The sequence below is a fragment of the Buchnera aphidicola (Nurudea yanoniella) genome, from assembly GCA_039829995.1.
GTDB lineage: Bacteria > Pseudomonadota > Gammaproteobacteria > Enterobacterales > Enterobacteriaceae > Buchnera_B > Buchnera_B aphidicola_AV.
Genome location: CP140036.1, coordinates 230,686 through 346,028, shown reverse-complemented (window position 1 = coordinate 346,028; position 115,343 = coordinate 230,686). Strand labels below are relative to the sequence as shown.

The window sequence follows — 115,343 nt, the reverse complement described above, 5'->3', positions numbered from 1 at the left end:
TAAGGGATTTTTCTTTTGTAATTCGAACTAAATTTACACGATATTGTGTTGCTTCTACAATATAAAATGTTAAAGGAGGAATATATATTGTTTCTCCTGGTAACGGTAATCTGCCTTTTTGAGAAATTAACAAGCCAGCTAAAGAAGCATAACTTTCTTCTTTTTCTTTAATTAAATTATTTACATTTAAACATTGTTGTAAAGAATGTAAATCTGTTCCACCTTTTACTAACCATCCATCTTTATCAAAAATAATATCAGGTGTTTCATCTGCATCTGGGAATTCTCCAGCAATTGCTTCCAGTACATCTAATGGAGTAATTAGACCCTGTACCACTCCAAACTCATTTGTAACAATAACTAAACTACCTTTAGATTTTCTTAATACTCCAATTAAGTTTATCGAATCAATAGTATCTGGTATGATTATTGGAGGAATCACAGAAGAAAATTTGATTGTATTAATTTTATTTTCTATTTCTACGAGTAGTTCTTTAGCGCGTACAACTCCTATTACTTCGTCTAATTGTCCTTTACAAATTGGAAATAAATTATGAGGAGTATCGAGTAATTGGGTACGAATTTTAGAAATTGGTTGTTGTATATCTACCCATGAAATTTCACTTCTAGGAGTCATAATACTTCGGATAGATCTAGCAGCTAACGTTAAGACACTATTTATCATATATTTTTCTTCTTCTTTGAATTCTTCTGTGTGAGAAGAAGACATACATATATTTTTTTTTTCTTTTCTATTTTTAATTAATATTTTATCAGGATTTTTAAATGGATCTCGAATCATAAGTCTTAATATTGCTTCTGCTGCTCTTTGTCGCATAGGTCTTCGGGATTGATGTCGAATAAAGTTACGGCGTGCAATTTGATTAAATAATTCTATAATAATAGAAAAACTAATAGCAGAATACAAATATCCTTTTGGTATAAAAAATCCAAGTGATTCTGATACTAAACCAATGCCTATCATCAAAAGAAAACTTAAACATAATACTACTACTGTTTGATGTGAATTTATAAATTTTACTAACGGTTTGGAAGCTAATACCATTAAAGCCATAGCTATAACTACTGCTATCATCATAATTGGTAAATTATTTATCATACCAACAGCGGTAATAATAGAATCTAATGAAAAAACAGCATCTAAAATAACAATTTGAATTATTACGGTCCAAAAACTAGCATAATTTTTATTGCTTTCATCTCTATGAATATTATTATCTAGCCTTTCATGTAGTTCTATGGTTGCTTTAAATAATAAAAATAATCCACCAATTAACAATATTAAATTTCTTCCTGAAAAAGAAAAATATGAATTTCTAATAATTATGGATTTTAATGTAATCATCCATGACATAAGAGAAAGTAAACTTAATCTCATAAAAAGGGCTAAACTCAAACCCATTAAACGAGCTTTATCTTGTCTATGTGGCGGTAATTTTTCTGATAAAATAGCTATGAATATTATATTGTCGATTCCTAATACTACTTCTAGTATAATTAGTGTTAATAGACCTGCCCAGATTGACGGATCTAAAAAAAATTCCATTAGAAACTCCGTAAAATAATAGGACAGAACAAAATTTATTTTTTTTAATAAGTAATTTATTATATCATTTTTTATATTATTTTAACAAAAACATTTCCTCTGTTTATTAATTAATTTTCATATTAATATTTATAGTTAAATTTTATTTAAGTAAAGAATATTTTTTATATAAAAAATCAAAGTTATATATATTAATATAATATAATATTACAAGTTAAAGTTCATTTTTTAAATATTTTTAAAAATTACATTATTTTAAGTATGTATGATATATAGTACATTTTACACTTAATAAGTTTAATTATATATTTTTTAAATTTTATAACATTTATAAATTTATTTTATTACAAGAATTTGAAAAATTGATAAAATACGAAATATTTTTTTAAAATTCGTAGATAACTTTTTTTATGAACAATAAAAATTTTTAATTAAATGAATGTATATCATTAATTTTTTAAAAATATTATTTACATATATTCTCTATTATACAAAGCATGAATGCGTTTTTCTAATGATGGATGAGACATAAATAAATTTAAAAAATGGTTAGATTTTCCATTAATACAAAATGCTATCATGTTACTAGGTTCTTGAGGTTCGTGACTTAATTTTAATTTTTCTAACGCAGCGATCATTTTATTTTTTCCTACTAATTTAGCAGATCCAGCATCAGCATAAAATTCGCGATGTCTAGAAAACCACATAGTAATTATACTAGCAAAAATACCGAAGATTAACTCTAAAACAGTTGAAGATATTATGTATGTCCAAGTATTTCCCCTTGAATAACTACTATCATTTTTTTCGCCTGATAGAAAAAATGAAACTATTTGAGCAACAATTCTAGATGCAAAAATCACAAAGGTATTTACTATTCCTTGTAATAATGTCATAGTAATCATATCTCCATTGGCTATATGAGTAATTTCATGAGCTATGACTGCTTCAGCTTCGCTTTTATTCATACTATCTAATAATCCCGTAGAAACAGCAACTAAGGCAGAATTACGTCTTGCTCCTGTAGCAAATGCATTTATATTTGGAGCATGATATATTGCTACTTCGGGTGTACATATACCTATTTTTCTAGATTGTTCTTCAACAGTGTTTATTAGCCAACTTTCAGTTTCATTATTAGGATAATGTATTATTTGTCCGTTTACAGATCGTAGTGCAATCCATTTTGACATTAATAATGATATTATAGAACCACTAAATCCAAATATTATAGACATAATTAGTAATCCTGTTATGCTTGCAGATTTAATTCCAGTAATACTTAAAATAAAGCCGAAAACACATATAACTGCTAAGTTAGTAAATAAAAAAAGAATTATGCGCATTATATTTTTCCCTTAAACTTTTTTACAATTTCTGTACAAATGTTATATATTATAGTTTATAATTTAAGTGTTTAATTAAAATATTTTATTTTTTAATACTTTAATTAAATTTGTAAATTTCTAAGATTTTAATATCTAATTGCTTTAATTTTATAAATTTAATTTTTTAGATTAATATATTTTAAAATAAAAATGTGTTTTTAGTAAAAAATATTTTACATGTATTTTTTAGTTGTTAATCAACAATGTGCATTCTATAGAAATGCGATTATATTTATGCAGTTTATAAAAGAACTTGTTTAATGCTGACAAATGCATAACATATTATTTAATTTCTTAATACATGTCTAATTTTTAATTTTACATTAATAAACAATTATTGCGAAATGTTATTTATCACTCATTCCAATTATATCCATCTTTTTTAAGCATATCATTAGAAGAAATAGGTCCCCATGTTCCAGAAGGATATAAAAATAGTGGTTGTTTTTTTAACTTTAAAGCATCAAATATTGAATCAATCCAATTCCAAGCTAATTCTACTTCATCTCGTCTTACAAATAAGGAATGATTTCCGCGTATACTTTCTAATAATAATCTTTCATATGCGTCAAATAACTTTAAGGATTTAAAATGTTTAGCATAATTAAAATTTAAATCAATTGTATTTAATTTATAGTTAAATTCTAATTCTGGAAATTTGTTTAAAATTTTAATGGTTATTCCTTCGTTTGGTTGTAAAAATATAATTATTTTATTTGTAGGTAAATTTGGATAATTTTTATTAAAGATGTTAGTAGAACTATGCTTAAAAGATATAACTATTTCTGAATGTTTTTTTAGCATTCTTTTCCCTGTTCGCAAATAAAATGGTACTCCAATCCATTGTTTATTATCGATATTTACTTTCATAGATACAAATGTTTCAGTATTGCTAGATGAATTTTTTCCTATATCCTCTAAATATGAAGATATTTTTTTTCCATTTATAACATTTGATGAATATTGACCCAATATTATTTTTTCTTGGATATTGGTATCTTTAAATGGACGTAATGCTTGCAAGATTTTTATCTTTTCGTCTTTAATGCTATTAGAACATAAATCAATAGGTTGAGACATCGTTATAGTAGTTAATATTTGTAACATGTGATTTTGTACCATATCTCTAATTTGACCTGCGTTGTCAAAATACTCGTTTCTTCCTTCAACTCCTATATCTTCAGAAATAGTTATTTGAACATGATCAATAAAATTATTATTCCAATTATAATAAAAAAGTGAATTAGAAAATCTAAAAGTTAACAAATTTAATATTGTTTCTTTTCCTAGATAGTGATCAATACGAAAAACTTGATTTTCTTTAAAATATTTACTAATGTCAGAATTTATTTTTTTAGATGTTTTCAACGAAGATCCTAAAGGTTTTTCTATTATGATTCTGGAAGGTTCAACATTTAAACGTGTTTTTTTTAATCCTTTGCAAATTGCACTAAATGTGTTTTGTGGCATTGCAAAATAATATATAATTAATTTGTTTATATCATGAAACATTTTTTTTAACTCAAAAAAATTATTGGTATTATTTACATCAAGATTACAAAATTCAAACCTAAAAGAAAATACTTTCCATATATCTTCTTCTATTTTTTCTTTCATAAATTTTTTTAATGATTGTCTAACGATTTTTAGATAATCCTTTTTGTCCCACTGAGCTCGTCCTACACCTATAATTCGCATATCTTTTGATAATTTTTTATTTTTTTCTAATTGATATAGAGAAGGTAATAATTTTCTGCAAGAGAGATCTCCTTTTGCACCAAATATAACCAAATCACATGTAGTATTTATATTGTTCATAATTATTTCCTTGTTATTTTAAGTTTTGAATATTTTAATTGACATTTTTAGTGTGATGCAATGTCTGTGATTGTAATTTTATTTAAAATAGTTTTTACGAAATAAAAAGATAATATATGAGATTTTTTAAATTTTTGTGGCATAGAATAAATGTAATTATTATTTATTTAGTACGTATAATAATGTATAGTAGCATTACATCAAATAAAAATAAAATTTCTTGATTTTATCTAAATAAAAATAATTTTTGAAATGATATATTTATCATTTAAAATTAATTTTTTATAACAGTGCATTTGAATCTAAACGTTATTGAAAAATAAAAAACTTTTTAAATACAAATTTGATTCAACATTTAATTTTAATAATTATATAAAATATTACAAATATGAAACGCATAAAAAATCAGTTTAAACGAACTAAAATTGTTGCTACTTTGGGCCCTTCTACAGATAATAATACTATTCTTGAGAATATGATAAAATCTGGTGTTAACGTTATTAGGTTAAATTTTTCTCATGGTACTCAAAAAGAACATGAGCTTCGAGCTAAAAATGCCAAAAATATTATGAAAAAACTAGGAGTATACATTGCGTTACTAGGTGATTTACAAGGTCCTAAAATTCGAATTTCAAAATTTGAAAAAAATAAAATTTTCCTTAATTTAAACGATACATTCATATTGGACGTTGATTTCGATAAAAATAAAGGAAATGAAAAACAAGTAGGAGTAGATTACAAAAAATTATCAAATGATGTTTCTGGAGGCGATATTTTATTGTTAGATGATGGAAGAATTCAATTAAAAGTAACAAATATAATAGGTAATAAAATATTTACTCAAGTAATTGTAGGAGGAATGTTATCTAATAATAAAGGAATTAACAAGTTAGGGGGAGGGTTGTCAGCTGATACATTAACCGAAAAAGATAAAAAAGATATAAAAATTGCTTCTAATATTGGAGTAGATTATTTAGCAATTTCTTTTCCTCGTTGCAGCGAAGATTTAAATCTTGCACGTAATTTGGCTTTGGAATCTGGAAGTTCAGCTAAAATAATTGCAAAAATAGAACGTGCTGAAGCAGTAGCTAATCAAAGTATCATAGACGATATTATATTAGCATCGGATGCTATTATGGTAGCTAGAGGAGATTTAGGTATAGAAATAGGAGATTCTGAATTAGTTGGAGTTCAAAAAATTTTGATTAGACGTGCTAGACAATTGAATAGGGTTGTTATAACAGCAACACAAATGATGGAATCCATGATTATTCATCCTATGCCTACTAGAGCAGAAGTTATGGATGTTGCTAATGCTGTTTTGGATGGTAGTGATGCTGTAATGTTATCAGCAGAAACAGCTTCTGGAAAATATCCGATCGAAACAATTCAAATGATGTCTAAAATTTGTACAGGAGCTGAAAAGATGCCAAGTATAAACGTATCTCGTCATCGATTAAATGATAAATTTTATGATATTGAAGAAGCAATTGCTATGTCAGCTATGTATACAGCTAATCATTTACAAGGAATTACAGCAATTATTACTATGACAAAATCAGGAAAAACCGCTTTAATGACGTCTAGAATTACTTCAGGACTTCCTATTTTTGCTTTGTCTTCTGAGATTAAAACTTTAAGACTTACATCGTTGTATCGTGGAGTTACTCCAATATTTTTTAATAGCAAAAATTCAGGTGTATCTGCCGCTAATGATGCAATTATTTTATTAAAAGAAAAAGGGTTTTTAAATGATGGAAATTTAGTAATTATTACGCAAGGAGATGTTATGGGAAAAATTGGAACAACTAATACTAGCAGAATCTTACAAGTATAATTAATTGTTTAGATAAAATATATTAGGTTTTTTATTTTTAATTTACAGTGTCTATTAAAGTTTTTTAAGAAAAGTAAATATTTTTTTTGAAAGTTGTAAATATGTTTTAAGATCTTTTTCCGACAATTTTTCTAAAATTATTAATTTTTCTGGATTGACAACTTTGTTCTTTTCCCATATTTCATAATGTAAATGTGGGCCTGTCGAATAGCCTGTATTTCCGGATAATCCAATTTTTTCACCTTTCTTTACTATATCTCCTACTTTTACTAATATTTTTTTCAAATGCATATATCTACTTGTATATTGAACGTTATGTTTGATGGTAATGTATTTTCCTGCAGCTATACTAGATTTAGTTTTTATAATTTCTCCATTTCCTATTGAAAGTATGGGAGTTCCTATTGGTACAGCTATATCTACACCTTGATGTGGGGAAATTTTTTTTGTTATTGGATTTAATCTATTTGGATTAAAATTTGAAGAAATTCGATATTTTTTTAAAACTGGAAATTTAAGAAATACTCCCATTAAGCTATATCCTTTTTGATCATAAAATTTTCCGTTTTTTGCTAATATTCCATAATAATTAATAGAGCTATTATATATTTTTAATCCTATAATTTTATTTTTATAAATTTTTTCGTCAAAAATATTCTTTTTAATTAGAATACTAAATTGGTTATAAAAGTTTAATTGATGGTAATGAATTTGATATTTGATAATACTTATTATATTTTTAATTTCATTTATATCTAATCCAGAATTTTTAGATTTTTTTATGAAATCAGTATTTAATTGTCCTTTAATACTTATGTATTCGCAATATTTTTGTGTTCCATGCATAAAAATATTTTTACTAATTAAATAATGTATATTGTTTTTTGATAATTTATAAAAATTTATATTTCTTTTTTTAAATATATTTGTTGAATATAGTGGTTTTAAAATTTTATTTAAAGAAAAAAAATTGTTTAAAAAGATAAAAGATGTATTATTTTTTTGAGAACATGGAAAATAATGTTCTTTTAAAAAAAATTTTTTTATAGATTTTTTATGAATTATATTTTTATAAACATCTTTTTTATTTTTTTTGACTGTATTTTCATATTTGTTTTTAGATTTAATTATGTTATTGTGTTTTGTATTACAATTCATAATTGTTACAAAGAAAATCATAATTGTTAAAAATTTTTTTAAATTTGTATATTTTTCTATAAAAATAAAAAAAATATTTTTAAGTTTATATAACACACTTTGTTTTTCCTATATTTATTATAAATTATAAACAAAAAATATTTTAATGAAGTGTTTTATTATATTTGTTTATTTATTTTTAAACTGTTTTTTATAAAGAAATTTAAATTTTAAATGTTTAAGAATGTGCAGTTTTTAAGTTTTTCGTTATCACTGATTTTTGTAATATTTTTAAAAATTTGTAATATTTTATTATTTTTTATTTTTTGTAAGAATTACACACATATATACATGAATAAATATCTTGTAGTTAAAAATAACTCTTATGATTTTTTATTTTAAATAAATAAGATTTTATGATAGCATATTAAACTGATAAATTTAATATTATTTTTTGATAAATATGTCTTTATTTGTTTCTGTAAAAAATGTCTCAGTTAAATTTAATAAAGTAAAAATTCTGTCTAATATCTCATTAGAATTAAAATCAAATTATATTTTGACGTTGATAGGGCCTAATGGAGCAGGAAAATCTACCTTAGTTAAGGTGATATTAAAATTATTGCGTCCTCATAAAGGAGAAGTACTATACAATAGTAGTTTCCGCATTGGATATATGCCTCAAAAACTAAGTTTTAATACGACTCTTCCTATAACTGTAAATAAATTTATGAATCTTTCTCAATGCAAAGAATATCCCTTAAAAATATTAGAACGTGTAAATGCTACTCATTTACAAAATGTTTTATTAAAAAATTTGTCTAGTGGAGAAATGCAAAAAATACTATTAGCTCGTGCGTTATTAAACAATCCTCAGTTACTAGTTTTAGATGAACCTACTCAAGGAATTGATGTATTAGGTCAAACTATTTTTTATAAATTAATCAATAACATAAAAAGGGAACTAAACTGTTCTATTTTAATTGTGTCACATAATTTAAACTTGGTTATGTTTAATACTGACGAAGTTATTTGTCTTAACAAACATATTTGTTGTTCAGGATCTCCAGAAGTGATATCTAAAAATTCTAAGTTTATTGCTATTTTTGGACACTTAGAAAAAAATAAATTAGCTTTATATCATCATAAACATAATCATTTTCATGATTTTTAAAATCGTATTAGACTTAATATCAAGAGAATATAATAAGATATGTGCGAATTAATTTTTTCTGGATGGTTAGCTGGTATGTTTTTGACTTTAATTTCTGGGCCTCTTGGATCGTTTATAATTTGGCGTCGTATGTCTTCATTTGGAGATACTTTGTCACATTCTTCACTGTTAGGTATTGCATTTTCTATTTTATTTAATATACATCCATTTTATATAGTTCTTTTAATAATTTTATGTTTTGGCATGTTTATACATTGGTTAGACGATAATTCGTCTTTGTCTTTAGATACTATTCTTGGAATTATCGGTTATAGTTCGTTATCTCTTGGAATGATAATTATGAGTATAGTATCTGATGTTAAAAAAGCACAATTTACGAATTATTTATTCGGGAATTTATTAGAAATAAATAATCATGATTTAATTCTTATATTTTGTATTTCTCTTTCTATTTTTATGATTTTATTAAAGTATTGGAATCTTATGCTTTTAGTCACTATTAATTCAGATCTTGCTAAAGTAGATGGAATTAACATTCAAAGAATCAATTTTATTTTAATTTTTTTAATTGCATTAACCATTAGTATTGCAATAAAATTTATAGGATCTTTAATTATTATATCATTATTACTAATTCCTTCAGCAACTGCACAAAGTTTTTCTTCTTCTCCTGAAATTATGGCTTTTTTTTCAATTTTAATAGGAATGATTTCGTTAACAGGTGGAGTAATATTTTCGATGTTATTTAATATTCCTATTAGTCCTTCTATTGCATTATTTTCAACTAGTATATTTTTAGTTGGATATATAATAAAATAAATTAATTTTTAAAATTATTTTTATAAAAGTATCTTTTAAATATGTTTTTAAAAAATTAAAAATACAAAGAACTTTATAATTTTTAATTTTAAATAATATGTGAAATAATTAATAAAATTTTTACATTTTTTATGAGTTTTTAAATTATTTAAGACTATTTTAATATTTAAATTATTAGTTCGTTGGGAGCTTCTGTTGTTAAACATGCAGCAGAAGTAGTTTTTGGAAAAGCAATTACATCTCTAATATTATTACTAAACGTTAATAACATAACTATTCTGTCTAGTCCTAACGCTATTCCAGCATGGGGTGGAGTTCCAAAACGCAACGCTTTTAAAAAAAAACCAAATTGTTTGTCTTGATCATTTTTACCAATTTTTAATATATCAAAAATAATTCTTTGGGTGTTTTCATCGTGAATTCTTTCAGATCCACTTCCTACTTCATATCCATTAATCACTAAATCGTATGAATGTGACAAACTATGATTTATTTTTTCTTTTGACATCAAATCGTCTATATTTTTAGGAGCAGTAAATGGATGATGCATAGAAATATAATTTTTCAATTCATCTTGAACAAATAATGGAAAATTAATAATCCATACTGGTTTCCAAATTTTTTTTTCTGTGATATTTAAATCATTTCCAATTTTTATTCTTAATTCACTCATAGCATGACTAACTTTATTTTTAGAATCTAAAAGCAAAAATATAATATCACCATTTTTTGCACAAGTTTTTTTGAATAATTCTTTTAAGTAATTTCTATGTGATGCATTTTTAACTAAGTTTTTTTGGTTTTGTGTATTTTTTACTTTAATAAAAAATAATTCTTTTTCACTGTAATTCTTAATAAATTTTTTATAATTATTTAATTGATTATTTTCTAAAATGGATCCCCCAGGAATACATAATGCAATTATTGTATCATTCTTCTCAAACTTAAATGTGGAAAATAAATCATTTTCTTTTATTTTTGAAATTTCAGTAACATTTGTAAGTTGCAATGGATTTCTTAAATCAGGTTTGTCAGTTCCGTATATTTGCATAGATTCATGAAAAGTTAAAACCGGAAAATCTCTTAAATCGATTTTTAATATTTTTTCCCACAAAAATTTTATTGATTTTTCAACAATTTTTCGTATTTTTTCCCCTTTCATAAATGAAGCTTCAATATCGATTTGTGTAAATTCTGGTTGTCGATCTGATCTAAGATCTTCGTCTCGAAAACATTTTGCAATTTGATAATATCTATCTATTCCAGAAATCATTAATAATTGTTTAAATAGTTGAGGAGATTGAGGTAAAGAATAAAATTTGTTTTTATGAATGCGACTAGGAACAATATAATCGCGAGCGCCTTCTGGTGTAGACCTCGTTAATAAAGGAGTTTCAATGTCTAAAAATTTATTTTTATTCATGAATAATCTAATGTAATTAGTAATTTTACTCCTTATTATCATATTCTGAGTCATTTTAAATCGTCTTAAATCTAAATAACGAAATTTTAATCGTAATTCATCTAAATTTTTATAGCTAAGATCTAACGGTAATGGCTGTGATATATTAAAAATATTTAATTCTAATGCTAAAACTTCTATTTCTCCAGTATTTAATTTGAGATTTTTATTATTATTATCTCGTTTTTTTACAATTCCTTTTATTTGAATACAATATTCATTTTTCAAATTAATTGCTTTTTTAAACAAATCCTTAGATGATTTATGAAAAAATACTTGTATTATACCTTCTCTATCTCTCATATCTAAAAATAACATTTTTCCAAAATTTCTAATTTTATTTACCCATCCACAGAGTACTACTATTTTGTTTATGTCTTTGATGTTTAATTCTCCGCAATATTTTGTACGCATATTATTAATCCTACATTTTAGAATATTTTAAAATTTCAACTTTAAAAAATTATCTACTTCTAAATATAATTCTTCCCTTACTTAAGTCATAAGGAGTTAATTCTAACGTTACTTTATCTCCTGTTAAAATTCGAATATAATTTTTTCGCATTTTTCCAGAAATATGCGCGATTACAACATGTTTATTATCTAATTCTACACGAAACATAGTATTAGGAAGTGTATCAATTACTGTTCCTTGCATTTCAATATTATTTTCTTTAACCATTTTTATTATCCTTTTAGACATTTAATATATAAGTTTACAAAATTTTTTAAATAGTTATGATTTAATGCTTATGAGATGAAGTGAAATTTTCTATTTTACCAAGGAATTTTTCTGCGTCTAATGCTGCCATACAACCACTAGAAGCTGCGGTAATTGCTTGTTTATAAGTATAATCTATAACATCTCCTGCTGCGAAAATACCAGGAATACTAGTTTGTGTAAAATTTCCATTCAAATTAGATTCAACCACTATATAATCATTTTTCATAGTAAGTTGATTTAAAAAAATTTTTGTATTTGGTTTATGCCCAATAGTTATAAATATTCCTGATACTTGTATTTTTTTGATTTTTTTGCAACATATAATATTAATTCCAGTTACACCTTTTTTATCTCCTAAAATATCATGTACTGTGCTTTCTTGATATAAAATAATACGATTATTTTTTGCTTTTTTTAGTAATCTTTCAACTAATATTTTTTCAGCACGAAAAGAATTTTTTCGATGAATTAAATATACCTTTTGTGCTATATTGGATAAGTATAATGCCGCTTCAATAGCAGAATTTCCTCCTCCAACAACAGCAACATTTTTATTTTTATAAAAAAATCCATCGCAAATAGCACATGTTGATACACCTTTTCCTTTAAACTTTTTTTCTGATAATAAACCTAAATATTTTTCTTGAGCTCCTGTAGCAATTATAATTGCATCAGAAGTATATTTTTTATGGGATTCACTCACTAATTCGAAAGGATTTTTTTTGAAGTTTACTTTTATAATTGCTTCAGAAATTATTGTAGTATTAAATAATTTTACATGATTTTCCATTCTATTCATTAATTTTATTCCAGATATTACTTGAGGATCTCCTGGCCAATTTTCAATTGAATTAGTGTTTATTAATTGTCCTCCCGGATTCGCTCCTGTAAATAATAAAGGCGAAAGATTAGCACGAGATGCATAAATAGCTGCGGTACATCCTGCTGGCCCAGATCCAATAATAATCAATTTTTTGTGTTGAACAACATTTTTATTCATTTTCAATTTTTAAGTTTTTATATGTGTATTATTTAATTATAAAAATTATTTTATCATACAAAAGAATTTTTATAATTAAATAATACGTTCTGTAATATTATTTTTTAATCAATAGGATTAGGGTTTTTTAATGAAGAACATAAAGATATTTTTAATAAGACTTTTTATTTTTTAATATACTACATTGTTTTACAATAAGAAAAATTTTAAAAATATTTTTTAAAAACATTACCTAAATATAATCTAAAATATTATATCAATTTACATTAATAAAAATGGAATATTTAAACACATAAAGTTGTGAAAACAATAGTTATAAAATTGTTTCTTATAAATAAGTTAAAATATTTTAAACAAATTATGTTTTGAGCAAATTTGAATATAAAAATAACAAACAAAATATTATATAAACAAAATGAAAAAGTTAATTAAAATATATATTATTTTTTATTTTAGTATTTTTGTTCTTGATTTATTATTAAAGTTAAATATAAATTTTTATAAAACTATAAAACTTATTCATAATATGTTAAATATTAAACTATTACGCAGCGACATTAATCGTATTTCTCAAAAATTAGAACAAAAAAGTTTCTTTTTAGATATAAAAAAATTTATTCATCTAGAAAAAAGAAGAAAATTTTTATTAAAAGAAACTGAAAATTTGCAATTCAAGCGAAATGTTATTTCAAACCTTGTAAGAGATCAACAAAAAAAAAATAAAAATTGTTCTAACTTAAAAAACGAATCACGTATGATTTCTGAAAAATTGTTGTTAGTGAAAAAAAAATTATACGATTTATTAAAAGATATCAATTTATTTTTAAGTCATATTCCTAATATTCCTGATAATTCTGTTCCTATTGGATATAATAGTAAAGACAATAAAGAAATAAGTAACTGGGGAACTATTCATAATTTTTCTTTTAAAACAAAAGATCACGTCGAATTAGGAAATCAACTTAACGGTTTTGATTGGAAATCTTCTGCTAAAATATCGGGTTCTAGATTTGCTGTAATGAAAGGAAACATTGCTTTATTACATCGTGCATTAGGGCAATTCATGATGGATATACATACTGTACAACATAAATATTTAGAAACTTATGTTCCATATTTAGTTTTTAAAGATAGTTTATATGGAACGGGGCAACTCCCGAAATTTAGTATGGATTTATTTTATACTCAAGATTTATCTCATACTACTAACAGTAGTAGTTATGTCCTCATACCCACAGCAGAAGTTCCCTTAACTAACTTATTTCGAAATTGTATTTTAGAAGAAAAACAATTACCTATAATGCTAGTTGCTAATACTCCTTGTTTTCGTGCAGAATCTTCTTCATATGGACGTGATACTAAAGGTTTGATTAGAATGCATCAATTTGAAAAAGTTGAAATTGTTCAAATAGTTCATCCTAATAGTTCTATGGAAAAATTAGAAGAACTAACTTCTCATGCAGAAAAAATTTTAATGTTATTAGAATTACCATATAGAAAGGTATTATTATGTTCAGGTGATACAAGTTTTTCTTCTGCTAAAACTTATGATTTAGAAGTATGGTTTCCATCAAAAAATTCTTATTGTGAAGTATCATCTTGTTCGAATATGTTAGATTTTCAATCACGTCGTATACAAGCTAAATTTCGATCAAAATCGGATCATAGAAATTATTTCATACATACAATTAATGGATCAGGATTGGCAATTGGACGAACGTTAGCTTCAATTTTAGAAAATTATCAACAATCTGATGGGCGAGTCAAGATACCTAAAATTTTACGAGATAATTATATGAGAGGTTTAAAATTCTTATAAAATAATCTTTTAAAAATTAATATTTGTATTTCAATTCGATTAATTAAATATTAACTTTTTTGCAGAGATTGATAAAAATATATGGAAAAAAATACAGTTTATAACTTTAGTGCAGGTCCTTCCATGTTGCCAAAAGAAGTATTAAAAGTAATACAATTAGAATTCGGAAATTGGAAACATCATGGAAAATCAATAATAGAAATTAGCCATAGATCTAAAGAATTTTTGTTAATTTTAGAAAGATTAGAATTTAATCTGCGCAATTTATTAAATATTCCAAAACATTATCAAGTATTGTTTTGCCATGGCGGGGCGAGAGGACAATTTTCTGCTATTCCAATGAATCTGCTAGGAAATAATAAATATGCAGATTATGCTCATAGTGGATATTGGTCATATAAAGCATTAGAAGAAAGTAAAAAATATTGCGTTCCTAACATTATTAATATAAAAAACAAGATAAATTGCAAAGATTACATTTTTCCTATGAATGATTGGGAAATCAATTCTAAAAACGCATATCTTCATTATTGTCCTAATGAAACTATTGAAGGCATTGCTATACATGAAGAACCAAATTTTAATGATAATATTATTGTAGTAGGAGATTTTTCATCGACTCTATTTTCTCGAGTTATAAATATTGAAAAATATGGTGTTATTTATGCTAGTGCACAAAAAAATATAGGTCCATCTGGAGTTACTATAGTTATAATACATCAAGACTTATTAGGAAAATCTAAAGATATATGTCCTTCTATTTTAAATTATACAACAATGTCTCAAAACAATTCTATGTTTAATACACCCACTACATTTTCTTTATATGTGTCAGATTTAGTTTTAAAATGGATAAAAAAATTAGGTGGGTTAAAAACAATGGAAAAATTAAATAAAAAAAAGGCAATGTTATTATATAACATGATAGATAGTACTAATTTTTATATTAATAATATTTCCAATCGTAATCGTTCTTATATGAATGTTGTATTTAAGATTAGAGATGAACATCTTCATTCACTATTTTTAGAAAAATCTTATAATTTTGGATTGCATTTTTTGAAAGGCCATAGTGCTATTGGAGGTTTACGTGCATCTATTTACAATTCTATGCCTGTAGCGGGTGTAAATAAATTAATAAAATTTATGAAAATTTTTGAGGAAAAATATAAATAAACTATATTTTATACAATAAATATTATTAAATTTTAAATTATACTATTAAGTTTATTTGAACAATTATTTTAGAGAAATTAATAATGGAAAAAACTTTAACATTAGATCCAATTTCATTGGTTGATGGAACAGTACAATTGCCGGGTTCAAAAAGTATTTCTAATAGGGTATTATTGTTATCTTCTATGTCAGATGGAATTACCAATATACATAATTTATTGTTCAGTGACGATACTAAATATATGTTAAATGCATTAAAAATTTTTGGTATAAATTTTGTTTTATCTAAAAACAATACTGTGTGTGAAATTCAAGGAAGATCTGACCCATTGTATGCAAACAAAGAAATTTCTCTTTTTTTAGGAAATGCTGGAACAGCTGTAAGATTTTTGACAGCAGTATTATCTCTAAATAATAATAATGTATTATTAACTGGTGATTCTCAAATGAAAAAGAGACCTATAAAACATTTAGTTGATGCGTTAAAACAAGGAGGAGCAAATATTCAATATTCCGCAGTTAAAAATTATCTTCCAATTTATATACGAGGAGGATTTTCCGGAGGAGAAATAACTGTTGATGGATCTATTTCTAGCCAATTTTTAACAGCTTTACTGATTGCATCTCCATTAGCTAAATTAGATTCTAAAATAACAATAAAAGGAAAATTAGTTTCTCAACCTTATATCGACATGACTCTTAAATTGATCAAAAAATTTAAAGTAAATATTATAAATGATTCTTATAATTTCTTTTATATTAAAGGAAATCAAAGATATCAATCCCCAGGTAATTATTTGATTGAAGGAGATGCATCATCTGCTTCTTATTTTCTTGCATCAGCCGCAATTAAAGGGGGATCAGTATGTGTTACAGGAGTTGGTTCAAACAGTATTCAAGGAGATACAGAATTTTCAAAAGTACTTAAAAAAATGGGAGCATTCGTTACTGTAGGAAAAAATTTTATTTATTGTAGAAAAGGAACATTACGTGGTATTGACTTAGATTTGAATCGTATTCCGGATGCTGCAATGACTATTGCTATAGTAGCTTTATTTTCTAAAGGAGATACTGTTATAAAAAACATTTATAATTGGAGAGTGAAAGAAACTGATAGATTATCAGCAATGTCTATAGAACTAAAAAAAATAGGTGCTAAAATACAAGAGGGGAATGATTATATTCATATTTCTCCTCCAAAAAAATTTTGTTATGCTAGAATTAATACTTATAATGATCATAGGATGGCTATGTGTTTTTCTTTAATAGCGTTATCTAACGTCAAGGTTACTTTATTAAATCCTGATTGTGTGAATAAAACATTTCCAAATTATTTCGATGAGTTGAAATTTATTAGTTTTTAAAATACTATTTTTTTTATTAATATTTTTATTCGTGTAAAAATATATTTGTGTATTATATTAGATAAATTTATTGTAATCTGTTAAAAATAAATTATTTAAGAAATAATTATAAGAAAATTTAAATTAATATATTTTAAAGCTTTTTATAAAAATTTGTAATTAATATTATTTATATAAATTTAAAAACTTAGGAATAACATAATATAAAAAATTTTTAAATAAAACATTTGAAATTGTATCTAAAAACTTTAAATTAAATATTCTTAAAAATAATAATTTAAAGAATTTGTAACTTTTAAAATTATAGACTATAAAATACATATCAAACTTATGTGAATTAATAATATTTTAATAATACAAATATATAAAATATAATTTGTAATATTTACACTAAATTGTTAAAGAGACAAAAATTTTTTTAATAGTTTATGCTACATTTTTTAACTAAAATTAAATATCTCTTAAATTTTTGCAAAGAAAAAATCAATTTGTAACACTACTTTAAACAGAAAAAATATAGTTTTTATAATAATGATGATTGTGTCTTATTTTTATTTTTTATGTTATTTTAGGTTTAATTAAACCTTGTAAAAAAATAATATATATATAGAATTACATAAAAATTTAGAAATTTCCAAGTATTGAACATTTAACTCGAGCTATAATAATGAATATTATGGGACATATAAAAAACATTGTTTTACATGATGTAAAAATAGATGTTTCTAACTATAATTTAAGATTATTAATATGAATGAATCGTTTTCTCAACTATTTGAAGAATCTTTAAAAAAAATTAACACGAAACTTGGATCTATTATTCAAGGTGTTGTAATTTCTATAAAAAAAGATACAGTGTTAGTTGATGCCGGATTAAAATCTGAATCCAATATTCCTATAGAACAATTTAAGAATTCTAAAGGAAATATAGAAATACAAATAGGAGATAAAGTAGATGTAGCATTAGATGCTATTGAAGATGGATTTGGAGAAACCATATTATCCCGTGAAAAAGCTAAACGACATGAAGCATGGTTATTATTAGAAGAATCGTATAAAGATTCTAAAACAGTAATAGGAATAATAAATGGAAAAGTAAAAGGGGGTTTTACAGTAGAATTAAATGAAATTCGAGCATTTTTACCTGGATCATTAGTGGATATTCGTCCTATTAGAGAAACTGCTCATTTAGAAGGAAAAGAATTAGAATTTAAAGTTATTAAATTAGATAAAAAACGCAATAATGTAGTTGTATCACGTCGAGCAGTTATAGAGTCAGAATATAATATTGAGCGTAATTTATTATTAAAAAGTTTACAAGAAGGTATGCAAGCGAAAGGAATTGTAAAAAATCTTACTGATTATGGAGCATTTGTAGATTTAGGAGGAGTGGATGGATTATTACACATTACTGATATGGCATGGAAAAGAGTAAAACATCCCAGCGAAATAGTCAATATAGGAGATGAAATTATAGTTAAAATATTGAAATTCGATAGAGAAAAAACAAGAGTATCATTAGGATTAAAACAATTAGGAGATGATCCATGGAAAGAGATTTCGAAAAAATATCCGGAAGGCTTTAAATTAAAAGGAAGAGTAACTAATTTAACTGATTATGGATGTTTTGTTGAAATTGAAGAAGGAATAGAAGGTTTAGTGCATGTTTCAGAAATGGATTGGACTAATAAAAACGTTCATCCATCAAAAGTAGTGAATGTTAATGCTATAATTGAAGTGATGGTATTAGATATTGATGAAGAAAAAAGACGAATTTCTTTAGGAATAAAACAATGCAAAATTAATCCATGGAAAGAATTTTCGAAAGAAAATAGCAAAGGGAAAATAGTACAAGGAAAAATAAAATCTATTACCGATTTTGGAATTTTTATAGGACTTCATGGAGGAATTGATGGATTAGTTCATTTGTCCGATATATCCTGGATTGTATCAGGAAATGAAGCAGTTAAAAAATATAAAAAAGGTGATGAAATTTCGGCAAAAGTATTACAGGTAGATTCTGAAAGAGAACGCATTTCTTTAGGAATTAAACAATTAGAAGAAGATCCATTTGTCAAATATGTTTCTAATTACAAAAAAGGGAACGTAGTTTCTGGAATTGTCAAAAAAATTAGTAACGAAATGATTACTGTTCGTTTATCTGAGTTTGTTGAAGGATATATTAAACTTGCAGAGCTTTCTAATAATGCACAATTTAATAGCGATTTAATTTCATCGCATTTTGTATGTGGGACAAAAATAAATATAAAATTGAATAATATAGATAGAAAAAATAGAATAATTAGTTTATCTTCTATATTACCTGAATTTTCAAAAAAAATAGAAATTGTAGATCCAAAAAATCAAGAGACAAATGATAAAAATTTTTCAAATGCTATGACTGAGGCATTTAAAGCTGCTAAAACGTAAAATATTTCGTTGAAATCAAAAAAAATAAAAGTATTATCTTAACTTTTTTAAAAAAAAATAAAAATTTAATTTTATCAATGTGTGAATAAGTAATAGGTTTTGAGAAATTTATTTTTAAATGATAAAATTTATAATTTAATTCTACGGTATGTGCTTAAATGTTTTTAATAAGTAACTTATTTACAATTTCGAGTAAATTTTAACAATGAAAAAAAAAATTATTGTAGCTAATTGGAAATTAAATGGAAGTATAGCATTGCTAAATGATGTATTAAAACCTATAGCTAACTTTGTTAATTCTCATGAAATATATTCAAAATTAATTATTGCTCTGCCTTTTGTATATTTATATCCAGCATATAATATTGTTATGGACACAAAAGTTATAATCGGAGCACAAAACGTTGATATACATCCTTACGGTGCTTTTACTGGAGAAATATCAGCTAATATGTTAAATGATATTCATATAAAATTTGTTATAATAGGACATTCTGAAAGAAGATTGTATCATAAAGAAAATAACCAATTAATTGCAGAAAAATTTAAAATAGTTAAAAACTCTGGATTAATTCCAATATTGTGTATTGGAGAAACTGAAAAAGATCATAGTCTTTTTATGGCTAAAAAAATATGTCGAGAACAAATTGATGAAATAATACATTTATTAGGGGAAAAAGCTTTTAATAATACAATTATTGCTTATGAACCTGTATGGGCTATTGGATCAGGAAAAACACCATCTTCTAACTTCATAAAAGAAGTATGTGATTTTATAAAAGTTTACATTTTAAATAAACAAAATATAAATGAAAATTCATTTTTTATTCAATATGGCGGTTCGGTTAATGAAAAAAATATTCAAGAAATATGTAATATTTCTAGCATCGATGGAGTTTTAGTTGGATCAGCATCATTGTTACTTGACTGTTTTTTAAAAATATTAACTATAGTATCTAAAGAATATCAAAAATCATTTTTAAACTGTTAAAGTATTTAATTAAATTTTAAATTTAATAAATTTATAGAAGCAAACAGACATAATAGTACCAAAAATAGTTCCAAGAATAGGTATAATAAAACTAGTTATACCTACTCCACCTGTAAATGCCATATTCCCCCACCCTGAAAAATAAATAAACAATCGAGATCCAATATCTTGTGCAGGATTTAAAGTAAAAGCAGTTAAGGGAGAAATTATAATATTTAGTATAAATATCAACGTACCTATCAATATAGGAGAAAGGATATTGTTAGAGATAAAAAACTTTTGTTGACTTTTAAGAAAAATAATAATTAAAACAAATATAAAAGTAATGATAGTTTCTATTACAAAAATATTTTTTATATCTATATTTTTATTTGGAAAAAAAGAGAAAATAGAAGCTAAACTTAAACTATCTATACTACCTCTTAAAATTTTATTTTGTTTTTCAAATTTTATCAATATATCATAATATGATTCGTAAACTATAACGGAAGAAAAGAAAGATCCTAATGTTTGAGATATAATGTAAGGTATTATTTTATTTTTTTTAAAATTAAATAATAAGAAAAACGAAAGAGTAATAATGGGATTTAAATGTACTTTAGAAGATATAAAGGAACTAAGATATATTGCAGTACATGTACTTATCCCTAAAATACAACTGAATTCCCATAAACTATTTTCAGATTTATATATTAATTGCATTAATGCAATATAGCTAGAATTAAAAAAAACTATTAATCCTGTACCAAGAAATTCAGAAATACATTCTACTAGTAATATAATTTTTTGATTTACATTACTCATTTTTAGATTCCTTTGGTATAGGATTAAATGTCAAATTAATACTTTATAATACGAAATAATAAAATTTTATATATTTACACATTAACATATTTAATATTATTTATTAATATAATTTTTTTGCAGTAACTAGCCAATCGAATTTGAAGGGTCTTTTCATATTTTTTAATGCATCTGTAATATCATGATTTACTATTTTTTCATTTCTAATTCCTATGCATCTTCCTTGGTATCCTTGTAATAACAGTTCTACAGCATATTCGCCCATTCTCGATGCCAATATCCGATCAAATGCTCTTGGAGCTCCACCTCTTTGTATATGTCCTAAAATTGTTGCACGGGTTTCTCTTTGTGTTTCTTTCTGGATATATTTAGCAAGTTTTTCAACATCACAAATGCACTCAGTAATTGCAACTATTGCGTGTTTTTTCCCTTTTTTTATTCCTGTTTTAATTTCTTTTATTAACTCATTTCGTACATATTTAATTTCAGGAAGTACAATAAACTCACAACCTCCTGCTATAGCAGCAGCCAATGTTAAATCTCCACAATTTCGTCCCATAACTTCTACTATAGAAATTCTTTGATGTGAAGAAGATGTATCACGTAACCTATCAATTGCTTCTACTACTGTTTCTAATGCTGTATAATATCCTATTGTATAATCAGTTCCTGCTACATCATTATCAATGGTTCCTGGTATGCTAATACAAGGAAATCCCATGTCTGTTAATTTCTTTGCACCTATATATGATCCCCCACCCCCAATAACTACTAAAACATCTATATTACGTTTTTTCATATTTTGAATCGAAGTTAATCTTATTTCTTTTTTAACAAAATCAGGAAATCGAGCAGATCCAAGGAATGTTCCTCCTCTATTAATCATATCAGAAACACTAAATCTATCTAAAATAGTTATTCTATCTTCATAAAGTCCTCGATATCCATCATATATTCCAATTATTTCTAAATTTTTTCTTAATGCAGTTCTTACTACTCCTCTAATTGCTGCATTCATCCCTGGAGAATCCCCCCCACTAGTTAGTACACCAATTTTTTTAATCATTTCATTCTCTAAAATAATCAATATTAAATTTTATATGTATGTTACTTAAATTAACATAAAAAGTTAGAAATTTTACCATATATGAATGGGATGTTTAAAAAAACTTTAGTGAAGATAATTTAACAATGCATATATTTTTAAAAATATTAAAATTGCTAATAAATTACTGTAAACAATAATATTTTATCGGTTCAAACTGATAATTAAATTCATATACTATAGGTGCACCAGTTATTATATTTAAATGCATGATGTCTTCATCACTCATATTATCTAAATATTTAATTAATGCACGAAGGGAATTTCCGTGTGCTGTTATAATTATTTTTTTTTTCTTTTTTAAATTAGGGAAAATAACATTTTTCCAAAAAGGGATTACTCTCTTAGAAGTAGCTTGTAAACTCTCGGATAATGGAATGTCATTTAAACTCATATCGGAATATCTTGGATTTAACGATAGTACTTTTCTTTCAGATAAATCTGCCTCTGGGGGATAAACATGAAATCCTCTTCTCCATTGTTGTACTTGAGCATTTCCATATTTTTTTATTACTTCATCTTTATTTAATCCTTGCAAAGCACCGTAATGACGTTCATTTAAACGCCAAGTTTTTTTAACTGGAATCCATGATTGATCCAAATATTTTATTATAGTCCAGAGAGTATGAATGGATCGTTTTAAAATAGAAGTATATGCATAGTTGAAACTAAAACCATTTGATTTTAATATTTTAGCACATTTTATCGCTTCAATAATACCTGTTTCTGATAAATCTATATCTTTCCATCCTGTAAATCTATTTAATTGATTCCATTGGCTTTCGCCATGTCGCATTAAAATAAGTTTATATATTTTCATAATATTATAACCTTTTAATTATATATGATAAACAAATTTTTATTTTTTACAATATTTTATAACTATAATTATGTATAATATAAATATATTTTATATATACTTTTAACCCTTAATTTTTTGATAAATAAAAGTTAATTGTAAATTGAAGAATTATAGTGTATACATATTATATTATTAATTAAGTCTATTAAAGATAAATGTTAAATTTTATATAAAAATTTTTTATTTTTTTAAAATATTTTTATAAATTTTAAAAAAATTAATTTATAAAAATTCAAATATTTATTTAATTTTAAATTAAAACTACGAATTAAAATTTAATAATTGAAAACATTTATATATTTGTTGTTTAAAATATTTTTTTGTTTTATGATTTATAAATATTTATCAGATTAAATCAATTTTTGCGTTATCTTGGTTGAAAATATAAATTATTGAATTTTTCGCTTTTTAAGAATAATTTTTAAAAAATTAAAAATATTATAGTTTATTTAAATAAATTAATTATTCAAATTTTTACCGAACATTAATTTATACTATTATTGTACACAATTTAATTTTTTGTATGTATATACAAGTATATAAGATATTATACGGAATTATTTTTTAAAATAGCTACTATACAATATAGTAAAAATAAAATATATTTATAGTTTCATAATTATTTACACATTTTTGTATAAATATTTAAAATACACTTTAAATTAATATAAAATATATATTAAATTCCTTAGATGTTTTACACTGCATTAGTAAAAATTTCTCCTAAATTATATAAAATACAAAAATTACAAAAAATATATTGAAACATAGGAACTATGAATGAAATTAAATAAAATTTTAAAAATTATAACTTGTGTTGTACCAGCAATGATAATGTTCTCGTGCAGCTTTCAAAAAAATAAACTTAATGAAGCAATTCCTGATAAAAATCACCAATCTACTCATTCCCAAGCAAATATTAATTTATCCGATCCATCAGAAGTATTAAAACAAGATAACATTATTTATTTTGATTTAAATAAATTTAATGTTAACTCAAAATTTTCGAAAATATTAAACAATACTATTATATTTTTGCACAATCATCCTGATGTTAATATTATTATTGAAGGTCATACCGATAAAAGAGGTTTAAATAAGTATAATATTGAATTAGGAAAACGTCGTGCAAATGCAGTAAAAATATACTTAGAAAGTAAAGGTATATCTTCTAAGCAAATTTCTATAATATCTTACGGTGCAGATAAACCAGTTGATAACGGAGATACAGAAGATGCTTATTCAAAAAATCGACGCGCAGTTATAGTATATTAATAGAAATAATTTATATATTGGTGCTAAGATTTATCATAGCACCAAAAATTTTAGATTTATTTTTAAAATTTAATTTATATGTCAAATACTCAATGAAATTCGATTAAAGTCTTCTAATAGTTCTTTTATTCTTAATAAAAAACCTACTGATTCTTTTCCATCTATCAAACGGTGATCATATGTTAATGCTAAATACATCATAGGAAGTATTTTTATATTTCCGTTTACTACCATGGGTCTTTCTTTAATAACGTGTATTCCTAAAATAGCAGATTGAGGTGGATTTATTATAGGTGTAGAAAATAGAGAACCGAAAACTCCGCCATTAGTAATAGTAAAATTGCCTTCTTTTAAATCATTTATAGTAAGTTTAGAATTTTTTCCTTTTATAGCTAATTCTCGAATGGTTCTTTCAATATCAGACATGCTCATTAAATCTACATTTTTTAAAATAGGTGCTACTAATCCTCGAGGAGTAGAAATAGCAATATTAATATTAAAGTATTTATAATAAATAATATCATCTTTTTCAATTGAAGCATTAAGATTAGGAAAACTTTTTAATGCTTCAATAACTGCTTTTATATAAAAAGACATTAAACCTAATTTAATTTTATATTTTTTTTCAAACAGTTCACCATATTTTTTTCTTAATTTCAAAATTTGTGTCATATTAACTTCATTAAATGTAGTTAAAGAAGCTGAATTATGTTTTGTTTCTAATAATTTCTCAGAAATTTTTTTTCTTAATGTAGTCATTTTAACACGTTCAATTCTTTTATCATGACATTTTTCTATAGATTTATTTTTATCTATATGATCAAGTATATTATTTGTTTGATTACTATTTACATGAATCATTACATCTTCACGTGTAATACGTCCTTTTTCCCCTGTACCTTGTATATAAGTTTTTTGTAAATTATGTTCAGATATTAATCTTCTTATCATAGGACTAATTCGTTCGTGAGAAGAAACTAATTTTTTATTTTCTGTTTCTAACTCTTGATTGGTATTTTTTGATGTTAGATGAGTAGTTTCTAAATTTGACTTAACTAATATTCCTATAATTTGTCCTGAAACAATTTTTTCTCCATTTCTTGAAATAATGTTTTTTAATTGTCCATCGAATAATGATGGAATTTCTAAAACTACTTTATCAGTTTCAATATCTACTAAAACTTCACCTTCTTTTATATGGTCTCCAGGTTTTTTGTGCCAGGTTGCAATTGTAGCTTCGGTAACTGATTCAGGAAGATTAGGAACGAGAATATTAGCTGTATTCATGTATTATCTCTTTATTTTAATTTATATTTAATGCTTCATAAATTAATTTGCTTTGTTGTTTTTTATGAATATTAATATATCCAGTAGCCGTAGACGAAGACGCACGACGTCCTACATAGCTTAAGGAAAATTTTTTAGGTAAAATCTGTATGAGATGATTTTGAATGTATATCCATGCACCTTGGTTAGCAGGTTCTTCTTGACACCATATAATATCAGTACTATGCACATACAATTTTAGTATTTTTAGTAAAATATTTTCAGGAAATGGATATAATTGTTCTATTCGTATGATAGCGATGTTACTTTGTTGATTTTCACGTTTTTGATTTAATAAATCATAATATATTTTTCCAGAACATAAAATTATTCTTTTTACAACTTTTAAATTTGTGCTATCAATTTCGTTAATTACTTTTTGAAAAGTATTATTTGAAAATTCTTTTAAAGATGAAAAAGATAATGAATAACGTAATAGAGATTTCGGAGTCATAATGATTAAAGGTTTTTTACGAATATTTAATGCTTGTCTTCTTAATAATAGATACATTTGCAGAGAAGTAGTTGGCATACAAATTTGTATATTTTTTTCAGAAGAAAGTTGAAGATATCTTTCTATTCGAGATGAAGAATGTTCTGGTCCCTGGCCTTCATATCCATGAGGTAATAACATAATTAAATTACATTTTATTCCCCATTTTTGTTCTCCAGAACAAATAAATTGGTCAATAACAACTTGTGCACCATTTGCAAAATCGCCAAATTGTGCTTCCCAAATAGTCAATGTATTTTTTTGGCTAACAGAATATCCATATTCAAATGCTAATACTGCTTCCTCTGATAATACAGAATTCCAAATATAAAATTTTCCTTGACTAGGATGTATGTTTTGTAATGGAATATATGTAGAACCATTCTTTTGATCATATATAACAGCATGTCTGTGAGAAAAAGTACCTCTACCTACGTCTTCCCCCGAAAGTCTGCAAGAAATTCCTTGATTCAATAAAGAAGCATATGCTAATATTTCTGCTGCACCCCAATCTAAGTGTTTATATCCATCAGCCATTTTTAGTCTTTCATTATATATTTTAAAGACTCTATCATGCATAGAAATATTAGAAGGAATAACATTAATTTTTTTTGCTAAATTTTTTAAAGATATTTCTGAAATATGCTGATCATTTTTTATACATATTTTAGAAAAAGTAGCATTTTTTAAAAAACGATTTTTCTTTGGTATACATTTCTTTTGAACAAATTCTAAATATTGATCATCTAATTTTTTCTTATATTTTTTGATATTAATATTTAAATAATTTTGATTAATTACATTTTTATTTATCAATTGTAAATTGTAAATATTACACAGAGTAGGATGATTTTCAATTTTTGAATACATGATAGGTTGTGTTATAAAAGGATCATCTATTTCATTATGGCCATGTCGTCTATAACAAACAAGATCTATGAATACATCTTTCTTAAAACGATTTTTATAGTCTAGGGCTAAACGTACTACAAATAATGTTGCTTCTGGATCATCTGCATTTACATGAAATATAGGAGATGAGATCATTTTAGCAACATCAGTACAATATCTGCTACTTCTTAAATCTTTGGTATCAGATGTAGTAAAACCTATTTGATTATTAATTACTATGTGCAGACTTCCATACACTGTATAACCATTAACACGAGACATATTTAATGTTTCTTGTACTACTCCTTGTCCTGAAATAGATGCGTCTCCATGTAATATCAAAGCCAGGACACTATTTGTATTTGTAATATCTTGATATGCTCGAGCAGAACCAAGAACTACTGGATTAACAATTTCTAAATGTGATGGATTAAATTTCAGATCTAAATTAATAGATCCACATGCAGTAGTTTTGCGTTCTTTAAAACCCATATGGTATTTTACATCTCCATTTTTAAGATATTTTGTTATATCCATATCAGAAAATTCATTAAATATTTCTTTAATAGGTTTATTTAAAACATTAGTTAGTACATTTAATCTTCCGCGATGAGCCATACCTAATATTATTCTATTAACATTGAATTGATAAACGTAATTAATTATTTCATGTAACATAGGTATTAACGATTCTGATCCTTCTAAAGAAAATCGTTTTGAACCTGGAAATTTAATGGAAAAATATTTTTCTAATGTTTCTGCTGAAATCAAATTTTTTAATAAGTTTTTTTTTTCCTTGTCCACAAAAATATGTTTTTTAAAATCACGTTCGATATAATTTTGTATCCATATTTTTTCATTTTCACAATCAATATGCATATATTCATACCCTATACTATTACAGTATATTTTATATAATGTAGAATATAATTGTTTTAAAGTGATAGTATTATATGAAAATTTAGATAATTTTATAGAAAACTTGATTCTAGAGATGTTAAAACATCCTTTTTTTAAAAAATTATTTAAAGGTGGAAAAAATTTTTTTTTGTTCAAATTTAATGGATCTAAATTTGAAAATTTATGTCCATATTTTCGGAAAGTATTAATAATAGTATATGCTATATGTCTAATATTTTCTTCGATATAAAAATTTTCTTTATTATTTTTTTTTATTGGTACTTCAAGATCTAATTTTTTAACAAATTCTAAAAAAAAAGCACGCCAAGATTTTTCTATAGATTGAGGATTATTTAAAAATTTTTTATATATATTTTCTAAATAATGCACGTTAGCATTTATTAAAAATGGATACTGTAATTTTCCTTTAAATTCATCTTTTTTCATAATTTTCCTTAGTATAAATAACGTTGTTAAAGATGATATTTAATTTTTCTGAATAATTGTTTATTTAAAAGTAAAAGCTAAGTTTTTAAAAACCTTATTTAAAAGAATTAATATCTCAGGTTTTTAATTATAGTTTAAACATTAGAAATGCAATTATATTGGATTATGAATATCAAAAAATATAGCGTCTAAATTTGTTTTATTTTTTATCCAATTAGTTAAAGCTATCATTCCCCCACATTCACTAGCATGATGACCAATAGAAAAAAAATGAAAATTTTTCTCTTTAACAACATGAATAGTTTCTTCTGAAACTTCTCCAGTTAAGAATGCATCTACTCCAAATTGAGAAACAACATCTATAAAACCTTGTCCTTTTCCACTACACCATGCAATTTTATAAATAAATTGTGTTGCATTAACTTTATAATGAAAAGGAATTCTATTAAATTTTTTTGTGATGATATTAATCATTTCATGTTCAGTCACTTTTCTTTTTAACATTCCCCATGGAACTAATGGGGATATATATCCTTTTAATTCAACATTTAAAATTTTTCCTATTTGAATATTATTTCCTAATGTGGAATGGAAGTCTAAAGGTAAATGCCAACAATATAAATTTATGTCATTTTTAAGTATCGTTTTTATTCTATCTCTATGTATTCCTTTTATAGTTCTTTCGTTTTTATTCCAAAAATATCCATGATGTACTATAACGGCTTGAGCTTTTTCTTTTACTGCAATATCTAATAGTTCTTGACATGCTGTCACTCCAGTTACAATTTTTTTAACTTCTTCAGTACCTTCTATTTGCAATCCATTTGGGATACAATCTTTATACAAAAAGGAATTTAGTTTTTTATTTATTATGGTTTCTAACTTTATGTTGTTCATGATATTTTATTTAAAATTATAATTTACATTTTGCAAATTTAAATATTTTTAATGCTATTTTTTTTGTTTCAGAAAAACTCACTATTTTTTTTGGATATTTAACTATTTTTTTTGTTTCTTTATTCCATAAACTTGGATTGTGTACTTCAATTGCAGATAATTTTTTTAATTCAGGAATATATTTTTTAATAAATGTGCCATTTTTATCAAATTTTTTAGATTGTAGTAAAGGATTAAATATTCGAAAATATGGAATATTATTCAACCCTACTGAAGCAATCCATTGCCATCCACCGTTGTTTAATGCTGTATCTCCGTCTATTAATTTTGACATAAAGTATTTTTCTCCCTCCCTCCAATTTATTAATAAATTCTTAACTAAAAAACTAGAAGTAATCATTCTTAAACGATTATGCATCCATCCCATTTGATTTAATTGTTTCATAGCAGAATCTATAATAGGAAAACCTGTTTCTCCTTTTTTCCATGCATTTAAATTTTTTTTGTTTTTTTCCCATTTTATATTTTTTTCCCAATCGCATAACACTTGTTGTTTACTCAATTTAGGATAAAAATATAACAAATGTTTAAAAAATTCACGCCAAATTAATTCGTTAATCCAAGAACAATTTTCAACAAACTTTTTATATTTTGTATAGGAATAATATTTATGCAAAATTAAAAAACAACGTATTGGAGACAATATACCAATAGAAAAATAAACAGAAAGCATACTAGTACTATTTAAAGAAAAATAATTACGGTTTATATCATAATCATTAAATTTTCTTTTAAGAAAAAATTTAAGTTTTTTGATTGCTTTTAGTTCTCCTATCGGAAAAATCTGTGTATTAAATTTTTCAAAAGGAAATTTAAATATTGGAATATGAAAATGTGATGTATCTATAATAGTATTTTGTCTTTTGAGTATAGTTAATGACACTAATTTTTTTTGTAGTAATATTAAAATACATTTTTTTTTAAAATTACTGTATTTCGAATACATATTCCCCTTTATATTTTTAATAGTTCCGGGAGTTATTAATGTAGAACTATGAAATCCATATGAAGATATTTTATAATTTTTAAGTTTTTTTTCTACTAAAATATCCCGTTGTTTTTCAAAAAATCCATATTCATAGTTATAATATAAGTTATCTATTTTTTTTTTTTTGCAAAATTCAGTAATATATTTAATTGATTGTAGAAATGTAGTAGATTCGTGAAAATACAAAAAAATATTTAATTTCATTAGATCTTTTTTAAGAATAACTAAACTGTTATATATAAATTTGGATTTTTTATAAGATATAGAATGAAATTTCCATTGCGCTGGAACGAAAACAAATAAACCAAGTATTATAGATTTTTCATTTTTGCAAGCAGAATACAGTGCTAAGTTATCGCGTATACGTAAATCATTGCGAAACCATACAAGATTTGTAATCATTTTTATTTTTTTAATGAGGTTATTTAAATATTTTAAATTTATAATTAAATAAAACTTTAGTTATTTTAATATTTTATGTTTAATTTTATATGATGTGTCATAATTGATTATAAAATTATAGTTATTTTATATATTAACAAAATAGAATTACTATTACTAATATAAAAATAGATTATTTCAAATATTTATTTAAACTATAATTTATGAATTTACATAAAAAACAATTATTTATATGTAATACGTTTGTGATATTTTAATAAAATTGATTAATAAATATTTAAATATTAAAAACATTAAGTATATACTTAAATTATATAAGAATAATGTAAATTTTTGTTTAAAAGGGAATTTTGTGTAATGAAAGATATAGGTATTTTTTTTGGAAGTGATACGGGAAATACGGAAAATATTGCAAAATACATTCAAAAAAAAATTGGGAGCAATATTTCTGTTATTCATGATATTTCTAATACAAAAAAAGAAGACATAGAACAATATAAAATTATTATACTAGGAACATCGACTTGGTATTATGGAGAACTTCAATGTGACTGGGATGATTTTTCTTCAACTTTAAGAAAGGTAAATTTTTTTAACAAAACTGTGGCTTTTTTTGGTTGTGGAGATCAAGAAGATTATTCTGAATATTTTTGTGATGGTATTGGAATATTATTTAACATTATAAAAAAATTACATGTAAATTTCATTGGAAAATGGCCTACTAAAGGTTATTCTTTTGATAGTTCTAAAGCTTTGTATAATAAAACACAATTTTTAGGATTAGTTATTGATGAAGATCGACAGCCAGAAAAAAGTGAAAAAAGAATAAATATATGGATTCAACAGTTAAAAAAGGAAATTCACATAAAATAAAATTGTATATAGTTTAAATGTTTAAAATTCTTTAAAATATTAAATTTATAGAAATTTCATACTGACATTATAGGATTATAATGTCAGTATGAAATTTGTATAAATTGTATAGAATATACTTATAAAATGTTTAATAAATTAATTCTACTAAATCTAATACTTTACTAGAATATCCAGTTTCATTATCATACCATGCTATCAATTTCATAAAATTGTTATTTAAAGACAATCCTGCAGTCGCATCGAAAATAGAAGTAAGCTCGCTTCCATTAAAATCAGTAGATACAACTTTATCTTCAGTATAACCAATAATATTTTTCATGTGTTCTATAGAAGCAGACTTTATTGTGTTACATATTTCTGAATAAGTAGTAGATTTTTTTAAACGAATAGTTAAATCTACAACTGATACATTAGCTGTAGGGATGCGAAAAGCTAGTCCAGTTAATTTTCCATAAAGTTCAGGAAGAACTTTTCCTACAGCTTGCGCTGCACCTGTAGTTGATGGAATGATATTTTGAAGGGCACTTCTACCGCCTCTCCAATCTTTATGAGATAAACCGTCGACAGTTTTTTGAGTAGCTGTAGTAGCATGTACTGTGGTCATTAGACCTTCTATAATACCAAATTCATCATTGATAACTTTTGCTATTGGGGCTAGACAATTAGTTGTACAAGATGCATTAGATACTATTTTTTGTCCGGAATATTTGTGAAAATTTGCTCCTCGAACGAACATTCGAGTATCGTCTTGAGACGGACCTGTAATTACTACTTTTTTAGCACCTGATTGTATATGTTTGTAAGCATCTTTAGACGTTAAAAAAATTCCTGTAGATTCTACTACTACATCGATATTAAAGTCTCCCCATAACAAATTTTCTGGATTTTTTTCATTAGTTATGTGAATATTTTTATTATTCACAATAAGAATATTGTTTTTTATTTGAACTGTTCCAGAAAAAATACCATGTGTAGAATCATATTTCAACATGTATTCCATATATTTTATGTCAATAAAATCATTTATAGCTAGTATTTCAATATCAGGACGTAATTGAGCTAATCTAAAAACCATTCTTCCTATTCTTCCGAATCCATTAATACCTATTTTAATTGTCATTTTTTTGCCAGCTATTATTATAAAAATAAAAATTTAAGAAAACACGAGTTTATTTAAAATAATCGAAATCTTTTAATTGATTTTAATACAAATCAAATTTTTCTAAAAATTTTTAAATCAAAAATTTGTATTTATTTAAAAAATATGCAGTAATATTTTTACATAAAAACAGATTTTATTTTATTTAATAAATATTGTGTATTAAAAAATATTTTTTTTATTTCACGTTCAAAAATATTATTTCGGAAACGTTGATGAATTTTTCGTTTGTGTTTTTTATAACGCACGTTTTTAAGTCTTCGATTAATTACCTGCATTATTTACCTTAATAGTTTTTTAGAAGTTCAATATTACTAGAAATAATATTATTTATGTTTAGCTATATTTTTAATACTTTTTTAAAATTTTTGCAGGTTCAATGCTTTTTATGTAATAAGCAGGGAAATAACTAGTTACAAATCCTATTAAAAATAAAATGCAAAATATTGAAATGACATCAACAAAAGAAAGAAAAATAGGAATAAAATCAATAAAATATACAATACTAGATAATAACTTTTTACCAAAAAATTTTTCTATATAATATATGCAATTTTTAATGTTTAATAGTAATATTGTACTTAGAAACAGTGATAAAAATCCAATTTTTAATATAGATTTAATACCATGTATTAAAAATATTATCATAATTGTGCGATTATTCATTCCTAATGTTTTAAATATTGCAAAACTATTAGTTTTTTTTGATATTTCTAAAAAATTTATTGATGATATACTTAAACATGAACTAATAAAAATTAATGTCATAGTGAAATAAATTATAGTTTTTATTAATTTAATATCATGATATATATAATCATATTCAGTTATCCAATTTTTCACAATATAAGTATTAGGTAATTTACTGTGAATAGTTTTAAAAATTTCAGTGTCATTGAGTGGATTTTTTACAAAAATCTCTAATCCTGAAATAGCAGATTTCATCCCGAAACATTTCTGTAAATTCTTCATAGAAACTAAAGCTAGCGTATTATCGATGTTTCCATCTATTTTAAAAATACTTATTACTTTTAAATTAATATATTTATATTGTAAAGTTAAAGAATTATAATTTTTACAAGCAAAAATGTTTATCTGATCCCCTATTTTTATAGATAGAGATTTTGCAATACCGTTACCTAATATTATTTGATTTTTATTTTCATTCATTTGGTGTAATATTTTTATATTAATAAACTTTTTCAGTTTTTTAAAAGCGTATATATCAGAAAAATCCAATCCTCTTAATTGAATTCCCTTTATTCCTTGTGGATGATCAATTAACGCTGTAGTACTTACATATGGCATTACAAACGTAACATTAGTGAATGACTGCAATAAATTTTTTATTTTCTTCCAATTTTTAAATGGTTGATTTATAGGTATAATTTCGCCATGAGGTAGCACTGATAAAATTCTATTATTTAATTCAAACTGAAATCCATTTAAAGCGCTACAACTAACAATTAATATGCATGTTCCTAAAAACACACCAATTTTAGAAAAAAAAGATATCATAGGAATGATACTATCTTTTTTATATTTAGTATTAAATTTTTTAGATATTAAAAAAGACAAATAAATCACCGTATAATTTCCTTTTTAAGCGTTTATTTTATATAATTTCCCAGACTTTAATTCCATTTTTAATGGTATATTTTTAAATAAGAAAACATCATGTGTAACTATTAATACGGCAATATTATATTCGTAATTAAATTTAAATAATAAATCTAAAAAATTTTTAGAATTTTTTTTATCTAAATGACCAGTAGGTTCATCAGCTATAATTAAACTGGGTTTTGTTACTAATGCTCTGGCTATAGCTACTCTTTGACGTTCTCCACCTGACAATTCTGAAGGGAACTGTTTTGCTTTCTCTTCTATTTTGAGTTCTTTTAAAACATTATACGCTTGTTCAAATGCTTTTATTCTATTTTTTTTTTGAATTAATAAAGGCAAAGCTACATTTTCAATAACATCAAAATCTGGAAGTAAATGATGAAGTTGGTATACAAAACCTAAATGATGATTTCTTAAAGCAGATTGTTTTTTATTAGAAATGTTATGAATATTTTGCCCTAAAAAAAAAACTTGTCCTGAATCAGGCACATCTAATCCACCTATAATATGTAATAAAGTACTTTTACCTGATCCAGAAGAACCAGTGATAGACATCATATTTCCTGCCTTTAATTTTAAAGAAATATTCTTTAAGATAGTTTTTTGTAAATAAGATTTGTATATAGAATTGCACTTCAACAAATACAAACTATTCATATGCTAACCTTTGTGATGGATATAATTGAGTTATTTTCCAAGAAGGATAAATAATTGATAAAAAAATGCATGTTATAAATATAAAGTTAATGATTATAATTTGATAAGGAACAATAGAATAAGGAAGATAAAAATCTGTATAAAATTTTTTTAGAATTGAAACAATACCGAAAGTTTCATTCATCATAAAAAAACTGAATAACATACCTAATAATATGCTTAAAATTCCACTCAATAATCCTTGATAGATAAAAATTAACATAATATTCCATTTAGATAAACCTAACGTTTGAAATATAGCAATATCTCTTTCTTTTTCTATAATAAATAAACTAACAAATACCATTAAACTGAAAATAGAAATTAGAATAATTAAACTAAATAATAGTGTCATCATATATTTTTCTATTTTCGCAGCTTGTAATATCTCGCCCTGACTATCTTTCCAGTTTTCTATTTTTAAGCAATTAAGAACATGAAAGTTTTTTAAAAAATTTGTGACATGTAATGGATCTTTTAACCAGATTCGCAGCCCTGTAATGTGATTTTTTGGATATTGTAAAAATTGCGATAAATCTTCCTGATTGACTAGTATCTGATAGTTGTCAACATTATTATTAGTGGAGAAAGTATCGATCAATGTAAATTTGTGATTATTGAGTATACTTTTAAAAAATGAAAATGCATTCGTATTTTTTGTAATTAATCTCAATGTATCACCTATATTAATATTTAATTGGTTCGCTAATCTTTTTCCAATTATTGCATTATAATAGCCCGTTTTTAAATAATTTAAACTATTTTTATTCTTTAAATAAGGTGTGAATTCATTGTATTTTTTGTTTATAGATGTTACTAAACCAATAGACATTGCAAAATTACTTTGAACGATTACATCACGAAAAATCACGTCTGAAATATTTATGACATCATGCGAAACAATATTACTTTTGTCTATATCAAACATGTTCATACTTCCTTTAGAATTACTGATCAAGATATGAGGTACGAACTTTAAAATATTATTTTGTAGTTCATTTTCAAAACCATTCATGATAGAAAGAACAGTAATAACAGAAGATATTCCAAATGACATAATAACAATAGATAATATTCCAGTAAATTTATTAAAAATTTTTTTAGAAAAACTAAAAAGATAGCGAGAACCTATGAAAAATGAAATAAATAAATTCATATATGTATTTTTTATAAAGCTTTATTTATGAAAAAGTAAATATTTTTATTATTAACTTTGATAAATTATGATGTAATATAACTAAAATTAAATTACATATTTTATTCTTTTATACTTAAAAACTATAAATACATTTTTACCTATTTATAATGATAAACTTTTATTTAAAAAATATATTAAATATCAAAATACAATTTGATAATAAATAATGTTAAAATATTTTTTGATAAAAGTTAACTTATAATAAATTTTAAATATAAAAAATAAATTTACAAATTTATTTTCAAGATTATATAAAACGTTAAAAAATACTATAACAAAAATTCAAAAAAAATGTGTGTATTATTAAATTATATTTAATATTTTATGCGAAAATAAATATATCTTGAATGAAATTTGTTTAAAATATTTTTATTATTTTAAATAGTTTTAATATTATAAAATTAATATTTCACTTATATATTAAATTAAATTAAAATAATTCGTTTTTTGAATATTTAAACACTTTTTATAAAGATTTGCATAAACGCTTTTAACATATTCATATAAGTATTATAAAAAATTGTTTAAATTTGTTTTTTAATATTTCAATAAATTTATGCTCAAAAAAATAAATACTATTATTTTTTTAAATTAGGAATAATAAAATATTATGAATCAAACAGTCTATATTTCTAGTGCAAACAGCCAACAAATTGAAGTATGGAAATTAAATTCCAATTTATCTCTCAATTTAATCCAAATTTTAAAAACAGATGGAGAACCTCAATCTATTATTATTTCTAACAGTAAAAATTGTTTGTATGTAGGAATTCGTCCTAAATTTCATATTTGTTCATATAAAATTGATATAGATGGAACTTTGATAGAAATTGGAAAAACAAATATTTTACATAATATTAACCACTTTGAATTAGATAAAAACGAAAATTACTTGTTTTCTAGCTCGTATCATTTTAATTGTATTAGTGTTTCTCCAATAAATTCGTTTGGAATTCCTCAACCTTCCATACAAACTATATATAAAATAAATGGGTGTCATGCATCACAAATGCATGATAATAATATCTATTTATTTGTATCATCTCTTCGAGGAAATCGAATTTATTTATATAATTTTACTGATGAAGGTATATTATTAAGAAATAAGAAAACATTTATACCTCTAGAAAACAATTCTGGACCAAGACATATGCTTTTTCAAAGCAGTCTTAATCGTTTATTTAGTGTGAATGAATTAAATGGAACTGTAAGTATTTGGAATATCGATAAATTATGCAAAAATATAAATTTATTAAAAAACATAAATATTATACCTAATTCCAAAGTTAATCCTGCATGGTCTTCAGATATACATATTTCGCCATGTGAAAAATATTTATATGCATCTGATAGAAATAGTAATCATATTGCAATTATAAAAAATTCTAAAAACATTACTGATATAAAAGTTATAAAATATGTTTTAACGGAAATACAACCTAGATCTTTTGGAATTGATCAAACAGGAAAATGTTTGATTTCTATTGGAGAAAAATCAAATAAAATGAGTATATATTCCTTAGATAATACCACTGGATTTTTAAAATTTAAAAATAGATATCCAACTGGAAACAGACCTGTATGGATATCGATTCGTTCGATATAATTGCAATAAAATGAAATATATTATCAGTATCATTGATCACTCAAAATTTATTTCATAAAAAATTTTTTTTCGTCCAATGCAATTGAAATAACATATATAAGTTTTCTTAAAGATTCTTCATCAATAATATAAGAAGGAATAAGATATATTATCTTATTAAAAGGTCTAATCCAAACTCCATGTTTTACAAAAAATTTCTGTATACTTTTAATTTTTAAAGTATGCATACATTCTACTACACCAATAGCACCTAACACTCGAACATCTTTCACTTCAGGATGCGTTAACAATGGAAATAAATTTAAACGAAGACAATTTTCTATATTTTTTACTTGTTTTTTCCATATATTCTTTTGTAGTATTTCTATATTTTTATTTGCTACTGCACATGCGAGGGGGTTAGCCATAAAAGTAGGTCCATGCATGAAAGACTTTGATATATTATTATTGCTAATAATATTCGCAATTTTTTTTGTAGTTAATGTAGCAGATAAAGTTATAGTACCTCCTGTTATAGCTTTTCCAATACATAAAATGTCTGGAACAATATTTGCATATTCAAATGCAAAAAATTTTCCAGTTCTTCCAAATCCTGTAGCGATTTCATCTAATATTAATGGAATATTAAATATATTGCATAACGATCTTACTTTTTTTAAAAAATTAGGATGGTAGAAATTCATACCTCCAATACTTTGTACGATAGGTTCTAAAATCACGCCAGCAATAATATCTGCATATTTTTCTATTAATTTATGAAATGAATATATATCCTGTTTGTTCCATTTACTATAAAATGAACATTTAGGAGCATCAGAAAATAAGTTCACTGGTAAAAAACTTTCATATAAAATATGAAAAGAATTAATCGGATCAGATACAGAAAGTGCAGAAAATGTATCACCGTGGTATCCATTTTTAATAGTTAAAAAGGTAATCTTATTTTTACCTAATGATTTCCAATATTGCAATACCATTTTTATTGCTACTTCAATAGCTACAGAACCTGAATCTGAAAGAAAAATGCATTTTAATTTTTTTGGTGTAATTTTTATAAGTTTTCGACATAATGAAATAGCCGGATAGTGAGTTATTCCTCCAAACATAATATGAGACATTCGATTAATTTGCAATTTTAAGGCACGATTTAATTGCGGGTGATTATATCCATGAATAGCAGCCCACCATGAAGACATACCATCAATTAATTTACGACCATTATGTAATTTTAAAAAAACCCCTTTGGCGGATTCTATTAAATAACAAGGCAAAGGATTAATCATTGAACTGTAGGGATGCCAAATATGTTGTTGATCAAATTTTAAATTAAATTTATTCATAATATATGTTAAAAAAAGATTGAGTTATAATTATAAACCTATATTTTACTAAATAAATATCTTTTGGAACAAAAATGAAAAAACAATGGGATTTTAAACAAGTCAAATTTTTATTTGATTCACCTTTTTTTGATGTTTTATTTTCTGCTCAAACTGTTCATAGGAAAAACTTTGATCCAAATAAAATTCAAATAAGTACTTTATTATCGATAAAAACAGGTTTATGTCCAGAAGATTGTAAATATTGCCCTCAAAGTTCTAAATATAAAACAAACATAAAAATAAAAAAATTACTTAAAATAGAAAAAATATTAAAATCTGCAAAAGAGGCTAAAAAAATGGGATCTGAGCGATTTTGTATGGGAGCAGCTTGGAAAAATCCAAAAGATAGAGATATGCCATATTTAGAACAAATCATTGAAGAAATAAAAAAAATGGGAATGGAAACATGTATGACCTTAGGAACTATACAAAAACATCAAGCAAAAAGATTAGCAACAGCAGGATTAGATTTTTATAACCATAATTTAGATACTTCAGAAAACTTTTACAAAAGTATTGTAACAACACGAAGTTACAAAGAAAGATTAGATACATTAAATATAATCAGAGAATCTGGTATAAAAGTATGTTCAGGAGGAATAATAGGATTAGGAGAAACAGTTAAAGATAGAATAGACCTTTTAATACAATTATCTAATTTATCGCAAGTTCCAGAAAGTATACCTATGAATATGCTGGTAAAAACTAAAGGAACACCTATGGAAAATAATAAATCTGTAGATATATTTGATTTTATTAGAGTTATTGCTATAACAAGAATTATGATGCCTACATCTTATATACGTTTGTCAGCTGGTCGAGAAAATATGAATGAACAAACTCAAGCAATGTGTTTTATAGCAGGTGCTAATTCTATATTTTACGGATCTAAGTTATTAACTACTGCTAATCCAAAAAAAGAAAATGATTTAAATCTTTTTAAAAAGTTAGGATTGAATTTAAAATATAATTATATTAATTCAAAAAACGATAAAAATTCAAAAAATATTTTAAAAAAAAACACAATTAAAAAAATAAAAAATTTTTATGAAGCAAAAACATAATCATTTAAAAAATTGTTTGTTATATTAATAAATTTAGAATTAAACAAAAAAATATTTTTATTCTAAAAAATAAAAAATTTTTTATGAAAAAGTAATTTAACTATTAAAAACTATTTTAGTAAAATTGTTGAAAGGAAAAGAATTTTAAGAAAATAATGTACATAAAAATTAATATAAACTAATTTCTATATAATATATTATAATAAAACGGTGGTTTTAAAATATTCAATGAAAATTATTATTGAATTATAAAAATATAAATATTTTTTAATAATTTTTAAAATCACTTAATATTATAAAAAATTTAAAAAATGTACATTTTATTATAAGTATAGATGTTTAAACATAGCATATTTTTAAAAATAATTATTTAAAAAATTTATATATAAATAATATATACAATTTTAATTGTATATTAAATATATTTATAGTTTTTTATATTTTATATTTTAAAAAAATAAATTTATCTCTAAAAATTCTCGTAATAATTGCTAAAAATATATAACATTAACAATATTTTTAATAAATTAAAATAAGTAATAAGATATGTTTTTGTGTTATTTTGAGTTATTATTCTAGTCACAAATGATTATATATTTTTATTGTTTTAAAAATTTTATTAATAATATGAATAATGAAATATGTTTTATTAAATTACATCAATAAAATCTTTACATCTGCCAAGAATAAAATTTTTAATACAAATAGATACTGACTTAATTAACATGCTATATAATTGAAAAAAGGAAAAACTTAAGTATATAATTATTAAAATTTATTTTTATAAAAAATTAAAAAGTACTTTAAAATTTTACATAAAATTTTTGGAAAATATATTCATGAAAAATTTTTGGTTTGTAACTGGTACTGACACAAACGTAGGTAAAACAACATGTAGTATTTTATTATTAATGTTAGCGAAAAATCTTGGATATCATACAGCAGGATATAAACCTGTAGCTTTTGGTTATAATAGTTGTAATAAAAAAAATAATGATGCACTGTTACTACAACGATTTAGTACTGTTAAATTAAATTATACAGAAGTAAATCCGTTTCTTTTTTCTGAATTTATTAGTCCGAATATTGAAAATAAAAAATCTTTTAATCCTATTTGTACTAATATATTATCATCCGGTTTGCATAATTTAAAAAAAAAATCTAATTACATATTAATAGAAGGAGCTGGAGGATGGAATACCCCTTTATCAAATAAAATTACTTTGGCTGATTGGGTGATACAAGAAAAATTAAATGTTATTTTAGTAATTGGTATAAAACTAGGATGTATTAACCACGCTATTTTAACGCAAAAAGCCATTTTAGATGCAAAATTATTTTTTTCAGGTTGGATTGCAAATTATACAACACCTGAAAATGAATATAATTCTGAATACATTTTAATTTTAAAAAAATATTTAAAATCAAAATTTTTAGGAATTGTAAAATATTCTCATTGTTTAGATACTCTTTATAATTCAAAAATTACTGTTCAACTTCCATTAATTAAAAATTAAAATTTAATCAATAAATTTATTATATTCAATGTTTTTTATTTGTAAAAACATTATAATTACTACACCACCTCATTAAGATGGTATAATATATTGCAATATCCATCAAAATTTATAAACAGGAAATTTTAAACATAACTCTAATACTTTTGTTTTTATGTTTAAAATATTTTGAACATTTTTAATGTCATCTAATATATCACAAATCCAATGAGATAAATGAAATACTTCTTTTTCTTTAAATCCTCTCCGAGTAATAGCCGGAGTTCCTAATCGTATTCCTGATGTAATTAATGGACTTTGAGTGTCATTAGGAATGCTATTTTTGTTTACTATGATATTAGCGTTGCTAAGAGCTATCTCTACCTCTTTTCCTGTTAAATTTTTATTAGATAAATTTATTAATAACAAATGATTAAATGTTGTTTCGGAAATTATTTGGTAATTTCTATTTGACAATACTTCTGAAATAAGTTTTGCATTCTTTAATACTTGAGTTTGATATATCTTAAAACTAGGATGCATAGCTTCTTTAAATGCTACTGCTTTAGCTGCAATTATATGCATTAATGGTCCACCTTGACAACATGGAAAGACTGCTGAATCTATTCGTTTATAAAAAGATTCACTATTCTCATTATTTGAAAGTATTAGTCCTCCTCTTGGTCCAGATAAAGTTTTATGAGTAGTAGCAGTTACAATATGTGCATATTTGATAGGATTTGGATATAAATTAACAGCTACTAAACCGGCAATATGTGCCATGTCGACTAAAAAATATGCATGTACTGTATCTGCAATTTCTCTCATTCGTTTCCAGTCACATATTCCAGAATATGAAGAAAATCCTCCAACAATCATTTTAGGTTTATAAATATTAGCTAATTTTTCCATTTGTTTGTAATTAATATTTCCATTATTATCAAGACCGTAAAAAATAGATTTGTATAATTTTCCTGAGAAGTTTACCAATGCACCATGTGTTAAATGTCCACCATGAGAAAGATTCATCCCTAATATTGTATCACCAGGTTTGAGTAACGCGTTATATACGGCAAAATTAGCTTGCGATCCAGAATGAGGTTGCACATTAGCATAATGTGCGTTAAATAAAGACTTTGCACGTGAAATTGCTAAGTTTTCTATCATGTCTACATAATCACAACCTCCATAATATCTTTTTTCAGGATAGCCTTCTGCATATTTATTGGTCAATTTAGAACCTTGCGCCGCCATAACACATAAACTAGCGTAATTTTCTGAAGCGATTAATTCAATATGTTCTTCTTGTCGTTTTTCTTCTTTTTTTATGATCTTCCATAAATCTAAATCAAATTCTTTAATATTTTTAGAAATATTAAGCATAATTTTTGTCCTGTTGAAATATTTATATATTTTAATGTTGTCTCTTAAAAAGATTTATAAGATATAATCTTATTTTAAATTTTCGTTAATTTTTAATAATTTTTTTTAAAGAACAATTTGAGTTCTTGAATTATATTTATTATTAAAAACGTTTTTTGCGTATTAAATTTTAAATCTTTCATTAATATTGTTTTATTACTTATTTCTATAGTACCTAATAATAAGACTATTCGAGCACCTAATTTATTTGCTTTTTTAAATTGTTTTTTAATATTTCCATTTAAAAAATTAATTTGAATTCTTTTTTTTGGAAATTCTGTCCTAATGTTCTCTGATAACTTTATTGCATTTAATTCAATGTTTCTATGTGAAAAAATGACAAAAATATCAATAGAATATTGAGAATATTGTATTGTTTTTAAAGATTCTAATAATAGCACTAATCTTTCCATCCCTATTGCACATCCGATAGCAGGAACAAAGGAAACTCCTAAAGATTGCGATAAATAATCGTATCTTCCTCCTGCACAAATAGTATTTTTTGATAATAATGTATTGGCTGTCCATTCTAAGACTGTATTATTATAATAATCTAAGCCTCTTACCAATTTATAATTTATTAAATAAGGAATATTTATTGATGTAAGAAATGTGCATAATTTTTCAAAATGTTTTAAAGAACTATCACTGATATAATCAATAAGAACAGGAGCATTATTTATAATCTCTTGCATATCATGATTTTTGCTATCTAAAATTCTAAACGGATTTGTATACAAACGACGTTTACAGTCATTGTCTAAAAAAAATTCATATTTTTTGAAATATGAATACAATGATTTTTTATAATTAATGCGATCATTTATTGAACCAATAGTATTTAACTCTAAACTAATATATTGAGAAATATTTAAAGTTTTCCAAATTCTTTGTATTAATAAAATAATTTCAAAATCAATACTAGGTTCTAAAAGACCAAAAGATTCTATTCCTAATTGGTGAAATTGTCGATACCGTCCAAATTGAGGTTTTTCATAACGAAACATTGGCCCTAAATACCATAATTTTTGTTCTGTGTGTCTTAATAATCCATTTTCGATACATATACGCATACATCCTATAGTACCTTCTGGGCGTAATGTAATGTTATTATTTTTTTTATCTTGAAAAGAATACATTTCTTTTTCAACTATATCGGTAATATTTCCAATTCCACATGTAAATAATTCTGTTTTTTCTATAATAGGAAAACGAATTTCTCTATAATTGTAATTATTTAATATCTTTTTTAAACTATTTTCTATATATTGCCAAATTAAAATTTTTTCAGGAGTATAGCCGTGCATACCTTTAACCGATTGAATTATTCGATTCACCTATTTACCTTTTTAAAAAATTAAAGTATTTCAAGATTAATTCATTAATGTATATACACACATATATATAATATTTTAAAATTTAAATATATTTCTATATATAAATTATACTAAAAGTAGTAATTTTTTTGATTTATCTCGAATTGTTTTTTCTAATTCATCAATAATTTTACCATTTTCAATTCGTTTTAACTGACGAATTCCATTTTCATATAATACACTACTTTTTCTATATCCAGTTAATCCTATAGTAGATGTAAGAGCTTCTCCCAATCCATTAACAATACATCCAATAATCGATACATTCATTGGTACTTTAATATCTTCTAATCGTTTTTCAAGTATTTTTACTGTATTAATAACATCAAATTCTTGGCGAGAACAAGTTGGACAAGCAATAAAATTAATACCTTTAAAACGAATATGTAAAGATCTAAGAATATCAAATCCTACTTTTACTTCTTCTACTGGATTTTCCGCTAATGAAACTCTAATTGTATCGCCAATACCATCCAATAAAAGCAATCCAATTCCAATAGATGATTTTACTGTACCATTTCTAAATCCCCCAGATTCAGTAATTCCTATGTGTAGTGGTTGATTAATTTTTTTTGCTAATAGTCTATAAGCTTGAACAGCGATATATATATCAGAAGATTTTATGCTTACTTTAAATTGATCGAAATTAAAACTATCTAAATAGTTTATATGCCTCATAGCTGATTCCAACAATGCTTCGGCAGTTGGAAATGTATATTTTTTTAATATATCTCTTTCAAGAGATCCCGAATTAATTCCAATTCTAATTGGTATTTTATTATATTTTGCACAATTTATGACTTGTCTAATTTTATTTTTATTTCCGATATTTCCGGGATTAATTCTTAAGCCATCTGCTCCATTGTCTAATACTTTTATTGCTATTTTATAATTGAAATGTATATCTGCAATAAGTGGAATATCTACTTGATCTTTAATTTTTTTAAAAGCTTCTGCAGCTTCCATAGTAGGAACAGAAACTCGGATAATATCTGCCCCAACTTTTTTTAATTGTAAAATTTGTTTTATTGTAGAATCAATATTAGTTGTTTCAGTATTTGTCATCGTTTGAACAGAAACGAATGAATTGTCTCCAATAGGGATATTTCCAACATAAATTTTATTTGATTTTCGTCTTTTAATAAGTGTATTAAGTTTCATTAAGTCTGTCTCTTTTTATAAAAAATTATTTAAAAATTTTTATATAAATTTTTAAAAATATGATTTTAAAACGAACATAAAATTTTCATTTTAAGAATAGTTTGTATAGATCATTCTCTCTAAAATTTTATTTTTCAATTCACTTTATTAATAATTTTTATAAGATTAGTGTTCCCTGTTAATTGACCACAAGCTGCATTAATATCATTTCCTCTAGGTTTTCTAATAGTAGTAATAAATCCTTTTCTAATTAAAATATCAGAAAAATTTTTTATAATAGTACTGTTACTAGGTTCAAAACAACTATTAGGAAAAACATTCCAAGGAATTAAATTAATTTTACTAGGAATAAATCTCAATAATCTAGCTAGTTCTTTTGCATGACATAATTTATCATTTATATTATTTAACATAACATACTCTATAGTCACTCGCCCTTTATTAGATCGTGATTTTAAGAGATACGATTTTACTGAATCTAGTAAAGTTTTAATATTGTATTTTTTATTTATCGGCATTAATTTATTGCGAATTATATCATTTGACGCGTGTAAAGAAACAGCTAATGATATATCGATCATATTTTTGAGTTTCTTTAAAGCAGGGACTATTCCTGATGTTGATACTGTTACACGGTTTTTTGAAAAATTAAATCCTATATTATTAGTAATAATATTTAATGATCTCACAACATTATTTAAATTTAGTAAAGGTTCTCCCATCCCCATCATAACTATGTTAGTAATTTTTTTTAAATTTTTTAATTTATTTCTATATATTAGTTTACCTATATACCAAATTTGTCCTATTATTTCTGAAGTTGTAAGATTTCTATTAAATTTTTGTCTTCCAGTAGAACAAAATTTGCAAGATAAAGAACAACCTGATTGCGAAGAAATACATAAAGTTATACGATGGGTGTGAGGTATGTAAACAGTTTCTACAAATTTATCATCAATAGCAACACACCATTTTATTGTTCCATCACTTGAAATAATTTGATTTGAAAAATTCGGAGGAGAAATACAACACATTTTTGATAATTTTTTTTTTAAATTATTGCTGATATTAGACATTTTTTCAAAATCATTGCAATAATATTTATAAATCCATTGCATTACTTGAACTGCACAAAATTCTTTTTCTCCTATAGACGAAAAAAAACTACACATTTTTTTTAGATCAAAATTTAATAAATTAATTTTAAAATTAGTACTTTTATATATATCTAAATATTGTTTCATTTTGTGGATCCTAAATAGTATTGTATCTTTCAAATTATATTTTTAAAACAATTAAATTTACAAAATGATAATATAAAATTATTTATTTTAAAATATAATTAATACACAAAAACAGAATATAGACAGACAAAATTATTATTTCATTATATAATTAATTTTTTATTTAAAATAAGAAAATCATGCATCCTATTCTCAATATTGCAATTCGTGCTGCCAGAAAAGGCGGACATATACTAGTTCAAAATTACGATAATCAGAAAATAAATAATGAAACACAAGAAGAAAAAAGGGATGTAATTATAAAAATCATAGAAATTTCAGAAAGATTGATGATTGAGATTATTCATAAATCTTATCCTGAACATACAATCATTACAAAAACAAGAAAATATGTAAAAGATACAAAAGGACCGAAAACAATATGGTTAATAAATGCATTAGATGGAATTAATAATTTTAAAAGAAATTTACCACATTTTTGTATTTCCATTGCTATTACAATAAGGAACATTACTGAAATATCGGTTGTATACGATCCTCTTAGAAATGAATTATTTACTGCTGTTAAAGGCCAAGGCGCGCAATTGAATGGATATAGAATGAGATGTAACAATATTAATGTCTTAGAAAATAGTTTAATTGGAATAATATTTTCCCACAAAAAACATAATATTGATAAAAATTTTTTAGAAATTTTTAATATGTTTTCACTAAAAAATATTAAATTGCGTTCTACAGGATGTTTAAATTTAGATTATAGTTACGTAGCAATTGGACGATTAGACTTTTTATTTAATTTTAACATAAATCCTTTTATAATAGCAGCAGGATCTTTGCAAGTAAAAGAAGCTGGAGGATTAATTAGCGATTTATATGAAGAAAATAATGATTTTAAATTAGGATCGGCTACTTTGATAGGAAATGCCAAGCTAATGAGAATAATTCTTACAAAAATGCGAAAAAATCATTAGATAACAATAATTTTATGGAATAAAATTATTTTTTGAAATTTACAAACATTAGAGATTGTATATTTTGTACGTTAATCTTTTATATAACAAGCTTATACATGTTTAAAAAAATAATACTTTTTCTGTATTAATAGTATACTCAAAAGTATAATATAAAATTTTAATTAAAATAAAATATTACTATAGCTATCTATTAATATTTCGAAAAAAATTTTTAAAAGTATAAAGAAATAACTTTAAATAATAAATTATTTAAACATAATTTTACATTATACTGAATAAACTACATTTATAGTAAAATTAATAAATTTAAAAATAAACTATGAAATATAAAATTTTCTATAATATACTGTATATAATAAATTTTATATCATTATCAATATATGTTATTTCATAAAAATTTTAAATTTAAGAAAACTTAAGAATACCATTTTTACGAATGAATATACAATAAATTTATATTTTTAATATTTTAAATATTATATTTTTAATATTTTTTTGTATTTTCACAATTAAAGACTTTAAAATGGGCTTTTTAGTCATATATTTAAGATTTAATATAGTAAAATTTTCCATTTTAGAAATAATGAAATCATCGCTTGTATTAATTTTATCTATTAATCCTTTTTTTAATGCTATAGATCCAAACCAATATTTTCCATTAAATACTTCTTTAACATTTAATGAAGGTCGCATATTACAAACAAATTCTTTAAACAAATTATGAATATCACTTAATTCTAAACGAAATTTTTCACGAGCCTCAGCTGTATTTTTTCCAAATACGGTTAATGTTCTTTTATATTCTCCAGCTGTATGTGATTCTATATCAATATTATTTTTTTCTAGAAATTTATAAAAATTAGGTATTTGAGCAGCAACTCCAATTGACCCAATAATAGAAAATGGAGCACCTATAATTTTATTTGCAACACAAGCCATCATATAGCCTCCACTAGCTGCAATTTTATCAACAGAAATAGTTAAATATATACTTCTTTTCCGAAGTCTATTTAACTGTTCGGCCGCTAATCCATATCCGTGTACTACTCCACCGCCACTTTCTAAACGTAATAAAACTTCATCACCTTTTTTAAAGGCTAAAATAATTGCAGATATTTCTTGACGTAATGATTCTAATTCTACTGCCTGGATACCACCTTTAAAATCTAATACATATAACGTAGATTTTTTCTCATAAGAATTATTATTTTTAATAGTTTTAATAGTTTTAATAATTTTAATAAATTTAAAAAAATTTCTAAATTTGTTTTTTTTATTGTTTTTTTTATTTTTATCCCATATTTTTTTTTCGTTCTTTGAGAGTTTAGCAAAAAATATTTCATTTTTCATTGATTTATAGTAATTATTCAATGATATTACATTTAATTTATCTCTATTTTTATTTTTTTTTCGCATTGTGCTAATTAATAAAAATATGATGAGAAAAAAAAGTATAAAAATAGTCAATATTTTAAGAAGAAACAAAATATAATTTGAAATAAAATACATAAAGATATCCTATTAAATTTTTATTAAATTAATATTTTTAAAACAAATATATTTTAAAAATTTATAATTTTAATTATAAAAAACTAGTAATTTTGTTTTAATATGTAAATTTTTAAATTATATGTACTAGTTTGTTTAAATTATATAAATTATTTTCCTTTTAAGTTATTTACACTATACACTATAAATAGTTTGTAATTAGGATAAAAAAATAATTAAAATTTTTAAATATTTTTATTTCTATAAAATTAATTTAATAATATATTTCGAAAAATTGCATTTGATTGATTGATATGTATAAAATACACATATTTTTTATAAAATGTAAAGTTCCCATGATATATAATATTCTATTATTAAATAAATATCTACAACATTATTTAAAAGTTATTTACTAAAAATATTTTTATTTTTTATAATTAAGAGGAATTAGAGTTAAAAATATACTACTCATTAAAATTATTATCAATTTAAATTGATCTATTTTTATAATATTTCCATAAAAAAACTTTTCTAAAATTATAGTTATTAATGGAAAGATAAAAAAAACAATAGAAGCATGAAAAGAACTCAATTTTTTTTGTAAATAAAAATATGACAAAATACCAAAAACTCCTGAAAAGTAGCTTAAATATAAAACTGCTAAAATAGACATGATAGAAAAATTACTTAAAATAGGTTTTTCAATTATATTTGATGTTAATAGCAAAGCAATACCAGAAAAAAACGAAGGAAGAGCATTAAAAGTTAATATAGATATGTCAAAATATTTTTTTTTAGCATACAAATATATTGTTGAATGACAAATCATGGCTAATATTAATGCTATTATTCCGTCTATAGTGTTTTTATTACCTAATTGTATTTCTTTTAACAAAATTATTGACAAAATAAAAATAGATAATATTAATCCTATACGCTGTAAAAAATACATTTTTTTTTTAAAAAACAAAAATGAAAAAGATAATATCATTATTGGCATATTGGAAAATATAACAGATGCAATGATAGAACTAATATAATTACTTCCATATAACATTAGTGAAAAAGGAATAGAAAAATAAAATATACATATAATTATTTGAAAGTTATTTTTTCCTTTTGGAAAAAATAATGTAGTGTTAGTGTAATAACATAAATATATTAATAAAAATGATGCTAACAAAAATCTCATACCTGTTACAAATAAAGGAGGAATAGTATTTATAGCAATTTTCATAGCTATAAAAGTAGTGCTCCAAGTTAGTGAAACCATTATAAAAAGAGATATTATAATTGTCTTTTTCATTATTATTATTTCCTGATATATTTAATATAATCTTTACATGTTTAAGAAACAAATATCGTTTAAACGATAAAAAATGTTTAAAAGTTTATATTTCCATATATTAAAATAACTAATTAACGTATAAATATTTGTAACCAAATAAAAATTAGATTAATTTAACCAAAATCATAATTAATATATAATTAACAAAACATATATATAAAAAAGTTAATTGTTAACTATTTTTTATTTTAAAAAACTTAAAAAATATATATTTTTTATTATGAGACATAAAATGCAAATTTTACTAAATAAAATTTACAAAGGTAAAAAACTAACTGAAATAGAAGCATATAAAGTATTCAATTCTATAATCATGGGAAAAGTTAATAACATACAGTTATCTGCAATTTTAATAGCTTTAAAAATTAAGAATGAATCTGAAGATGAAATAATAGGAGCTACACGTGCTTTTTTGGAGCATATGAAACCATTTTCTAAACCAAATTATATATTTTCTGATATCGTAGGAACTGGAGGAGATTTAAGTAATACTATAAATATATCTACTGCTAGCTCTTTTGTTGGTGCAACATGTGGATTGAAGGTTATAAAACATTGCAATACTCATATATCTAGTAAATCTGGTTCATATGACTTATTAAAAGAATTCGATATTAACATAAATATATCAGAACATAAATCGAAAGAAATGTTAGATAAACTAAATATTTGTTTTTTATTTGCTCCTCAATATCATATCAGTTTCAAAAATATTATGTTAGTACGTAAAATTTTAAAAATTAAAACATTATTTAATATACTTGGTCCTTTACTAAATCCATCCCGACCACCTTTATCTATTATAGGTGTATATGATTATAAACTTATGATCCCTATAGCAAATATACTGAAAAAATTAAATACTATTCATGCAATGATAGTATGTAGTAATTATACAGATGAAGTTACTTTGCATAGTTTTACAAATGTTGTTGAATTGTATAATTCTAAAATTATCTCATATACACTATGTCCAGATGATTTTGGAGTAAAATATCACAATAAAAATACTATTATCGGAGGAACACCAAAAGAAAATTACGAAATAATAAAAAATGTGTTCCAAGGAAAAGGCCCTATAGCAGTCGCAGAAACTATAGCTGTTAATGTAGCTATGTTGCTTAAATTATTTGGAAATAAAAATTTAAAAAAAAATACAAAATATGCGTTAGAAGTTATTCATAGTGGAAAAGTATATGAAACTATTTCTAATCTTTCTAAATTTTAGAGAGGGTTGTTATTTTGAAAAATATATTGAAACAAATAATATCAGACAAATTAGATTGGATAAAGTATAAAAAAAAAACCATGCCATTATCTTCTTTTCAACATAATATAACGCAGTCAAATCGAAATTTTTATGAAGCATTAAAAAAAAATCATCCTGCTTTTATATTTGAATTCAAAAAAAAATCACCTTCTTTAGGAGAACTTAATAACTTCCATCCAGAATTTGTAGCTAACATATATAAAAAATATGCTTCTGCTATATCAGTCTTGACAGATGAAAAATATTTTAATGGAAAATTTGAATTTATACCTATTATTAAAAACATAGCTATACATCAACCTATTTTATGCAAAGATTTTTTTATCGATCCGTATCAAATTTATCTAGCAAGATATTATCAAGCTGATGCTATATTATTAATATTGTCTATCTTAACTGATTTTCAATATAATTTTCTTAGAAATCTAGCAATTTCTTTAAAAATGAATGTATTGACTGAGATTAAAAATCAAGAAGAATTGAACCGAGCTATTGATTTAAATGCATATATTATTGGAATTAATAATCGAAATTTAAGTGATTTTTCTATTTCAATTACAAATACATGTAAATTAGCATCTAAAATTCCAAAAAATATAATTTCTATTAGCGAATCTGGAATAACGAATTATCATCAAATAAGAAAATTACAATCTATAGTACATGGATTTCTAATTGGATCATCTTTAATGAAAAGTTCAAATTTGGAAAATACTATTCGAAAAATAATAATAGGACGTAATAAAATTTGTGGACTAACCAACTTAAAAGACCTCAAGATATCAAAAAAATATGGAGCAATATATGCAGGTTTCATTTTTTGTAAATCATCTCCAAGATATATCGATCCTGATGTAGCTACAAATATAAGTCATTTCGTACATATAAAATATATAGGAGTGTTTTGTGATGAAAACATAGAAGTGATTATAAATATAATAAAAAAAATTCAATTTTATGCCATTCAATTACATGGAAATGAAAATCAAAAATATATTAATAGTTTAAAGAAAAAAATATCCCCAAGTATAAAAATTTGGAAAGCAATTCCTTGGACAAAAATTCATGTTGATAAAAAATTTTCTTTTAAAAACATAAATAAATATGTTTGTGATAATGTAAAAAGTATTCAAACAACACCATTTAATTGGTCTTTACTAAAAAATAAAAATTTAAAAGATATTTTTTTAGCTGGAGGACTGAATATTTATAATTGTATTTTAGCATCACAAATAGGTTGTTTTGGACTTGATTTTAATTCTGGATTAGAAATTTCCCCTGGAATAAAAGATAAAAGTAAAATAAAATTATTATTTCGTTCTTTAAGACAACATACAATAATTCCTCAAACTAAATTTTAAAAATTAGGAACTCATTATTAAAATGACTTTATTAAGTTCATATTTTGGTGATTTTGGTGGAATGTACGTTCCACAAATTTTAATGCCTGCTTTATATGAGTTAGAAAAAGAATTTGTTATTTGTTTAAAAAGTCATAAATTTAAGAAAGAGTTATATAATCTTTTAAAAAATTATGCAGGAAGACCTACACCATTAACATTATGTAGAAATTTAACAAAAGGAACGAATACACGTATTTATCTTAAACGTGAAGATTTATTACATGGTGGAGCACATAAAACAAATCAAGTATTAGGACAAGCTTTATTAGCAAAAAATATGAAAAAAAAAGAAATTATTGCAGAAACAGGAGCTGGTCAACATGGAGTTGCCACTGCCCTATCTTGCGCTTTATTAAATTTAAAATGCCGTATTTATATGGGAATAAAAGATATAAAGCGACAGAAACAAAATGTTTTTCGCATGAAATTAATGGGTGCACAAGTAATTCCAGTACACTCAGGGACGGGAACTTTAAAAGATGCATGTAACGAAGCTTTACGTGATTGGTCTGAAAATTATACTTGTGCTCATTATATGTTAGGTACTGCTGCTGGTCCTCATCCATATCCTACTATTGTTAAAGAATTTCAAAGTATTATTGGAAAAGAAGCAAAAGAACAAATTCTTGACCGGGAAAAATGTTTACCTAATGCTATTATTGCATGTATTGGAGGTGGATCAAACGCTATTGGGATATTTTCTTCTTTTATTGAAAATAACTCAGTTGCTCTTATTGGAGTAGAACCTGGAGGTAAGGGAATTAATACTGAAAAACATGGAGCTCCTTTAACATGCGGAAATACAGGAATTTTTTTTGGAATGAAAACAAAAATCATGCAAACAAAAGAAGGGCAGATTAAAAAATCATGGTCTATTTCTGCAGGATTAGATTTTCCAGCAGTAGGACCAGAACATGCATGGTTAAATAGTATTAAACGCGCTACATATGTGTCAGTTACTGATGAAGAAGCAGTACATGCATTTCAACGTTTGAGTCAATCAGAAGGAATAATTCCGGCGTTAGAATCTTCTCATGCATTAGCTTATGCCATTACATTGATGAACAATAACCCTAATAAACATCAAATATTTATTGTAAATATTTCAGGAAGAGGTGACAAAGATATGGATACTGTTAAAAAATTTTTAAAAAATAGAGTAAACATATATGATAGATCGTTATAAAAGTTTATTTAAACAGTTAATCCCCTTTAAAAAAGGGTGTTTCATTCCGTTTGTAGTATTAGGTGATCCATCCGAAAACATGTCGCTAAAAATTATTGATATTTTAATAGAACATGGAGCTGATGGACTAGAATTAGGAATTCCTTTTTCCGATCCTTTAGCAGATGGGAAAATTGTACAAAAGGCTAATTTGAGAGCTTTCCACTCTGGAATTACAGTTCATAAATGTTTTGAAATATTAAAAATAATTCGAAAAAAAAACGAAATTATTCCTATCGGATTATTATTATATGCAAATTTAATATTTAAATTTGGTATTAATAAATTCTATTTAGAATGTTTTAAAATTGGTATAGATTCAGTATTAATAGCAGATCTTCCTATTGAAGAATCATTAGATTTTAGAAAATGTGCTTATAATAATAATATATCAACAGTATTTATATGTCCTCCTGATGCTAAAAAAAATATAATTGAAAAAATTTCTTATTATAGTTCAGGATATATTTATTTATTATCTAGGCCAGGAGTAACTGGAATAAATAAAAGAATCTCATTACCTTCTAAAAAATTAATAAATCAATTTAAGAAATTAACTATTACACCTTTAATACAAGGATTTGGAATTTCTAATCCAATACAAATACAAAGAATCGTACAATCTGGAATATCTGGAGTAATATGTGGATCTGTTATTATTAAATTAATTGAAAATTATTTCAATAATGAAAAAAAACTTTTAAAAGAAATAAAAAAATTATCTCAATCTTTTAAAAAAGCTACAATAATAACTCAATAGTTTTTCTTATAATTTTTTATTCTTTAATAGATACTATATAAAATTCTTACATTAAGAGGAATTTATGCATATCACAGAAAATTTACTATACCGTGATACAATTAATTTTTTAAAGATAAAATGGTTAGCAGTTTTTATTATTTCTTTGCTTTCTTCTAGTATAACTATAATTTTAGAACATATTTTTTTACCAAATGCGAATATTTTAACACTTTTATATGAATCAAAAATAAATCAAAATATTCCATTATTTGAATTTTTAAAAACATTAACTTTTGATCAACAAAGAAAATTATTATTTTTTCTAATACAAAAATTATGTTCATCACTTGCTGGAAGTGCTTTTTTAATCGGAACTTTAACTATTTTTATACAATCAATATCTTTAAAAAAAGAAAATTTTTTTCTGAAATTAAAAAACGTACATTTCTTTTTATATGTAAATTTATTTTTGTTAATGTTTATTATTACAGCAATTGTACAAATAGGACTAATATTTTTAGTAATTCCAGGAATCATATGTTTCATATTTCTTTCTTTATCTCCTATAATATTAATTATAAAAAATACAAATATAATAGAATCAATTTTTTCAAGCATTAAAATTGCTTTTAATAATTTCAAAATAATTTTTCCAGCTGTTATGTTATGGTTTTTTTCAAAATTAATTATTTTAATAACATTTTCAAATTTAAAAATAATACCTGAACTAATATTGCTATTTTTATTAAATACAATTTTAAACTTAATTTCTTCAATATTAGTTATATATTTATTTCGTTTATATATGCTACTTTCTTTGCCACAATATTTTAAATAAACGTAAATTTTAGGTGTAATTTTATGAAACATATTCTCAATTTAATTCCAGTTTTCATTTTTTTTATCATGTATAAAGTTTTTAATATTTTTAGTGCATCAATTGGATTAATGATTTCGACAGTTCTAATATGTATACTTATTAAAATTATTTTTAAAAAACTTGATAAAATGGATTGCATTAATTGTATTTCTGTTCTATTTTTCGGATTTTTAACACTATTATTTCATAATAGTATGTATATTAAATGGAAAATAACAATAATATATTTATGTCTATTTTTTGCATGTTTAATTAGTTATCTATTTTCTAAAAAACCATTTATCCAAAAAATATTAGAAAAGAAAATAATTTTAAAAGATTGTATTTGGAAAAAACTTAATATTATTTGGGCTATCTTTTTCTTAATATGTGCTGGTATGAATTGGTTTTGTATGTTTTTCTTGTCGGAAAATATGTGGATACTTTTTAAAGTTTTTGGATTAACTTTTCTAACATTATGTTTTGTATTCGTTAATGGGATTTACATACATTATATAATTTCTAAAAATAAATAATTAATAATTTGCTACAGAGAATTATCATTTATGAATCGGTTCCGTACTGTACCTAAAGGAAAAATAGTTTTACGTACTTTAGCTATGCCAGCTAATACGAATGCGCATGGAGATATTTTTGGTGGATGGATTATGTCTCAAATGGATATAGGAGGTGCTATTTTAGCAAAAGAAATAGCAAGAGGTAGAGTAGTAACAGTTAGTGTTAACGGAATGACATTTTTAAAATCAGTTAGTGTAGGAGACGTAGTAAGTTGTTATGCTCGTTGCATTAAAATAGGAAATAGTTCAATAACTATAAAAATTGAAGTATGGATAAAAAAAGTAGCTTCTGAACCTTTAGGATTATGTTATTGTACTACAGAAGCAATTTTTGTTTATGTTGCTGTGGATAAATTAGGAAACCCAAGAAATATATTACCACTAAATATCGTTTAAAATGCTAATTTTCTATAATTAATAGATATTATTACAATAATTTTTCATTATTTAATATATATTTTAAAATTTAGATATTTTTAAAATATATATTTCTATATGTTTTTTAATGCAATTATAAATAAAAAATGTATTCATACGTTTTAAAAAAAATAAAGCTCATAATTTTATTTATAAATCACAAAGCTGTTTCTTTAAATTATTTTTTACAGTATGTTATAAAATGTTGTAAATTATTAAAAAGTTTAATATTTTACTGCATTGTTGTAAAATTTAAAATATTAATTGGATTATCATTAAATGGTTAATTTTTATTCTATAGTAACATGGTTAACTATTTCGGGGTATTGGTTATTAATCGCTTGTATAACAATTCGTATATTTTCTAAACGTCGAATAATATCTTCGTCAATGGCTTGGATATTAATTATTTACATACTTCCTATTTTTGGTATTGTAACTTGGTTTTTTTTTGAAGAGTTTAATTTAGGAAAAAGAAGATTTAAATTAGCTAACGCTATGTGGTCTAAAAAAAACAAATGGTTAAATAATTTAAAATCTCAAACTTGCATTTTTGAAAATAATAATAGCGAAGTAGCCACTTCAGTATTTCAACTATGTAAACATAGACAAGGAATATCAGGGATTAAATATAATAAAATTACATTATTAAAAAATACTAAAAAAATTATTAAGACTTTAATAAAAGATATATGCTTAGCAAAAAAAAATATTGAAATTGTTTTTTATATTTGGAAGCCTGGGGGATTAGCAGATGATGTTGCAATGGCTTTAATAAAATCTGCTAGAAAAGGAATTAAATGTAGAATAATGCTGGATTCTGCTGGAAGTTTAGAGTTTTTTCGCAGTAAATGGGTTACTATTATGCGTAACTCCGGAATAGAAATAGTTGAAGCATTGAAAATAAATATATACCAATTATTTTTTCGAAGAATTGACTTGCGACAACATCGAAAATTTGTTCTTATTGATAATTATATTACATATACTGGTAGCATGAACTTGATAGATCCACGTTTATTTAAAACGTCGCTAAACATTGGCCAATGGATAGATTTGATGATTCGTATAGAAGGACCTGTAGCTACTACTATGGGAATAGTTTATTTTTGTGATTGGGAAATAGAAACAGGAAAAAAAATTTTCCCAAAACAACCTGCGTATAAAGTAGTTGCTTTTCCAAAAAAGAATACATCTGCTATACAAATAATTGCTTCCGGGCCAGGATTTACTAAAAATATAATCCATCAAGTATTGTTAACTTCATTATATTCAGCAAGAAAAAAAATAATAATAACAACCCCATATTTGATACCAAGCGATGATTTGTTATATGCAATATGCACTGCTGCTCAAAGAGGAGTAGAAGTAAATTTGATAATTCCAAAAAGTAATGATTCTTTATTAGTTAAATGGGCTAGTCGTGTTTTTTTTAGTGAACTTTTAGAATCTGGAGTAAAAATTTATCTTTTCGAAAAAGGATTATTGCATAGCAAAAGTATTTTAATAGATACACAACTCAGTTTAGTAGGTACAGTAAATTTAGATATGCGAAGTTTATGGCTAAATCTTGAAATTACATTATTAGTAGATGATAGTAATTTTGGAAAAGATTTGTTTTTATTACATAATGAATATATTTCACATTCTAAACTAATAGATCCAAAATTATGGGCTATCCGATCTTATTGGAAAAGAGTTATGGAAAAATTATTTTATTTACTTAGTCCTCTTTTATAAAATTTTCTATATATTTTATTAAAAAATTAAGATCTTTTAGATAAATTAAAAAATAATATAATTATGCACTATTATAAAAAATTACTGATTAATAAAAATTATTGCTTTAAACAAATAAAATTTCTTTAATATACTAAATTTATTTTTTTTTAAATATTTTAGTTAATTTATCTTTTTGAATTTCTATTACATAAAATTTTTTATAAAATATTCTAAAATATTAAAAAATTTCAAATTTTTAATTAAATAACAACATAAAGAAATGAAATGTGAAAATTATAATAATAAATAATTTTAATTATGTTTAAATTTTTATAAAAATATATAAATTTTTAGAATTTTTTATAAAATTTAAAAATTTTTAAAGATTCTTTTTCGATAAAATTATAACAACAATTTTAAATTTTTATAAATATATTATATATTAAACTTATTTTATTAAAAAATTTTTATGATTTATATACGGAATATGCAATATACAATTTATTTTCTCATTTTTTAATTTTTCATATTATTATTTTATCCTGAAATATTTATATATAAAAAATTTTTTAATAGCTATAAAGGATAAAATTTTATTTCAAATAATGTTAAAAGTTTAAAACTGTAATATATTTTATAAAAATTGTTTAAAATAATCTCTATTTTACAATTAATATTTACTCAGTTTTTTAAATTCTAAAAACTTTCATTTTACAAAATTCATATTTTTAATTGATAATTATGTAGGCATTTTATAAAGCGTTGTATATGCAATGCCTACATATTAGTACTAATTATTAATAATTCATAATGAATACATATTAATATTATTAATAATTTGTAAAAAACTAACCTTAAACTAAATTTTTTATTAACTTTCAATAGGAAAAATATGACCCATTTTTTTTGCTTTAGTATTTAAATACTTGAAATTATTAATGTTTTTTCCTGTAATTAATGAAATTCTTTCTATAATTTTAATTCCATTTTCATTTAATATTTTTACTTTTAAAGGATTATTGGTTAGCAATCGTATTTTTTTTATATCTAATAATTTAAATATATCAGCACAAAAGGTAAAATCTCGTTCATCCTCAGAAAATCCTAAATAATGATTAGCTTCTACGGTATCTAAACCAATATCTTGTAATGCATAGGCTTTAATTTTATTTGACAAACCAATGTTTCTACCTTCCTGACGATGGTATATAAGAATGCCACTTCCAGCTTTTGTAATTTTCATTAATGCTGATTGTAACTGAAAACCACAATCACATCGCAAACTAAACAATGCGTCACCAGAAAGACATTCAGAATGAATTCTTGATAAGACTGGATGACGATTTTTTATGTCTCCATAAACTAAAGCTATATGATTTTTACCTCCATTTTTTTCTTCAAAAACAATCATAATAAATTCACCAAAAATGGTAGGTAACTTAGATTCCGCTATCCTTTTAAGCTGCATATATTCTCCATTATTATTTTGTTGAAATTTTTACTTATTTTCAAATAAAATTTACTTTAACAAACTTATAAGTATACAATACTTAAACATGTTATAATTTTTATATAGTTATTTTAATTAAATTAGTAAAATTAATTATGTAAAAATAGTATATTTATTAAAACTTTTTAATAAAAATATTAATACAAAACATTATATTTATAAATTTTTAAAAAATTAAATATATAAAAATTAAACTAAATATATTATAAATATTTATTTATACTGTATATATTTCTAAAACACAATTTATGATGAATTATAAAATTCAAAAAATTAAGATATAACTACAATCGTTATTTTACTTTCTCAACTAAATACGAAATAGTTTTCTTGTATTTTTTTAAGTTAATTAGTATCATTAAATTTAGTATTTATTATAATGTCATACTTTTATATCAAAATCATTAAATGTTTTTTAAATTAAAAGTCGAAATTTTAAAATTATTTTAAAGAATATAATTTTTAGAAATTTTTGTGTTTTATTTTTCACAACTTTTAAATATAAAGTATTTAAAATAACATAAATTATTAATTTCAATTAATAAAAGGTTTATAGCATATGATTTTAAAATTTTTTGTTAAAAAACCAAATATAATTATTGCTTTAGATTTTTTTAATAAAGATAAAGCTTTAAAATTAATAGAACATCTTGATCCTAAAGTTTTTTCTTTAAAAATAGGAGCAATTATGTTTACTTTGTTTGGAATTAAATTTATAAAAGAACTGCAAATAAAAGGATTTAAAATTTTTTTAGATTTAAAATTTTATGATGTTCCAAATACAGTATTTAAAACTATTCAATCTATAGAAAATTTAGGTGTATGGATGGTAAGTTTACATATTTGTGGTGGAATACAAATGCTTAAATCAGCACAATTAGCATTAAAAACTTATCGCAAAAAAAAGCCTTTATTAATGGGTGTCACAATGCTAACAAGTTTAGATAAAAACGACATTCAAAATATAGGAGTTAATATATCAATAAAAAATTATGTTCTAACATTGTCAAGATTAGCACAAAAATGTAATTTAGACGGAATTATTTGTCCTGGCAATGAAGTATTAAATATTAAAAATAAATTAGGAGATACGTTAAAAATATTAACTCCTGGTATTCATTTACCAGATAACATTTTTTTTGACCAAAAAAATGTAATTACTCCATTAATTTCGAAAAAGTACAATATTGACTATATAGTTATAGGAAGAGCTATTACATCTTCTAAATATCCCTTAATTGCACTTAAAAAAATTCAAATTGAACTACATTCTGACTAAAAAATCAAAAACTATTTTTGACAGTTTTGAAATTTTTATGCTGCAATTCTGCATGATATGATGAGCGAACAAATGGTCCACAAAAAGCTTTGTCAAAACCAATAGATAATGCTTCTTGTTCTAAATGAGTAAATTCTAATGGATTAACATATCTCTGTACTGGAAAATGAAAAATACTAGGCTGAAGATATTGACCTAAAGTTAATATTTTTACTCCATTGTTAACTAAATCTTTCATAACTTGTATTATTTCTTTTTCTGTTTCTCCTAACCCTAACATTAATCCTGATTTTGTTGGAATACTCGGATTATTTTTTTTAAAGATTCTTAATAATTTTAAAGAATTCTCATAAATTGCTCCAGGTCTTATCAATTTATATAATCTTGGAACATTTTCTAAATTATGATTGAATATATCTGGCGGAGATAAACTAATAATTTCAACAGCTTTTTCCAATGCACCTCTAAAATCTGGAACTAAAATTTCAATTACGACATCTTTTCTTTTTCGAATAGCCTTAATACAATCCAAAAAATGTTGTGCACCTTTATCTTTCAAATCGTCTCTTGCTACTGATGTAATAACAATATGATTTATATTAAAATCTATTACAGCTTGAGCTAATTGTTGGGGTTCTTTTAGATTAATATTTGAAGGTTTACCATAACCTATTGCACAAAACGAACATCTTCTCGTACAAATAGTACCAAGAATCATAAATGTAGCAGTCCCACTGTTATAACATTCAGATATATTAGGGCATAATGCCTGTTCACATACAGTATGTAATTTATTTTTATTCAGAAAATGTTTAGTGTCATAAATTTTTTTTGTATCAGATGGAAATTTAATTTTAATCCATTGTGGTTTTTTTAAAATAGCACTATTGCAATTAGAAAAATCTTGCGTTAACGCTTTTTTTTTATATATTTTACTTTTACACATCTTATTGAAGAATTTAGATTCTTTTGTATACATTTATTTAATTTCCATAAAATTAAAATAAATAATTCTTTTCGAAAATTTATAATGTACAAGTGTATTATAAATTTTCGAAATATACTACCAATCGATTTTTAAGAATTATAAATTTATTTTAACTAACAATATAAAATCATATAAAATATTTTTTTATATTTTTAATTAAAACTAATTGAACTATTTTAAAATTTAAATGAGGTTTAATATCAATAACTTGAGTCATTTTGAAATTATTTCCACATGGATAAATATAATTAAAAGGAGATAAATCCATATCAATATTTAAAGCAATTCCATACAGAGAACAGCCTTTTTTAATTCTTAAACCAAAAGAACATATTTTTTTGTTATTTATATATATTCCAGGAAATTCATTTAATATATAAGCATAAATAGAAAAATGTCTTAAAGTAGATAGTATTATATTTTGTAATAATAAAATAAAATTTTTAACAGTTAACTTACGACGCACTAAATCTATTAAAAAATAAGCTATTAACTGCCCTGGCCCATGATATGTTGTTTTTCCTCCTCGATCACTAAATATAATAGAAATATTCTGTGGAACGATCCAATTATATTTGTGCTCACTAACTCCAAATGTAAAAATAGGATAATGTTGCACTAACCATACTTCATCTGTTGAAAATTTATTTCGTGTAATAGTAAAATTCCGCATATAATTCGATACAACATTAATATCACGTAACCCCAAATTACGAATTTTTACTTTAAATGTCATAGTTATTTACTAACCTATTGAAATAGTACGATGTATTATGTTTAAAATATGAACTTCAAATATTACTAATAAATAAAATTGATTAAAAAAAAATCTTGCATAAATTGAAGATATCAATTATCTTTAAAATTGTGTATACATTTAAATATTTAGTTAATAAAAATAGATCTTAAAGCTACAATAATAAATTCAACACCTATAGCCATCAAAAGTAAACCCATAATTCTAGTCATTATATTAATACCATTTTCTCCTATGAACTTTACAATTACAGGAGCAATTTTAAATAAACACCAGCATAGGAACGAAAAAAGAACTATTGTAATAGTACATCCTAAAATATTAATCCAACTTGAATAATGTGTGCTCCAAATTATAGTAGCACTAATAGCTCCTGGCCCGGCTATTAAAGGCATAGCTAATGGAACAACTGCAACGTTTTGAGCAAAATTGTTCTTTAATTTTTTATTTTTACTATGTTTTATATTTTCTATTAATTTTCCATTAACCATAGAAAATGCAATAGAAATAATCAATATTCCTCCAGCAATGCGAAAAGAATTTAAAGAAATGTTAAATAAATCTAAAATAATATTACCAAAAAGTAACGAAAAAAACAAAATAAAAATTACAGATAAATTTGCAATAAAATTTGTTTGATTTCTTTCTTTTATAGATTGAGTATTAGTAATACTAGTAAAAATAGGAATCATTCCGATCGGATTAACTAAAGCAAACAAACTAAAAAAAAAGCTTATGTATACAGATAAATCAAAAACAGGAATATTCATATTTCACTCCGAAATTATTATGGATTAAATAAAAAATTAAGAAACAAAAAAAATAAAATTAAAAAGATTCAATATAAATTCACAAAACACATAAAATAGTTAAATATACTATTTCTATTAAAAAATTTTAGAAATGTTAAATTTATTAAATAAATTTTATAAAATATTTAATTCAAAACTATTTTTACAAAAAGTTATGTTTAGCATATGAAATTTAAAAAAATGATATAAATATTATTTATAAGATAATATTTTTATATTAAATAGGTTTTCCTATAATACTTTTTGTTTCTATTTTTACATCTATCAATATAATTTTAATAATATTAGAAATAGTATAATGTTTTTTCCCCATTATATACACAATTCCTTTCTCTTTATCGCATACTACTTCATGTTTTATACTATGTAAAAAAGAAGATGGTATGAAAACATTTGCTCCATTTTCTAACAATTTAGTTTTCATTCCTGAACGAAATATATCAATTATTTTAGCATTAAAAATTTTTCCTTGATAATCTATGTTTTTAAAAAAAGAAATGTATAACCAATTTGTTATATCTCGTTCTGCTGTCCTTATACGGCGACGCCGATCATTTATTATGTTCAAAACTTCATGTGTAGGGGAAATAAGCGTCCCTTTTCCTGTAATAATTACTTTCAAAAGTCGATGATTAATCATATCACTGTACTTTCTAATAGGGGATGTCCATGTAGCATAAACGGGAAAACTTAAAGCAAGATGAGGTCCTGGTATATTACTAATTTCTGCGAAAGATAAAAACTTTTGAATACGGCTATCAAGATAATCATTTGAAAAATCATTTAATATATTTCTCAGTCTTCGAAAACCTTCTAAAGTTTGAATATCATTTACAGTTAATGAAATTCCATATTTTTTTAAAAATGTAATAGCATTCTTAGCGTTAGTAAGTTCAAAACCAGAATGTATATTGTATATTCCAAATCCTAACTTATCTGATAATAATTTTGCTGCACACATATTAGCTGCAATCATAGCTTCTTCAACAATTTTATGAGCTATTCTTCTAGGTTCAATATATATATCTAATATTTTAAAATTTTCTGATAATTTAAAAATATATTCTGGACGTGCTTTAAATAATAAAGCATTTTTTTTTCTCCATTGAATTCGTAAACTACAAAATTCATGTAATAAATACAGTTGATTAGAAATCAAATCAGATTCTGGAAACCATGTTCCTTTTTTTTCTAACCAATCTGATACAGAATCATACGATAATTGAGATTTAGAAATAATCCAAGTCAAAAAGAAATTAGTATGTTCGTGCAGTATTTCTCCATTGCAATCAAAAGAAATTTGACAAGCAATAGCAGGACGACGTACATTTTTTTTTAATGAACATTTATCTTCTGATAAAATTCTAGGTAACATAGGAACATTAAAACCAGGCAAATAATTTGTAAATCCTCTTTTTAATGCACTAGTATCTAATGAGCTTCCTAAAGTAATATATGCAGTAGGATCTGAAATAGCAACAATTAAGCTAAATGTGCCTGAAGATTTCTTTTCTATAAATAAAGCATCATCGATATCCTTTGTAGAACAATGATCAATAGTAATAAAATTCAAATGAGTTAAATCTACTCTTTTATAACTGTCATTGAAAATAATATCATGACTACTATATTGAGGTTCGGATAGTTCTAATTTATGACGTGATAAAGTTACTATCCAAGGTACTAATGGATTATCTTGTTCAATAATAAAGTTTACCAATTTAGCTAAAAACCTATTATCGCCTTTCAATTTATGTTGAATTAAAACAGCTGTTGCCCAATCTCCATTTTGAGTATTATTAGGAAATGAACTAGAAACTATACAAAAAATTGGTTCTTTAAAAAATGGAAAATTTGGTTTTATATAAATGTTTTCTTTAAACTTCTGTATTTGTCCTACGAATGTAGATAAAAATGGTTCTATTAATTTTTCTGGATATACAATATCTCGAAAATTTTCAGTTTTTATTTGTGCTATAATGCGATCTCCATGCATTACCTTTTTCATATTTTTTGGTGGTATAAAATAACTAGTATGTGAATCTACTTCCAAAAATCCAAATCCTTTATTTGTACTTTTTACCACTCCTTCAATACGTGGTATTTGAGAACGTAATTTTGTTTTTAGTTTCGAAAGCAACGGATGATTATGAAACATATCTATAAAACCTATATTAAATAAATGAAATAAAATATTAACTTTGATATTTATAAAAATTAATAACGTATTTATTTTTAATAAAAAATTAAAAAATAATTTAATTTTTATAAATATATTTTTATCTTCCACTCAATTCATAGAAGTAATATTAAAACCACCATCTACATAAATGACTTGACCAGTAATACCTTTTGATAAATTAGAACACAGAAATGCTGCAGTATTTCCGATATCTTCAATAGTCACTTTTGCTTTGTAAGGAGCTATAACATTACTATAATTTAGTATTTTCCGAAAATTTTTAATTCCATAAGAAGATACAGTTCTTATAGGCGCTGAAGAAATTGCATTTACTCTAATATTATCAATACCCATACTGTTTGCCATATATCTTACATTACATTCTAAAGATGCTTTAGCAATGCCCATAATATTATAGTTAGGAACTACTCTTTCAGAACCTATATAACTTAAAGTTAAAATAGAAGAATGCTCCTTTAACATAAATCGACATTCCTTAGCCATTCCTACAAAACTATAAGAACTAATGTCGTGTACCTTTAAAAAATCGTTTCTCGTTATATTTCTAATATAATCTCCAGACATTTGATTTTTTGGAGCAAAAGAAATAGAATGTACAAATCCATCAAATTTCTTCCATTCTTTTGATATATTTAAAAATAATTGTTTAATACTTTTATCATTAGAAACATCACATGGAAATACAATTTTCACTCCTAATTCTCTTGATAAAGAATATACTTTTTCTTTTACTTTATTTACATGATATGCAAAAGCTAAAGTTGCATTTTGTGAAATCATTGCTTTTGCTATTCCAAAAGCTATAGAATTTCGGTTTGCTATTCCTGTAATCAAAATTTTTTTACCTTTCATAAAACCCATATTTTAAAAATCCTATAAAAATTTTGTTGTTGTAAAAAATACAAAAATTTTAGATCATCTCAATGATTTATAAAAATATTTAAATTATATATCAACATAACTTTTTTAAGATATTTCCAGATTTGTAACTCTGAATTTTTTTTTTATATGATTAAAAAATTCTTTTTTTTTCATTTTATTTAATTTCTTTATCGCTTTAACTTTATTATTAGATAAAGTTCTTAAAAACATATTAGGTCCATTTGAATATGATATAATTGTAGCGTATCTTAATATTTCTGGATTATGAATACCCAATAGATTTTTTTTCTGTAAAACATGAATATATGCTGTTCCTATATCTATGTTAATTTTAGGATTATATAAATCGCGAACAGAAGGTTGACCTATTTTCCCTAAGAAACGATATACTTCTTTTCCTGCGCTAAATCTCTTTATTTGCATTAATCCAATAGCTTTGGAACGACTAATAGCTCGTGAATTTCCAGATGATTCTGCACAAATAATAGACATAATCAAATTTTTATCGACATCATATTTCTTTGAAGATTTTTTAATAATTGTAAACCAAGACTCAATAAAATTAGTCGAACAAAAATGATTACATATTGACACTTTATAGTAGTATGTATGTTTTTTTTTAACTTTTTTAAATCCAGAACACAATGTTATAATAAAAATAATATATACAATTAATATTGTTTTTTTTTTAATAATTTCAGTTTATACATAAATATTTTTAAAAATAGAATTTTTCTAAATTACATAAGGTATTTAAATTTTTTAGTATTGTAATATTATGATAAAAATACAATTTTTAATATAAATTAAATTTTTTATTCATGATATTGTTTATTTTTAAAGTTTTTTGCTAATTTTGTTGATAATCCTAAATAATTCATTGGTGTTAACTGAATTAGTTGTATTTTTTCTTCTTCTGGAATAGTTAAACTATTAATATAACTATGAATAATAGCTGAATTAATTTTATTTCCTTTTGTTAAAATTTTTAATTTTTCATAAGAATTTCTTATTCCATATTTACACATTACAGTATGAATAGGTTCTGCTAGTATTTCCCAGTGCTTATCCAAATCTTCTAGTAATTGTACTTCATTAACTTTTAATTTTTGAACTCCTATTATAAGAGAATCATACGCTATCATTGAATATGCTATTATTGATCCTATATTCCGTAAAACTGTAGAATCACTCAAATCTCTTTGCCAACGAGAAATAGGTAGTTTATTAACGCAATGACTGATTATAGCATTTGCTAATCCTAAATTTCCTTCAGAATTTTCAAAATTTATAGGATTGATTTTATGAGGCATAATAGACGATCCAACTTCATGCGAATTATTTTTTTGAATAAAATAATTTAATGAAATATATCCCCACATATCTTGATTAAAATTAATTAAAATTGTATTAACCCTAGCTATACAACTAAAAAACTCAGAAATATAATCATGTGGTTCAATTTGAGTAGTATAAGGATTCCATGTTAATCCCAGAGACATAACAAAATCTTTACTTACTGTATGCCAATCAATATTAGGATACGCAACTAAATGAGCATTATAATTTCCAGTAGAACCATTTATTTTTCCTAATAGATTTATATTTTTTAATTGTTTAAGCTGGCGTTCTATTCTATAAGAAAAATTAACCATTTCTTTCCCTATAGTTGAAGGAGTAGCTGGTTGTCCATGAGTACGAGATAAAATAGGAAAATTATAATAATGAGATATAATCTTCTTTATTTCTTTTATAATATTACTCCAAATTGGAACAATAATTTTTTCTCTAGCAGTTTTTAACATTAAAGAATAAGCTAAATTATTTATATCTTCTGAAGTACATAAAAAATGTACTAAATTAATAACTTGATGTTTTCCTAGTATTTTAAAAAGTTTATCCTTTAAAAAATATTCTATTGATTTCACATCATGATTAATAGTTTTCTCTAATTTTTTTATGTTTTGAGCATCATTTTCGTTAAAATTATTTATAATTTCATCAAAATAATAATTAATGTTTATATTTTTCTTCAAAGATATATTTATTTCATTTAATGTTAATAATTTTTTTAACCACAATAATTCGATTTTTACACGAAATTTTAAGAATGCATATTCACTAAAAATATCGCGTAATTTCGAGGTATGATTACTATAACGCCCATCAATAGGTGAAATAGCTGTAAGAGATGATAATATCATGATATATTTGCCTCTTTTAAAATATAAATTATAAATTTATAGATAAAAATCAAGAACAAAAATTTTTCAATACACTATCAACTTGATTATATATCTGATTTTTAAAATAATAAGATTAAAAAATTTTAACTAATTTTTTCTATAAAACAATCGAACAAATTCTTGTATGCAATACACAACAAATTTTATTGTGTATTAATAAATTTTTAACACTCCTTAAGAACCAAATATTTCTATTTGTGCACCTAATTGTCTAAACATATTTTTAATATTTGATCAAACAATATATCACATGAATTAAAACAGTTTATATTTTTTTAATTAATTTAGAAATTCATTGATGTAGCATTTCATCATAAATAATATTTTTATTCGATTTTTTTAAAACAATTATTCTGAGTATATGGTGTAATGTTTTTCTTAAAATATTATAACTGTTAGAATTGTTCAATAAACAAAAAGTAATGTAATTATTCCTAATTTTAAATTGTTTTCTGAATTTTTTATACAGATAACATGATTCTCTGATCAATATTTAATATGACTATCAATACTTTTACGTACATTGAAATCATATATTTCGACATGAGACAATTAAAAACAACAGCAATAGATTGAAATATTTTAAAAAGAGATAATATAATTGAATAAAAATTTTTAGTCACAAATTATACTTTCCCAATATTTGAAATATTATAATATACTTAAGTTGTTAACATAGGTAATCTTTTTTTAATAATCCCCCCTCCAAGGCATATTTCAGACGAATAAAACACTGCAGATTGTCCAGGAGTAATTGATGAAACTGGATGCTTAAACAAAACTTTAAGAAATTTCTTTTTATACATAAGTATTTTACACATAATATCATCATGACAATATCGTATTTTTACTGAACATGAAAAAGGGCTATCTAACATTATATTATTTATCCAGTGTAATTTATATGCTATTAAACCTATAGACATCAAGTGAACATTATTTATACCTTGAGCTACTGTTAAAGTATTTAAAACAATGTCTTTTTTAACGACATACCATGGAATATTTTTAGTATTTTTCATTCCTCCTATTCCTAATCCTTTTCTTTGTCCTATAGTATAATGTATTAATCCTTTATGTTTTCCTATAACGTTTTTAGAAGTAGTTATTATATCTCCTTTTTTGTGAATAATATAAGTACTTAGAAAATTATTAAAGTTCTTGGGATTAATAAAACAAATTCCAGTAGAATTTTTTTTGTTAGATACAATTAAATTTAAACTTTTAGCGAGTTTCCGAACAATATTTTTAGTCAATTGACCTAAAGGGAATAAACATTTACTAAGAACCTTATTTTTAATTGTATATAAAAAATAACTTTGATCTTTTGCAGAATCCATACCTTTTAAAAGAATAAAAGATGACTTGAATTTTTTTTTGCGTACATAATGACCAGTAGCAATGAAATCTGCATTTAAATTATTGAAAGCAAACTCATAAAACATTTTAAATTTTATTTCTTTGTTACATAAAACATCAGGATTAGGAGTTTTTCCCAACTGATATTCTTTTAAAAATTTTTTAAATACATTATTCCAATATTCAAAAGAAAAATTGACTTTATTTAAACGTATTCCCAGTTGATTACAAACATTTTCAGCATCTTCTAAATCTATTTTTGAAGAGCAATACAAAGAATTATCATGTTCTTCCCAATTTTTCATAAATAATCCTTCTACATGATAATTCTGATTTTTTAAAATCCAAGCAGAGACAGAAGAATCTACTCCCCCAGACATAGCTAGAATTACTTTCTTTTTTGATATTAACATATAGTAAGTTTTAAAAATATTGTTTAATAATTATATATGAATTTTTTATCTATATTAAAATAAAATTATTAATAACTTTACATTATATATAATAATATAGACTATTTTAAAAATAATTTTTATCATGTAAAAATATAATAATAAAAATGTTTCTAATCAAGAATACTTTAATATTTTAATCATATAAGTTTTAAAAATATAGTTTATATCTTTTTTTAATCTTAACATGTCATTTTTTAGTATTAATTTGAATATATATCATTCAAAATGTAAAAAAATGAATAAAATATTAAATTGTAAAAACACATTAAAATTTTTTTAAAAATACTAATTCAATTTAACATAAAAAATAGTTCATTATATAAAAAGCGACGTAAAAATAAATGAAAGAAATAAGAAATTTTTGTATTATTGCTCATGTTGATCATGGAAAATCAACTATCTCTGATAGATTAATTCAAATGTGTGGAGGATTATCAGAAAGAGAAATGCGTTCTCAAGTATTAGATTCCATGGATTTAGAAAGGGAGAGAGGAATTACAATTAAAGCACGAAATGTTACAATACAATATAAATCTATAAAAAAAAAAACATATCAGTTAAATTTTATTGATACTCCTGGACACGTAGATTTTTCATATGAAGTATCGCGCTCTTTATTTGCTTGTGAAGGAGTTCTGCTTATTGTAGATTCAGCACAAGGAGTTGAAGCGCAAACTGTATCAAACTGTTACAAAGCTTTAAATATGAATTTGAAAATTATACCTGTTTTAAACAAAATCGATTTACCTAATTCTAATCCTGAAAAAGTCAAAAAAAATATACAGGAAATTATTGGAATTTCAACTGAAAATTCAGTGTATTGTTCAGCTAAAACTGGTGAAGGTATTTTAAATTTATTAGAACGTATTATTTGCGATATACCACCTCCATTAGGAAACAATACTAATGAATTGCAAGCTTTAATCATTGATTCTTGGTTTGATAACTATTTAGGTATAATATCCTTAATTTGCATAAAAAATGGAGTTCTTAAAAAAAAATCTCAGATCAAAGTAATGAGTACAGGAAAAATTTATTTTGTAGAAAAGATAGGAATATTTACTCCAAAACAAATACATAAAAATTCTTTACAATGTGGAGAAATAGGTTGGATCGTATGCGGAATTAAAAACATTTCTGGAGCACCTGTTGGAGATACGTTAACTTCCATATATAGTTCAAACAAACATGTATTACCCGGATTTAAAAAAATTAAACCTAAAATTTATGCAGGTTTATTTACTATTCAATCAAATCAATTTAAAATCTTTAAAAATGCATTAAGAAAATTAAGTTTAAATGATTCATCACTTTTTTATGAACCTGAAACTTCTATAGCGTTAGGATTCGGATTTAGATGCGGATTTTTAGGACTTTTACATATGGAAATTATACAAGCACGATTAGAAAGAGAATATAATCTAGAAATAATAACTACTATTCCCAATGTTATATATAAAATTATTACCAATGATAATAAGATAATTTTTTTAGATTCTCCATCGAAATTACCAAAATTAAATTTAATAAAAGAAATTCAAGAACCTATAGCTAAATGTAAAATTCTTCTTCCAACACAATATTTAGGAAATATATTATTATTATGTTCCATAAAAAGAGGAACGCAAAATAACTTAACTTATTATGGAAATCAAGTATTGTTAGACTATAATATACCTATATCAGAAATTATATTAGATTTTTTTGATCAACTTAAATCAAAATCTAGTGGATATGCTTCTTTAGAATATAATTTTGAATCATATGAATCTTCCGACATGCAAAAATTAGAAATATTAATTAATCATAAAATTATTGATGCTTTATCATTAATTGTTCACAAGAAAAAAGCAATCGTTCAAGGACGAAAAATAATAGAAAAGATGAAAACATTAATTCCTAGACATCAATTTAATATTACTATTCAAGCAGTAATAGGGAAAAAAATTATTGCACGATCTATTATTAAACAACTCAGAAAAAATGTTCTAGAAAAATGTTACGGAGGTGACATAACTAGAAAAAAGAAATTATTAAAAAAACAAAAAATGGGGAAAAAGAAAATGAAGAAAATAGGAAATATCAATATACCAAAAGAAATTTTTTTATCAGTGCTGAAAAATAAATTTAATTAAAAATTAAAAAATGTGGAATTTTATGAATAGCGATTATTTAATTATATCATTGATAATTTCTTTATCAGTCACAGGAATATTTTGGACTCTACAAAAAATAAAACAATTCAAAAAACAAAAAAAAAAAGAAAAATGAAATATATAAAACGGAAAATATTAATAAAAAATTAATATATTTTAATAGTTTAATTCAATTCCTTGCATCTCTTTTTCCTATTTTTCTTGCAATATTTTTAATTAGATCATTTTTGTATGAGCCGTTTAAAATTTCGTCTGAATCAATGATGCCTACATTATTTGCAGGTGATTTGATATTAGTAGACAAGTTTTCTTATGGAATTAAAAACCCCATTACTCATACTAAATGGATTAATGTAAACAATCCTCAACATGGCGATGTAATAGTTTTCAAATATCCTTTAAATACACATTTAAATTATATTAAGCGCGTAATTGGATTACCTGGAGATAAAATTATATATAATTCATCTTCTAAAAATCTAATTGTGCAATTTAAAAATTCCAAGAAAAGAATTTTTATTTCTCACATTAATACAAAACCTAGTAATTTTATTCAAATACTTAACGATAATATAAAGATTCCTACTTTCTATGATAACTTTACAAGATCTTCTAAACAAATAAAAAATAATTTTTTTCATTTAAATATGTGTACAGAACAATTACAAAAATTAAAATATAAAATATTATTTTCGCAAGAAATAATTGAAAAAACATATATGTATTTTCAGCAAATTAATCACAATAAAGGCGAATGGATTGTTCCTGATGAAATGTATTTTGTAATGGGAGACAATAGAGATAATAGTTTAGATAGTCGGTATTGGGGATTTGTTCCAGAAAAAAATTTAGTAGGAAAAGCTATAATTATATGGATGAGTTTTGAAAAAATAAAAAATAGTTGGATAGAAAATATTCGAATTAATCGAATTGGAAGTATATATTGAAATGATTTAAGATATGTTACCATTTCATATTATTCAATATATATAAAATTGTTATTTAATATGAAAATTATTAAATCAGTGTGACTAATATTAACATGAATTATAATGTAATACAAAAATTACAAAAAACTTTAGGATATACTTTTTCTAAAAAAAAATTACTAATTCAAGCACTAACTCATAGAAGTGCAAATAGCAAACATAACGAAAGATTAGAATTTTTAGGTGATTCTATTCTAAGTTTTGTAATAGCTAACGCACTATACCATTATTTTCCTAATGTGAATGAAGGAGGAATGAGCCGCATGAGAGCAACATTAGTGAGGGGTAATACTTTAGCAAAAATAGCATATGAATTTAATTTAGGAAATTATTTGCAATTAGGACAAGGCGAATTAAAAAGTGGTGGTTTCAAAAGAGAATCAATATTAGCAAATACAATAGAAGCTATTATAGGAAGTATATTTTTAGATAGTAATTTGCATACAGTAGAAAAATTAATTTTAAAATGGTACAAAAATAGATTAGAAAAAATTAGTCCTGAAGATACTCAAAAAGATCCAAAAACCAGATTGCAAGAATATCTACAATCAAGACATTTACCTTTACCTTCATATTTAGTAGAACAAGTATATGGAGAAGCACATAACCAATTATTTACTATTTATTGTGAAATTTCTGGAATAAATGAAAAATCCATTGGAATTGGTTCTAGTCGAAGAAAAGCAGAACAAGAAGCTGCTCAAAATGCATTGATAAAATTAGGATTAGAATGAAGAAAATAATTTATTGTGGTAAAATTACTATTGTTGGGAAGCCTAATGTAGGAAAATCAACACTTATCAATACATTAGTTAAGTCAAAAATATCTATAGTTTCTAAAAAACCACATACTACTCAAAGTAATATTATTGGAATTCAAAACACCAGTATTTTTCAAGCAATTTATACAGATACACCGGGAATATCTTATAAAAATTTGTATTTTAAAAATAAAAAAAAATATCATTACATTAAAAAATTATGTAAAAATTCAGAATTAACATTATTGATTTTAGATAAAGCAAATTGGACATCAGAAGACGATTTAGTGCTAAATATCATAAAATATAATGTTACTCCTGTAATAGCTATTATTAATAAAAACGACAAAATTTCTAACAAAAAAATATTATTACCACATATTGATTTTTTAAAAGATAAACATCCTTTTAAACATATTTTACCTATTTCGGGAAAAACAGGAGAAAACATCAATTTACTATCATGTATAGTACAAAAATTTTTACCAAAATCTGAACCGAAATTTCTATGTGATCAAATTACAAATTATGACTTAAATTTTAAAATAAAGGAGATTATTCGAGAAAAATTTATATTTTATTTAAGAGATGAACTATCTTATTCAATAAAAATTATCGTGAAAAACATTAATATTAATAAGATAGGAATGTATATTATAAAAGCAAACGTTTTCGTAAAAAATAACCAACATAAAAAAATTGTTATTGGAAATAATGGAAAAATAATAAAATTATGTGGTACTATGGCTAGAAAAGAAATAGAAAAATATCTCAAAAGTTCAGTATATCTATCAATATTTGTAACTAAAAATAAAAAAATATATTCTGAAATTTAAAATACTAAATTCATAAATAATATATTCAAAAAATATACAAGTTTATTTACAAATATTTTAAGAAAATAAAAACGAAAATTTTTAAAAATTATTATTACTTGAGGTTTTAAAAATTTTATGAGTATTGTTGGAATAGGAATTGACATTATATCTATCAAAAGAATTCAAAGAATAGCTTATAAAAAATTTGGAGAAAAATTATCGCGTCGTATATTATCTAAAAATGAACTAAAAGAATACAAAAAAAATACAAACCCTGTTCTATTTTTAGCAAAAAGATTTTCTGTAAAAGAAGCAGCTTCAAAAGCTTTAGGTATAGGAATAAGGAATGGAATAAAATTTAACAATTTTGAATTATATCATGATAATTTAGGCAAACCTTATTTAAAGATGTTAAAACAAGCAAAAAAAGCTTCTACAAAATTAAATATTAGTTTAATCCATGTGAGCTTAAGTGATGAAAAATCATATATTACTTCTGTTGTTGTAATTGAAAAATAAAATTAATACAAATGAAATTTTTAAAAATTGTTTTTTCTTTTATGCTGAAAAAAAAATTTCAGTATATTTTTACAATCTTCTTGTAAAACATTTTTTGTAATTTTTATTTTATTTTGGTGAATTGTTTTTAATAAATAATCGTTAAAATGGGTATAATTTTTTTTGCATTTTTTATAACTTGTTCCAAATACTAGTCGAGATATTCTACTATGTAGAATTGCTCCATAACACATAAAACACGGTTCTAACGTAACGTACAAAGTAGTACTAAGTAAACGATAATTTTTCAAAAATGTTCCTCCTGAGCGCAATGCTATTATTTCAGCATGAGCAGTAGGATCATGTCGTGTAATAGAACTATTTGCTCCTTCTCCAATAATAATATTATTTAAAACTAAAACTGCTCCAACTGGAACTTCTTCTTTTATTTCAGCTGATTTAGCAAGATTTAAAGCTTGTTCCATAAAGTATATATCATTTTTTTTCATTTTTTCCTAAGTAAATTAGTAATTTAATCATTAAATTTAAATATGAAAATTAATTTGTTCTTTTTAAAATTCTACTTTTCTCTAATTTCCATTGAGATTTTTTCTTAGTTTCACGTTTATCATATTGTGTTTTTCCTTTTGCAACAGCAATTTCAATTTTACACCAGTTATTTTTTAAAAAACATGATAAAACTATGACAGTATAACCTTTTTTATATATTTTATTTTGCAAAGCAATAATTTCATGCTTATGCAACAATATCTTTTTATCTCTTTGAGGATTACAAATTGGTATACATGATTGCATTGTAGAAATAGTATTAAATTGTGATCCAACTAAGTAACATTCACCTAATCGAAAAGAAATATAGCTATTACTAATGTTTATATTTCTTGATTTAAACGCTTTTACTTCCCATCCAAATAAAACTAAACCTGCTTCTAAACGTTCTTGAATAAAATATTCATATTTTGCTTTTTTATTAACAAAAATGTTTATAATTAGATTATTTGATCTTTTTTTTTCTATCATAAATATCAATCCTTAATAAAATATAAATAATATTTTAAAATATTTATTTTTTAAATTTTTTCTAAAAGATTTTTATTTTTTGTATTACTATTACTTTCTAATAATTAAAAATGACAAAATGTTTTATGAAATTAATTAATATTCTAATTATATACGCTTTAAAAAATAAACAATATATAGAAAAAATGACACTAAAACATAAAATTTCTATAAAAAAAGCTATTTTAACTTCTAACATTATTAAAGATTTAAAAATAAACATTGAAAATAATAATGTAGGAATATATGGAAAAATAGTTGATTTACAAGATTTCGTAAATGATGGAGATCGAATTGAAATTTATAGAACATTACTAATAGATCCTAAAGAACGAAGACGAAAAAATATTCTATTAAAAAATAAATAATTAAAAATATATATCTTGCAGAACAAAACATGTGATAAAAAAACTGCGTTTTCTGCAAGAGAATAATAAAAAGTCGAATTATTTTAAAAGTTTACTATATTTTATAGTTTAGAAACTATCACCATTGCTGGACGTAATAACCTGCCATTCAACAAATAACCTTTTTGCATAACCGAAATAATATGGTTTTCTTCTATATTTTTAGAATGCTGTGTAGCCATAGCCTGATGTACATCAGGATTGAATGGAATGTTCGATTTATATATTGTTTTTAAACCACATTTTTTTAATAATTTCAAAAAATCACTTAATATATTTTCCAATTTTACACATATGGAATCTAACGATGTATCATTTTCTTTAAGCAAATTTAATGAGCATTCAACATTATCAACAACAGGAAGTAATGCACTAATAAAATCATTTAAAGAAAATTTATAAGCATTTTCAATTTCTTTGTTTGCTCTATTCCGATATAATTTTATTTTTTCTTTTGATAATAATTTTTTGTTTGAAATTTTTTCTTCCAAGATCTTTAATTCTTTGTTAAGAATATTAATTTTCTCTGAACTTATTTTTTCCTTTGAAGTTACATCATCACGTTTTTTACTAACATTATTAAAAAAATTATCGTTATCTAATGATTTATCGTTCATATCAATACTCCAAAAATAAAGCATTTCTTTTTATACTTAAAATTTTTTGAATTATTTAAAATAACATTCTTATGTAATGATAAAAATACATATCAAAACTTTTAAAAATCTTGTACTAATGGGGATTTATAAGAAATTCCCATGTCCCATGGCTGTTCAATCCAAACTTTCTGGGGAATATCTATAACATATTTATCTACTAATAGCCTTCCCATTGGCTTAGAAAAAATAGCTACAAAAGTAGCTTTAGGATATATATGACGAATTACTTGACCTGTTCCTCCTGTATCTACTAAATCGTCAACTACAATAATTTTAGATTCGTTAATTTCTTGTTTCGAAGCATATTTTAAAATTCTTAAATCACGCAAATTATTGTGATCATAACTAGATATACATATAGTATCTATAAATCTAATGTTTAATTCTCTTGCTAATAATGCTGATGGAATTAACCCTCCCCTACTAACTGCAATGATACCTTCCCATTGCGTCACTGGAAGCAATTTACAAGCTAATTTTCTAGCATAAATTTGTAGCATATCCCAAGTAACAATGTATTTCTTACTCATATAAAACCTACAATAATGCAATTCTGTATAATCTTTTTAATTAAACAAAAAATCACAAAATTTATGCTAAAATTATTTTTTAAATATGTTTGAAATAAAATTAAATAATATGAAATACAAAAAATACAAGACATGATATATTTAAAATATAAGTTTTTAAAAAGAGATTTTTATTTTTATTTTTTAAAAAATCAATTATTTAAAAAATTCACATTTTTACATTGTTGAACTTTTAAATAAAAATTTTTAACAGTTTTAATTTTTTGAATTAAAATTTTATATAAAAATTATTAAGGAGAGAAAATATATTATAAATTTTTAAAAACTCGTTAAAAAACCGGTGCGGACGGGGCTCGAACCCGTGACCTCCGGCGTGACAAGCCGATATTCTAACCTACTGAACTACCGCACCATACATTCATAAATTTTTTATTAGATTATATGATTTAATTATATCTTTGTCAATACAGTTTAATTTTTACTTTTTATTCATCCATATACATTTTCCTGTTTTTTTTATCATTTTTTGTAAATATTTCTCATGTAAAATAATATCACAATTTTTTGCAAATTTAGACTTTAATTTAAATTTTTTTAAGACATTGCACTTTCTTTTTTTATGATATAGATGATGATTAGTACTTAAAAAAGGTAAAGATTCTTGACGATTTTTCATAAAAATATATACTTTAGCTAATAGTTTAGCATCATAAATAGCACTATGAATATTTCTGTTATTCGTATGAATTTTATATCGCAAACACAAAGCATCTAAAGTATTTTTCTTGCCTGGAAATATTTTACGTGCTATTTCTAAAGTATCAATAACATTACAAATATCCAAAATATTTTTTGTATTTAAATTTAACATACTTAATTCATAATTAATAAAACTTATATCAAATTTAGAATTATGAATTATTAGTTCAGAATCTTTTACATATTTTAAAAAATCAGGAGCTATTTCAAAAAATTTAGGTTTATCTAATAAAAAGTTATTAGAAATGCCGTGAATTTTAAAAGCATCTCGATCAATTAATCTATCAGGACAAATATATGAATGAAAATTTTTTTCTATAATACAGTTATCAACAATTTCTACCGCTCCTATTTCTATGATTCTATGAGTTTTATAAAAACATCCTATGCGGTTCATTCCAGTTGTTTCAGTATCTAAAACAATTGTTCTTTTTTCAAGCTTTTTATGTTTCATATATTATAATTATACGGGAAAAAAATTATGTCGCAATATATTAAAGTATTTTCAGATGGATCTTGTTTAGGAAATCCTGGCCCAGGTGGATATAGTTCAATAATTAAATATAAATCCCATGAATTAATAATTAGCTCAGGATTTTATCAAACTACAAACAATAGGATGGAATTAATGGGAGTTATAATTGCTTTAGAAAAACTTAAAAAATCATATATAATAAAAGTTATAATCGATAGCCAATACGTAAAAAACGGAATTGTATCGTGGATAAAACAATGGAAATTAAACAATTGGAAAACTTCGCGCAACAAAAAAGTCAAAAATATTGATTTATGGATGCGATTAAATTACATTTCAAAATTTCACAATATCACTTGGAAATGGATAAAAAGTCATTCAGGACATGTAGAAAATGAAAAATGTAATACTTTAGCTCAATATTCTGCAAAACACCCTACTTTTAAAGATATTGGTTATATACCCTAATATTATGAATGTATCATATTTCAATTTAATTGAATAATAAAATTATTTTAATAAAATATAGAATATTAATATAAATATAAATATGAAAATTAAAATTATTCCAATATTTTGCGATAACTATGTCTGGATAATTATAAATAATAATAATTGTTGTATTATTATTGATCCAGGTGATGATGTTCCAATTTTAAATGCTCTCAAGAAATATAATTTACATCCAGTAGCTATTTTACTTACACACTACCACAAAGATCATATTGGAGGTATAAAAAAATTATTAAAACTATATCCTAAATTATACGTATTTGGACCAAAAGAAGCAATGAAACTTAGAACAGATAAAATTTTGAAAAAAAATAGTTATATTACTATATTAAATTACAAATTTAAAATCATTTCAACTCCAGGTCATACATCTAATCATATTTCTTTTTATAAAAAACCTCATTTATTTTGTGGAGATGTATTATTTTCCGGAGGATGTGGGAAAATAGAAAATGGAATGCTTATAAAAATGTATATTTCATTAAAAAAAATTACACGTTTACCTCAAAATACTTTAATTTATCCGTCTCATGAATATACATTAAATAACTTAAAGTTTTCTAATTCTATGTATCCTAAAAACAAAAAAATATCTAAATTTTTTAAAAATGTTCAAAATCTTCGCATGAAAAATAAAGTTACTCTACCCAGTACTCTTAAAATAGAAAAAGAAATAAATCCATTTTTAAATCTAAATAAAAATTTTGTCAAGAAATCTACAAAAATTCATAAAGACTTAACATTTGAATTAAATATTTTGTCTAAGTTAAGAAAAATGAAAGAGGAATTTCAAAAATGAATATGGAGCTAAGCGGGGTCGAACCGCTGACCTCCTGCGTGCAAGGCAGGCGCTCTCCCATCTGAGCTACAGCCCCGAAAAACAATTATTATTTAATGAAATAATAGGCCTGAGTGGAATTGAACCACCGACCTCACCCTTATCAGGGGTGTGCTCTAACCAGCTGAGCTACAAGCCTGCTTTAAAAGCAACCAGAAAATTTGTGTGGACACGACCTAAAATTAAGAATTATTTGTAAGGAGGTGATCCAACCGCAGGTTCCCCTACGGTTACCTTGTTACGACTTCACCCCAGTCATGAATCACAAAGTGGAAGATGCCCTCCATTAAAAATGGTTAAGCTACCTGCTTCTTTTGCAACCCACTCCCATGGTGTGACGGGCGGTGTGTACAAGGCCCGGGAACGTATTCACCGTAGCATTCTGATCTACGATTACTAGCGATTCCGACTTCGTGGAGTCGAGTTGCAGACTCCAGTCCGGACTACGACGTACTTTATGAGGTTTGCTCATCTTTACAGAGTTGCATCTCTTTGTATATGCCATTGTAGCACGTGTGTAGCCCTGGTCGTAAGGGCCATGATGACTTGACGTCATCCCCACCTTCCTCCGGTTTATAACCGGCAGTCTCCTCTGAGTTCCCGGCCGAACCGATGGCAACAAAGGATAGGGGTTGCGCTCGTTGCGGGACTTAACCCAACATTTCACAACACGAGCTGACGACAGCCATGCAGCACCTGTCTCATAGTTCCCGAAGGCACTTTTTTATCTCTAAAAAATTCTATGGATGTCAAGACCAGGTAAGGTTCTTCGCGTTGCATCGAATTAAACCACATGCTCCACCGCTTGTGCGGGCCCCCGTCAATTCATTTGAGTTTTAGCCTTGCGACCGTACTCCCCAGGCGGTCGACTTAACGCGTTAGCTTCGGAAGCCACTTCTCTAGGAAGCAACCTCCAAGTCGACATCGTTTACGGCATGGACTACCAGGGTATCTAATCCTGTTTGCTCCCCATGCTTTCGCACCTCAGCGTCAGTATTCATTTAGGAGGCCGCTTTCGCCACAGGTATTCCTCTAGATATCTACGCATTTCACCGCTACACCTAGAATTCTACCTCCCTCGATGATACTCTAGTATTTCAGTTTCAAATGCAGTTCCTTGGTTAAGCCGAGGGATTTCACATCTGACTTAAAAAACCACCTACGTGCTCTTTACGCCCAGTAATTCTGATTAACGCTCGCACCCTCCGTATTACCGCGGCTGCTGGCACGGAGTTAGCCGGTGCTTCTTTTGCGGGTAACGTCAGAAAAATTTATTTATTAAACAAATTCTTTTTCTTCCCCGCTGAAAGTACTTTACAACCCTAAGGCCTTCTTCATACACGCGGCATAGCTGCATCAGGCTTTCGCCCATTGTGCAATATTCCCCACTGCTGCCTCCCGTAGGAGTCTGGACCGTATCTCAGTTCCAGTGTGGCTGGCCATCCTCTCAGACCAGCTAGAGATCGTCGCATTGGTAAGCCATTACCCTACCATCAAGCTAATCTCGTCTGGGTTCATCTAAAAGCATAAGGCCAAAAAAAACTTTTTGGTCCCCTACTTTGGTTTTTCAACATTATGCGGTATTAGCTATCGTTTCCAATAGTTGTCCCCCTCTTTTAGGCAGATCCCCAGATATTACTCACCCGTTTGCCGCTCGCCGCCAAAAAAATAAAAAATTTTCTCGCGTTGCCGCTCGACTTGCATGTGTTAAGCTTGCCGCCAGCGTTCAATCTGAGCCATGATCAAACTCTTCAATTAAAATTCATTTATAAAAATAAAATTATTTTACATAAGTAAAATATTAAATAATTCATTCTTAAATTTTTGGCGTGCCCACACAAATTTTCTGATATATTTTTAAAGAACATTATTTTTGAACTTTTTACATAATTGCATTTTTTATCTTTTTTGTCAACTCTTTTGAAAACAAATTTCAAATTTATATATAAAATTACTAAAATTTAGACTAATATAAAAAATTATAAATATTTGTCCTTATATAATGAATTTTAAAATTGCATAATTTGAAAATTCATTATAACTTATTATAAATATACTAAATTGATAAAAACTAATATTATTGAATATAGATTATATAAGAAACCAAAATATGAATATAAAGTTAATACTAAAAAAACATACTTCTCAAGCATTAATAAGTTTAGGAATAAAAAATATAAAATATATTGTGATTAATAATACTGGTCAAAAAAAACCATGGAATTATCAAATTGATGGATTGATAAAAATAGCAAAGGAATTAAATATTAATTCTTTCAATTTAGCTAATAAAGTATCTTCAAAAATACGTATACATAACATGTATAAAAAAGTTTTAGTTTCTCAACCCGGTTTTATTAGTATTTTTTTAAATATGCTATGGGTAGAAAAAAAACTAGAAAAAAAAATAAAATCAGCAAGATTAGATGTCAATTATGTTAAGAAAAAAAATATTATTATAGATTATTCATCTCCAAACGTAGCAAAAGAAATGCATGTAGGACATCTTCGCTCAACTATATTAGGAGATGCTACTGCAAGAATTATGGAATTTCTTGGGCATAACGTTATAAGAGCAAATCATATTGGAGATTGGGGTATGCAATTTGGAATGATAATAGCATATCTAAAACAATATAAAGCTAATCCTGAAACGTTCAAAAATTATAATGAAATTTATCAAAAAGCAAAAATTAAATATGATAATGATAAACTATTTTCGAATAAAGTCAAACTTTACACTAAAAAATTACAATCTGAAGATAAATCTTGTATGAAAATTTGGAAAAAAATTGTCAATACTACTATTAAAAAAAACGGAAAAATCTATAAAAATTTAAATGTAACTTTAACTAATAAAAATATTATGGGGGAAAGTTTTTATAGAAAAATGTTATTTAATATTGTAAATGATCTAAAAGAAAAAAAAATAGCCGTGGAATATCATGGTTCAATAATAGTTTTTTTAAATAATTTTAAAAATAGAGATGGAAATCCAATGGGAGTAATTATTCAAAAAAAAGATGGAGGATTTCTATATTCTACTATTGATTTAGCATGTTTAAAGTATCGATGTGAAACTCTTCATGCTGACAAAATAATATATTATACTGACATAAGACAAAATAAACATTTTATGCAGATTATAGAAATAGGGAAAAAAGCAGGATATATTCCTAATTATTTAAAAATAGAACATCATATGTTCGGAATGATATTATCTGAAGATAATCATCCCTTTAAAACACGATCTGGAAATAATATAAAACTGTCTTCTTTACTTGAAAAGGCAATAAAAAAAGCTAAAACTATTATTGCAACAAAAAAAAATACTAAAATATCACAAAAAAGATTAGATTTTTTAGCTAAAAGAATAGGAATTGGAGCAATAAAATATTTCGATTTATCTAAGAATAGAACAACCAATTATGTATTTAATTGGAATAAAATATTATCGTTTAGCGGAAATACAGCACCTTACATGCAATATGCATACACTAGAATACTATCAATTTTTAGAAAACTAAATGTATCTATGATAAATTTACAAGGAAAAATACAGTTAAAAAATAAATTTGAAAACCAACTTGGAATAAAATTACTAGAATTCGAAGAAATAATTACGGACACCGCCAATAAAGGAATGCCTCATATACTCTGTCTATATTTATATCAACTTTCAACACTTTTTTCACAATTCTATGAAAAATGTTCTATTTTGTTCTCTAAAAATACTGAAATACGTTGTAGTAGACTAATATTAGCTTTTTTGACTGCAAGAACACTCAAAAAAGGATTAAATATTATTGGAATATCAACAATAAATTACATGTAAAAAAATAATGATTTTTAAGTAAAATATATAAACTATTTTAAAATTTGTATAAAAATTAAAATATTTTAATAAAAAATTTTTTGCATATCAAAAATGATATATAAATTTAAAAATATATATCAATGAAATATATAAAATGAAAATTCAATTTTTTTAATACATAGTATAAAATACATTTCAATTATGCTCCTAAAATACTAATAACGTGTATCTTCTTATCATGTTCTTCTAATTCTAAATTAGATAAGATTATTAAATCTGGAAATATTTTTATCAACATCTTTGCTAAATACATCCGTAATTTATGATTCACTAAAAGTATTGTTTTATTATGTAATAAATTTTGATCATGAATATTTTTTTGTAATTCTTTCAAAAAATATTTATATAAACCAGGTTCTAATACTCCACCATTATTGTCTTTATTTTGCAATGTCTGAAATAATATACTTTCTAATTTAACACCCAATCTTATTACTTTAATTTCATTATTTTTAAAAAATTTTTGAACAATAAGTTTTTGCAAAGAAATTCGCACTAAACTAGTCAACTCTGATATATCATCCTTATGAAAAGAAGAATGAATTATCAAAGTTTCTAAAATAGTTTGCATATCACGAATAGGAATATGTTCAAGTAATAAATTTTGAATGACTTTATGAAAAGTCGTTAAACTAATCGTGTTTGGAACTAAATCTTCGGTTAACTTTGGAAAATATTTTTCGACATAATCTAATAATTGCTGAGCTTCTTGTCTCCCGAATAATTTACTAGTATTGTCTAAAACGATCTTATTTAAATGAGTAGGAATAATAGTATAATCTTGAACTACATTATAACCTATACTTTTTGCATAATGAACCAAAGAACTATTAATCCAAAATGCTTTAAAATGAAAAGTAGGCTCTATAGTTTCTTCACCTGAAAGTTTATCTAATACGTTTTTTGCATCAATAGCTAAAAATTTATTACGCTTAACTATTCCTTTTCCTATTTCGATTCCTTTAATCAATATACGATATGTATCATGAGGCAAATGAACATTATTTCTAATATGAATTAATGGAGGCAAAAATCCAATTTCTTTAGCACATTTTTTTCGCACACTTCTAATATTATTTAATAAATTATCTTCTAATTTACTATGAACCATAGAAATAAGTTCATATCCTAATTCAATTCCTATAGAATCTTCTAATTGTACATCATTCCAAGTAGCATCTTGAATATCATTAAAAGAACCTTTATTATTTTTATCTATAGAAAAAGATTTAATCTGTACAGGGTTTCTATATAAATACCAAGACAAAATAAATAACACACTGGTAAACAACAAAAATATTATATTTGGCATTCCAGGAACTAATCCAAGAATTCCTAAAACAATCCCGCTCAACAATACTACTCTCGGATTATAAAATAATTGACTAATCATTTGTTCGCTTACATTTTGTTCTGTACTTACGCGTGTAACAATAACACCTGAAGCTGTAGAAATTACTAAAGCAGGAATTTGAGCTACTAATCCATCTCCTATAGTTAATATAGTATATACTTCTGCTGCCTTAGAAAATAACATACCATGTTGAAGCATTCCAACAATAAGTCCACCAATAATATTTACCCCCATTATTAATATCCCAGCAATAGCATCACCTCTAACAAATTTACTTGCTCCATCCATAGAACCATAGAAATCTGCTTCTTGCGTAATTTCTAATCGACGTTTTTTTGCTTGTTTTTCTCCAATTAATCCAGCATTCAAATCAGCATCAATAGCCATTTGTTTTCCTGGCATACCATCTAATATAAATCTAGCACCTACTTCTGCTATACGTCCTGCTCCTTTAGTAATTACCATAAAATTTATAATAACTAAAATTATAAATACAACAATTCCTATAGCAAAATTTCCACCTACCAAAAAATGCCCAAAAGCTTGTATAACATTTCCAGCAGAATAAGATCCCATATGTCCATACAGCAAAATAATTCTTGTAGATGCGATATTTAATGCTAAACGTAATAACGTAGAAAACAATAAAACTATAGGAAAAGAAGTAAATTCTAGTGTATGAATAGTAAACATTGAAACTAATAATATTACAATTGAAAGAGCAATATTAAAAGTAAACAATAAATCTAAAATAAATGGAGCTAATGGTAAAACCATCATTGATAAAATAACTAAAATTAAAATAGGACCAGATAATATTTGCCATTGAATAGATTTTAATTGTTTTAAAAAATTAGATAATAATGAAATTTTAGTCATTTAATTTTCCTTTTTTTGTGAAATTACATAATTTTAAAGGAACAAAAAAATTATTAGGTTGCTTTGGAAAATCTCCTCCTGTTTTTTTCCAATTTTTAACTTTCCATACCCAAGCTAATACTTCTGCAATAGAAGAATACAAAACATTTGGTACATATTGTCCAATATCAGTATAACGATATAAAACGTTAGCTAATGAAACTGAAAAAACAATAGGAATAGAATATTTATTACCTATATTCTTAATTTTAAATGCTAACATTCCAGATCCCTTAGCTATTATTTTAGGCGCACGCATACTCTTTTCATCGTATTGTAATGCAATAGCATAGTGAGTAGGATTCATAACAATTACATCAGATTTTTTAATATTAGCTAACATGCGACGGCGTGCTACCGTCCGCATCGTTCTACGAATACGAGACTTAATATGAGGATTACCCTCGGTTTTTTTAAATTCATCACTTATTTCTTTGCGAGTCATTTTCAACCGTTTATAAAAACAATACGTTACCCAAAAAAAATCAAAAAAAACAATAGGGATAATTACAACTAACATAGTTAAAATACATAAAAAAATTGTCAAGAAACTCTGTTTTAATGCAAAATAAATATTTTTATTGATAAAATTTAAAGATCTAAAAAAAAAATGAAACATATAAATATATAATACATAACTGACTAAAAATAATTTTACTATCGTTTTAAATAATTCAACAAAAATTTGACTTGAAAATAACTTCTTTATTCCTTTCAAAGGATTCAATTTTTCAAAATGAAACTTTAAGAAATTAATACGAAAATTAGAATTACTAAAAACTGCCGAAAACAAAATTACTAAAAAAATAGGAAAAAAAATAATTTTTAATAAATAAAAAATATCAAGTTTAATCAACGAATACAAATTACGACTAAAAACATATTCTTCTGTAATTATATAACTATTAAAAGTTAAGTTAGAACGCATAATTTCTTGAAAAACAATTAATATATAGTTTTTATTAAACCAAAAAATAACTAGAGAACTCATTAAAATTAAAAACGTGTTTAATTCATAAGAACATCGTTTTTCACCCTCTTTCTTAGCTTTTTTTAATCGATAACTTGTAGGATCTTCTGTTTTTTCTTCATTATTATCTATACTCAAGATAATTTCCTTTTGTTATTAAATAATTTATTGTGTATATAATGTATATTACTATCAATGAAATAAATTTTTATAAAATTCATTTAAAATAATAAAAGTTTTTAAAAATACATGAAAATGCATAAAACAAAAAAATAACAATTTTAAACTTTTTATAAATCATAAAAAAATTTATAGATTTGTTATAAAAATCATTTTACTTGAGAATTAAAATAAATGCTTGCAAAAAACTACCTATTTTCAACATTAAAAGAACATCCTAAAAACACAAACAGTATTAGTCATACGCTAATGTTACGAGCTGGAATTATAAGACAACATGCATCAGGTATATATATATGGTTACCAACAGGAATACGTGTATTAAATAATATTAATAAAATAATAAGAAAAGAAATGAACAATCTAAATGCATTAGAAATAAAAATGCCGATACTACAATCTGAAGATTTATGGAATCTTAGCAATCGTAACAATATATATGGACTAGAACTATTCAAAATTTTAGATAGAAAAAAAAGTAAATTTGTATTAGGACCTACTCATGAAGAATTAATAACACATTTAATTAGCCATGAATTACAGTCATATAAGCAACTTCCATTATTACTGTATCAAATTCAAACTAAATTTAGAGATGAAATTAGACCTCGTTCTGGAGCAATAAGATCTAGAGAATTTATTATGAAAGATGCATATTCGTTCCATATTGATTCATCATCTTTTAAAAAAACTTATAATTTAATATATAATGCTTATAAAAAAATATTCTTGAAAATGAAATTAAAATTTTACATCGTAGAAGCAGATTCAGGATCAATGGGAGGTACTAAATCACACGAATTTCAAGCATTAAGTAAAAATGGAGAAGACAATATAGTATTGTCCACTCAATCTAACTATGCAGCAAATCTTCAAATAGCTACTTATCAGATAAAATCTCAAGAAAATAACAAGCTAAATATTCCTCAGAAAAATTTTCTTTTAAAAAAATGTTCATACATTTCAGAAAAATGTAATACATCCAAAACTAACACTATCAAAACTATTTTAATAAAAACAAAGAATAAAAAATTTATAGCAATACTAATACGTGGAGATCACACTATTAACGAATACAAACTATCGAAAATAAATACTATTATGTATCCTATTCGATTAGCTTCAAAGCAAGAAATATTAAATATAACAGGAACTACACTCGAATTTATTGGGCCTATAGGATTAAATATACCTATCATAGCTGATTTTTCAGTAATACCGCTTAAAAATTTTACTATAGGATCAAATATTACCGGAAAATATCTACACAATATGAATTGGAATAAAAATCTTTCTATTCCTAAAAGTTTTGATATTAGAAACGTGGTAAAGCATGACACCAGTCCTGATGGAAAAGGCGAGCTAAAAATAAAAAAAAGCATTGAAATAGCTCATATCTTTCAACTAGGAAATAAATATTCTAAAATATTAAAAGCACAAGTACGCGATAAATCAGGATGCAAAAAATATTTAAAAATGGGCTGTTACGGAATAGGAATTACACGACTTATATCTTCTATCATTGAACAACATAATGACGAAAAAGGAATTATTTGGCCCACTTCTATAGCTCCATTTCAAGTAGCTATTATACCTATTAACTTTTATAAGTTTAAAAAAGTACAACATGAATCACAAGTAATTTATAACAACTTTAAAAAAAATAATATTGAAGTTATATTAGATAATAGAAATAATTATATCGGAGCAATGTTATCAGAAATTGAACTCATAGGAATACCAAATATTATTGTAATTCATGAAAATCTCATAAAAGATGATAAAGTCGAATACTATAACAGATTAACCAATAAAAAAGAAATCATTTCAAAAAATATAATATCTCAACTAATTTCTAAAGTATAAATACATTACGAAAATGTGGTTAAATTATTTTATATAAGAATAAAAAATTTAGCCATAAAAAAGTTTTTATCTAATAAAAACTTTAAAAATTACAATATAAATTCAATATATATATAATTTTACAAAATTGTAAGATTAATTATTTTATTTGCAAATACAACATATTTTTTACTAATTCTATTTACTTTTATATAACCTGTGACAGAAATTATTAAATCGTTTTTTAAGTTAAATTGACACTTATTTAAAACAGTATCGAATAAAATAACATCTAACTGAAAAAAATTGTCTTCTAATAAAAAAACAATTATCTTTTTATTTTTTTTAGTTAGTTTAAATTTTAACATAGTAACCATTCCACATACAGTTACTTTTTGATTGTTTCTATAATTCTTTATTTCTTCTATTCGAACACACTTTGGAATTCTATTAAATATGTCTAAATACTTATTAACAGGATGACCACTCAAATACAAACCCAAACTATCTTTTTCCCAATTAAGAATTAGTTGATCAGAATTATTAATATTAGTGAAAGAACTATCATTATTTATCTTTTTTAAATCACAAAATAAAGATCCAAATAATTCCATTTTTTTTAATTGTTTATATTGCAAATATTGATGTGCAGATTTTATTATGTTTTTATAATTATTCATTAACAAAAATCGATTTGTTCCTAAACAGTCGCAACTTCCGGATTTAATCAACTGTTCAATGACTCTTTTCGTTAAATGTTGACAACTAATTCGAATACATAAATCAAATAATTCAGAAAATTGACCATAACTACTTCTATTATTAATAATAGAATTATAAACATTCTTTCCGATTCCTTTTATAGCTCCCAATCCATAAATGATTCTTCCATAAGAATCTACTTTAAAATAGTAATCACTTACATTGATATTAGGAGATATAATTTCTAGTTTCATTCTTTTGCATTCTCGTATAAAAATTGCCAATTTTTCAGTATTATCTATATCAGCATTCATAGCAGATGACATAAATTCCGCAGGATAATACACCTTTAACCAAATAGTCTGATATGAAATTAATGCATAAGCAACAGAATGAGACTTATTAAACGCATATCCAGCAAAATTTTCTAATAGATTAAATATATTTATTGCTAATTTTGAATCAATACCATTTTTTTTCGATTCTAATTCAAACATAATTCTTTGTTTTCTCATTTCTAATGGATCTTTTTTTTCCATAGCACAACGTAATACATCTGCACTTCCTAAAGTATAGTTTGCTAATACTTGTGCAATTTTCATAACCTGCTCTTGATATAAAATAATTCCATAAGTTGATTCTAAAATAGGTTTTAATAAAATATGTTGCCATTTTTTATCAGGATAAAATATTTTTTCATTTTTATGTTTTCTATTTATAAAATTATCTACCATTCCTGATTTTAATGGTCCAGGTCGAAATAAAGCTATAAGAGCAACTAAATCTTCAAAACAATCTGGCTGTAAACGAAAAATTAAATCTTTCATACCATACGATTCTAATTGAAAAATTCCAATAGTATGAGACGAACATAAAAACTTGAAACAATTATAATCTTTTAAAGAAATATTATTTATATCTATTGGTTTTTTTTTATTTTTTTTTAAATTAAAATTTACTATTTTTATAGTATTATGAATTACTGTTAATGTTTTTAATCCAAGAAAATCAAATTTCACTAATCCTATAAGTTCAATATCTGATTTATCAAATTGAGTAACAGAATTCCGACCATTTTCATCACAATATATTGGAGAAAAATCAGTAATTTTCCCAGGAGCAATAACAACTCCTCCAGCATGTTTTCCGACATTACGAGTAACTCCTTCTAACTTTTTAGATATTTCGATTAATTTTTTTACTTCTTCCTTAGAATTATAGAGATTTGATAGTTCCTCAGAGCGAGATAAAGCTTTTTCCAAAGTCATACCAGGATCTAATGGAATTAATTTAGAAATACGATGTAAAAATCCATAAGGAAAACCTAATACTCGTCCAACATCTCTTATAACCGCCTTGGCTGTTAAAGTTCCAAAAGTGATAATTTGAGCTACAGACTTTTCTCCATAAACTTCTAAAACGTGTTCAATAACCTTATCCCGATTATCCATACAAAAATCAATATCTAAATCAGGCATGGAAGCTCTTTCTATATTCAGAAATCTTTCAAATATTAAACCAAATTTTAAAGGATCTACTTCAGTAATGTTTAAAACATATGATACTAACGATCCAGCACCCGACCCTCTTCCTGGACCAACAGGAATTGAATTTTTTTTGGCCCAAGTAATAAATTCCATCACTATTAAAAAATATTCAGAAAAACCCATTGCATTAATTATATTTAATTCAGATAACAAGCGTGCAATATATTTTTTATAATACAAAGTTCTAATTTCTTTATCAGGATAAAGATTAATTAACCTTTTTAATAAGCCTTTTTTAGATTTAAGAATTAAGTAATTTTTAACATTATATTTAACATTCGGAAATTTCGGAAGAAAATATTTTCCGAAATTTAACGTAACATTGCAACATTTTGCAATTTCTACACTATTTAACAACGATTCAGGAAGATCTGAAAATAACTCAGACATCTGAATTTCATTTTTTAAAAATTGTTGAGATGTATAATTATGATCTATTTTTTCGTTAGCTATTGTATGTCCTTGATTAATAAAAACCCGATATTTGTGAATCAAAAAATCACTTTCATGCAAAAAACACACTTCATTAGTAGCTACTAAAGGTATACCTTCTTTATAAGAAAGATGTTTAACTAAATCAATATATTCTTCTTCATATAATTTTCCTGTACGTGTTATTTCAAAATAATAAGAATCTTGAAAATATTTTTCATAAAATTCTAAATTTTTGTATAAGTCTTTTTTATTTCCCTGCAATATATTCGTTCCAATATCACCAAAATAACCACCAGAAAGTAAAATAATATCTTTGCAATGCTCAATTAACCATGTTTTTTTTATTATTACTCCTAATTTATTATCATATCCACATTTATAAGCTCGAGAAGTTAAAATAATTAAATTTTTATAACCTATATTAGTTTTTGCTAGTAATGTAACTCTAGTTAATCTATCTAATACATGAATATCAGAATACATGTTAAAATCAACACCTATAATAGGTTTAATTCCTCTTAAAAATGCTTCTTTATAAAATTTAACAACACCATATAAATTACTAAAATCGGTAATAGCAACAGCAGGCATACCTAATTTTTCTACTTGTTCCACTAATACATTTGGTTTTACTAATCCATCAACCATAGAAAAATCAGTATGAACTCTAAGATGAATAAATTTTGGATATAACATAAATATATTCCGCAATAAACATACTACAACTACTGATTATATTCACTAACACTGTATTAATAAAAAATTTTTTTATAACTTTGTATGATACATAACAGACATTTTTGTTCGACATGCTAATTTCTTATTTACTAGTACATCTCCGAAAAATCGTACTACACTATTCCGAAAATTTGAAATATTTACATAAATAACTATCATATCTCCTGGAAAAACTTTTTTTTTAAATTTTGCATAATCAATGTTAGAAACATACCAAACTTTTTCTTTACATAACACTTTCATACTTTTATATATTAAAACGCATGCTGTTTGAAGTACCGATTCTAAAATTAATACTCCAGGAAAAATTGGATAACCTGGAAAATGTCCTTTAAAAAAAAAATTATTTATTTTTATATTCTTGACCGCAATAATATATTTTTCTCTTTTATATTTAATAATTTTATCAATAAATATAAAAGGATGCCGATGAGGTAAAATTTTTAATATATCTTGAAACTCTAATTTACACATATAATAAAATCACAAAATTATAAAAAACAAAAAGTACAATTTAATACAATAATTTTTATAAGACATATAAGTAAATAATATTCTAAATATATTTTATTTATTTTCGTTTAAAAAATCTAAAAATAGAAACTTTAAAAAATCATATTTTTAAGTTAAAGCAATCTGAAAATACATGTTAATAAAATTTAAAAATATTGATTTAAAATAAAATAAATTTAAATAATTACATACAAATTTATATAGAAGATCCGAAACGACGTTTCCTATGTAAAAATGAAAAAATTGCCTCTTCAAAAAATCTCCTATTAAAATCAGGCCAAAAAACATCAACAAAATATAATTCTGAATATGCGATTTGCCAAATACAAAAATTACTTAACCGACATTCACCTCCAGTACGAATTACTAAATCTATAGGAACACTATCGTTCATAGATAAATTATCAGAAACTATAGATTCAGTAATATCTTCTATAGATAAAAAACAATTTTTAACTTTGTAAATAATCTTTTTAATAGCTTCAACAATGTCCCATTTCCCCCCATAATTTACAGCAATATTTAGTATTAAACCTTTATTATTCATAGTTAATGCTTCTACAATATTAATTTGTCTTCTCAAGACAGAATTAAACTTTGTAATATCTCCAATAATCTTCAAACGTACATTATGTTTGTGCAAATTATCAATTCCACTACATAAGCCAAAAAAAAATAACTCCATTAATACCATGATTTCTAAAAAAGGCCTATTCCAATTTTCACTGCTAAATGCATACAACGTAAGAACCTTTAATTTATAAAATATAGAAAATGATACTGCTCGACGAACAGCTTTTAACCCCTCTTTGTGACCAAAAAATCGAGGCTTTCCTCTTCTTTTAGCCCAGCGCCCATTTCCATCCATTATTATAGCTATATGTTTTGGGAAAAAACTTCGACAATATTTTCTAGTTTTTAACAGATTTTTTAATAACATTAATATTTTATATAACCTTAATTTTATTAATAAATATATATTAGTATATTTTATTTTGTAATTTTAGATATAACTTCTTTTGTCTTAATACGAGCAAGTTTATCAATTTCTAATATCTCTTCCAACATAATAGGATTAGAACACGACAATATACTTAAAACAGATTCAATCACTTTATAGATATCAGTAAATTTTATTTTTAAACGCAAAAATTCAAAAACAGCAATTTCATTTGCAGCATTCAATATTATTATAGCAGCATGTCCACTATGAAATGCATTTAATGCTAAACTTAAACATGGATATTTTTTTAAATTTAGATTTTCAAAAGATAATTTTTTTAATTTAAAAAAATCAAGATGAGGCAAATTCGAAACTGCATTATTAGGCCAAAATAACGCATAAAAAATAGAAATTCTAATATCATTAATTGACAAATTTGCAATTATGCTTCCATTATAGTATCTAATCATAGAATGAATTACTGATTCTGGATGTATTACTAATTCTATATCAATATCATGAGTGTTAAATAATAAGTGTGTTTCAATATATTCTAATCCTTTATTCATCATAGTTGCCGAATCAACTGAAATTTTTTTTCCCATAATCCAATTTGGATGTGCACAAGCCTGGCAGGGAGTTATATTTTTAAATTTATGCAAAGGAATTTTTAATAAAGGTCCTCCAGAACCTGTTAAAACAATAGATTTAATCCCTAATTCTCTAAGATTCGCTGAATGCATTTTTTTTTGGATATTAAGAGGAAAACTTTGAAACATAGCATTATGTTCACTATCAATTGGTATTAAAATAGTATTATTAGCTTTTACTTCTTTCATTAATAAATGATTTCCAATAATTAAAGATTCTTTATTTGCTAATAATATTATTTTTTTAGACTGAATTGCATGTAATATAGGAATCAATCCTGAAGAACCAGAAATAGCTAAAATAATGTAATCTACTGATTCTAAACTAACTAATTCACAAACAGCTTGATCTCCAGACAGAACTTTTGTTTTAATATTTCTACTTTTTAGCTGAATTTTTAATTCCTTAGCTGCTTCTCTATTTCTTAATGATGCCCATTGTGGAGTAAATATTTCGCATTGTTGAACCATTTTTTTAACATTTTTGTCAGCAGATAGAGCAACAACTTTAAATGATTTAGGATTATTTTGAATAATTAGTAACGAATTCGTGCCAATTGATCCTGTAGATCCCAAAATAGCTAATTTTTTCATAGTTTTGTCCAAAATACAATATCTAATACATAAAAAATTATATATTAATAACACAAAATTAATATAAAACAATCTATTTTGCCTAAAGTTACTATTTTAAATATTTGTGTTATATATTCATTAAATCATGTTCTTTTGTTTTCAAAACCTTAGAAATTTTACTTATATAAGAATTTGTTAAACGTTGAATATAATTTTGTAAATCTCTTTCTATATCATTACTAATCAATTTTTCTTTCAAAGCACGTTTTATTTGTTCATTAGAATTTCGACGAATATTTCTTATGCAAATTCGACTTTTTTCCGCAAAATTTTTTGCTAATTTTATATAATTTTTTCTTTTTTCTTCTGTCAAGGCAGGTAAAATTATTTTTAAATCATTGCCTATAGTAATAGGATTAAGACCAAGATTAGAATTTATAATAGCTGTTTGAACATTTTTACTAATAGCAATATCAAATAAATTAATTTTTAAAGTATTAAAATTTTCTACAATTATATTAGCCAACTTACATAATTGCACATTATTTCCAAAATAATTTATATAAATAGAATTTAAAATAGAAGGCGATGCTCTGTCCGTACGTAATGTATTAAAATTATTCATTAATATTGAAATACAATTATCCATTTTAACTTCCGAACGTTCCTTAATGTTTTTAATCATAATATTTTCCTTAAATTTATATCAATAGTATTAATAACATTAAAAAAATAACATTTATTATCAATATCTTTAATTTATATCTATAATCATTTAATATTATATATCTTAAAATACAGATCTAATTAACGTTCCTTCTTGTTTTCCTTTTACAATGCGATATAAAATTCCTGGATTATATATATTAAAAATACAAATAGGCAATTCATAGTCACGAGCTAATATAAAAGCAGATAAATCCATCACTTTAAGTTCTCTATTTAAAACTTCATTATAAGTAATTTTCTTATATAATATTGCATCAAAATTTTTATGTGGATCACTTGAATACACTCCATCAACCTTAGTACCTTTTAAAATAATATCAGCTTTTATTTCTATTGCGCGCAAACAAGCTGCTGAATCCGTAGTACAACAGGGATTACCTAATCCACCAGAAAATATAACTACATGTTTGTTATTTAACCAATGTATAGCTTTTTTATAATTATAAGCTTCACAAATAGAACCTATTTGAAATGCAGACATTAAGATAACATTAAGATTAATTTTACTCATAGAATCATGTAATATCAATCCATTGATGACAGTTGACAACATGCCTACGTTGTCTGAAACAATTCTATTAATTCCAATATTTACTAATTTTTCTCCTCTAAATATATTCCCTCCACCAATAACTAAACCAACTTGTACCCCTAAATTGACAATACTTTTTATTTCTTTTGAAATTCGATTTAATTCCGTTATATCTATACCAAATGTACTATGACCTAATAATGATTCGCCACTTAATTTTATTAAAATACGTTTAAACTTAAATATTTCATTATTTTTTTTTAACATTTAGAATTTACTACCAAAATGAATTAAAATAGAAAAAATATAAATATAATATGAAAATATATGCATTTAATTGTAAGGTTACAATAACCGCCTAATGGCGGTTTATAAAAACCTTTATTTAAAAAAGAATATTTAAAAAATCATACTTATGTATGAATATAATTTTAAAACTCAAATACATTCTCCTACTTCAAATCGATAAAATGCAATTATATTAATATCATTTTCTAATATAATATCACCAACAGTTTTTTCTGAATTAAAAATAAAATTTTGACCAAGTAATGAAATTTCATTAAAAAACTTAGTCATTTTCCCCTCTACTATTTTTTTTATAATGAAATCAGGTTTCTTAGATTTTTTAGCTAATTCTAACTGTATATTATATTCTCTATCTATAATAGAACTAGGGATAACATTAGCACAAAGATATTCAGGCTTACTAGAAGCTATATGCATAGAAATATTTTTAATGAGCTCTTTCTTGAAATTCGACGTAGTTTCTACTAAAACACCTATTCGATTATGATGTAAATATCTTCCAATATTATGTCCTTTAAGGACTATTATCCGACGAATAAATACATTTTCATTTAATTTTGAAATCAAATCAATTCTTTCATTTTCAAAAAACTTCCTTAATAATTCGCTATCTTCTATTCCTGACATAATTGCATGATTTACTATTTTTTCCCCAAAAGAAATAAAATTACATTCCTTAGAAACAAAATCAGTTTCACAATTTAATTCTAACATAGCAGAATACTTTTTATTATGTCCAATAAATATAGACCCTTTAGAAGTAATATGCGATTTTTTTTGAATAGCTTTTATATGTCCTAACTTTCTTAAAAAATCAACAGATTTTTCAAGATTTCCTTTAGTTTCTATCAAAGCATTTTTGCAATCTATAATTCCTACTCCAGTTTGAAGACGCAATTTTTTTACTAAAAGTGCGGTAATTTTTTTCATTCAATCTCCTTTTATAAATTTTACCATTTTAATTTAAAGAGGCTTCATTATTTTTTACATGATTTTTTAAAATAGCTCTAGAAACAGCATTTAAGTACAAATTTATTGCTCTAATAGCATCATCATTTCCAGGAATAACGAAATCTACTCCATCAGGATCAGAATTAGTATCCACCACAGAAAATACTGAAATTCCTAAATTATTTGCTTCTTTTATAGCTATTTTTTCGTGCTCTGCATCTATAATAAACAAAGCGTCAGGTAATCCTCCCATATTTTTAATACCTCCTAGACTATTTTCTAACTTATGCAACTCACGCATACGTAATAGTGCTTCTTTTTTAGTCAATTTTTTAAAAGTTCCGTCCTTAGATTGTAATTCCAAATCTTTTAATCTTTTTATTGATTGGCGAACTGTTTTCCAATTGGTTAACATTCCACCTAACCACCGATGACTAACATAAAATTGTTCACATAATATTGCCGTATGTTTTATAATTTTACTAGCTGATCTTTTTGTCCCCACAAACAATATCTTTCCTTTTTTCAATGTAATTTTTTTTAATTCAGACAATGCTAAATTAAACATTGGAAGAGTAATTTCTAAATTTATAATATGAACTTTATTTTTTGAACCAAAAATAAAAGATTTCATTTTTGGATTCCAATAACGCGTTTGATGACCAAAATGTACACCTGCTTTTAACATATCTTTTATTGATACAACAGACATAAAAACTCCAAGAAAATAAATGTAATAAATGCTAAAAAATTAAAATTAAAATTAAAATAAATTTAATATAAATAAAAAATAAAAAGTTTTTATTAATTTAAAAAATTTAAAATATTTAAAAACTACTAATTATTTATAATCATTTTAAAAGTATAAAATACAAATATATTAAAAGATATAGTTATCTAATGATATATATTTTATTAAAAAACACTTATAATTCTTTTTTAAAAATATAAATATATATAAAACCATGACTACTATTTCTATAAAAACAAATAATGAAATAAAAAAAATGCGAGTGGTAAGCAAACTTGTAGCTGAAGTGTTAGAAATGATTAAACAATATATTAAGCCTGGAATTTCTACAGGAGAATTAGATGCAATCTGCTATAACTATATAATAAATAATCAAGAATCTAAACCAGCATGTTTAGGATACAATGGATTTCCAAAATCTGTGTGTATTTCTATTAATAATGTTGTGTGTCATGGCATTCCTAATTATAAAGAAAAATTAAAATGTGGAGATATTGTTAATATCGATGTTGCAATAAAAAAAGATGGATATTATGGAGATGCATCTAAAATGTTTTTTGTAGGAAAACCAACAAAAATAGGAAAATTACTATGTGAGGTAGCTAGAAATAGTTTATATCTATCATTACATATCATAAAACCAGGAGTATATATAAGTAAAATTGGACAAACAATACAAAAATATGTAGAAAATTATAATTTTTCCATAGTAAAAGAATATTGCGGACATGGTATTGGAACTAAATTTCATGAAGAGCCACAAATACTACATCATGATTATTATGATAATAAAGAAATAACTCTGAAATCTGGTATGATATTTACAATAGAACCTATGATTAATGCAGGAAGTTGTAAAGTAAAATGTATGAACGATGGATGGACAATAAAAACACAAGATGGAAGTTTATCTGCTCAATATGAACATACAGTTTTAGTAAATGAAAAAGGTTGCGAAATATTAACATTACAAAAGGAAGAAAAAATAGAAAGAATATTAAGAAATTAATTGTGATAAAATTACAATAAAATTGTATAACTTGAAATATATAAAATCGTGTTTGTATTATATCTACATTTAAACAGTTAAAATAAAATATGAAAAACTTAAAGCAAACAATTGAAAATACATTTGAAAACAAACATAATATTAATTTTAAAAATCTCGATATCTCAATTATTAACACCGTTAATCAAGTAATATCAATGCTAAATAAGGGAATTTTAAGAACTGCAGAAAAAATTGAAAATAATTGGTTTACTTACGAATGGATTAAAAAAGCTATTTTGTTATATTTTTGTATACAAGAAAATAAGATTTTAAACAGTGGAGATGTAAAATATTACGATAAAATAAAATATAAATATTCAAAATATCAAAAACAGCAGTTTATTCGTGATAAAATAAGAATAGTACCTCCTGCATCAATTAGATATGGTTCTTTTATTGGAAAAAACACTATTTTAATGCCATCATTTATCAATATAGGTGCTTATATTGATGAGGGAACTATGATAGATACCTGGGCAACTGTTGGATCTTGTGCACAAATAGGAAAAAATGTACATTTATCTGGCGGCGTAGGTATAGGAGGAGTATTAGAACCACTGCAAAATAATCCTACAATAATTGAAGACAATTGCTTCGTTGGAGCAAGATCCGAAATTGTTGAAGGAGTAATTGTAAAATCTAACTCAGTTATTTCAATGGGTGTATATATTGGCCAAAGCACTAAAATTTATGACAGAGATAAAAAAACTATTTCTTACGGAATCATTCCAAAAGGTTCTGTTGTAGTTCCAGGAAGTTTACCTTCTAAAAACAACGATCATAACTTATATTGTGTTGTTATCGTAAAAAAAGTAGATGATAAAACACTTAGTAAAATAAAAATTAACAATATCTTAAGAAATATATGATACAAATATAAAAATATTTTAATTTTTTAAAATTTTAGTAAACATACAAAATACACAATGAAATCCTACCTGAAAATACAACGTCCATTTTATTTTTTTCTAGGTAGGTTTATTTTTAATCTTTTGTCAATAAATATATAATTTCATTTCCACGTTTAATATGAAAAACTAATACAGGGGGTTTAATGCGTAATAATTTTCGAAAATCATTTATGGATGATATCGAGTATTTATTTACGTCAATAATAATATCGTCTTTTTTGAAACCAATACGAAAAGCTGCTGTATCATTTTTAACAGATTCAATATAAATACCTTTTCGCTGTCCATTTAGATAGAAATCACTTAATTCAGCACCTTCTATCATCGAACTTAAACTTGAAGAACTAATCTTATTCGTAACTCGTAATCTTAATTCTACAACTACAGATTTAAAATTTCCATTTCTTAATAATCCTAATTCCATTTTTGTATTAGCTGGCAAAGAAGCTATTTCAGCTCGTAATGCTAAAAAACTAAAAATAGGTTTTTTGTTAAGAGAAACAATAATATCTCCAGGCTTTATCCCTGCAATATCAGCTGATGATTTCGATACTACTCGACTAACAAATGCTCCTCTATGTATATCAAGTTTCATAGCTTTAGCTAAATCAGAGTTTAATTCTGCTCCTAAAATACCTAATTCATTACGATGAACTTGACCATAAACTATCATTTGATTAGTTAAACTGTTCACTATGTTAATTGGAATTGCAAAACCTATACCAATATTTCCACCCTCTGGAGCTAAAATTGCAGTGTTAATTCCAATTAATTCTCCTTTTAAGTTAATTAATGCTCCTCCAGAGTTTCCTTTATTAATAGCTGCATCAGTCTGAATAAAATTTTCATAATTTTCTATATTTAATCCAGTACGATTTAAAGCAGAAATAATTCCTGAAGTAACAGTTTCGCCTAAACCATATGGATTTCCAATAGCAATAACATAATCTCCTACTCTAAGTAAGTTTGAATCAGCAAATTTTATTTCTCGAAGATTTTTAATTTCATCTAATTGAAGTAATGCAATATCAAAACGCGAATCTCTTCCTATAACTTTTGCATCGTATTGACTACCATTATTCAATTGAACTTGAATTTTATTAGCATGATCAATTACATGATTATTAGTAACTACATATCCTTTTTTCGAATTAATGATTACACCTGATCCTAATGCATGAAATTTTTCACGATAAGAACCTCCATCAAAATCATCTTGACACAAAGGAGAATCTCTTAATGGAGATTCTTTTTGACATAATGGAGAAGTATCTTCAAAAAAAGGACGAAATTGACGAGGAATAGAATAATTTCTAACTACAGTACTACCTTCAATGTTTATACTTACTACTGAAGGCATTACTTTTTCTAACATAGGTGCTAAACTTGTATTTGTAGACTCTAAACGTGAGGTATCTTTTAAAGATGGCGATTGATTCCATGACATCCCTAAATTTAATAATAAAATAAAAAACAAAGACATTATCCGTAACACAAATACTGCAATTTTCATGTTTCTCTCATCATAGAATTAAAATTAACTATTCAAAATTAAATATAATTTATGAATTTTACTAAATTCAATTAAATATATTGCATTAATAAAAAAACCTAGAAATTACCAAATATATTATAAAAATACATTTTTACTAATAAATATAGATTTGTGCTAAAATTTAAATTTAAAATTATAAATTTTTATTTGATCTAATATAATAATACAAATATAGATAACATAAAATTAATATAAAATGAAAAAATACTTATATATACATCATTCCTTGGTCTCTAAAATAAAAATTTAAATTTTTAAAAACTAATAAATAAATCTGAGTAAAACTTAAAATTTATCATGTTATTTTTATTAATTATGTTAAATTTTATATATATTTCAATGAATTAATATAAAATTTTCTAAAAATAAACATGTAGAGGAATAATGAAAATATTGCTTAAAACATTTTTTTTTTACTCATAATATTATATATAAACTTATTTAAAAAGGACCGGGACAAAATAATTTATCTATCTGGTTTTACTATGGGAACAACATGGAAAATACAGCTTATTCATCGATATATAAATAAAAATGCATTAATAAAAGCAATTACACAACAAATATATAACGATAACAAAGAATTATCATTTTGGGAAAAAAATTCTGACATTTCAAAATTTAATCGTTTTAATTGTACTAAACCTAAACATATTAACAAAAATTTAGCAAAAGTTATATCAACGGCTTTGAAAATAGGTAAAAAAACATCAAATGCTTTAGATATTACTATAGGAACGTTAGTTAATATGTGGGGATTCGGTCCTAAAGGTCCTGCTTCATATATTCCAACAGCAGAAAATATTAATTTTGCTCTTTCACTAACCGGATTAAAAAAAATACAACTTATCGAAAAAAACAAAAATTATTATTTAAAAAAACATATAAAGAACATAACATTGGATTTATCTACATTAGAAGAAGGTTTTCTCGCAGATCATTTAGGAGAACTATTAAAAAAAAAAGGAATTAATGATTTTATTATTTCTGTAGGAGGAGCAATTGTAACACATGTTTTTAAAAATTTTTCACGACCTAAAATAATAGCTATTCAAAAACCAACAGACATACAAACTAAAATCCATATACTTATAAAGTTATATAACCATTCTATTAGTACATCAGGAACATATAGAAATTATTATTACTTAAATGGAAAAAAAATAATACATCTAATTAGTCCTACTACTGGAAAACCTATTAAAACTGATTTAGTTTCAGTAAGTGTAATTTCAAAATCAGCACTAGAATCAGATGCATGGGATACAGGTCTAATGATATTAGGATTTGAAAAAGCTAAATCCTTAGCTATTAAAGAGAAACTAGCTGTCTGTTTAATAAAAAAATATAAGTCCACCTTATTTACTTGGATGTCTCCTCATTTTTATTCATTTTTAATAAAAAAACCTATATAAGACAAACTTTGTAAATATAAAAATTATAATATATGAAATTAAATATAAAAATTGCTAAAATCAGTAAAAATAAGCCTTTAGAAAAACGAAAATATATAGATTTACATTTAAAAGCAAACATTTTATTATAAATTTATAAATTCAATTTAAATATTAACTTATACACATAAAACAAAAATAAAATTACAATTGGAGAAAAAATGGAAATACTATCAGGATCTGAAATGGTTATTCAATCATTAATCGATCAAGGTATTCAGTACATTTTTGGATATCCTGGAGGAGCAGTATTAGATATATATGATTCTTTGAAATCAACTAAAAAAATTAAACATATTTTAGTTCGTCATGAGCAAGGGGCAACCCATATGGCTGATGGATACGCACGATCTACCGGAAACATTGGAGTAGTTTTAGTCACATCAGGACCTGGCGCTACTAATTCTATTACTGGAATTGCAACAGCATATATGGACTCCATCCCGATGGTAGTCATATCAGGACAAGTAGCACTATCTTTAATAGGTTATGATGCATTTCAAGAATGCGACATGATTGGAATTTCTAGACCAATAGTCAAACACAGTTTTTTAGTAAAAAAAACTGAAGATATTCCGATGACCTTTAAGAAAGCTTTTTGGTTAGCATCTAGCGGAAGGCCAGGACCAATAGTTATTGATCTTCCAAAAAATATTCTTCACTCCAATAACAAAAAACCGTATACATGGCCTTCTGAAGTAAATATAAGATCATATAATCCAATCATTAAAGGAAGTATTGAATCTATAAAAAAAGCTATTAACCTTTTAAAGACTTCTCGAAAACCTATAATTTACGCAGGTGGGGGAGTTGTTAATTCAAATAGTCATAATGAATTAAAAATATTTGCAGAAAAATTAAATATTCCAGTCACTACTTCTTTAATGGCACTCGGGGTATTTCCGGGGAATCATACTCAAAATCTGCAAATGTTAGGTATGCACGGAACTTATGAAGCTAATATGGCTATTCATAACTCAGATGTTATTTTAGCAATTGGAGTACGGTTTGATGATAGAACAACAAACAATGTAAAAAAATATTGTCCAAACGCTACAATTATACACATTGATATTGATCCTACATCGATATCAAAAACTATCACTGCACACATTCCTATATTAGGGGATGCTAAAAATATTTTGAAACAAATGTTAAAAATTATAGTTGAAAGTACTTTTTTAAAAGAATGTTTTTGTTTAAAACCATGGTGGGAAAAAATTAATAAATGGAGAAAAATCAATAGTTTGAATTACAAAAAAGATGAAAAAAATATAAAACCTCAAAAAGTTATTAAAACTATTTGGAAATTAACTAAAGGAGATGCTTATGTTACATCAGATGTAGGACAACATCAAATGTTTGCAGCATTATATTATCCTTTTTGTAAACCAAGGAGATGGATTAATTCAGGAGGATTAGGCACTATGGGATTTGGATTGCCAGCTGCATTAGGAGTTAAACTAGCATATCCGGAAGAAATTGTTATATGTATTACCGGAGATGGAAGTATACAAATGAATATCCAAGAACTATCTACAGCCATGCAATATGATTTGCCTATATTAATATTGAATCTAAATAATAAATCACTAGGTATGGTTAAGCAATGGCAAGACATAATTTATTCAGGACGTCATTCTCATTCTTATATGAAATCATTACCCAATTTCGTTAAATTAGCTGAATCATATGGACATATAGGAATATCAATTGAAAATCCAAACGAATTAGAAACAAAACTAAAATTATCTTTAAAAAAATTAAAAAAAGGACATTTAGTATTTGTAGATATTATTGTTGATATTTCAGAACACGTATATCCTATGCAAATTCAAAATGGTGGAATGAATAATATGATATTAAAAAAACATAGGAAAGATAATTCATGAAAAGAACCATATCTATTTTGTTAGAAAATGAATCTGGAGCATTATCAAGAGTAGTAGGATTATTTTCACAAAGAGGATACAATATTAATTGTATTACAGTAGCACCAACAGAAGATCAATCTTTATCGAAAATAACCATACAAACTATAGGAGATAAAACTACAATAGAACAAATAGAAAAACAATTGCATAAACTAATTGATGTTCTACAAGTAACTGAAATAACATATGAAGATCATTTAGAAAGAGAAATTATACTAATTAAAATTAAAAGTACTACTAGTCATATTCGAAAAGAAATTAAACAAATTACAGATATTTTTCAAGGAATTATTGTAAATGTAACATCTTTGCACCACATAATACAATTATCAGGAACAAACAATAAAATTAATTCATATTTAGCAGTTATACGAAATATATCAGAAATTGTAGAACTTTCTCGTTCGGGAGTAATAAATATTTCTAGAAATTAATAATTTTAATTTATCTTAAAAAAAGAATATTTTTAATAAAGAATTATACTTCTATTCATTATTATACATAATGGTTAAAAAAATTAATTAAAAAAATTAATATGTACTGTTACAATAAGAAAAAATTATTCCTATAAAGTTATCTTGATACGATCAGAAATTCATGAAAAAATTTATTTCAATTCATACACCTGTTTTAGTTAAAGAGATAACAAAATATTTAAAAATTAAAAAAAATGGAATTTATATTGATTGCACATTTGGATGTGGAGGACATACAAAAGAAATATTAAAACATCTTAACAAAACAGGAAAACTATATGCTATTGACAAAGATCCATTTTCTATTGATATAGCTCATAAAATAAAAGATAATAGATTCACAATTATTCCAGGAAATTTTTCTCATATTTTACAAAAATTTCAAAAAAAAAATATTAAAAATAAAAAAGTAAATGGAATATTACTAGATCTAGGAGTATCATCTATACAAATTGATAATTCTCATCGAGGATTTTCTTTCCTTTTAGATGGCCCTCTTGATATGCGCATGAATCCAGACATAGGAATCACCGCTGCTCAATGGTTAATAAAATCTAATGCAAAAACTATTTCAAAAGTTTTATATGAATTTGGAGAAGAACGTTTTTCAAAAAAAATAGCTAATACTATAGTAAAAAAAAATAAAATTGAACCTATTACTAGAACTCTTCAATTAGCCAAACTTATTAAAAAAATTGTGCCAAAACATAAAAAACATCCTGCTACGAGAACTTTTCAAGCTATTAGAATATATATTAATAAAGAACTCTATGAACTCACTGAAGCTCTTAAACATGCATTAAAAATATTATCTCCGGGAGGTAGATTATTAATTATTAGTTTCCATTCACTAGAAGATCGCATAGTTAAAAATTTTTTTCTAAAAAACAGCAAAGCACCATATATTCCACCTGGAATAGCTATTAACGAAACACAAATTAAAAGTCTAAAAAATATAAAATTAAAAACTATAAAAAAAATAAAACCTACAATATCTGAAATTCACCATAATCCAAGAGCACGCAGTGCAATTTTAAGAATTGCTGAAAAAAGAAACGTTAATGAATAATAACACGTATAATTTATCTAAAATAATTTTAAAAGATCTAGCAAAATTACATAAAATAACTTTAATGTTACTTGCAATTATTACAATTTTTTCAATATTAACCGTTGTTATAATTCATAAAACTCGATTACTTATTACACAAGAAGAAAAATTAAATATTATTAGAAACAAAATCGAAATAAATTGGAATAACTTAACTGTAAAAAGACACTTATCAACTTCTCACGATAAAATTGAAAAAGATGCAAGAGAAAAGTTAAATATGCAATCTATCAACCCGTCTCAAGAAAATATTATTTTTCAATAATCATTAAATTAATATAAAAGGAAAATTTTATATTTATGAAAAAAATCATTAATGATATACGATTTAATAATATAAAAATGAAAAACTACTACTTCGAAAACCGAATATTTTTTTTGTTCAATGTAATAGTTTTTTCTATTATTGTAATTTTATTCAATATAACTATATTACAATTACTTAGAACAAAACAATTAACACAAGAAGGCGATTTACGATCATCAAGAATACAAATAGAACCTAATTTAAGAGGAGCCATAAAAGACCGTGCAGGAAATTTTTTAGCTTTAAGTATACCTGTAAACAACATTTGCATTGACCCAAAAATATTTTTTTTAAAAAAAAAAATTGAAAAAGAACAATGGAATAAATTATCAAATATATTAAATATTCCATTACAAAAAATCATATATAAAATTAAATACTTCAAAAATAACCGTTTTATGTATTTAACTAAAAAAGTAAGTCAAAAAATTGGAAAACGCATAAAAAAATTAAATTTTCCAGGCGTATTTGTTATGGATGATTTTCAAAGATACTATCCATTCGGAAAATCAACTTCCCAATTAATCGGAATAACTAATATTGACGGAATAGGCATTGAAGGAGTAGAAAAAAGTTTTAATAAAATACTTATAGGTACTCCAGGAAAAAGAAAAATAAGAACTGATAAATTTGGAAACATTATTGAAAATAATACATTGATTAAAAAAAATTCTCCAAATGATATAAATTTAAGTATTGATATAAGATTTCAAACAGAAATATACCGCGAATTAAATCGTGCTGTAAATCTTAACAAAGCTAAATCTGGAACAGCTATTCTTACAAATATAAAAACTGGAGAAATATTAGCTATAGCCAATAGTCCCACATATAATCCAAATAATTTAAAAGAAATATCTATGGAACTAATACGAAATAAAGCTATTACCGATGTATTTGAACCGGGATCAACTGTTAAACCCATGGTAATTATGAAAGCTTTACAAAAAAAAATAATAACTTCAGAATCTATAATTAACACTACTCCATTTATATTAAATAAACATGTAATACAAGACGTATCGTATCATAAACAATTGTCAGTAACAGATATATTAAAAAAATCAAGTAATATAGGAGTATCTAAATTAGCATTATCTATGCCAGCTTATGAATTAATTGATATTTATTCTAAGTTTGGTTTAGGAAAATCTACTCATTCAGGATTAATAGGAGAAATAAATGGAATATATCCTAAAAAAAAACATTGGTCAAATTTAGATAAAGCAGTATTTTCTTTTGGATATGGTTTGATGGTCACACCATTACAATTAGTTAATGTTTATACCACAATAGGAAGATATGGATTATATAAACCATTATCAATTGTTAAAATTAAAAAAAACACTACAGGAACACAAATATTTTCAAAATCTTTAGTAAAAATCGTTTTAAATATGCTTGAATCAGTCACTAAACCAGGAGGAGTAGGAGAAAAAGCAGCAGTGAAAGGATATAAAATAGCTGCAAAAACAGGAACTGCAAAAAAAACAAATTCAAAAGGGAAATATATTAATAGATATGTTGCATATACGGTAGGAGTTGCTCCAATTAGCAATCCTCAACTTTCTTTAGTAGTGATAATTAATGATCCAAGAGCAGGAAAATATTACGGAGGAACAATTTCAGCTCCAGTATTTAGCTCAATCATGAAATTTGCACTAAGAACTGCGAATATTAAACCCGATGATTTATAAAAAATTAAATATGTTGGAAAAAATGGAAAAAAATTTGAAAAACCTATTAAAACCTTGGATAAAAATAAAAAAACCTCTTAAAATAACAGGGATAACATCAAATAGTAAACATGTCAAAAAAAAAATTTATTTTTGGCATTACAAGGAACTAAATTTCATGGAAGTATTTTTATTAAAGAAGCAATTAAGAATGGAGCCAGTGCTATCTTATATGAAATAAAAAAAAATAATATTAACAACCATGGAAATATAAAATATATTAAAAAAAATATCCCTATAATTTATTTTGTAGAATTATCTAAACATTTGAATAATATATCAAAAATATATTATCAAGTTAGTAAAACATTAAAACTAATTGGAGTTACTGGAACAAATGGAAAAAGTACAGTAACTCACATAATAGCTCAATGGCACTATTTGCTCAATAAAAAAATAGGAATTATGGGAACATTAGGGCATGGAAGTTATAATAATCTCAAATCATCCTCGAATACGACTGAATCACAAATAAATATACAAAAATTTTTAAAAAAAATGTTAAAAAAAAATATAAAAATTGTTGCCCTAGAAGTATCTTCTCATGGAATTATACAAAATAGAATATCAAATTTGCATTTTTCTATAGCAATACTAACAAATGTCACTTCAGATCATTTAGATTATCACAAAACTATAGAAAACTATATACAATCAAAATGGATTTTCTTTTCTCAAACAAATATTAAAACATTTATAATAAATAATGACGATTATATTGCAAACACTTTTATTCAAAAATTGTCTAAAAAAAATGTTATTGTTGTAAGTATAAAAAAAAATTTTCAGCATGATTTGTTTAAAAAATGGATACATGCATATAAAATCATTAAAAATATATATTTTACTTATATTTTTTTTAAATCTAGTTGGGGAAATGGAAAATTAAAAAGCAAACTCATTGGAAATTTTAATATTACTAATTTACTACTAGCTTTAGCTGCACTATTAGAGTTAAAATATCCATTATCTGTCTTGATAAATAAATGCAAAAAAATAAAAGCTATTCCTGGTAGAATGCAACTCTTTAAAACTAAAAAAAAACCATTTGTCGTTATTGACTATGCACATAACGAACATGCTTTTAAAAATGTATTAACTGCTATTCGATCAAAATACCGTAATAAAATATGGTGTATTTTTGGATGTGGAGGAGATAGAGATAAGTCTAAAAGATCTTTAATGCGAAAAATTTCCGAAAAAATAGCTGATAAAACAATTTTAACTAACGACAATCCAAGAAATGAAGATCCGATGGAAATAATTACAGAAATTATAAAAGGAAGAAAATTAAAAAAAAATATGTATATTATCTTAGATCGAAAGAAAGCTATTACTTTCGCAATAATAAATGCAGAATTTCATGACTGCGTTCTGATTCTCGGAAAAGGTCATGAAACATATCAAATTATAAAAGAGAAAAAATATTATTTTTCTGACCATGACATAGTTAAAACTCTCTTAAAACAATGAAAATAATTCCAATACCTTTTAAAACAATATGTTCTATTACTAATGGAACTTGTCACAATGAAAAATTCATAAAAAAAAATAATTTAACTTTTCATTTTATAAGTATAGATTCAAGAAAAATTATTTTAGGATGTTTATTTATAGCTTTAATAGGAAAACAATTTGATGCCCATGATTTTATTCAAGAAGCAGTTAAAAAAGGAGCTTCTGCAATTTTATTAGAAAAAAAATCTGATATAAATATACCTCAAATAATTGTAAAAAATACTATCATAGCTTTAGGAAAAATAGCAAAATGGATTAGAAAAAAAAGCAATGCTCATATAATTGCGATAACTGGATCTTCTGGAAAAACATCTGTCAAAGAAATAACTACCTCAATAGTTCAATGCTATGGAAAAACTTTATCAACATTTAAAAATTTTAATAATAATATTGGAGTTCCATTAACTTTATTAAATCTAAATAAATCGCATAGATATGTAATTATTGAAATTGGTGCAAATCAACCCAACGAAATATTATATTCAACGAATATAGTTAAACCAAATATTGTACTAATAAATAATATTCACCTTTCACATTTAGAAGGATTTAAATCTTTATCAGGAGTTTCTAAAGTAAAGCAAGAAATAATTTCCAATTTACCAAAACATGGAACTATTATTTTTAATAAAGATAGTCATAATTGGAAAACATGGAAAAAAAATACAAAAAACCATAATATAATTTGGTTCTCAATAAAAAAAAAACCCAAATATTCGCAAATAACATTATTTTAAATAACCAAGGATCTACATTTAGATTACATTCTCCACTAGGAAATATCAATATTAATTTACCACTATTAGGACTTCACAATATTTCAAATGCGCTCGCTGCCATTTCTATAGCAATAGCATTGCAAATTCCACTGAAATGTATTCAAATTGGATTATCTAAAATTCCTAAAATGTCTGGAAGATTAGAGGTAATTAAGCTTAAAAAACATGTAACTATTATAAACGATACATATAATGCTAATGTTGCATCAATGATTGCAGCAATTAAAGTACTCGAAAAAATGCCTGGTCATACAATTTTCGTTTCTGGAGATATAGCTGAAATGGGAGAAATGAGTATGTTATACCATAAAATAATTGGAAATATAATTAGAATATCTAGAATAAATAGTGTAATGAGTATTGGAGTGCTAAGTAAAAAAATAAGTAAACATAGTGGAAAAGGCAATCATTTTACTTCTTTTAATGTATTAATTAATAATTTAATGAAAAAAATATCAAAATATAAGAAAGTGACAATTTTAGTAAAAGGGTCTAGAAGCGAAAAATTAGAAAAAATAGTTGAAAAACTAATTCAGGAGTACAAAAATGATTTTTCTAATTTATGAACATATTTTTTGTACATGTGTTAATACTACATCGCACCTAATTCATCGTTCTGTTATTAGTTTATTTACATCTTTTATTTTTTCTTTATCACTAGGATCATTTTTAATAAATTTTTTAAAAAAAAATAAAATTTATCAAATAATTCGAAAAGATGGACCGAAAACACATCATAGAAAAAAATACGTACCTACTATGGGAGGAATTCTCATATTATCCTCTATTATTTTTTCTGTTTTTCTATGGACTGACCTATCCAATTTATATATATGGCATTCACTGTTCGTTCTAATAGGATTTGGAATAATAGGACTAATAGATGATTATAAAAAAATTTTTTATAAAACATCAATAGGATTATCCTATAAATGGAAATTTATTTTCTTGTCTATAGTTTCTATTATTTCTATTATTTTAATATTATATACTATTCCACACAATTATACTATTCCATTAACATTTCTACATAAAAAAACTATACTAATAAATATCGGAATAACATATATATTTCTTTTATATTTCATACTAGTAGGTTCTAGTAATGCAGTAAATTTAACAGATGGATTAGACGGGTTAGCCATTGTTCCTATAATTTTTATAACTTCAGGTTTATATTCATTATCAGTAATTTCTAGTAATATAAATTACTCCCAATATTTTAATATTGCATATATACAAAATATTCATGAACTAGCTATACTCTGTACAGCTATTATAGGATCAGGATTAGGATTTTTATGGTTTAACACTTATCCAGCAAAAATATTTATGGGAGATGTTGGATCTCTCGCATTAGGAGGAACTTTAGGAATAATAGCAATATTATTACATCAAGAAATATTGTTTTTCATTATGAGTGGAATATTTGTTCTCGAAACTTTATCAGTAATTATTCAAGTTATTTATTTTAAATTGAAACGTGAAAAAATATTTAAAATGACACCCATTCATCATCATTATGAACT

95 protein-coding genes, 3 tRNA genes, 1 rRNA gene and 2 pseudogenes (2 of these 101 only partly in view) are annotated in these 115,343 nt (G+C 24.2%); 45 read left to right on the top strand and 56 right to left on the bottom strand.

The window, feature by feature from the left end; genetic code table 11:
* The 3 genes from U0T64_01520 to zwf all read right to left on the bottom strand — a co-directional run.
* Positions 1-1,567, bottom strand: the 5' portion of a protein-coding gene (locus tag U0T64_01520) for a TerC family protein (GenBank protein XBC41051.1). Its footprint begins 5 nt before the window's first position; the window shows 1,567 of its 1,572 coding nt (coding positions 1-1,567); it begins with the start codon at positions 1,565-1,567; its stop codon lies off the left edge, out of view.
* 470 nt (positions 1,568-2,037) lie between these two features.
* The gene (htpX, locus tag U0T64_01515; GenBank protein XBC41519.1) at positions 2,038-2,916 is read right to left on the bottom strand and encodes a protease HtpX; all 879 of its coding nucleotides are present in this window, start codon (positions 2,914-2,916) and stop codon (positions 2,038-2,040) included.
* A 393-nt stretch (positions 2,917-3,309) separates the two neighbouring features.
* Complete coding sequence (gene zwf, locus U0T64_01510) at positions 3,310-4,773, bottom strand: glucose-6-phosphate dehydrogenase (GenBank protein XBC41050.1); 1,464 nt, start codon at positions 4,771-4,773, stop codon at positions 3,310-3,312.
* Positions 4,774-5,170: 397 nt separating this feature from the next.
* On the opposite strand from zwf, the gene pyk reads away from it, so the two are divergent.
* Positions 5,171-6,610, top strand: coding sequence for a pyruvate kinase (gene pyk, locus U0T64_01505; protein ID XBC41518.1), 1,440 nt, complete (start codon positions 5,171-5,173; stop codon positions 6,608-6,610).
* 54 nt (positions 6,611-6,664) lie between these two features.
* Here the strand turns inward: pyk and U0T64_01500 are convergent, their stop codons facing one another.
* Positions 6,665-7,768, bottom strand: coding sequence for a peptidoglycan DD-metalloendopeptidase family protein (locus U0T64_01500; GenBank protein ID XBC41049.1), 1,104 nt, complete (start codon positions 7,766-7,768; stop codon positions 6,665-6,667).
* Positions 7,769-8,210: 442 nt separating this feature from the next.
* On the opposite strand from U0T64_01500, the gene znuC reads away from it, so the two are divergent.
* Positions 8,211-8,921, top strand: a complete 711-nt coding sequence (gene znuC, locus U0T64_01495) for a zinc ABC transporter ATP-binding protein ZnuC (GenBank protein XBC41517.1) — start codon at positions 8,211-8,213, stop codon at positions 8,919-8,921.
* Between the two features lie 39 nt (positions 8,922-8,960).
* Positions 8,961-9,740, top strand: coding sequence for an iron chelate uptake ABC transporter family permease subunit (locus tag U0T64_01490; GenBank protein ID XBC41048.1), 780 nt, complete (start codon positions 8,961-8,963; stop codon positions 9,738-9,740).
* Between the two features lie 166 nt (positions 9,741-9,906).
* On the opposite strand, the gene aspS is transcribed toward U0T64_01490, so the two are convergent.
* The 3 genes from aspS to trxB all read right to left on the bottom strand — a co-directional run bounded on the left by aspS (position 9,907) and on the right by trxB (position 12,926).
* Positions 9,907-11,616: an aspartate--tRNA ligase gene (gene aspS, locus U0T64_01485; protein ID XBC41047.1), complete on the bottom strand. Its 1,710-nt coding sequence runs from the start codon at positions 11,614-11,616 to the stop codon at positions 9,907-9,909.
* A gap of 49 nt (positions 11,617-11,665) precedes the next feature.
* The gene (gene infA, locus U0T64_01480; protein XBC41046.1) at positions 11,666-11,884 is read right to left on the bottom strand and encodes a translation initiation factor IF-1; all 219 of its coding nucleotides are present in this window, start codon (positions 11,882-11,884) and stop codon (positions 11,666-11,668) included.
* Positions 11,885-11,945: 61 nt separating this feature from the next.
* Positions 11,946-12,926, bottom strand: coding sequence for a thioredoxin-disulfide reductase (gene trxB / locus U0T64_01475; protein ID XBC41045.1), 981 nt, complete (start codon positions 12,924-12,926; stop codon positions 11,946-11,948).
* A 526-nt stretch (positions 12,927-13,452) separates the two neighbouring features.
* Between trxB and serS the strand changes: the two genes are divergently transcribed.
* From serS to tpiA, 5 genes are all read left to right on the top strand, one after another.
* Positions 13,453-14,745: a serine--tRNA ligase gene (serS, locus tag U0T64_01470; GenBank protein XBC41044.1), complete on the top strand. Its 1,293-nt coding sequence runs from the start codon at positions 13,453-13,455 to the stop codon at positions 14,743-14,745.
* Positions 14,746-14,826: 81 nt separating this feature from the next.
* Complete coding sequence (gene serC, locus U0T64_01465; protein XBC41043.1) at positions 14,827-15,921, top strand: 3-phosphoserine/phosphohydroxythreonine transaminase; 1,095 nt, start codon at positions 14,827-14,829, stop codon at positions 15,919-15,921.
* 83 nt (positions 15,922-16,004) lie between these two features.
* The gene (gene aroA / locus U0T64_01460) at positions 16,005-17,285 is read left to right on the top strand and encodes a 3-phosphoshikimate 1-carboxyvinyltransferase (protein XBC41042.1); all 1,281 of its coding nucleotides are present in this window, start codon (positions 16,005-16,007) and stop codon (positions 17,283-17,285) included.
* 750 nt (positions 17,286-18,035) lie between these two features.
* A complete protein-coding gene (gene rpsA, locus U0T64_01455; protein XBC41041.1) occupies positions 18,036-19,715 on the top strand; it encodes a 30S ribosomal protein S1 in 1,680 nt (559 codons plus the stop codon).
* A 205-nt stretch (positions 19,716-19,920) separates the two neighbouring features.
* The gene (tpiA, locus tag U0T64_01450; protein XBC41040.1) at positions 19,921-20,706 is read left to right on the top strand and encodes a triose-phosphate isomerase; all 786 of its coding nucleotides are present in this window, start codon (positions 19,921-19,923) and stop codon (positions 20,704-20,706) included.
* A 9-nt stretch (positions 20,707-20,715) separates the two neighbouring features.
* Here tpiA and U0T64_01445 read toward each other — a convergent pair whose 3' ends face one another.
* The 3 genes from U0T64_01445 to gpmA all read right to left on the bottom strand — a co-directional run bounded on the left by U0T64_01445 (position 20,716) and on the right by gpmA (position 23,435).
* On the bottom strand, positions 20,716-21,510 hold the full coding sequence (locus U0T64_01445) for an aquaporin (GenBank protein XBC41039.1): 795 nt from the start codon (positions 21,508-21,510) through the stop codon (positions 20,716-20,718).
* 103 nt (positions 21,511-21,613) lie between these two features.
* Positions 21,614-22,576 carry a 6-phosphofructokinase gene (gene pfkA, locus U0T64_01440; protein ID XBC41038.1) on the bottom strand — a complete coding sequence of 321 codons (963 nt, stop codon included), beginning with the start codon at positions 22,574-22,576 and terminating at the stop codon, positions 21,614-21,616.
* 163 nt (positions 22,577-22,739) lie between these two features.
* Entirely contained in the window at positions 22,740-23,435 is a 696-nt protein-coding gene (gene gpmA / locus U0T64_01435; protein XBC41037.1) for a 2,3-diphosphoglycerate-dependent phosphoglycerate mutase, read from the bottom strand.
* A gap of 822 nt (positions 23,436-24,257) precedes the next feature.
* Here gpmA and U0T64_01430 point away from each other — a divergent pair.
* Entirely contained in the window at positions 24,258-24,752 is a 495-nt protein-coding gene (locus tag U0T64_01430) for an OmpA family protein (GenBank protein ID XBC41036.1), read from the top strand.
* Positions 24,753-24,833: 81 nt separating this feature from the next.
* Here U0T64_01430 and sucB read toward each other — a convergent pair whose 3' ends face one another.
* The 4 genes from sucB to phrB all read right to left on the bottom strand — a co-directional run bounded on the left by sucB (position 24,834) and on the right by phrB (position 31,156).
* Positions 24,834-26,039: a dihydrolipoyllysine-residue succinyltransferase gene (gene sucB / locus U0T64_01425; GenBank protein XBC41035.1), complete on the bottom strand. Its 1,206-nt coding sequence runs from the start codon at positions 26,037-26,039 to the stop codon at positions 24,834-24,836.
* A 16-nt stretch (positions 26,040-26,055) separates the two neighbouring features.
* On the bottom strand, positions 26,056-28,809 hold the full coding sequence (locus tag U0T64_01420) for a 2-oxoglutarate dehydrogenase E1 component (protein XBC41034.1): 2,754 nt from the start codon (positions 28,807-28,809) through the stop codon (positions 26,056-26,058).
* Between the two features lie 153 nt (positions 28,810-28,962).
* Entirely contained in the window at positions 28,963-29,706 is a 744-nt protein-coding gene (locus U0T64_01415; protein XBC41033.1) for a Nif3-like dinuclear metal center hexameric protein, read from the bottom strand.
* Between the two features lie 16 nt (positions 29,707-29,722).
* Positions 29,723-31,156, bottom strand: coding sequence for a deoxyribodipyrimidine photo-lyase (phrB, locus tag U0T64_01410; GenBank protein ID XBC41032.1), 1,434 nt, complete (start codon positions 31,154-31,156; stop codon positions 29,723-29,725).
* Between the two features lie 357 nt (positions 31,157-31,513).
* On the opposite strand from phrB, the gene fldA reads away from it, so the two are divergent.
* On the top strand, positions 31,514-32,029 hold the full coding sequence (gene fldA / locus U0T64_01405; protein XBC41031.1) for a flavodoxin FldA: 516 nt from the start codon (positions 31,514-31,516) through the stop codon (positions 32,027-32,029).
* Positions 32,030-32,159: 130 nt separating this feature from the next.
* On the opposite strand, the gene gap is transcribed toward fldA, so the two are convergent.
* From gap to U0T64_01380, 5 genes are all read right to left on the bottom strand, one after another.
* A complete protein-coding gene (gene gap / locus U0T64_01400) occupies positions 32,160-33,152 on the bottom strand; it encodes a type I glyceraldehyde-3-phosphate dehydrogenase (protein ID XBC41030.1) in 993 nt (330 codons plus the stop codon).
* Positions 33,153-33,310: 158 nt separating this feature from the next.
* Positions 33,311-33,469 (bottom strand): hypothetical protein, encoded by a 159-nt coding sequence (locus tag U0T64_01395; GenBank protein ID XBC41029.1) that lies wholly within the window; start codon positions 33,467-33,469, stop codon positions 33,311-33,313.
* Positions 33,470-33,539: 70 nt separating this feature from the next.
* Positions 33,540-34,778, bottom strand: a complete 1,239-nt coding sequence (locus U0T64_01390; protein XBC41028.1) for an FtsX-like permease family protein — start codon at positions 34,776-34,778, stop codon at positions 33,540-33,542.
* A 15-nt stretch (positions 34,779-34,793) separates the two neighbouring features.
* Positions 34,794-35,471 carry an ATP-binding cassette domain-containing protein gene (locus U0T64_01385; protein XBC41027.1) on the bottom strand — a complete coding sequence of 226 codons (678 nt, stop codon included), beginning with the start codon at positions 35,469-35,471 and terminating at the stop codon, positions 34,794-34,796.
* On the bottom strand, positions 35,464-36,666 hold the full coding sequence (locus U0T64_01380) for an FtsX-like permease family protein (GenBank protein XBC41026.1): 1,203 nt from the start codon (positions 36,664-36,666) through the stop codon (positions 35,464-35,466). Before U0T64_01380 ends, U0T64_01385 begins: the two co-directional genes overlap by 8 nt.
* A gap of 652 nt (positions 36,667-37,318) precedes the next feature.
* Between U0T64_01380 and pgl the strand changes: the two genes are divergently transcribed.
* Positions 37,319-38,314 carry a 6-phosphogluconolactonase gene (gene pgl, locus U0T64_01375; GenBank protein XBC41025.1) on the top strand — a complete coding sequence of 332 codons (996 nt, stop codon included), beginning with the start codon at positions 37,319-37,321 and terminating at the stop codon, positions 38,312-38,314.
* Positions 38,315-38,361: 47 nt separating this feature from the next.
* On the opposite strand, the gene bioA is transcribed toward pgl, so the two are convergent.
* Positions 38,362-39,654 carry an adenosylmethionine--8-amino-7-oxononanoate transaminase gene (gene bioA, locus U0T64_01370; protein XBC41024.1) on the bottom strand — a complete coding sequence of 431 codons (1,293 nt, stop codon included), beginning with the start codon at positions 39,652-39,654 and terminating at the stop codon, positions 38,362-38,364.
* A 74-nt stretch (positions 39,655-39,728) separates the two neighbouring features.
* Between bioA and bioB the strand changes: the two are divergent.
* Together bioB and bioD are read left to right on the top strand one after the other, a co-directional pair.
* A pseudogene (gene bioB, locus U0T64_01365) lies at positions 39,729-40,646 on the top strand (biotin synthase BioB).
* Positions 40,647-41,599: 953 nt separating this feature from the next.
* Entirely contained in the window at positions 41,600-42,277 is a 678-nt protein-coding gene (bioD, locus tag U0T64_01360; protein ID XBC41505.1) for a dethiobiotin synthase, read from the top strand.
* A gap of 102 nt (positions 42,278-42,379) precedes the next feature.
* Here the strand turns inward: bioD and glyA are convergent, their stop codons facing one another.
* From glyA to rlmN, 4 genes are all read right to left on the bottom strand, one after another.
* Entirely contained in the window at positions 42,380-43,639 is a 1,260-nt protein-coding gene (gene glyA, locus U0T64_01355; GenBank protein ID XBC41504.1) for a serine hydroxymethyltransferase, read from the bottom strand.
* 92 nt (positions 43,640-43,731) lie between these two features.
* Complete coding sequence (gene hisS, locus U0T64_01350) at positions 43,732-45,015, bottom strand: histidine--tRNA ligase (protein ID XBC41503.1); 1,284 nt, start codon at positions 45,013-45,015, stop codon at positions 43,732-43,734.
* Positions 45,016-45,120: 105 nt separating this feature from the next.
* Positions 45,121-46,215 carry a flavodoxin-dependent (E)-4-hydroxy-3-methylbut-2-enyl-diphosphate synthase gene (ispG, locus tag U0T64_01345; GenBank protein ID XBC41502.1) on the bottom strand — a complete coding sequence of 365 codons (1,095 nt, stop codon included), beginning with the start codon at positions 46,213-46,215 and terminating at the stop codon, positions 45,121-45,123.
* 134 nt (positions 46,216-46,349) lie between these two features.
* Positions 46,350-47,459, bottom strand: a complete 1,110-nt coding sequence (gene rlmN / locus U0T64_01340) for a 23S rRNA (adenine(2503)-C(2))-methyltransferase RlmN (GenBank protein XBC41501.1) — start codon at positions 47,457-47,459, stop codon at positions 46,350-46,352.
* Between the two features lie 179 nt (positions 47,460-47,638).
* On the opposite strand from rlmN, the gene U0T64_01335 reads away from it, so the two are divergent.
* A complete protein-coding gene (locus U0T64_01335) occupies positions 47,639-48,430 on the top strand; it encodes an inositol monophosphatase family protein (GenBank protein ID XBC41500.1) in 792 nt (263 codons plus the stop codon).
* Positions 48,431-48,886: 456 nt separating this feature from the next.
* Here U0T64_01335 and sohB read toward each other — a convergent pair whose 3' ends face one another.
* Together sohB and U0T64_01325 are read right to left on the bottom strand one after the other, a co-directional pair.
* Positions 48,887-49,942 (bottom strand): protease SohB, encoded by a 1,056-nt coding sequence (sohB, locus tag U0T64_01330; GenBank protein XBC41499.1) that lies wholly within the window; start codon positions 49,940-49,942, stop codon positions 48,887-48,889.
* A gap of 406 nt (positions 49,943-50,348) precedes the next feature.
* The gene (locus U0T64_01325; protein ID XBC41498.1) at positions 50,349-51,230 is read right to left on the bottom strand and encodes a DMT family transporter; all 882 of its coding nucleotides are present in this window, start codon (positions 51,228-51,230) and stop codon (positions 50,349-50,351) included.
* Between the two features lie 274 nt (positions 51,231-51,504).
* Between U0T64_01325 and trpD the strand changes: the two genes are divergently transcribed.
* The 8 genes from trpD (at position 51,505) to cls (ending at position 59,506) form a co-directional block, all read left to right on the top strand.
* A complete protein-coding gene (trpD, locus tag U0T64_01320) occupies positions 51,505-52,500 on the top strand; it encodes an anthranilate phosphoribosyltransferase (protein ID XBC41516.1) in 996 nt (331 codons plus the stop codon).
* Positions 52,501-52,511: 11 nt separating this feature from the next.
* Entirely contained in the window at positions 52,512-53,903 is a 1,392-nt protein-coding gene (gene trpCF, locus U0T64_01315) for a bifunctional indole-3-glycerol-phosphate synthase TrpC/phosphoribosylanthranilate isomerase TrpF (protein ID XBC41515.1), read from the top strand.
* 22 nt (positions 53,904-53,925) lie between these two features.
* Positions 53,926-55,131, top strand: a complete 1,206-nt coding sequence (gene trpB, locus U0T64_01310; GenBank protein ID XBC41497.1) for a tryptophan synthase subunit beta — start codon at positions 53,926-53,928, stop codon at positions 55,129-55,131.
* Positions 55,118-55,930: a tryptophan synthase subunit alpha gene (trpA, locus tag U0T64_01305; protein ID XBC41514.1), complete on the top strand. Its 813-nt coding sequence runs from the start codon at positions 55,118-55,120 to the stop codon at positions 55,928-55,930. Before trpB ends, trpA begins: the two co-directional genes overlap by 14 nt.
* Before the next feature lie 64 nt (positions 55,931-55,994).
* Positions 55,995-56,750 carry a YciC family protein gene (locus tag U0T64_01300; protein XBC41496.1) on the top strand — a complete coding sequence of 252 codons (756 nt, stop codon included), beginning with the start codon at positions 55,995-55,997 and terminating at the stop codon, positions 56,748-56,750.
* 23 nt (positions 56,751-56,773) lie between these two features.
* Positions 56,774-57,307 (top strand): septation protein IspZ, encoded by a 534-nt coding sequence (gene ispZ / locus U0T64_01295; protein XBC41495.1) that lies wholly within the window; start codon positions 56,774-56,776, stop codon positions 57,305-57,307.
* A gap of 30 nt (positions 57,308-57,337) precedes the next feature.
* Positions 57,338-57,745: an acyl-CoA thioester hydrolase YciA gene (yciA, locus tag U0T64_01290; GenBank protein ID XBC41494.1), complete on the top strand. Its 408-nt coding sequence runs from the start codon at positions 57,338-57,340 to the stop codon at positions 57,743-57,745.
* Positions 57,746-58,045: 300 nt separating this feature from the next.
* Positions 58,046-59,506: a cardiolipin synthase gene (gene cls, locus U0T64_01285; GenBank protein XBC41493.1), complete on the top strand. Its 1,461-nt coding sequence runs from the start codon at positions 58,046-58,048 to the stop codon at positions 59,504-59,506.
* Positions 59,507-60,359: 853 nt separating this feature from the next.
* On the opposite strand, the gene ribA is transcribed toward cls, so the two are convergent.
* Complete coding sequence (gene ribA / locus U0T64_01280) at positions 60,360-60,956, bottom strand: GTP cyclohydrolase II (GenBank protein ID XBC41492.1); 597 nt, start codon at positions 60,954-60,956, stop codon at positions 60,360-60,362.
* 601 nt (positions 60,957-61,557) lie between these two features.
* Between ribA and pyrF the strand changes: the two genes are divergently transcribed.
* Positions 61,558-62,277, top strand: coding sequence for an orotidine-5'-phosphate decarboxylase (gene pyrF / locus U0T64_01275; protein XBC41491.1), 720 nt, complete (start codon positions 61,558-61,560; stop codon positions 62,275-62,277).
* A gap of 4 nt (positions 62,278-62,281) precedes the next feature.
* Here the strand turns inward: pyrF and lipA are convergent, their stop codons facing one another.
* The 9 genes from lipA to mnmA all read right to left on the bottom strand — a co-directional run bounded on the left by lipA (position 62,282) and on the right by mnmA (position 71,937).
* On the bottom strand, positions 62,282-63,256 hold the full coding sequence (lipA, locus tag U0T64_01270; protein XBC41490.1) for a lipoyl synthase: 975 nt from the start codon (positions 63,254-63,256) through the stop codon (positions 62,282-62,284).
* Positions 63,257-63,392: 136 nt separating this feature from the next.
* Positions 63,393-64,001 (bottom strand): lipoyl(octanoyl) transferase LipB, encoded by a 609-nt coding sequence (gene lipB, locus U0T64_01265; protein ID XBC41489.1) that lies wholly within the window; start codon positions 63,999-64,001, stop codon positions 63,393-63,395.
* A 149-nt stretch (positions 64,002-64,150) separates the two neighbouring features.
* Positions 64,151-64,792: a YchE family NAAT transporter gene (locus U0T64_01260; protein ID XBC41488.1), complete on the bottom strand. Its 642-nt coding sequence runs from the start codon at positions 64,790-64,792 to the stop codon at positions 64,151-64,153.
* 259 nt (positions 64,793-65,051) lie between these two features.
* Positions 65,052-66,992, bottom strand: coding sequence for an exoribonuclease II (locus U0T64_01255; GenBank protein XBC41487.1), 1,941 nt, complete (start codon positions 66,990-66,992; stop codon positions 65,052-65,054).
* Positions 66,993-67,124: 132 nt separating this feature from the next.
* Positions 67,125-67,898: an enoyl-ACP reductase gene (locus U0T64_01250; GenBank protein ID XBC41486.1), complete on the bottom strand. Its 774-nt coding sequence runs from the start codon at positions 67,896-67,898 to the stop codon at positions 67,125-67,127.
* A gap of 105 nt (positions 67,899-68,003) precedes the next feature.
* Positions 68,004-68,513 (bottom strand): transglycosylase SLT domain-containing protein, encoded by a 510-nt coding sequence (locus U0T64_01245; protein ID XBC41485.1) that lies wholly within the window; start codon positions 68,511-68,513, stop codon positions 68,004-68,006.
* 221 nt (positions 68,514-68,734) lie between these two features.
* The gene (gene purB, locus U0T64_01240) at positions 68,735-70,123 is read right to left on the bottom strand and encodes an adenylosuccinate lyase (GenBank protein ID XBC41484.1); all 1,389 of its coding nucleotides are present in this window, start codon (positions 70,121-70,123) and stop codon (positions 68,735-68,737) included.
* 503 nt (positions 70,124-70,626) lie between these two features.
* Entirely contained in the window at positions 70,627-70,788 is a 162-nt protein-coding gene (locus tag U0T64_01235) for a hypothetical protein (GenBank protein ID XBC41483.1), read from the bottom strand.
* Positions 70,789-70,827: 39 nt separating this feature from the next.
* Positions 70,828-71,937, bottom strand: a complete 1,110-nt coding sequence (gene mnmA, locus U0T64_01230; GenBank protein XBC41482.1) for a tRNA 2-thiouridine(34) synthase MnmA — start codon at positions 71,935-71,937, stop codon at positions 70,828-70,830.
* 383 nt (positions 71,938-72,320) lie between these two features.
* Here mnmA and lepA point away from each other — a divergent pair, with 383 nt between their 5' ends.
* The 5 genes and pseudogenes from lepA to acpS all read left to right on the top strand — a co-directional run bounded on the left by lepA (position 72,321) and on the right by acpS (position 77,222).
* The gene (lepA, locus tag U0T64_01225; GenBank protein XBC41481.1) at positions 72,321-74,114 is read left to right on the top strand and encodes a translation elongation factor 4; all 1,794 of its coding nucleotides are present in this window, start codon (positions 72,321-72,323) and stop codon (positions 74,112-74,114) included.
* 22 nt (positions 74,115-74,136) lie between these two features.
* Positions 74,137-75,082, top strand: a pseudogene (gene lepB / locus U0T64_01220) (signal peptidase I).
* Between the two features lie 95 nt (positions 75,083-75,177).
* On the top strand, positions 75,178-75,858 hold the full coding sequence (rnc, locus tag U0T64_01215) for a ribonuclease III (GenBank protein XBC41480.1): 681 nt from the start codon (positions 75,178-75,180) through the stop codon (positions 75,856-75,858).
* Complete coding sequence (gene era, locus U0T64_01210; protein ID XBC41479.1) at positions 75,855-76,721, top strand: GTPase Era; 867 nt, start codon at positions 75,855-75,857, stop codon at positions 76,719-76,721. The genes rnc and era overlap by 4 nt, the downstream gene beginning before the upstream one ends.
* Before the next feature lie 117 nt (positions 76,722-76,838).
* On the top strand, positions 76,839-77,222 hold the full coding sequence (acpS, locus tag U0T64_01205; GenBank protein ID XBC41478.1) for a holo-ACP synthase: 384 nt from the start codon (positions 76,839-76,841) through the stop codon (positions 77,220-77,222).
* A 20-nt stretch (positions 77,223-77,242) separates the two neighbouring features.
* On the opposite strand, the gene tadA is transcribed toward acpS, so the two are convergent.
* Both tadA and smpB read right to left on the bottom strand, forming a co-directional pair.
* Positions 77,243-77,710, bottom strand: a complete 468-nt coding sequence (tadA, locus tag U0T64_01200) for a tRNA adenosine(34) deaminase TadA (protein ID XBC41477.1) — start codon at positions 77,708-77,710, stop codon at positions 77,243-77,245.
* A 49-nt stretch (positions 77,711-77,759) separates the two neighbouring features.
* A complete protein-coding gene (gene smpB, locus U0T64_01195; protein ID XBC41476.1) occupies positions 77,760-78,242 on the bottom strand; it encodes an SsrA-binding protein SmpB in 483 nt (160 codons plus the stop codon).
* 125 nt (positions 78,243-78,367) lie between these two features.
* Here smpB and U0T64_01190 point away from each other — a divergent pair, with 125 nt between their 5' ends.
* On the top strand, positions 78,368-78,649 hold the full coding sequence (locus tag U0T64_01190; protein ID XBC41475.1) for an RnfH family protein: 282 nt from the start codon (positions 78,368-78,370) through the stop codon (positions 78,647-78,649).
* A 101-nt stretch (positions 78,650-78,750) separates the two neighbouring features.
* Here U0T64_01190 and grpE read toward each other — a convergent pair whose 3' ends face one another.
* From grpE to dnaQ, 4 genes are all read right to left on the bottom strand, one after another.
* Complete coding sequence (gene grpE / locus U0T64_01185; protein ID XBC41474.1) at positions 78,751-79,305, bottom strand: nucleotide exchange factor GrpE; 555 nt, start codon at positions 79,303-79,305, stop codon at positions 78,751-78,753.
* 101 nt (positions 79,306-79,406) lie between these two features.
* Positions 79,407-79,877, bottom strand: a complete 471-nt coding sequence (gpt, locus tag U0T64_01180) for a xanthine phosphoribosyltransferase (GenBank protein XBC41473.1) — start codon at positions 79,875-79,877, stop codon at positions 79,407-79,409.
* A 338-nt stretch (positions 79,878-80,215) separates the two neighbouring features.
* Positions 80,216-80,289: transfer RNA gene (locus tag U0T64_01175), tRNA-Asp, on the bottom strand.
* A gap of 66 nt (positions 80,290-80,355) precedes the next feature.
* On the bottom strand, positions 80,356-81,090 hold the full coding sequence (dnaQ, locus tag U0T64_01170) for a DNA polymerase III subunit epsilon (protein XBC41472.1): 735 nt from the start codon (positions 81,088-81,090) through the stop codon (positions 80,356-80,358).
* Between the two features lie 27 nt (positions 81,091-81,117).
* Here dnaQ and rnhA point away from each other — a divergent pair, with 27 nt between their 5' ends.
* Entirely contained in the window at positions 81,118-81,579 is a 462-nt protein-coding gene (gene rnhA / locus U0T64_01165) for a ribonuclease HI (protein ID XBC41471.1), read from the top strand.
* Between the two features lie 82 nt (positions 81,580-81,661).
* Complete coding sequence (gloB, locus tag U0T64_01160; protein XBC41470.1) at positions 81,662-82,423, top strand: hydroxyacylglutathione hydrolase; 762 nt, start codon at positions 81,662-81,664, stop codon at positions 82,421-82,423.
* A gap of 3 nt (positions 82,424-82,426) precedes the next feature.
* On the opposite strand, the gene U0T64_01155 is transcribed toward gloB, so the two are convergent.
* The 3 genes from U0T64_01155 to U0T64_01145 form a co-directional block, all read right to left on the bottom strand.
* Positions 82,427-82,499, bottom strand: a tRNA-Ala gene (locus tag U0T64_01155).
* Between the two features lie 28 nt (positions 82,500-82,527).
* A tRNA-Ile gene (locus U0T64_01150) sits at positions 82,528-82,601 on the bottom strand.
* A 57-nt stretch (positions 82,602-82,658) separates the two neighbouring features.
* A 16S ribosomal RNA gene (locus U0T64_01145) occupies positions 82,659-84,220 on the bottom strand.
* 352 nt (positions 84,221-84,572) lie between these two features.
* On the opposite strand from U0T64_01145, the gene argS reads away from it, so the two are divergent.
* A complete protein-coding gene (gene argS, locus U0T64_01140; GenBank protein ID XBC41469.1) occupies positions 84,573-86,297 on the top strand; it encodes an arginine--tRNA ligase in 1,725 nt (574 codons plus the stop codon).
* Between the two features lie 181 nt (positions 86,298-86,478).
* Here argS and flhA read toward each other — a convergent pair whose 3' ends face one another.
* A complete protein-coding gene (gene flhA, locus U0T64_01135) occupies positions 86,479-88,572 on the bottom strand; it encodes a flagellar biosynthesis protein FlhA (GenBank protein XBC41468.1) in 2,094 nt (697 codons plus the stop codon).
* Positions 88,565-89,719 (bottom strand): flagellar type III secretion system protein FlhB, encoded by a 1,155-nt coding sequence (locus U0T64_01130; protein XBC41467.1) that lies wholly within the window; start codon positions 89,717-89,719, stop codon positions 88,565-88,567. Before U0T64_01130 ends, flhA begins: the two co-directional genes overlap by 8 nt.
* 216 nt (positions 89,720-89,935) lie before the next feature.
* Between U0T64_01130 and U0T64_01125 the strand changes: the two genes are divergently transcribed.
* Complete coding sequence (locus tag U0T64_01125; GenBank protein ID XBC41466.1) at positions 89,936-91,627, top strand: proline--tRNA ligase; 1,692 nt, start codon at positions 89,936-89,938, stop codon at positions 91,625-91,627.
* Between the two features lie 119 nt (positions 91,628-91,746).
* Here the strand turns inward: U0T64_01125 and dnaE are convergent, their stop codons facing one another.
* The 8 genes from dnaE to rpsB all read right to left on the bottom strand — a co-directional run bounded on the left by dnaE (position 91,747) and on the right by rpsB (position 100,943).
* Positions 91,747-94,986, bottom strand: a complete 3,240-nt coding sequence (dnaE, locus tag U0T64_01120) for a DNA polymerase III subunit alpha (GenBank protein ID XBC41465.1) — start codon at positions 94,984-94,986, stop codon at positions 91,747-91,749.
* A gap of 72 nt (positions 94,987-95,058) precedes the next feature.
* Positions 95,059-95,502: a 3-hydroxyacyl-ACP dehydratase FabZ gene (fabZ, locus tag U0T64_01115; protein XBC41464.1), complete on the bottom strand. Its 444-nt coding sequence runs from the start codon at positions 95,500-95,502 to the stop codon at positions 95,059-95,061.
* Positions 95,503-95,737: 235 nt separating this feature from the next.
* Positions 95,738-96,481 carry a polyprenyl diphosphate synthase gene (gene uppS, locus U0T64_01110; protein ID XBC41463.1) on the bottom strand — a complete coding sequence of 248 codons (744 nt, stop codon included), beginning with the start codon at positions 96,479-96,481 and terminating at the stop codon, positions 95,738-95,740.
* Positions 96,482-96,531: 50 nt separating this feature from the next.
* Positions 96,532-97,728 (bottom strand): 1-deoxy-D-xylulose-5-phosphate reductoisomerase, encoded by a 1,197-nt coding sequence (ispC, locus tag U0T64_01105; GenBank protein XBC41462.1) that lies wholly within the window; start codon positions 97,726-97,728, stop codon positions 96,532-96,534.
* 109 nt (positions 97,729-97,837) lie between these two features.
* Entirely contained in the window at positions 97,838-98,395 is a 558-nt protein-coding gene (frr, locus tag U0T64_01100) for a ribosome recycling factor (protein ID XBC41461.1), read from the bottom strand.
* Between the two features lie 105 nt (positions 98,396-98,500).
* Entirely contained in the window at positions 98,501-99,238 is a 738-nt protein-coding gene (gene pyrH / locus U0T64_01095) for a UMP kinase (protein XBC41460.1), read from the bottom strand.
* Between the two features lie 171 nt (positions 99,239-99,409).
* Positions 99,410-100,210, bottom strand: coding sequence for a translation elongation factor Ts (gene tsf / locus U0T64_01090; protein XBC41459.1), 801 nt, complete (start codon positions 100,208-100,210; stop codon positions 99,410-99,412).
* Between the two features lie 28 nt (positions 100,211-100,238).
* Complete coding sequence (rpsB, locus tag U0T64_01085; GenBank protein ID XBC41458.1) at positions 100,239-100,943, bottom strand: 30S ribosomal protein S2; 705 nt, start codon at positions 100,941-100,943, stop codon at positions 100,239-100,241.
* A 253-nt stretch (positions 100,944-101,196) separates the two neighbouring features.
* Between rpsB and map the strand changes: the two genes are divergently transcribed.
* Positions 101,197-101,991, top strand: coding sequence for a type I methionyl aminopeptidase (map, locus tag U0T64_01080; GenBank protein ID XBC41457.1), 795 nt, complete (start codon positions 101,197-101,199; stop codon positions 101,989-101,991).
* 89 nt (positions 101,992-102,080) lie between these two features.
* Positions 102,081-102,902 carry a 2,3,4,5-tetrahydropyridine-2,6-dicarboxylate N-succinyltransferase gene (gene dapD, locus U0T64_01075; protein XBC41456.1) on the top strand — a complete coding sequence of 274 codons (822 nt, stop codon included), beginning with the start codon at positions 102,081-102,083 and terminating at the stop codon, positions 102,900-102,902.
* A gap of 115 nt (positions 102,903-103,017) precedes the next feature.
* On the opposite strand, the gene U0T64_01070 is transcribed toward dapD, so the two are convergent.
* Positions 103,018-104,457: a Do family serine endopeptidase gene (locus tag U0T64_01070; GenBank protein ID XBC41455.1), complete on the bottom strand. Its 1,440-nt coding sequence runs from the start codon at positions 104,455-104,457 to the stop codon at positions 103,018-103,020.
* A gap of 527 nt (positions 104,458-104,984) precedes the next feature.
* Here U0T64_01070 and U0T64_01065 point away from each other — a divergent pair.
* The 10 genes from U0T64_01065 to mraY form a co-directional block, all read left to right on the top strand.
* Positions 104,985-105,914, top strand: a complete 930-nt coding sequence (locus tag U0T64_01065; protein XBC41454.1) for an FAD:protein FMN transferase — start codon at positions 104,985-104,987, stop codon at positions 105,912-105,914.
* 200 nt (positions 105,915-106,114) lie between these two features.
* Positions 106,115-107,845 carry a biosynthetic-type acetolactate synthase large subunit gene (gene ilvB, locus U0T64_01060; protein XBC41453.1) on the top strand — a complete coding sequence of 577 codons (1,731 nt, stop codon included), beginning with the start codon at positions 106,115-106,117 and terminating at the stop codon, positions 107,843-107,845.
* Complete coding sequence (gene ilvN, locus U0T64_01055) at positions 107,842-108,321, top strand: acetolactate synthase small subunit (GenBank protein ID XBC41452.1); 480 nt, start codon at positions 107,842-107,844, stop codon at positions 108,319-108,321. The genes ilvB and ilvN overlap by 4 nt, the downstream gene beginning before the upstream one ends.
* A gap of 163 nt (positions 108,322-108,484) precedes the next feature.
* On the top strand, positions 108,485-109,432 hold the full coding sequence (gene rsmH, locus U0T64_01050; GenBank protein XBC41451.1) for a 16S rRNA (cytosine(1402)-N(4))-methyltransferase RsmH: 948 nt from the start codon (positions 108,485-108,487) through the stop codon (positions 109,430-109,432).
* Positions 109,425-109,739: a cell division protein FtsL gene (gene ftsL / locus U0T64_01045; GenBank protein ID XBC41450.1), complete on the top strand. Its 315-nt coding sequence runs from the start codon at positions 109,425-109,427 to the stop codon at positions 109,737-109,739. Before rsmH ends, ftsL begins: the two co-directional genes overlap by 8 nt.
* A 35-nt stretch (positions 109,740-109,774) precedes the next feature.
* Complete coding sequence (locus U0T64_01040; GenBank protein XBC41449.1) at positions 109,775-111,478, top strand: penicillin-binding transpeptidase domain-containing protein; 1,704 nt, start codon at positions 109,775-109,777, stop codon at positions 111,476-111,478.
* A gap of 132 nt (positions 111,479-111,610) precedes the next feature.
* The gene (locus U0T64_01035; GenBank protein ID XBC41448.1) at positions 111,611-112,990 is read left to right on the top strand and encodes a UDP-N-acetylmuramoyl-L-alanyl-D-glutamate--2,6-diaminopimelate ligase; all 1,380 of its coding nucleotides are present in this window, start codon (positions 111,611-111,613) and stop codon (positions 112,988-112,990) included.
* Complete coding sequence (locus U0T64_01030) at positions 112,987-113,772, top strand: Mur ligase family protein (GenBank protein XBC41447.1); 786 nt, start codon at positions 112,987-112,989, stop codon at positions 113,770-113,772. The genes U0T64_01035 and U0T64_01030 overlap by 4 nt, the downstream gene beginning before the upstream one ends.
* The gene (locus U0T64_01025) at positions 113,721-114,380 is read left to right on the top strand and encodes a cyanophycin synthetase (protein ID XBC41446.1); all 660 of its coding nucleotides are present in this window, start codon (positions 113,721-113,723) and stop codon (positions 114,378-114,380) included. The genes U0T64_01030 and U0T64_01025 overlap by 52 nt, the downstream gene beginning before the upstream one ends.
* Positions 114,361-115,343, top strand: partial view of a phospho-N-acetylmuramoyl-pentapeptide-transferase gene (gene mraY, locus U0T64_01020; GenBank protein XBC41445.1) — the 5' portion only. 97 nt of this gene lie beyond the right edge of the window; only the first 983 of its 1,080 coding nucleotides appear in the window; it begins with the start codon at positions 114,361-114,363; its stop codon lies off the right edge, out of view. The genes U0T64_01025 and mraY overlap by 20 nt, the downstream gene beginning before the upstream one ends.

Excerpts from the sequence above, each read along its gene's own strand:
- mnmA (XBC41482.1), bottom strand. The coding sequence starts at position 71,937 with ATGTTAATATCAAAAAAGAAAGTAATTCTAGCTATGTCTGGGGGAGTA.
- ispC (XBC41462.1), bottom strand. The coding sequence starts at position 97,728 with ATGAAAAAATTAGCTATTTTGGGATCTACAGGATCAATTGGCACGAAT.
- U0T64_01500 (XBC41049.1), bottom strand. The coding sequence starts at position 7,768 with ATGAATTGTAATACAAAACACAATAACATAATTAAATCTAAAAACAAA.
- argS (XBC41469.1), top strand. The coding sequence starts at position 84,573 with ATGAATATAAAGTTAATACTAAAAAAACATACTTCTCAAGCATTAATA.
- phrB (XBC41032.1), bottom strand. The coding sequence starts at position 31,156 with ATGATTACAAATCTTGTATGGTTTCGCAATGATTTACGTATACGCGAT.
- U0T64_01430 (XBC41036.1), top strand. The coding sequence starts at position 24,258 with ATGAAATTAAATAAAATTTTAAAAATTATAACTTGTGTTGTACCAGCA.
- ftsL (XBC41450.1), top strand. The coding sequence starts at position 109,425 with ATGAATAATAACACGTATAATTTATCTAAAATAATTTTAAAAGATCTA.
- U0T64_01335 (XBC41500.1), top strand. The coding sequence starts at position 47,639 with ATGCATCCTATTCTCAATATTGCAATTCGTGCTGCCAGAAAAGGCGGA.
- aroA (XBC41042.1), top strand. The coding sequence starts at position 16,005 with ATGGAAAAAACTTTAACATTAGATCCAATTTCATTGGTTGATGGAACA.
- rpsB (XBC41458.1), bottom strand. The coding sequence starts at position 100,943 with ATGTCTGTTGTATCAATAAAAGATATGTTAAAAGCAGGTGTACATTTT.
- U0T64_01380 (XBC41026.1), bottom strand. The coding sequence starts at position 36,666 with ATGAATTTATTTATTTCATTTTTCATAGGTTCTCGCTATCTTTTTAGT.
- U0T64_01065 (XBC41454.1), top strand. The coding sequence starts at position 104,985 with ATGGGAACAACATGGAAAATACAGCTTATTCATCGATATATAAATAAA.
- pyrH (XBC41460.1), bottom strand. The coding sequence starts at position 99,238 with ATGTTAAAAAAAAATAATGAAATATTTAAGTTTAAACGTATTTTAATA.
- tadA (XBC41477.1), bottom strand. The coding sequence starts at position 77,710 with ATGAAAAAAAATGATATATACTTTATGGAACAAGCTTTAAATCTTGCT.
- gap (XBC41030.1), bottom strand. The coding sequence starts at position 33,152 with ATGACAATTAAAATAGGTATTAATGGATTCGGAAGAATAGGAAGAATG.
- rsmH (XBC41451.1), top strand. The coding sequence starts at position 108,485 with ATGAAAAAATTTATTTCAATTCATACACCTGTTTTAGTTAAAGAGATA.
- U0T64_01030 (XBC41447.1), top strand. The coding sequence starts at position 112,987 with ATGAAAATAATTCCAATACCTTTTAAAACAATATGTTCTATTACTAAT.
- sucB (XBC41035.1), bottom strand. The coding sequence starts at position 26,039 with ATGAATACAGCTAATATTCTCGTTCCTAATCTTCCTGAATCAGTTACC.
- era (XBC41479.1), top strand. The coding sequence starts at position 75,855 with ATGAAGAAAATAATTTATTGTGGTAAAATTACTATTGTTGGGAAGCCT.
- lepA (XBC41481.1), top strand. The coding sequence starts at position 72,321 with ATGAAAGAAATAAGAAATTTTTGTATTATTGCTCATGTTGATCATGGA.
- tpiA (XBC41040.1), top strand. The coding sequence starts at position 19,921 with ATGAAAAAAAAAATTATTGTAGCTAATTGGAAATTAAATGGAAGTATA.
- glyA (XBC41504.1), bottom strand. The coding sequence starts at position 43,639 with ATGCTTAATATTTCTAAAAATATTAAAGAATTTGATTTAGATTTATGG.
- pfkA (XBC41038.1), bottom strand. The coding sequence starts at position 22,576 with ATGATTAAAAAAATTGGTGTACTAACTAGTGGGGGGGATTCTCCAGGG.
- U0T64_01255 (XBC41487.1), bottom strand. The coding sequence starts at position 66,992 with ATGTTTCATAATCATCCGTTGCTTTCGAAACTAAAAACAAAATTACGT.
- infA (XBC41046.1), bottom strand. The coding sequence starts at position 11,884 with ATGGTTAAAGAAAATAATATTGAAATGCAAGGAACAGTAATTGATACA.
- U0T64_01445 (XBC41039.1), bottom strand. The coding sequence starts at position 21,510 with ATGAGTAATGTAAATCAAAAAATTATATTACTAGTAGAATGTATTTCT.
- trpB (XBC41497.1), top strand. The coding sequence starts at position 53,926 with ATGACTTTATTAAGTTCATATTTTGGTGATTTTGGTGGAATGTACGTT.
- grpE (XBC41474.1), bottom strand. The coding sequence starts at position 79,305 with ATGAACGATAAATCATTAGATAACGATAATTTTTTTAATAATGTTAGT.
- cls (XBC41493.1), top strand. The coding sequence starts at position 58,046 with ATGGTTAATTTTTATTCTATAGTAACATGGTTAACTATTTCGGGGTAT.
- bioD (XBC41505.1), top strand. The coding sequence starts at position 41,600 with ATGAAAAATTTTTGGTTTGTAACTGGTACTGACACAAACGTAGGTAAA.
- ispZ (XBC41495.1), top strand. The coding sequence starts at position 56,774 with ATGAAACATATTCTCAATTTAATTCCAGTTTTCATTTTTTTTATCATG.
- dnaQ (XBC41472.1), bottom strand. The coding sequence starts at position 81,090 with ATGAAACATAAAAAGCTTGAAAAAAGAACAATTGTTTTAGATACTGAA.
- rlmN (XBC41501.1), bottom strand. The coding sequence starts at position 47,459 with ATGAAACAATATTTAGATATATATAAAAGTACTAATTTTAAAATTAAT.
- U0T64_01260 (XBC41488.1), bottom strand. The coding sequence starts at position 64,792 with ATGAATATTCCTGTTTTTGATTTATCTGTATACATAAGCTTTTTTTTT.
- U0T64_01415 (XBC41033.1), bottom strand. The coding sequence starts at position 29,706 with ATGAACAACATAAAGTTAGAAACCATAATAAATAAAAAACTAAATTCC.
- U0T64_01490 (XBC41048.1), top strand. The coding sequence starts at position 8,961 with ATGTGCGAATTAATTTTTTCTGGATGGTTAGCTGGTATGTTTTTGACT.
- trpD (XBC41516.1), top strand. The coding sequence starts at position 51,505 with ATGCAAATTTTACTAAATAAAATTTACAAAGGTAAAAAACTAACTGAA.
- dapD (XBC41456.1), top strand. The coding sequence starts at position 102,081 with ATGAAAAACTTAAAGCAAACAATTGAAAATACATTTGAAAACAAACAT.
- rnc (XBC41480.1), top strand. The coding sequence starts at position 75,178 with ATGAATTATAATGTAATACAAAAATTACAAAAAACTTTAGGATATACT.
- U0T64_01325 (XBC41498.1), bottom strand. The coding sequence starts at position 51,230 with ATGAAAAAGACAATTATAATATCTCTTTTTATAATGGTTTCACTAACT.
- gpt (XBC41473.1), bottom strand. The coding sequence starts at position 79,877 with ATGAGTAAGAAATACATTGTTACTTGGGATATGCTACAAATTTATGCT.
- trxB (XBC41045.1), bottom strand. The coding sequence starts at position 12,926 with ATGAATAAAAATGTTGTTCAACACAAAAAATTGATTATTATTGGATCT.
- frr (XBC41461.1), bottom strand. The coding sequence starts at position 98,395 with ATGATTAAAAACATTAAGGAACGTTCGGAAGTTAAAATGGATAATTGT.
- U0T64_01125 (XBC41466.1), top strand. The coding sequence starts at position 89,936 with ATGCTTGCAAAAAACTACCTATTTTCAACATTAAAAGAACATCCTAAA.
- U0T64_01420 (XBC41034.1), bottom strand. The coding sequence starts at position 28,809 with ATGAAAAAAGATGAATTTAAAGGAAAATTACAGTATCCATTTTTAATA.
- ispG (XBC41502.1), bottom strand. The coding sequence starts at position 46,215 with ATGAAACTTAATACACTTATTAAAAGACGAAAATCAAATAAAATTTAT.
- fldA (XBC41031.1), top strand. The coding sequence starts at position 31,514 with ATGAAAGATATAGGTATTTTTTTTGGAAGTGATACGGGAAATACGGAA.
- ilvN (XBC41452.1), top strand. The coding sequence starts at position 107,842 with ATGAAAAGAACCATATCTATTTTGTTAGAAAATGAATCTGGAGCATTA.
- uppS (XBC41463.1), bottom strand. The coding sequence starts at position 96,481 with ATGTTATTAAAAAATCTGTTAAAAACTAGAAAATATTGTCGAAGTTTT.
- flhA (XBC41468.1), bottom strand. The coding sequence starts at position 88,572 with ATGACTAAAATTTCATTATTATCTAATTTTTTAAAACAATTAAAATCT.
- pgl (XBC41025.1), top strand. The coding sequence starts at position 37,319 with ATGAATCAAACAGTCTATATTTCTAGTGCAAACAGCCAACAAATTGAA.
- pyrF (XBC41491.1), top strand. The coding sequence starts at position 61,558 with ATGATTTTAAAATTTTTTGTTAAAAAACCAAATATAATTATTGCTTTA.
- purB (XBC41484.1), bottom strand. The coding sequence starts at position 70,123 with ATGATATTATCATCTCTTACAGCTATTTCACCTATTGATGGGCGTTAT.
- znuC (XBC41517.1), top strand. The coding sequence starts at position 8,211 with ATGTCTTTATTTGTTTCTGTAAAAAATGTCTCAGTTAAATTTAATAAA.
- fabZ (XBC41464.1), bottom strand. The coding sequence starts at position 95,502 with ATGTGTAAATTAGAGTTTCAAGATATATTAAAAATTTTACCTCATCGG.
- U0T64_01190 (XBC41475.1), top strand. The coding sequence starts at position 78,368 with ATGAAATTAATTAATATTCTAATTATATACGCTTTAAAAAATAAACAA.
- dnaE (XBC41465.1), bottom strand. The coding sequence starts at position 94,986 with ATGTTATATCCAAAATTTATTCATCTTAGAGTTCATACTGATTTTTCT.
- tsf (XBC41459.1), bottom strand. The coding sequence starts at position 100,210 with ATGAAAAAAATTACCGCACTTTTAGTAAAAAAATTGCGTCTTCAAACT.
- rnhA (XBC41471.1), top strand. The coding sequence starts at position 81,118 with ATGTCGCAATATATTAAAGTATTTTCAGATGGATCTTGTTTAGGAAAT.
- lipA (XBC41490.1), bottom strand. The coding sequence starts at position 63,256 with ATGTATACAAAAGAATCTAAATTCTTCAATAAGATGTGTAAAAGTAAA.
- sohB (XBC41499.1), bottom strand. The coding sequence starts at position 49,942 with ATGTATTTTATTTCAAATTATATTTTGTTTCTTCTTAAAATATTGACT.
- U0T64_01385 (XBC41027.1), bottom strand. The coding sequence starts at position 35,471 with ATGAATAGTTTGTATTTGTTGAAGTGCAATTCTATATACAAATCTTAT.
- gpmA (XBC41037.1), bottom strand. The coding sequence starts at position 23,435 with ATGAAAATATATAAACTTATTTTAATGCGACATGGCGAAAGCCAATGG.
- lipB (XBC41489.1), bottom strand. The coding sequence starts at position 64,001 with ATGACATTTAAAGTAAAAATTCGTAATTTGGGGTTACGTGATATTAAT.
- U0T64_01040 (XBC41449.1), top strand. The coding sequence starts at position 109,775 with ATGAAAAAAATCATTAATGATATACGATTTAATAATATAAAAATGAAA.
- yciA (XBC41494.1), top strand. The coding sequence starts at position 57,338 with ATGAATCGGTTCCGTACTGTACCTAAAGGAAAAATAGTTTTACGTACT.
- smpB (XBC41476.1), bottom strand. The coding sequence starts at position 78,242 with ATGATAGAAAAAAAAAGATCAAATAATCTAATTATAAACATTTTTGTT.
- U0T64_01250 (XBC41486.1), bottom strand. The coding sequence starts at position 67,898 with ATGGGTTTTATGAAAGGTAAAAAAATTTTGATTACAGGAATAGCAAAC.
- serS (XBC41044.1), top strand. The coding sequence starts at position 13,453 with ATGTTAAATATTAAACTATTACGCAGCGACATTAATCGTATTTCTCAA.
- rpsA (XBC41041.1), top strand. The coding sequence starts at position 18,036 with ATGAATGAATCGTTTTCTCAACTATTTGAAGAATCTTTAAAAAAAATT.
- gloB (XBC41470.1), top strand. The coding sequence starts at position 81,662 with ATGAAAATTAAAATTATTCCAATATTTTGCGATAACTATGTCTGGATA.
- map (XBC41457.1), top strand. The coding sequence starts at position 101,197 with ATGACTACTATTTCTATAAAAACAAATAATGAAATAAAAAAAATGCGA.
- ilvB (XBC41453.1), top strand. The coding sequence starts at position 106,115 with ATGGAAATACTATCAGGATCTGAAATGGTTATTCAATCATTAATCGAT.
- acpS (XBC41478.1), top strand. The coding sequence starts at position 76,839 with ATGAGTATTGTTGGAATAGGAATTGACATTATATCTATCAAAAGAATT.
- zwf (XBC41050.1), bottom strand. The coding sequence starts at position 4,773 with ATGAACAATATAAATACTACATGTGATTTGGTTATATTTGGTGCAAAA.
- ribA (XBC41492.1), bottom strand. The coding sequence starts at position 60,956 with ATGCAGCTTAAAAGGATAGCGGAATCTAAGTTACCTACCATTTTTGGT.
- U0T64_01070 (XBC41455.1), bottom strand. The coding sequence starts at position 104,457 with ATGAAAATTGCAGTATTTGTGTTACGGATAATGTCTTTGTTTTTTATT.
- U0T64_01300 (XBC41496.1), top strand. The coding sequence starts at position 55,995 with ATGCATATCACAGAAAATTTACTATACCGTGATACAATTAATTTTTTA.
- serC (XBC41043.1), top strand. The coding sequence starts at position 14,827 with ATGGAAAAAAATACAGTTTATAACTTTAGTGCAGGTCCTTCCATGTTG.
- bioA (XBC41024.1), bottom strand. The coding sequence starts at position 39,654 with ATGAATAAATTTAATTTAAAATTTGATCAACAACATATTTGGCATCCC.
- aspS (XBC41047.1), bottom strand. The coding sequence starts at position 11,616 with ATGCGTACAAAATATTGCGGAGAATTAAACATCAAAGACATAAACAAA.
- U0T64_01395 (XBC41029.1), bottom strand. The coding sequence starts at position 33,469 with ATGCAGGTAATTAATCGAAGACTTAAAAACGTGCGTTATAAAAAACAC.